General features: G+C 50.2%; 108 protein-coding genes, 1 tRNA gene and 3 pseudogenes (2 of these 112 cut by a window edge). 77 read left to right on the forward strand and 35 right to left on the reverse strand.

Features of this window, described 5'->3' with window-relative positions; translation table 11 throughout:
- The 9 genes from gspG to DMB82_RS07035 all read left to right on the forward strand — a co-directional run.
- A protein-coding gene (gene gspG / locus DMB82_RS06995; RefSeq protein WP_048329249.1) for a type II secretion system major pseudopilin GspG crosses the window boundary here: on the forward strand, positions 1–143 show its 3' portion. 328 nt of this gene lie to the left of the window's left edge; 143 of the gene's 471 nt are visible here — the last part of the coding sequence; its start codon lies beyond the left edge, outside the window; it ends in the stop codon at positions 141–143.
- Positions 144–249: 106 nt separating this feature from the next.
- Positions 250–816 carry a type II secretion system minor pseudopilin GspH gene (gene gspH, locus DMB82_RS07000; RefSeq protein ID WP_102119272.1) on the forward strand — a complete coding sequence of 189 codons (567 nt, stop codon included), beginning with the start codon at positions 250–252 and terminating at the stop codon, positions 814–816.
- Positions 813–1,178, forward strand: a complete 366-nt coding sequence (gene gspI, locus DMB82_RS07005) for a type II secretion system minor pseudopilin GspI (RefSeq protein ID WP_039284733.1) — start codon at positions 813–815, stop codon at positions 1,176–1,178. Before gspH ends, gspI begins: the two co-directional genes overlap by 4 nt.
- Positions 1,178–1,828, forward strand: coding sequence for a type II secretion system minor pseudopilin GspJ (gene gspJ / locus DMB82_RS07010; RefSeq protein WP_102119273.1), 651 nt, complete (start codon positions 1,178–1,180; stop codon positions 1,826–1,828). Before gspI ends, gspJ begins: the two co-directional genes overlap by 1 nt.
- Positions 1,825–2,811 (forward strand): type II secretion system minor pseudopilin GspK, encoded by a 987-nt coding sequence (gene gspK / locus DMB82_RS07015; protein WP_102119274.1) that lies wholly within the window; start codon positions 1,825–1,827, stop codon positions 2,809–2,811. The genes gspJ and gspK overlap by 4 nt, the downstream gene beginning before the upstream one ends.
- Positions 2,808–4,085, forward strand: a complete 1,278-nt coding sequence (gene gspL / locus DMB82_RS07020) for a type II secretion system protein GspL (protein WP_102119275.1) — start codon at positions 2,808–2,810, stop codon at positions 4,083–4,085. Before gspK ends, gspL begins: the two co-directional genes overlap by 4 nt.
- Positions 4,082–4,576 carry a type II secretion system protein GspM gene (gene gspM / locus DMB82_RS07025; protein WP_116156173.1) on the forward strand — a complete coding sequence of 165 codons (495 nt, stop codon included), beginning with the start codon at positions 4,082–4,084 and terminating at the stop codon, positions 4,574–4,576. The genes gspL and gspM overlap by 4 nt, the downstream gene beginning before the upstream one ends.
- A complete protein-coding gene (locus tag DMB82_RS07030; protein WP_116156174.1) occupies positions 4,566–5,312 on the forward strand; it encodes a type II secretion system protein N in 747 nt (248 codons plus the stop codon). Before gspM ends, DMB82_RS07030 begins: the two co-directional genes overlap by 11 nt.
- 89 nt (positions 5,313–5,401) lie before the next feature.
- On the forward strand, positions 5,402–6,247 hold the full coding sequence (locus tag DMB82_RS07035; protein ID WP_102119278.1) for a prepilin peptidase: 846 nt from the start codon (positions 5,402–5,404) through the stop codon (positions 6,245–6,247).
- 139 nt (positions 6,248–6,386) lie between these two features.
- On the opposite strand, the gene DMB82_RS20780 is transcribed toward DMB82_RS07035, so the two are convergent.
- Together DMB82_RS20780 and DMB82_RS07040 are read right to left on the reverse strand one after the other, a co-directional pair.
- Positions 6,387–6,446, reverse strand: a complete 60-nt coding sequence (locus DMB82_RS20780) for a membrane protein YpdK (protein WP_226373383.1) — start codon at positions 6,444–6,446, stop codon at positions 6,387–6,389.
- A 400-nt stretch (positions 6,447–6,846) separates the two neighbouring features.
- A pseudogene (locus DMB82_RS07040) lies at positions 6,847–7,001 on the reverse strand (LLM class flavin-dependent oxidoreductase); the annotation flags it as partial.
- Positions 7,002–7,169: 168 nt separating this feature from the next.
- On the opposite strand from DMB82_RS07040, the gene dbpA reads away from it, so the two are divergent.
- Both dbpA and DMB82_RS07050 read left to right on the forward strand, forming a co-directional pair.
- On the forward strand, positions 7,170–8,552 hold the full coding sequence (dbpA, locus tag DMB82_RS07045) for an ATP-dependent RNA helicase DbpA (RefSeq protein ID WP_102119279.1): 1,383 nt from the start codon (positions 7,170–7,172) through the stop codon (positions 8,550–8,552).
- A gap of 60 nt (positions 8,553–8,612) precedes the next feature.
- Positions 8,613–9,185: an alpha/beta hydrolase gene (locus DMB82_RS07050; protein ID WP_116163668.1), complete on the forward strand. Its 573-nt coding sequence runs from the start codon at positions 8,613–8,615 to the stop codon at positions 9,183–9,185.
- Between the two features lie 104 nt (positions 9,186–9,289).
- On the opposite strand, the gene DMB82_RS07055 is transcribed toward DMB82_RS07050, so the two are convergent.
- On the reverse strand, positions 9,290–9,829 hold the full coding sequence (locus tag DMB82_RS07055; RefSeq protein WP_102119281.1) for a hypothetical protein: 540 nt from the start codon (positions 9,827–9,829) through the stop codon (positions 9,290–9,292).
- Between the two features lie 521 nt (positions 9,830–10,350).
- Between DMB82_RS07055 and DMB82_RS07060 the strand changes: the two genes are divergently transcribed.
- The 8 genes and pseudogenes from DMB82_RS07060 to DMB82_RS07095 all read left to right on the forward strand — a co-directional run bounded on the left by DMB82_RS07060 (position 10,351) and on the right by DMB82_RS07095 (position 16,738).
- A complete protein-coding gene (locus tag DMB82_RS07060; protein ID WP_116156175.1) occupies positions 10,351–10,617 on the forward strand; it encodes a hypothetical protein in 267 nt (88 codons plus the stop codon).
- Between the two features lie 124 nt (positions 10,618–10,741).
- Entirely contained in the window at positions 10,742–11,503 is a 762-nt protein-coding gene (locus DMB82_RS07065) for a hypothetical protein (RefSeq protein ID WP_167469162.1), read from the forward strand.
- A 247-nt stretch (positions 11,504–11,750) separates the two neighbouring features.
- Complete coding sequence (locus DMB82_RS07070; protein WP_116156176.1) at positions 11,751–12,542, forward strand: NPP1 family protein; 792 nt, start codon at positions 11,751–11,753, stop codon at positions 12,540–12,542.
- A gap of 38 nt (positions 12,543–12,580) precedes the next feature.
- A pseudogene (locus DMB82_RS07075) lies at positions 12,581–12,740 on the forward strand (IS5/IS1182 family transposase); the annotation flags it as partial.
- 333 nt (positions 12,741–13,073) lie between these two features.
- Positions 13,074–13,400 (forward strand): DUF6387 family protein, encoded by a 327-nt coding sequence (locus tag DMB82_RS07080; RefSeq protein ID WP_228400057.1) that lies wholly within the window; start codon positions 13,074–13,076, stop codon positions 13,398–13,400.
- Between the two features lie 47 nt (positions 13,401–13,447).
- Entirely contained in the window at positions 13,448–14,575 is a 1,128-nt protein-coding gene (locus DMB82_RS07085) for an ISAs1 family transposase (protein ID WP_102119602.1), read from the forward strand.
- A gap of 6 nt (positions 14,576–14,581) precedes the next feature.
- Positions 14,582–15,175 carry a DUF6387 family protein gene (locus DMB82_RS07090; protein ID WP_116162677.1) on the forward strand — a complete coding sequence of 198 codons (594 nt, stop codon included), beginning with the start codon at positions 14,582–14,584 and terminating at the stop codon, positions 15,173–15,175.
- Between the two features lie 1,143 nt (positions 15,176–16,318).
- A complete protein-coding gene (locus DMB82_RS07095; protein WP_116162675.1) occupies positions 16,319–16,738 on the forward strand; it encodes a hypothetical protein in 420 nt (139 codons plus the stop codon).
- A gap of 154 nt (positions 16,739–16,892) precedes the next feature.
- On the opposite strand, the pseudogene DMB82_RS07100 reads toward DMB82_RS07095, so the two are convergent.
- The 9 genes and pseudogenes from DMB82_RS07100 to DMB82_RS07140 form a co-directional block, all read right to left on the reverse strand.
- Positions 16,893–18,100: pseudogene (locus tag DMB82_RS07100) on the reverse strand (IS256 family transposase).
- Between the two features lie 61 nt (positions 18,101–18,161).
- Entirely contained in the window at positions 18,162–18,428 is a 267-nt protein-coding gene (locus DMB82_RS07105; protein ID WP_116162673.1) for a cell wall-binding protein, read from the reverse strand.
- A 259-nt stretch (positions 18,429–18,687) separates the two neighbouring features.
- Positions 18,688–19,905, reverse strand: a complete 1,218-nt coding sequence (locus tag DMB82_RS07110; RefSeq protein WP_116162671.1) for a relaxase/mobilization nuclease domain-containing protein — start codon at positions 19,903–19,905, stop codon at positions 18,688–18,690.
- Positions 19,874–20,311 (reverse strand): ATP-binding protein, encoded by a 438-nt coding sequence (locus DMB82_RS07115; RefSeq protein ID WP_208644316.1) that lies wholly within the window; start codon positions 20,309–20,311, stop codon positions 19,874–19,876. The genes DMB82_RS07110 and DMB82_RS07115 overlap by 32 nt, the downstream gene beginning before the upstream one ends.
- Before the next feature lie 539 nt (positions 20,312–20,850).
- Positions 20,851–22,053: a hypothetical protein gene (locus DMB82_RS07120; protein WP_102117681.1), complete on the reverse strand. Its 1,203-nt coding sequence runs from the start codon at positions 22,051–22,053 to the stop codon at positions 20,851–20,853.
- Positions 22,050–22,496 (reverse strand): response regulator, encoded by a 447-nt coding sequence (locus tag DMB82_RS07125; RefSeq protein WP_102117682.1) that lies wholly within the window; start codon positions 22,494–22,496, stop codon positions 22,050–22,052. Before DMB82_RS07125 ends, DMB82_RS07120 begins: the two co-directional genes overlap by 4 nt.
- 6 nt (positions 22,497–22,502) lie before the next feature.
- Positions 22,503–25,961, reverse strand: a complete 3,459-nt coding sequence (locus DMB82_RS07130; RefSeq protein ID WP_116162669.1) for a hypothetical protein — start codon at positions 25,959–25,961, stop codon at positions 22,503–22,505.
- A gap of 383 nt (positions 25,962–26,344) precedes the next feature.
- Positions 26,345–27,604 carry a tyrosine-type recombinase/integrase gene (locus DMB82_RS07135; protein WP_116162667.1) on the reverse strand — a complete coding sequence of 420 codons (1,260 nt, stop codon included), beginning with the start codon at positions 27,602–27,604 and terminating at the stop codon, positions 26,345–26,347.
- 179 nt (positions 27,605–27,783) lie between these two features.
- Positions 27,784–27,858 (reverse strand) — tRNA-Arg (locus tag DMB82_RS07140).
- Between the two features lie 601 nt (positions 27,859–28,459).
- On the opposite strand from DMB82_RS07140, the gene mlaA reads away from it, so the two are divergent.
- Both mlaA and mqo read left to right on the forward strand, forming a co-directional pair.
- Positions 28,460–29,221, forward strand: coding sequence for a phospholipid-binding lipoprotein MlaA (gene mlaA, locus DMB82_RS07145; protein ID WP_116162665.1), 762 nt, complete (start codon positions 28,460–28,462; stop codon positions 29,219–29,221).
- Positions 29,222–29,599: 378 nt separating this feature from the next.
- On the forward strand, positions 29,600–31,183 hold the full coding sequence (gene mqo, locus DMB82_RS07150; protein WP_116162663.1) for a malate dehydrogenase (quinone): 1,584 nt from the start codon (positions 29,600–29,602) through the stop codon (positions 31,181–31,183).
- 72 nt (positions 31,184–31,255) lie between these two features.
- Here the strand turns inward: mqo and DMB82_RS07155 are convergent, their stop codons facing one another.
- Entirely contained in the window at positions 31,256–32,158 is a 903-nt protein-coding gene (locus DMB82_RS07155) for a LysR family transcriptional regulator (RefSeq protein ID WP_116162661.1), read from the reverse strand.
- A 142-nt stretch (positions 32,159–32,300) separates the two neighbouring features.
- On the opposite strand from DMB82_RS07155, the gene DMB82_RS07160 reads away from it, so the two are divergent.
- Positions 32,301–33,053 (forward strand): SDR family oxidoreductase, encoded by a 753-nt coding sequence (locus tag DMB82_RS07160; protein WP_116162659.1) that lies wholly within the window; start codon positions 32,301–32,303, stop codon positions 33,051–33,053.
- Between the two features lie 232 nt (positions 33,054–33,285).
- Here DMB82_RS07160 and fadL read toward each other — a convergent pair whose 3' ends face one another.
- Positions 33,286–34,587, reverse strand: coding sequence for a long-chain fatty acid transporter FadL (gene fadL, locus DMB82_RS07165; RefSeq protein WP_102117690.1), 1,302 nt, complete (start codon positions 34,585–34,587; stop codon positions 33,286–33,288).
- A 388-nt stretch (positions 34,588–34,975) separates the two neighbouring features.
- On the opposite strand from fadL, the gene DMB82_RS07170 reads away from it, so the two are divergent.
- The 5 genes from DMB82_RS07170 to sixA all read left to right on the forward strand — a co-directional run bounded on the left by DMB82_RS07170 (position 34,976) and on the right by sixA (position 40,917).
- Positions 34,976–35,272 (forward strand): YfcZ/YiiS family protein, encoded by a 297-nt coding sequence (locus tag DMB82_RS07170; protein ID WP_010287787.1) that lies wholly within the window; start codon positions 34,976–34,978, stop codon positions 35,270–35,272.
- A 266-nt stretch (positions 35,273–35,538) separates the two neighbouring features.
- A complete protein-coding gene (gene fadI / locus DMB82_RS07175; protein ID WP_116162657.1) occupies positions 35,539–36,852 on the forward strand; it encodes an acetyl-CoA C-acyltransferase FadI in 1,314 nt (437 codons plus the stop codon).
- Entirely contained in the window at positions 36,849–39,065 is a 2,217-nt protein-coding gene (fadJ, locus tag DMB82_RS07180; protein ID WP_116162655.1) for a fatty acid oxidation complex subunit alpha FadJ, read from the forward strand. Before fadI ends, fadJ begins: the two co-directional genes overlap by 4 nt.
- A 178-nt stretch (positions 39,066–39,243) precedes the next feature.
- Complete coding sequence (locus DMB82_RS07185; protein WP_102117693.1) at positions 39,244–39,960, forward strand: GNAT family N-acetyltransferase; 717 nt, start codon at positions 39,244–39,246, stop codon at positions 39,958–39,960.
- A gap of 474 nt (positions 39,961–40,434) precedes the next feature.
- On the forward strand, positions 40,435–40,917 hold the full coding sequence (gene sixA / locus DMB82_RS07190) for a phosphohistidine phosphatase SixA (protein ID WP_116162653.1): 483 nt from the start codon (positions 40,435–40,437) through the stop codon (positions 40,915–40,917).
- Positions 40,918–41,006: 89 nt separating this feature from the next.
- On the opposite strand, the gene smrB is transcribed toward sixA, so the two are convergent.
- Positions 41,007–41,549 (reverse strand): endonuclease SmrB, encoded by a 543-nt coding sequence (gene smrB, locus DMB82_RS07195; RefSeq protein WP_116162651.1) that lies wholly within the window; start codon positions 41,547–41,549, stop codon positions 41,007–41,009.
- A 171-nt stretch (positions 41,550–41,720) separates the two neighbouring features.
- On the opposite strand from smrB, the gene prmB reads away from it, so the two are divergent.
- The 6 genes from prmB (at position 41,721) to DMB82_RS07225 (ending at position 46,535) form a co-directional block, all read left to right on the forward strand.
- Entirely contained in the window at positions 41,721–42,662 is a 942-nt protein-coding gene (gene prmB / locus DMB82_RS07200) for a 50S ribosomal protein L3 N(5)-glutamine methyltransferase (RefSeq protein ID WP_116162649.1), read from the forward strand.
- Positions 42,663–42,896: 234 nt separating this feature from the next.
- Complete coding sequence (gene aroC, locus DMB82_RS07205) at positions 42,897–43,982, forward strand: chorismate synthase (protein WP_039507870.1); 1,086 nt, start codon at positions 42,897–42,899, stop codon at positions 43,980–43,982.
- Between the two features lie 5 nt (positions 43,983–43,987).
- Complete coding sequence (gene mepA / locus DMB82_RS07210) at positions 43,988–44,833, forward strand: penicillin-insensitive murein endopeptidase (RefSeq protein ID WP_102117697.1); 846 nt, start codon at positions 43,988–43,990, stop codon at positions 44,831–44,833.
- 9 nt (positions 44,834–44,842) lie between these two features.
- The gene (locus tag DMB82_RS07215; RefSeq protein ID WP_102117698.1) at positions 44,843–45,643 is read left to right on the forward strand and encodes a sulfite exporter TauE/SafE family protein; all 801 of its coding nucleotides are present in this window, start codon (positions 44,843–44,845) and stop codon (positions 45,641–45,643) included.
- A 27-nt stretch (positions 45,644–45,670) separates the two neighbouring features.
- Positions 45,671–46,216 (forward strand): elongation factor P hydroxylase, encoded by a 546-nt coding sequence (locus tag DMB82_RS07220; RefSeq protein ID WP_102117699.1) that lies wholly within the window; start codon positions 45,671–45,673, stop codon positions 46,214–46,216.
- A gap of 34 nt (positions 46,217–46,250) precedes the next feature.
- On the forward strand, positions 46,251–46,535 hold the full coding sequence (locus DMB82_RS07225) for a YfcL family protein (protein WP_014916053.1): 285 nt from the start codon (positions 46,251–46,253) through the stop codon (positions 46,533–46,535).
- Between the two features lie 409 nt (positions 46,536–46,944).
- On the opposite strand, the gene mnmC is transcribed toward DMB82_RS07225, so the two are convergent.
- Positions 46,945–48,972: a bifunctional tRNA (5-methylaminomethyl-2-thiouridine)(34)-methyltransferase MnmC2/FAD-dependent 5-carboxymethylaminomethyl-2-thiouridine(34) oxidoreductase MnmC1 gene (mnmC, locus tag DMB82_RS07230; protein WP_116162647.1), complete on the reverse strand. Its 2,028-nt coding sequence runs from the start codon at positions 48,970–48,972 to the stop codon at positions 46,945–46,947.
- Between the two features lie 173 nt (positions 48,973–49,145).
- On the opposite strand from mnmC, the gene fabB reads away from it, so the two are divergent.
- Positions 49,146–50,363 (forward strand): beta-ketoacyl-ACP synthase I, encoded by a 1,218-nt coding sequence (gene fabB, locus DMB82_RS07235; protein WP_039532308.1) that lies wholly within the window; start codon positions 49,146–49,148, stop codon positions 50,361–50,363.
- A gap of 127 nt (positions 50,364–50,490) precedes the next feature.
- Here fabB and flk read toward each other — a convergent pair whose 3' ends face one another.
- Positions 50,491–51,750: a flagella biosynthesis regulator Flk gene (flk, locus tag DMB82_RS07240; protein WP_102117701.1), complete on the reverse strand. Its 1,260-nt coding sequence runs from the start codon at positions 51,748–51,750 to the stop codon at positions 50,491–50,493.
- A 313-nt stretch (positions 51,751–52,063) separates the two neighbouring features.
- Between flk and pdxB the strand changes: the two genes are divergently transcribed.
- The 14 genes from pdxB (at position 52,064) to hisP (ending at position 65,836) form a co-directional block, all read left to right on the forward strand.
- On the forward strand, positions 52,064–53,200 hold the full coding sequence (pdxB, locus tag DMB82_RS07245) for a 4-phosphoerythronate dehydrogenase PdxB (RefSeq protein ID WP_116156188.1): 1,137 nt from the start codon (positions 52,064–52,066) through the stop codon (positions 53,198–53,200).
- 113 nt (positions 53,201–53,313) lie between these two features.
- Entirely contained in the window at positions 53,314–54,324 is a 1,011-nt protein-coding gene (locus DMB82_RS07250; protein ID WP_116162645.1) for an aspartate-semialdehyde dehydrogenase, read from the forward strand.
- Positions 54,324–55,175 carry a tRNA pseudouridine(38-40) synthase TruA gene (gene truA / locus DMB82_RS07255; RefSeq protein ID WP_102117704.1) on the forward strand — a complete coding sequence of 284 codons (852 nt, stop codon included), beginning with the start codon at positions 54,324–54,326 and terminating at the stop codon, positions 55,173–55,175. Before DMB82_RS07250 ends, truA begins: the two co-directional genes overlap by 1 nt.
- Before the next feature lie 194 nt (positions 55,176–55,369).
- On the forward strand, positions 55,370–56,032 hold the full coding sequence (locus DMB82_RS07260; protein ID WP_116162643.1) for a DedA family protein: 663 nt from the start codon (positions 55,370–55,372) through the stop codon (positions 56,030–56,032).
- A gap of 224 nt (positions 56,033–56,256) precedes the next feature.
- Positions 56,257–57,174: an acetyl-CoA carboxylase, carboxyltransferase subunit beta gene (gene accD, locus DMB82_RS07265; protein WP_102117706.1), complete on the forward strand. Its 918-nt coding sequence runs from the start codon at positions 56,257–56,259 to the stop codon at positions 57,172–57,174.
- A gap of 103 nt (positions 57,175–57,277) precedes the next feature.
- Positions 57,278–58,546 (forward strand): bifunctional tetrahydrofolate synthase/dihydrofolate synthase, encoded by a 1,269-nt coding sequence (folC, locus tag DMB82_RS07270; protein ID WP_102117707.1) that lies wholly within the window; start codon positions 57,278–57,280, stop codon positions 58,544–58,546.
- The gene (dedD, locus tag DMB82_RS07275; RefSeq protein WP_116162641.1) at positions 58,536–59,324 is read left to right on the forward strand and encodes a cell division protein DedD; all 789 of its coding nucleotides are present in this window, start codon (positions 58,536–58,538) and stop codon (positions 59,322–59,324) included. Before folC ends, dedD begins: the two co-directional genes overlap by 11 nt.
- Positions 59,325–59,500: 176 nt before the next feature.
- The gene (cvpA, locus tag DMB82_RS07280) at positions 59,501–60,001 is read left to right on the forward strand and encodes a colicin V production protein (protein WP_010298532.1); all 501 of its coding nucleotides are present in this window, start codon (positions 59,501–59,503) and stop codon (positions 59,999–60,001) included.
- 21 nt (positions 60,002–60,022) lie between these two features.
- Positions 60,023–61,540: an amidophosphoribosyltransferase gene (gene purF / locus DMB82_RS07285; protein WP_010285044.1), complete on the forward strand. Its 1,518-nt coding sequence runs from the start codon at positions 60,023–60,025 to the stop codon at positions 61,538–61,540.
- A gap of 199 nt (positions 61,541–61,739) precedes the next feature.
- Entirely contained in the window at positions 61,740–62,312 is a 573-nt protein-coding gene (locus DMB82_RS07290; RefSeq protein WP_010285043.1) for a UbiX family flavin prenyltransferase, read from the forward strand.
- 414 nt (positions 62,313–62,726) lie between these two features.
- Complete coding sequence (locus DMB82_RS07295; protein WP_102117709.1) at positions 62,727–63,506, forward strand: lysine/arginine/ornithine ABC transporter substrate-binding protein; 780 nt, start codon at positions 62,727–62,729, stop codon at positions 63,504–63,506.
- Between the two features lie 140 nt (positions 63,507–63,646).
- Positions 63,647–64,336: a histidine ABC transporter permease HisQ gene (locus DMB82_RS07300; RefSeq protein WP_102117710.1), complete on the forward strand. Its 690-nt coding sequence runs from the start codon at positions 63,647–63,649 to the stop codon at positions 64,334–64,336.
- Complete coding sequence (locus tag DMB82_RS07305; protein ID WP_116162639.1) at positions 64,329–65,045, forward strand: ABC transporter permease; 717 nt, start codon at positions 64,329–64,331, stop codon at positions 65,043–65,045. The genes DMB82_RS07300 and DMB82_RS07305 overlap by 8 nt, the downstream gene beginning before the upstream one ends.
- A 17-nt stretch (positions 65,046–65,062) precedes the next feature.
- Positions 65,063–65,836, forward strand: coding sequence for a histidine ABC transporter ATP-binding protein HisP (gene hisP / locus DMB82_RS07310; protein WP_116162637.1), 774 nt, complete (start codon positions 65,063–65,065; stop codon positions 65,834–65,836).
- A gap of 178 nt (positions 65,837–66,014) precedes the next feature.
- On the opposite strand, the gene DMB82_RS07315 is transcribed toward hisP, so the two are convergent.
- From DMB82_RS07315 to yfcG, 3 genes are all read right to left on the reverse strand, one after another.
- Positions 66,015–66,920 carry a TIGR01777 family oxidoreductase gene (locus tag DMB82_RS07315; RefSeq protein ID WP_102117713.1) on the reverse strand — a complete coding sequence of 302 codons (906 nt, stop codon included), beginning with the start codon at positions 66,918–66,920 and terminating at the stop codon, positions 66,015–66,017.
- Between the two features lie 19 nt (positions 66,921–66,939).
- Positions 66,940–67,311 (reverse strand): dihydroneopterin triphosphate 2'-epimerase, encoded by a 372-nt coding sequence (gene folX, locus DMB82_RS07320; RefSeq protein WP_010295415.1) that lies wholly within the window; start codon positions 67,309–67,311, stop codon positions 66,940–66,942.
- A 125-nt stretch (positions 67,312–67,436) separates the two neighbouring features.
- Positions 67,437–68,063, reverse strand: coding sequence for a GSH-dependent disulfide bond oxidoreductase (yfcG, locus tag DMB82_RS07325; RefSeq protein WP_116162635.1), 627 nt, complete (start codon positions 68,061–68,063; stop codon positions 67,437–67,439).
- Positions 68,064–68,325: 262 nt separating this feature from the next.
- Between yfcG and yfcE the strand changes: the two genes are divergently transcribed.
- Both yfcE and yfcD read left to right on the forward strand, forming a co-directional pair.
- Positions 68,326–68,877 carry a phosphodiesterase gene (yfcE, locus tag DMB82_RS07330; protein WP_102117715.1) on the forward strand — a complete coding sequence of 184 codons (552 nt, stop codon included), beginning with the start codon at positions 68,326–68,328 and terminating at the stop codon, positions 68,875–68,877.
- 247 nt (positions 68,878–69,124) lie between these two features.
- Positions 69,125–69,778 carry an NUDIX hydrolase YfcD gene (gene yfcD, locus DMB82_RS07335; RefSeq protein ID WP_116162633.1) on the forward strand — a complete coding sequence of 218 codons (654 nt, stop codon included), beginning with the start codon at positions 69,125–69,127 and terminating at the stop codon, positions 69,776–69,778.
- Between the two features lie 109 nt (positions 69,779–69,887).
- On the opposite strand, the gene pta is transcribed toward yfcD, so the two are convergent.
- Both pta and ackA read right to left on the reverse strand, forming a co-directional pair.
- Entirely contained in the window at positions 69,888–72,026 is a 2,139-nt protein-coding gene (gene pta, locus DMB82_RS07340) for a phosphate acetyltransferase (RefSeq protein WP_102117717.1), read from the reverse strand.
- A 79-nt stretch (positions 72,027–72,105) separates the two neighbouring features.
- Entirely contained in the window at positions 72,106–73,308 is a 1,203-nt protein-coding gene (ackA, locus tag DMB82_RS07345; RefSeq protein WP_102117718.1) for an acetate kinase, read from the reverse strand.
- 458 nt (positions 73,309–73,766) lie between these two features.
- Between ackA and yfbV the strand changes: the two genes are divergently transcribed.
- The 4 genes from yfbV to DMB82_RS07365 all read left to right on the forward strand — a co-directional run bounded on the left by yfbV (position 73,767) and on the right by DMB82_RS07365 (position 77,714).
- Complete coding sequence (gene yfbV, locus DMB82_RS07350; protein ID WP_116162631.1) at positions 73,767–74,222, forward strand: terminus macrodomain insulation protein YfbV; 456 nt, start codon at positions 73,767–73,769, stop codon at positions 74,220–74,222.
- A gap of 165 nt (positions 74,223–74,387) precedes the next feature.
- Positions 74,388–74,882, forward strand: coding sequence for a YfbU family protein (locus DMB82_RS07355; protein ID WP_010295396.1), 495 nt, complete (start codon positions 74,388–74,390; stop codon positions 74,880–74,882).
- A 21-nt stretch (positions 74,883–74,903) separates the two neighbouring features.
- Positions 74,904–75,560 (forward strand): sugar phosphatase, encoded by a 657-nt coding sequence (locus DMB82_RS07360; protein WP_102117720.1) that lies wholly within the window; start codon positions 74,904–74,906, stop codon positions 75,558–75,560.
- 321 nt (positions 75,561–75,881) lie between these two features.
- Positions 75,882–77,714 carry an SLC13 family permease gene (locus DMB82_RS07365; RefSeq protein WP_102117721.1) on the forward strand — a complete coding sequence of 611 codons (1,833 nt, stop codon included), beginning with the start codon at positions 75,882–75,884 and terminating at the stop codon, positions 77,712–77,714.
- 29 nt (positions 77,715–77,743) lie between these two features.
- Here DMB82_RS07365 and yfbR read toward each other — a convergent pair whose 3' ends face one another.
- Both yfbR and DMB82_RS07375 read right to left on the reverse strand, forming a co-directional pair.
- The gene (gene yfbR / locus DMB82_RS07370; protein WP_116156196.1) at positions 77,744–78,343 is read right to left on the reverse strand and encodes a 5'-deoxynucleotidase; all 600 of its coding nucleotides are present in this window, start codon (positions 78,341–78,343) and stop codon (positions 77,744–77,746) included.
- Between the two features lie 133 nt (positions 78,344–78,476).
- A complete protein-coding gene (locus tag DMB82_RS07375) occupies positions 78,477–79,691 on the reverse strand; it encodes a pyridoxal phosphate-dependent aminotransferase (RefSeq protein ID WP_102117723.1) in 1,215 nt (404 codons plus the stop codon).
- A gap of 501 nt (positions 79,692–80,192) precedes the next feature.
- On the opposite strand from DMB82_RS07375, the gene lrhA reads away from it, so the two are divergent.
- The 15 genes from lrhA to elaB all read left to right on the forward strand — a co-directional run bounded on the left by lrhA (position 80,193) and on the right by elaB (position 97,576).
- Entirely contained in the window at positions 80,193–81,143 is a 951-nt protein-coding gene (gene lrhA, locus DMB82_RS07380; RefSeq protein ID WP_102117791.1) for a transcriptional regulator LrhA, read from the forward strand.
- A gap of 677 nt (positions 81,144–81,820) precedes the next feature.
- Positions 81,821–82,261, forward strand: coding sequence for an NADH-quinone oxidoreductase subunit A (locus DMB82_RS07385; RefSeq protein WP_010278904.1), 441 nt, complete (start codon positions 81,821–81,823; stop codon positions 82,259–82,261).
- A gap of 17 nt (positions 82,262–82,278) precedes the next feature.
- Entirely contained in the window at positions 82,279–82,953 is a 675-nt protein-coding gene (locus tag DMB82_RS07390) for a NuoB/complex I 20 kDa subunit family protein (RefSeq protein ID WP_005969846.1), read from the forward strand.
- A 98-nt stretch (positions 82,954–83,051) separates the two neighbouring features.
- Positions 83,052–84,851 (forward strand): NADH-quinone oxidoreductase subunit C/D, encoded by a 1,800-nt coding sequence (nuoC, locus tag DMB82_RS07395; protein ID WP_109412260.1) that lies wholly within the window; start codon positions 83,052–83,054, stop codon positions 84,849–84,851.
- 2 nt (positions 84,852–84,853) lie between these two features.
- Positions 84,854–85,399 (forward strand): NADH-quinone oxidoreductase subunit NuoE, encoded by a 546-nt coding sequence (gene nuoE, locus DMB82_RS07400; RefSeq protein WP_102117725.1) that lies wholly within the window; start codon positions 84,854–84,856, stop codon positions 85,397–85,399.
- Positions 85,396–86,745, forward strand: coding sequence for an NADH-quinone oxidoreductase subunit NuoF (gene nuoF / locus DMB82_RS07405; protein ID WP_102117726.1), 1,350 nt, complete (start codon positions 85,396–85,398; stop codon positions 86,743–86,745). The genes nuoE and nuoF overlap by 4 nt, the downstream gene beginning before the upstream one ends.
- A 187-nt stretch (positions 86,746–86,932) precedes the next feature.
- Complete coding sequence (nuoG, locus tag DMB82_RS07410; RefSeq protein WP_116162629.1) at positions 86,933–89,659, forward strand: NADH-quinone oxidoreductase subunit NuoG; 2,727 nt, start codon at positions 86,933–86,935, stop codon at positions 89,657–89,659.
- A complete protein-coding gene (gene nuoH, locus DMB82_RS07415; RefSeq protein WP_102117728.1) occupies positions 89,656–90,630 on the forward strand; it encodes an NADH-quinone oxidoreductase subunit NuoH in 975 nt (324 codons plus the stop codon). Before nuoG ends, nuoH begins: the two co-directional genes overlap by 4 nt.
- A 17-nt stretch (positions 90,631–90,647) precedes the next feature.
- Complete coding sequence (gene nuoI, locus DMB82_RS07420; protein ID WP_010278884.1) at positions 90,648–91,190, forward strand: NADH-quinone oxidoreductase subunit NuoI; 543 nt, start codon at positions 90,648–90,650, stop codon at positions 91,188–91,190.
- A gap of 9 nt (positions 91,191–91,199) precedes the next feature.
- A complete protein-coding gene (gene nuoJ, locus DMB82_RS07425; protein WP_102117729.1) occupies positions 91,200–91,760 on the forward strand; it encodes an NADH-quinone oxidoreductase subunit J in 561 nt (186 codons plus the stop codon).
- On the forward strand, positions 91,757–92,059 hold the full coding sequence (gene nuoK / locus DMB82_RS07430; protein WP_005969835.1) for an NADH-quinone oxidoreductase subunit NuoK: 303 nt from the start codon (positions 91,757–91,759) through the stop codon (positions 92,057–92,059). Before nuoJ ends, nuoK begins: the two co-directional genes overlap by 4 nt.
- Positions 92,056–93,903 (forward strand): NADH-quinone oxidoreductase subunit L, encoded by a 1,848-nt coding sequence (nuoL, locus tag DMB82_RS07435; protein ID WP_116156198.1) that lies wholly within the window; start codon positions 92,056–92,058, stop codon positions 93,901–93,903. The genes nuoK and nuoL overlap by 4 nt, the downstream gene beginning before the upstream one ends.
- A gap of 100 nt (positions 93,904–94,003) precedes the next feature.
- Complete coding sequence (nuoM, locus tag DMB82_RS07440; protein WP_039484058.1) at positions 94,004–95,539, forward strand: NADH-quinone oxidoreductase subunit M; 1,536 nt, start codon at positions 94,004–94,006, stop codon at positions 95,537–95,539.
- A gap of 6 nt (positions 95,540–95,545) precedes the next feature.
- Positions 95,546–97,003 (forward strand): NADH-quinone oxidoreductase subunit NuoN, encoded by a 1,458-nt coding sequence (gene nuoN, locus DMB82_RS07445; protein WP_102117731.1) that lies wholly within the window; start codon positions 95,546–95,548, stop codon positions 97,001–97,003.
- Between the two features lie 261 nt (positions 97,004–97,264).
- Positions 97,265–97,576: a stress response protein ElaB gene (gene elaB, locus DMB82_RS07450; protein WP_102117732.1), complete on the forward strand. Its 312-nt coding sequence runs from the start codon at positions 97,265–97,267 to the stop codon at positions 97,574–97,576.
- 796 nt (positions 97,577–98,372) lie between these two features.
- Here elaB and DMB82_RS07455 read toward each other — a convergent pair.
- A complete protein-coding gene (locus DMB82_RS07455; protein ID WP_116156199.1) occupies positions 98,373–98,933 on the reverse strand; it encodes a GNAT family N-acetyltransferase in 561 nt (186 codons plus the stop codon).
- 8 nt (positions 98,934–98,941) lie between these two features.
- Positions 98,942–99,838, reverse strand: coding sequence for a PhzF family phenazine biosynthesis protein (locus tag DMB82_RS07460; RefSeq protein ID WP_116162627.1), 897 nt, complete (start codon positions 99,836–99,838; stop codon positions 98,942–98,944).
- 117 nt (positions 99,839–99,955) lie between these two features.
- Here DMB82_RS07460 and DMB82_RS07465 point away from each other — a divergent pair, with 117 nt between their 5' ends.
- Positions 99,956–101,548 (forward strand): ABC-F family ATPase, encoded by a 1,593-nt coding sequence (locus DMB82_RS07465; protein ID WP_102117735.1) that lies wholly within the window; start codon positions 99,956–99,958, stop codon positions 101,546–101,548.
- A 238-nt stretch (positions 101,549–101,786) separates the two neighbouring features.
- On the opposite strand, the gene DMB82_RS07470 is transcribed toward DMB82_RS07465, so the two are convergent.
- The 3 genes from DMB82_RS07470 to DMB82_RS07480 form a co-directional block, all read right to left on the reverse strand.
- Positions 101,787–102,119: a hypothetical protein gene (locus DMB82_RS07470; RefSeq protein ID WP_116162625.1), complete on the reverse strand. Its 333-nt coding sequence runs from the start codon at positions 102,117–102,119 to the stop codon at positions 101,787–101,789.
- A gap of 119 nt (positions 102,120–102,238) precedes the next feature.
- The gene (locus DMB82_RS07475) at positions 102,239–102,808 is read right to left on the reverse strand and encodes a hypothetical protein (RefSeq protein ID WP_116162623.1); all 570 of its coding nucleotides are present in this window, start codon (positions 102,806–102,808) and stop codon (positions 102,239–102,241) included.
- A 205-nt stretch (positions 102,809–103,013) separates the two neighbouring features.
- Positions 103,014–103,322, reverse strand: coding sequence for a Rha family transcriptional regulator (locus DMB82_RS07480; RefSeq protein WP_116162621.1), 309 nt, complete (start codon positions 103,320–103,322; stop codon positions 103,014–103,016).
- A 307-nt stretch (positions 103,323–103,629) separates the two neighbouring features.
- Between DMB82_RS07480 and hutW the strand changes: the two genes are divergently transcribed.
- The 7 genes from hutW (at position 103,630) to fdhE (ending at position 110,391) form a co-directional block, all read left to right on the forward strand.
- On the forward strand, positions 103,630–104,943 hold the full coding sequence (gene hutW, locus DMB82_RS07485) for a heme anaerobic degradation radical SAM methyltransferase ChuW/HutW (RefSeq protein ID WP_116162619.1): 1,314 nt from the start codon (positions 103,630–103,632) through the stop codon (positions 104,941–104,943).
- A gap of 14 nt (positions 104,944–104,957) precedes the next feature.
- Entirely contained in the window at positions 104,958–105,458 is a 501-nt protein-coding gene (gene hutX / locus DMB82_RS07490) for a heme utilization cystosolic carrier protein HutX (RefSeq protein WP_110162209.1), read from the forward strand.
- A complete protein-coding gene (locus tag DMB82_RS07495) occupies positions 105,455–106,084 on the forward strand; it encodes an NAD(P)H-binding protein (RefSeq protein ID WP_094371161.1) in 630 nt (209 codons plus the stop codon). The genes hutX and DMB82_RS07495 overlap by 4 nt, the downstream gene beginning before the upstream one ends.
- Positions 106,085–106,244: 160 nt before the next feature.
- Complete coding sequence (locus DMB82_RS07500; RefSeq protein WP_167469135.1) at positions 106,245–106,721, forward strand: YlaC family protein; 477 nt, start codon at positions 106,245–106,247, stop codon at positions 106,719–106,721.
- Between the two features lie 208 nt (positions 106,722–106,929).
- Complete coding sequence (locus tag DMB82_RS07505) at positions 106,930–107,652, forward strand: glutamine amidotransferase (RefSeq protein ID WP_110162211.1); 723 nt, start codon at positions 106,930–106,932, stop codon at positions 107,650–107,652.
- A gap of 121 nt (positions 107,653–107,773) precedes the next feature.
- A complete protein-coding gene (locus DMB82_RS07510) occupies positions 107,774–109,225 on the forward strand; it encodes an aminotransferase-like domain-containing protein (RefSeq protein ID WP_110162212.1) in 1,452 nt (483 codons plus the stop codon).
- A 236-nt stretch (positions 109,226–109,461) separates the two neighbouring features.
- On the forward strand, positions 109,462–110,391 hold the full coding sequence (fdhE, locus tag DMB82_RS07515; RefSeq protein WP_039497485.1) for a formate dehydrogenase accessory protein FdhE: 930 nt from the start codon (positions 109,462–109,464) through the stop codon (positions 110,389–110,391).
- An 88-nt stretch (positions 110,392–110,479) separates the two neighbouring features.
- Here fdhE and DMB82_RS07520 read toward each other — a convergent pair whose 3' ends face one another.
- The 6 genes in view from DMB82_RS07520 to DMB82_RS07545 are tightly spaced (at most 20 nt apart) and all read right to left on the reverse strand, a layout consistent with a single transcriptional unit that may run on beyond the window.
- The gene (locus tag DMB82_RS07520; protein WP_110162213.1) at positions 110,480–110,800 is read right to left on the reverse strand and encodes a DUF202 domain-containing protein; all 321 of its coding nucleotides are present in this window, start codon (positions 110,798–110,800) and stop codon (positions 110,480–110,482) included.
- A 3-nt stretch (positions 110,801–110,803) separates the two neighbouring features.
- Positions 110,804–111,169, reverse strand: a complete 366-nt coding sequence (locus tag DMB82_RS07525) for a YidH family protein (protein WP_014916006.1) — start codon at positions 111,167–111,169, stop codon at positions 110,804–110,806.
- Positions 111,170–111,183: 14 nt separating this feature from the next.
- Complete coding sequence (locus DMB82_RS07530) at positions 111,184–112,146, reverse strand: MurR/RpiR family transcriptional regulator (protein WP_080724598.1); 963 nt, start codon at positions 112,144–112,146, stop codon at positions 111,184–111,186.
- Between the two features lies 1 nt (position 112,147).
- Positions 112,148–113,029 (reverse strand): aldose epimerase family protein, encoded by an 882-nt coding sequence (locus DMB82_RS07535; protein WP_110162214.1) that lies wholly within the window; start codon positions 113,027–113,029, stop codon positions 112,148–112,150.
- A 10-nt stretch (positions 113,030–113,039) separates the two neighbouring features.
- Positions 113,040–114,800: a sulfatase gene (locus DMB82_RS07540; RefSeq protein WP_110162215.1), complete on the reverse strand. Its 1,761-nt coding sequence runs from the start codon at positions 114,798–114,800 to the stop codon at positions 113,040–113,042.
- 20 nt (positions 114,801–114,820) lie between these two features.
- A protein-coding gene (locus DMB82_RS07545) for a PTS transporter subunit EIIC (protein ID WP_110162216.1) crosses the window boundary here: on the reverse strand, positions 114,821–115,343 show its final stretch. 1,019 nt of this gene lie beyond the right edge of the window; 523 of the gene's 1,542 nt are visible here — the last part of the coding sequence; its start codon lies off the right edge, out of view — the gene reads right to left on this strand; the stop codon is at positions 114,821–114,823.

Genomic DNA, 115,343 nt, shown 5'->3' on the forward strand with positions numbered 1-115,343 from the left:
GCCTGCCGCAGGATCCGTGGGGTACGGACTATCAACTGCTAAACCCCGGCCAGCACGGTAAACTGGATATCTTCTCTCTGGGGCCGGATGGCATGCCGGGAACGGAAGATGACATCGGCAACTGGAATCTTGATAAAAAATAAAGACATGTGGCGATATGCCAGTCTTGATAGATGATGCTGGTTGTTGTGGATGACTGTTGTGGGTAGTTGCTATCAATGGCGGCGGGAAAAGGACGGCAAAAGCGCAATGAAGCGATCAACGAGGAAGCAGCAGGGGTTCACCCTGCTGGAAATGATGCTGGTCGTGTTACTGGCGGGCATCGCAGCTAGCATGGTCGTCATGGCGTTTCCTCCCGAGCGCCAGAATGACAGCGCCTGGCAGTTGGCTCGTTTTCAGGCGCAGCTAGAGTTTGCCGCTGAAAGCAGCCAGGTGAACGAATACATGCTGGGTGTTCGTATCTATTCCGATCGCTGGCAGTTTTATCAACTCCAGCGACCCGCTGCATCGGAAGGGACGCCGATCCCGAGTGGCGATCGCTGGCAGGGCTACAAGTGGCAGCCGTGGCAACCGCATCGGGTGAGCGCAGCGGCGTCGCTGCCCGAGGCATTACGACTTGAGTTACTGCAAGCCGATGGGAAAAAAGTGGATAAAACGCAGAGCGGTGACGATCCCGATATCCTGATTTTGCCCGGTGGCGAAATCACGCCTTTCCGTCTGCTCGTTAAATCTGAAAACAAAGCGCTCTCGAATTGGCTCCAGGTGGATAACACCGGACGATTTGTGACGTCGATGAGTCAGGGTAAGAAACGATGAGACGACAGAAAGGGATGACGCTGGTGGAGGTGCTGGTCGCGCTGAGTGTTTTTGCGCTGGCAGGTATTGCCGTTTTGCAAACGACAGCCAGACAGGCAAGCAGCCTGAGCCGGCTGGAAGAGAAGACGTTTGCAGGCTGGGTGGCGGAAAACCAGCAGGTTCAACTGCGACTGGAACAACGCTGGCCGGAAGCGTCGTGGGTGAGAGGCGAGACGCAGTTCGCTGGCCTGCGCTGGCATTGGCGTTGGCAGGGCGTAGAGACCGGTGACCCTCAGACCAAAGCGCTGGATGTGGAAGTGCGACGTAATAAAGATGCCTTTGCCGCCGATGCTTCCCTGCGCACCTATGTGGTGAAACAATAATGTTTAGTAAAACAAGGATGTGTAGCCAAACAATAAGGGGGCGAGAGCCCGCGCGACAGAAGCGCCAGCGGGGGTTTACGCTGCTGGAGATGATTCTAGCGATCGCTATTTTTGCGGCGCTGAGCCTCAGCGCGTTTCAGGTGCTGAACGGCGTGATGCGTAATGATGACATTTCGCAGCGTAAAGCCGAGCGTCTGGCTGAAATACAGCACGCATTTTCACAAATGGACAACGATTTCTCCCAGATGATCGCGCGTGGCAGCAGAGGAAGTACCTCAATGTTTTACGCTGGTCGCGATCAGTTAAAAAGTGATGACTGGGGCGTCAGCTTTATGCGCAATGGGTGGCAGAACCCGTTTGGCATTCTGCCTCGCTCTGAACTTCAGCCCGTGGCCTATCGATTGCGTGAACACACGCTGGAACGGTTAACGCATGTGACTCCCGACCCAATTGAAGGTCTTGAACCTGGCGTAAAGCCGCTTCTCACACAGGTTGACGGTTTCCGCCTGCGCTTTTTTAGCAATAAAACCTGGCGCGATCGCTGGGACAACAGTACGCAATTGCCACAAGGGATTGAAGTAGTGCTGACCTTAAGGGATTACGGCGAGGTGTCGCGTATATTTTTGATTACCACTGGGCCGGTTAAATGAGGTCGCGTCAGCGCGGTGCGGCGCTGCTGGTGGTGCTCCTTATTCTGGCATTAATGGTGACGATTGCCGCAGTGATTACGGAGCGTACAGGCAAAGCGTTTTTGCGCACCGAAAGTCATTTGAGCCGTCAGCAGGCGAAATGGTACGCATTAGGCGCGGAAACGCTAAGTGGGCAGATATTACAGCGCGATACGCGGAGTATGCCGGGGCGCACGTTTGCTGGACAGAACTGGTCGCAGCCGGAGCAGCGTTTCCCCGTGGACGGTGGCGAAATCACTGGCCAGATTAGCGATGCGCGTACCTGCTTTAATGTGAATGCGATCAATCAAGGTGTAGATAACGAAAGTACGCTGGTGAAGACGCCTTATCCGGCGCAGGTTTTCCGTTTGCTATTGAAAAATCTGGGTGAGGAAACGGATCGTGCAGAAAAAATTACCGCGGCGGTGCGTGACTGGATTGATGCAGATAACTATCCGTCGGCGAACGGTGCGGAAGACGACGTCTATGCCACGCTGCCGGTGCCTTATCGTACGGCCAATCAGAGAATGAGTGAGATCAGCGAATTGCGTTCAGTGTATGGCATTGACAGCGATCTCTATCGTCGACTATTGCCCTACGTCTGTGCGCTGCCGGTGGATGCGATGTCCATTAATATCAACACGCTAACCGAATTTGATGCCCCGCTGTTATCCGCCGTGTTCCTGAACGAAATGACGATGTCGCAGGCAAAAGCGCTGGTGCAGCAGCGGCCACGTATGGGGTGGGCAAGTATTGAAGTTCTGCAACAAACTGGGCTATTGCCCCCGAATAGTAAAAATACCGCGCAGCGAGTGCTGGCAGTAAAAAGTGAATGGTTTTTTGTAAAACTCCAGGTGCGTGTCGGCGACAGCGATTTCCATCAACGTAGCTTGCTTCATCTGAGTGGACAAAAGATAGAGGTCGTGCAGCGGCAATATGGAGGATATAGGACGGTGAATCCATGAAAATAGCGGGAAGATGGAAGCGAAAAGCCGCAAAAAACCCATTAAATCGAGGCGCGGTCGTTCGACATCCGTGCCTCATTGTTCGTCTTCCGGTGGAAGAGCAGGGAGAGATCGAATGGCAGGTGCGTTCATCTAATGGGGAAAGTTTACTGATTCAGGGGCGCGGTAGCATCGAACAGGTTCGTCAGGCGCTGGTAGCTTATCCGTCTGTGGTATTTACCCGCATTCTGGTTCCGGCCACTGACGTAACGTTTTATACCCTGACGTTGCCCCGACAGGCCCGGCGTCAGCTGACGCAAGTCGTGCCGTTTATGCTGGAAGACCAACTGGCGACGGAAATTGAAAAGCTGCATTTTGCTGTGCTGGAAATTCATGGCGATGACGGTACGGTTGCTGTGGTGGAAAAAAGCCGGATGCAGCGTTGGTTGGCACAGTGTGATGCGTTGGGGCTCAGCGTCGATACGTTATTGCCTGACGCCCGCGTATTGCCGAAACATCAGGATGGCTGGAGCGCGTTGCAGCATGATGACATGTGGCTGTTTCGCCAGCCGACGGGCCATGCCATGGCGGCGGAGTCTTCCTGGTGTGGTGATCTGCTGAAAGCCGCTATGCCGCTGCCTGCGATATACAGCTACAGCGCGGCATCGGTTGGCGGTGAACTGGCGCAATACGAATGGCAGGAGGAGGGCGAGTGGAAGGTACAGCCGGAAACGGATCTCTTCACGCTGGCGGCAACGGCGCAGCTACCTGCTTCGGTCGATCTGCGGCAAGGCGATTATGCGCCGGAGAAAGCCTGGCAAAATACTCTGCTGCCGTGGCGCGGCGTCGGGATCGCGTTTGCCTGTTATCTCCTATTGGTTATGGCGGATGCTGGCTGGGCGCATTACCAGCTTTATCAACAGGCCGAGCATTGGCGACAGGAAAGTGTACGCGTCTATCGACAAATTTTCCCGTCTGAGACGAATGTCGTTAACCCGCGCGCGCAGATGCAGCAGCACCTGCAACGTACCGCCGCCGGAGGCACAGGGAAAGCACTGCTGGATCAATTGAACCCCTTACAGCAGCTCATGACGCAGAATAGCGCGATCAAAATTCAGTCGCTGTCTTACGACGGCGCAGCGGGTGAATTTCGGCTGGCGTTGCAGGGCACGTCATATCAGGAACTCGAGCAATTTCAGCAGCAGGCTGCCGCTTATTATCAGGTACAGGCGGGAGAGATGCGGCAGGAAAACGATCGGGTTGAAGGTCGCTTAACGTTAAGGATCCAGCAATGAATGAATTACGGCAACGCTGGCAGGCGATGAGCCCGCGCGAGCGTCAGCTTATGGTCGTGTGTGCGGCGGTGCTTCTGCTCTGTCTGGTGTATTACGCTATCCTCCAGCCGTGGCAGGAGCGGGAAGATCTGTGGGAGCGCACAATTTCCCGCGAGCAGCAGACTGTCAACTGGATGCAGAAACAAGCTTCATTGATTCCGCAGGGAAATCAGGCGCAGGGGGACAATAGTCAGCGCGACGTCAGTCTGCCGATTTTGATTTCGCAAAGTACCAAGCGTTACGGACTCAGCGTTGTTCGTTTGCAGCCGCAGGGCAGTCAGGCATCGGTGACGCTGGGGCAGAGTGATTTTAATAGTCTGCTGCGCTGGCTTGGCGAACTGGAACAGAAAAATGGCGTAAAAGTAATATCGCTGGATGTGAATGCCGTCGAGCAAAGCCCCGGAATGGTGGATGTCACCAGACTGATGCTGGAACGGGCGGATGAAGCTTAAGTCCGGCATTGGCGCAGGTATCGCTATGGTTCTGGCCTACGGACTGTTCCTGGCGAGCTATGTGCCTGCCCGTTTGCTCACCTCTGTGCCACTGCCGGCCGGAATGGTGATTGCAGAGGCAGCCGGAACGCTGTGGCAGGGGAACCTGCAACGGTTTAGCTGGCGCACGTTAACGCTGGACGATGTGCACTGGAACCTCACCTTCTCTGATTTTATGCCCGCGCTGGAGATTGCGTTTAAAAACCCAGAAGGCATTGCAGGCCGTGGGATCATTCGCGGTTGGCAGCAGCCGCAGTTTTATCAATGGCAGCTTTCTGTACCAGCGGGCTATTTATTCAGCCATCTGCGTTTTATCGTGCCAATTGGGGCTGAAGGAAACGTGCAACTCAATCTGCAAGAGGCGACGGTCGACCGTTCAGGCTGCCAGTCGTTGGATGCCCATGTAACCTGGCCGGGGGCGCGGGTGAAAACGCCGCTGGGTGGACTAGTGCTCGCTACGCCGCAGGCCACGTTACGCTGCCAGCAAGGTGCGCTAGAAGCGAGCCTGCGGCAGAACTCCTCACATCTGCAATTGTCTGGCAAAGGCAGCGTCACCCCGAAAGGTGAATATCGTTTTACGGGGCAGCTTAGTAGCGGAAATGACTTACCCGCGACGATGAAAAAACTGCTGGCAACCACTGGTAAAGCCGATGAACAGGGTGCCAGAACGCTGAATTTTCAAGGTCGCTTGCTGTAATAGCGGTAAGCGCTGTCGGTGCTGCGTAGTCGAGCGTAAAAATAAACCGCTTACTCATACCGTTTCTTTATCAACAATCAGGGACTAACGTGGACGATTTAAGGGAATTCGCACAACTTTTTCCGGCGTGGTGGTTTGGGGCACTGGGCGTGTTGGGGTTGATTGTTGGCAGTTTTCTGAACGTGGTGATTTACCGTTTGCCGATTATGCTGGAACGTCGCTGGCGGAAGGACATCGAGCTTGAAACGGGCATGGACGATTCCGATCGTGATACGCGCTACAACCTGTGGTGGCCGCCTTCGTCTTGCCCGCACTGCCAGCAGGCTATTGCGGTAAAAGATAATATCCCGCTATTCAGTTGGCTGTGGCTGCGTGGCCGCTCCCGTTGCTGTCATCAATCGGTCTCTGTGCAATATCCTCTGGTGGAAGCGATCGCCATGCTGGCTTTTCTGACGGCGGGTTTGCTCTGGCTGCCCGGTATGGCGCTGTGGGGGGCGTTGATTCTGCTGTCCTTCCTGTTGGTGCTGACCGTGATTGATATAAAAACGCTGCTGCTGCCGGATGTGCTTACGCTGTCGCTTCTGTGGATGGGGTTGCTGTTTAATCTGTCGGGGACATTTGTTTCATTGAACGATGCCGTAGTCGGCGCGATGGCTGGTTATTTATCTCTGTGGCTACTTTATTGGGCATTCAAATACGCAACGGGCAAAGAAGCGCTGGGGTACGGTGATTTTAAGTTGCTGTCTGCGCTGGGTGCCTGGCTGGGCTGGCAGGCATTGCCGAATCTGGTTTTGGTGGCAGCGTTGAGCGGTCTGGTCGTTACTCTCATTTGGCGAGGATTACGTAAAGAAGAGGCGAATAAACCGCTGGCCTTTGGACCCTGGCTGGCAATCGGCGGCGTGTTTGGCGTGATAATGAACGGATTCAATTTGTAGAGAATGACAAAGACACTACGAATCATCGGCTGAACGTCGATCGGCAGGCATAAAAATAGGCTGAGGGTATAAATACCATCAGCCTTTTTTATCTCTCTATGACCTTCAGCGAATAAAGCTTTGTCAGGCAAATGACCGGTTATTCTACCATCAGCATAAAGGCACTCACCCAAACGACTAAACAGAATGAGATACCCATAAAAAAATACTTCACCGATTTATTCTCCAGCAGAAACCACGCCAGCAACGATCCCGATTGTGCGTTTTATTATGGAAGGAAATAATTACGCTGCCGATGATGTCACCGAAGGGTAATCTTTCCCGTTGTCATCACCAGAGTCACACCAGTTATGACGGGATCGGCGCTAAATCTACGCCGAGTGAGGGGGGGAATTCAAGAGGTCCAGAAACTATATTTTCAAAATAGCATTAAAAAGCGTTGAGCTGTTTCAGAGGCTAAAAAAACGGGGAGATACGAGTGAAAATAGCCCCTCAATCTCCCCGATTTTTGACGCTGTTATCGTCGGTTTACGCCTACTGGATCGGCTTTCATTTTTAGACCGCAGGCCTAATCCCGTCCCCCCATCGCGGGCGCGATATGTTTCATCATCCTTTAGCGTGGAGCTTTGCAGTTTCATACCTAGCTTTACTGCCCATACTGCCGCGGCATTCGATCCAGAACCCCACCAGATTCGGTCACGTAACTCAGTTGAATGAGGTTCCAGACGCAAAAGGCTGGTGAATTTGGGAACATGAAGGACAAGGCTTTCTGATGAGCAAAGGATTCGCTTCGCGGTTTTAGTCGCAGAACGGGAGGTAAATCGGTCAACGATGACGAACTCTGCTATGATTGCGGCATATCTGCGCCGCTTTTTAGCGCGGCGTCACCTTTCGTTATCTCGTCCTTGGTAGAGTAATCACTGTGAGTACAACCTCTTTTTCTTCCCTCGCGCTGCCCGCAGAGCAGTTATCCAATCTTAATGAACTGGGCTATACCGACATGACGCCAGTCCAGGCGGCGACGTTGCCAGCCGTTCTGAGCGGCGCAGACGTGCGAGCCAAGGCGAAAACCGGTAGCGGTAAAACGGCGGCATTCGGCATTGGGCTGCTGGATCGTATTGTCGTGAGCGACTTTACTACGCAGGCGCTGGTGCTGTGTCCGACGCGTGAACTGGCCGATCAGGTCAGCAAAGAGCTGCGTCGTCTGGCGCGTTTTGCACAAAACATTAAAATTCTGACACTGTGCGGCGGTCAGCCGATGGGTCAGCAGCTCGATTCGCTGGTTCACGCCCCGCATATTGTCGTCGGGACGCCGGGACGTATTCAGGACCATTTACGCAAGCAGTCGCTGTCTCTGGATAGCCTGAAAGTGCTGGTGCTGGACGAAGCGGATCGCATGCTGGACATGGGCTTTACTGATGCGATTGATGATGTGATTTCCTACACGCCGTCCGATCGTCAAACTCTGCTATTTTCCGCTACCTATCCGGAAGAGATCGAACAGATCAGCGCACGCGTTCAGCGTCAACCGCAACGTTTCGAGGTTGCGGACGGTGTAGAAGCGTCCGCTATTGAACAACGTTTCTATGAGACAACGAAAGATCAGCGCCTGCCGCTGTTGATTGCCATTTTGGGCCATTATCAGCCTGCGTCCTGCGTGGTGTTCTGTAACACGAAGCGTGATTGCCAGAGCGTATTTGACGCGCTGGACATGCGTGGGATTAGCGTATCCGCGCTGCATGGCGATCTGGAACAGCGCGATCGCGATCAGGTTCTGGTGCGTTTTGCTAACCGCAGTTGCCGTGTGCTGGTGGCAACTGATGTTGCGGCTCGCGGTCTCGATATCAAAGAGCTGGAGCTGGTGGTGAATTTTGAGCTGGCTTTCGACCCTGAAGTTCACGTTCACCGCATTGGCAGAACGGGACGCGCGGGTACGAAGGGGCTGGCGGTGAGCCTGTGTACACCACAGGAAATGAATCGCGCGAATCTGATTGAAGATTATCTCGGTATGCGCATTAAATGGACACCGTCGGATGAGATTAGCCGCAGTGGCGAGGTTGCGCTCGAACCTGAGATGATGACGTTGTGCATTGATGGTGGCAGAAAAGCCAAAATTCGTCCCGGTGATATCCTCGGGGCGTTAACCGGCGATGCAGGATTAACGGCAGCGGAAGTGGGGAAAATTGATATGTTTCCGGTGCATGCCTATGTGGCAATCCGTAAAGCCAGTGCTAAGCGTGCGTTACAGCAGCTCCAGAAAGGCAAAATCAAAGGAAAAAGCTGCAAGGCTAGATTGTTAAAGTAACCAGTGGCTGATATACCAGACAGAAGGGGCACGGGTAACGGACAGGAGTGTTAAGGGCGGATGCAGACAACAGAAATCGATCGGCGGCTAACGGAAGTGAGCCAGCAGCTAACGATGGTGTTAGTGCCGGGACTGCGGGACAGCGATGACGAACACTGGCAAAGCCATTGGGAACGGCGTTTCCCTGACTGGCGTCGTATACGCCAGCGGGAATGGTATCAGGCCGATCTGGATCGCTGGGTGTTAGCGATCCGTCGTGAGCTTAGCGTCTGTACACAGCCCGTGATTCTGATCGGCCACAGTTTTGGCGCGCTGTCTTCCTGTCATGTGGTGCAGCAGGGGCAGGAGGGAATTGCCGGTGTGATGCTGGTGGCACCTGCCGAACCGATGCGCTTTGAGATTGACGATCGCATTCAGGCTGTACCGCTGTCGGTTCCGACGCTGACATTTGCCAGCCATAACGATCCGCTGATGAGTTTCACTCGCGCCCAATACTGGGCGCAGGCGTGGAACAGCGAGCTGGTTGATGTCGGTGAGGCGGGGCATATCAATGCAGAAGCGGGATTTGGTCCCTGGGAATATGGTCTGACAAGATTAGCTGAGTTTTCAGAGGCGCTGATTGATGCTCGTTAATCGGACAGTTTCCATCAAATAGCCATAGTATCTTATTAAGATAACGTTATATTTTTCTTTAATGCCAGGGCAATGACTACATTTGTCTTGGCATCTATTTTTTATTAAGACAGCTCTTCTTGATCGCCTGAACTATGTAGCATTTCCTGAATCTGCTGATAAACTTCGGCAGCGGACAAATTGCTATATGACGTTTTGCTCTCAAAATGTAATACCTGCTCGCCACCAGAACTATGAAGTGCGCCCATGAGTGCTAGGTCTTCTTGTGTTATGCGCTGCCCAGTAAAGGCATCGAACATTTCAGAATTACCATCTGGGTATTTAACCACGGAAATGAGCTTGCCGTTGTACAAGGGAATCCCCGTCATTGCCAGCGAGTATTCGCTAGCGGCTTTCTGCTGTGCTTTAACTTGTTCAGGTGGAGTGGCATCTTTCTCTTTAGCGGCGCGCTTCTTTTGAGAAGACAGCGTGACCTTCGTGCTCTCGTTCGAGCTCGGCATATTTTGAGAGTCGGAGTTTGTTGATGTGTCGGTTTTATTTCCCGGACTGATGGCCGCAACCACAGTTGGGTTAGCTGCCGCGCCAATCGGAGGCATGGTTGCCGGTGTAGTCGCATTCACGAGTTGAATATCTGGGATCACCACAGTATAACTCCTTCTTATATCTATTTAATGCTGGTAATGGTTTTACCAGTGAGTTACTTCAGTGTGTTAAAACCACAGACGTTAATACCGCAATCGTTGAAATTCAGGCCACCAACACCTGCAGGATAATTATCTTCCGTGAAAAACGGATCAATCTGCTGGGGATAATTTCCTATTATTCAACATGATGACGTTAACGAAATGGTTTAGTGAAAACACGGTTAATGTAAAAAGTATTTATGCCAAACACTATTTATGCAAAATGGAATTGCATTAAAAAACACCCTATCGCAAAAGGTATCGGCTGTTTTTTCTGCTTCATTAATATCCAAAAGGCATAAGATTTATTTTTTTGATTACTAATCGTGCGAACTTATGTGACCAAACCTCACCATTTTTAGAATATATAACGCTATCATAATATTAGCGTAATGCAGTGATAACCCTTGCCTCATATCTGCTCTACAAGTGAAGGGGAACGCGATACACTGTTTTCTTGTTTTCCCCTGTAAAGAAGTGCTATGCCCAGTATTAAACTGACGGTTAATTATTTGTATCGGCAAGTCGGCGAAACGCGCAAAGCCTCACAGGCCACTGCCCGCGTTTTTGTTGGTGATGAGATCATCGCCACGGAGGTGATTACTGGGATGACGGAAAGCCCAGTCGAGAAATATTTGCACCACTCAGGGCGAGAAGCGCAGCCCGTGCGTGTCGAATGGGATTGCGAAGGCACAACAGCCATGACGGTGTCTGAAGTAGACATCTGCCTCTGCTGCCACCATGATTAGCCTGATAGGCTAAGCCGTTTTTGAATGATTCGGTGTCATGATTGACACGCTAAAATACAACGCGAGTTGCAGAAAAACCAACATATCAGTAGCTTGAAGTATGACGGGTAGACAAGGTGAATGTATGAGAGCAGCGGTATCAACCTTAATAGCCTGTGGACTGTGGACGGCAACATGGGGAGCGCAAGCCGGCTGGTATGTCGTGAGCAATTATGAAGGTCACATTGGTCCTTATCCGGTACATTTTTCATTGCAGAAATACAGTATTGGCCAAGATAAAAATCTGCTTGGGAGCTACTTTTACGATAAATACAGAGCGCCGATCCCTCTGTATGGGCGGCTCTCGGAAACGTCGCTTGAAATCTGCGAAATCCATACCCCTCAGGACTACGATAAATATATCGTGCAGGGCGTTAAGTCCGGCATCGATATGACGCACTGCCCGTTTAAATTAGCCGAGGTAGGGGAAGAACTCCGCGGCGAGTGGTCAAACGGAAAGGCGCATTATGATGTTAGCCTACGGCGCGTGGCATCCTTTGACGATAGCGAGCAGCCTGCCAAGGTCCAAGGGCAGGTTGATATTCCTTTCTGGGGGCAAACGGCGACTCACAGTTTCGTCGGCGTGTATCAAAACAGTGATGCAGGTATGGTCGTTGAGGGAATCAAGGCGATTAACAAGAAGAGCGGCAATGTCGATCAGCTTCTCCAGCCTGATTTTCAACAATGCCAGTTTGGCTTCTTCATGACTCCCGTTTATATGAATATTGAAAACGGTGAAGATAATCGCAGCATCATGCTGAACTGCTATTCCCACGGCGGAGGCGATATTCTGCTGGAATACCGTTTTGATGCGGCAAGCCAGCGTTATGATGTGGTCGGTGAGTAAAAATTCTAACGGATTAGGATCGTTAGCAATTTTTAATAGATAAATCCTCAGCATTATTTTGCAGGCTAAATATATTGGCGTTCATTGTTGGAAATAAATGTTTTTTATTTCCACGCCTTTCTTGTTAAAAATATTCCCACCTTCATTTTTTATCAATGCTGTGTCTTATCAATATTACGTTTTAGCTTCATTGTAACTGTAAGGGTACGAGTCCATAAAAGGGCTATTTTCTGCTAAAGGAGTGAAAATGCTTTCAGGAAAGAAAACGATCATGGCGACATCCATATTATGTGTCGCTTTTTCTGCGCATGCGGATAATTTCTCTAAGTTGGATCAAGCGTTACCGTCTGGCATTAATGCGCTTGCGATTGCGCCGGTATTTGATTTCGACAGTGATGGTTGTTTACCCAGTGCCGGTTTTAGTCGGGGCGGGATACAAAACGGTGGATTGAGGCCGACAGGAAGTCTGACAGGCGGGTGTCGATGGGGTAACTTTCTCGACTCGTCAAATACATTGCACCGATACGCCTGTGTTGATTCCGGTGGGGCTCGCTATTGTGGTAGCTTCTATGCGCTCTATTTCTTAAAAGATCAGGTACTGGGCGGTTTGAACACGGGTCATCGACATGACTGGGAGCATGTTGCTATCTGGACTAAAAACGGCGCGGTAACGCACGGCAGCTTCAGTGCGCACGGCAAACTGACGACGGAATCCGCAGCGAATATCGATAAGCAGGGCGGTCGCCTAAAATTTATCTACCACAAAGATGGTGCATTAACGCACGCTTTCCGGTTTGCCAAAACGAATGAACAGGCGGAAAACCCTTACGGCAACTTTGTTACGCCGGATATTGTCAACTGGTATGCGATGCTGGGTGACGGTATTAATAACGAAGAACTGCGTAACCGATTAAATGCATTCGACTATGGTTCCGCCTCGATTCCGCTTAAAGACAGTAATTTCCTGACTAACCTGAATAATGGCCGACCGGCTGGTTATCCAGAATTTACTGCGGCCAGTCTAATCGCATCGAAATAATCATCAGGGGCGATTTGTCCTTGAAATGATGCCCACCTGGTGGTTTTGGTACCCAAATCCATCGGGCGATAGACGGAAGTGGCCTCCCGTTAAACATTGTGATAAATCCAGGACAGGCGCACGAAAGTCAGTTCTCCCTGCGCTCTCTCGATGGAAATTGGTGTTCAGCGGCTTAACGGTAGCATGGGGCGTCGTGGTGGGTGCTAAAGCTTACTCGAGAGAGGGGTTATGTAACGCGTTGAGAAAAAGGGTATAAAAGCAGTTATCACCCTAAAATATGTTGATTGCAATAGATTGTAGTAGACGTTGCGAGAAGTGTGAATGGTGTCCCCTGCAGGAATCGAACGTATAAATATTTTCATGATTTAAAAGAGAATTTTTATACATGGTCATATTCATTCCAACAATAATACCAACGGTTGAATTATAGTTTTTTGTGTCATGTGACTGCATAAAAAACAGCAAGTTAATGACCAAAATCTAACTGTGAGTATACTACCAGACAATCGCTACTCACAGTGGAGTGTGGAGATGAAAAACTGGTCATTTGAAGAGACCAAAGCTGTTAAGATTTGGCTCAATATAGATACCTACCGAAAATTTGAAGAGTTTTCATTGTATCGTCTTTATCTGGAACTGTGCGCGAGAGCTCTTTTCTTTAAATCAAATCGGGATAATCATGAAAATGAAGCCATGGTGAGCTATTGCCAAAAAATTTTCAGTGGAGAACCGTTTTTAGTAAGGGAAGAACAATCCGGCTGCATTACAACAAATGAGCTTTATCTACCATCACATCTCTTGCTCACAACCCAGGGCAAGATCATGAACGTTTTTTGCACAATTCGACGTCAACATTGACCTGACGAGTCGACTATGATCTTATGCTCCTCTTTTGAGGAGTGACCATGAATTTAGATACCATCAAAGCGCATTTCAGTATCATCCGCGATGAACGACAAAGCGCAAAAGTGGATTACCCACTGTTTGATATTTTGTTTGCTTCAATCTGCGCAGTGATAGCGGGAGGCCAGGGCTGGACTGACATTCGTGAGTACGTTCTCGGCCATCATGACTGGTTCCTTAAACAGGGCTTATTTGAAAAAGGTGTGCCCGTTGATGATACCTTTGCTCGCCTAATTTCAAATATTGAGCCCGCTGAATTCCGCGATTGTTTTCTCGCCTGGATGAAAGCCGTGCACAAGTTAACCTGTGGTGAAGTCGTCGCTATTGATGGCAAGACTTTGCGCGGCTCTTATGACAGAGACGACAGGCAAAGCACCATCCATATGGTAAGTGCCTATGCCAGCGCCAACCAACTCGTATTGGGCCAGCTTAAAACTGATGCTAAAAGCAATGAAATCACCGCGATACCCGCGCTGATTCAGATGTTGGACTTGCGAGGTGCCATCGTGACAATTGATGCGATGGCCTGTCAGACCAAGATTGCCAAGGCGATTACGAGCAAAGGTGGCGACTACTTATTGGCAGTTAAGGGCAATCAAGGCAAGTTAGCGGCAGCGATACAGGCCGCTTTTACCCCACATCGGCGCGCGCCAATTGACAGGGGCATATCTCAAGTTGAGAAGCAGAAAAGCCGAGTGGAGGCACGCACTTACCATGTACTGGATGCCAGTGATATGGTTGGGGATTTCTCTGCCTGGCTCGGGCTAACCAGCATAGTCATGGTCGAAAGTTACCGCGCAGCAAAAGGCAAAGCGCCAGAGTTGGAGTACCGCTACTACATCAGTTCAGCCAAACTAACCCCAGAGCAGGCCGGAGATGCGATACGGGCCCATTGGGGTATCGAGTCCATGCATTGGATTTTAGATGTCAGTATGCGAGAGGATGCTTGCCAGATTTACCGAGAAAACGCCGCAGAAAACTTGGCAGGGTTAAGGCACATGGCGCTGAACATGCTCAGAGCCGAGCCAACGAAGATTAGCGTACCGATGAAACAAAAACGCTGCATGATGAAACCCGTGTTCTTGGAGCAAGTTCTTATGGCTGGATTAACGTCAATGGTTAAATGTTGATCACTCATGCGGACGCCCTGGCTCACAACCACTGAAAGGATCGCCCAACTGTGCTCTGTCTCAATTCAACGAAGTCTGTTTTCTTTGGGTGAAGAGGGTGAGCATGGGATTAATAAAGAAAGCTACGGGCGTCCTGTTGCTGAGCTTATGCCAGATCAGTTTCCCCAAACAGTGATGTTAGAGATTGATCTGGCAAGTGGAACTGATGAAGCGATAACAGAAGCGCTTAGAGCAGTGCTACCACATTGGAGAAGCATAAAGGGAATTGATCCTAATCCAATCGATTCTATACGCTTTGGTCATGGCACCATTAAAAAAATTGTCAACTATCGGCTAATTCCATTGCTGGATATTCTATTGTGGGCAAATATAAACAAAGTACGAGTGCCCGATGATCGTCTCTCAGGACTGCTTTACACAGATGCTGACTATGAAAGCGCTACAAGACATCATTATCAGATTAAGGACACTGACAGACCTCTGGCATTAAAAGCAATGACGAATGCGTTTTTAGTCCAATTTAATCTTTTTATCAATAAAAACAGCCATTTTAAAAACATGAAAGTTTCGGATGTGATAAAAATTCTCACTTCTGATTAGCATTAAAATCTATTTTGACTTTCTTGTAAGGGCGCTGGTGTTCCCTTATAAAGAAATCCGCTGTTTCTATATTTTTCCACTCCCATAGTGATCTTTTTGAAATAACTTAAGAGAAATGAAAGTTTCCGCAATTGATAGATTTTAAATTTTAAAGTCTTTTGATTACGACTGATTAAAAATTAATCGCCGATAAAGAAATATTACTTTGGTATCGTGAGATTTTATTTTTATTTTCGCATTGACATTAAAGTTATAACTGTTATTTAAATATATATACAAGGTGATTGTTTATATTTCACCTGTGGGCAAAGTGTTATTACTTATAATTAAGAGTTGTAAAAAACGATGTAATTAATGCTTAATGCTCACTAAACAATAATATTAGCCCTATGTATTGGTGAGCGAATTGTGGAAATAGTGTGTTTGTCCGATTTGTTTGATTATTGTGAGTAAAGACGGGGAGTGCAGCATATTACTCACCCCGAAGCACTGCTCTAAGTCGTTGGTTATCAGTCAGGTAGGCTATGTGAAAGCCCGGCCATTAAACGGGGATAGACTGAAGCAATTTCGATATGAGCGGATCTCGTGGGGGCTGTAGGGTGTCGCATATTGGAAACGATATGTAGCTCTATGACGAGACGGCCGTTAGTGGTCTGGGTTGAAGAACCATAGATTCGGGTTAGTGCCACTCCTAAAATATTCTTTCTTTTAAGAATTTTTTAGGAGAGGCGAAGCCTGGGTTGAAGCAATTCGAAACACCCCAAGACATGATCTTACGAAGATAAAGTAAGACAATATTCTAAAGAAAAAAGAAAAAAGAAAAAAGAAAAAAAAAAAAGAAAAAGAAAAAAAAAAAAAAAAAAAAAAAAAAAAAAAAAAAAAGAAAAAAGAAAAAAGAAAAAATATTTTAACAAATAACACACTTAAAAAATTTTTTAAGTAAATATGTTTTCTTTTAAAATAAAGAGTTTTAATCATGGTTTTTTTAAAACATTTAAATGGGCCGGATGAATATAAAAGGAGATTTTAAGCAATATTTGAAAAGGCTGTATATAATTAATGGATTTTATATATTGACATTATCCGTTGTTATGTTAATTATTAAATAAGGCAAGGGATGGTTTAATGCAAGGATGCAATTACATGGATAATTATATTGAAACACTAACCAGAGAAGAGAAATTAATAGTCATTATTGATCAGTATATTACCAAAGCATACAACCCTGAAGATACTATGTATATTCATAAGTTATATTTGATTTTTGTCGGTTATCACTTGAAATACTTCTATCCGACATCTCAGTATTGCCGTTCTACTAATAATGTCGATAATATTATGCAAATGTTTTTTGCGGTGTTTAAAAATTTGAAAGGCGACTTCATAAAAAGCTTACATCATAAAGATATTTTGTTATTTCAATTCAATGCTCTTGTTAATTATATCGAAGAGAATCAGGGAAGGTTAGAACAGATCTATGTGGAATTAAAAGCACAGTATGAATTTAAAGAGATTAGTAGTCGCATCACAACTGTATGTAAGCCAAAAAGATCAAGGTTGTGATGCTTCTATCAAAAAGCTCCCGTGTGGGAACTTTTTTGAAAAATAAATATTTAGTTTCCGATTATTTTCCATCCGTCATCAGTTTTTAATAATTTAAGAGAGGTGATTCTGTTCTTATCGACCCTGTAAATAATTCTGTGTAACTGCCACCTTATTAAAGGTGATCGCTCAGACGGTCACCGAACTCGATTATAAAACGGCTCATCGCCAGCCGCCAGTTTTGGATCGGCATACTCCATTTCTTTGAAGCATTCTTGATCGCCAGATAAATCACTTTTCGCACCGAGTCGTCTGTCGGGAACACCTTTCGCTTTTTGGTGGCTGCACGGATAACGCTGTTCAGCGACTCGATAGCATTCGTGGTGTAGATGGCCTTGCGGATATCAGGCGGATAACCGAAGAACGTATTGAGATTTTCCCAGTGCGCACGCCAGCTTTTGCTGATTTGCGGATATTTATCGTCCCAGATACCCGCGAACGTATCCAGCGCTATCAGCGCGGCTTCCTCTGTCGGAGCCTGATACACCGTTTTCAGCCCGCTGGTGACGGCTTTGTAATCCTTCCACGACACGTATTTCAGGCTGTTGCGCACCATATGGATGATGCACAACTGGATGTGCGTCTGAGGATAAACGCTGTTTATCGCATCCGGGAAGCCCTTCAGGCCGTCCACGCAGGCAATCAGGATATCCTGAAGGCCCCGGTTTTTAAGCTCCCTCAGTACGTTCAACCAGAACTTTGCCCCTTCGTTCTCAGCTAGCCACATACCCAGCAGCTCTTTCTGACCTTCCGTGTTGATGCCCAACGCGAGGAACACGCCTTGTTAATTACGCTACCACTGTGACGGACTTTTACCACGATACAATCAAGATAAACAATGGGATACAGTGCATCCAACGGCCTGTTTTGCCATTCGGTAACCTGCTCTTTAACCGCATCGGTGACTTTGGATATCAGCGTGGGTGATACATCAGCATCGTACATTTCCTTGAAGGTGGCGACGATTTCCCGTGTGGTCATGCCTTTGGCATACAGGGATAAAATCTGGCTGTCCATCTGCGTGATACGCGTCTGGTTTTTCTTGATGAGCTGAGGTTCGAAGGTGTTTTCACGATCACGGGGTGTACTCAGTTCAATTTCGCCATCGTCGCACAGCAGCGTTTTAGACGAGTAACCGTTTCGGGTATTAGAGCCTGATTTTGGGGCATTTTTCTCGTGCCCGAGGTGATCGGTTAACTCAGCATTGAGCGCTGTTTCGACGGTAAGCTTTGTCAGCATACGAGAAAACGCATTCAGGTCAGCTTCGGTTTTAAGGCCTTTAGCCAGTTCAGCAGCGAGTGCTTTGAGTTTCTTTTCGTCCATAGTTTGCCTGTCTCCGTTGTTGGAGTGAACATATCAAAAACAGGCAGATACACAATTTAAATTACAGTCTCTTCTTATCGTTAATTACTATTTCGGTATTACATTTATAACTCTTATCTGATTCTTTTATACAATCAATTTTCTTAACAGAATTTAGCGTTCTAAGCATTTCTTGGGGAGCATTTGGATTAATAGATTTAATTTCAGAATTGCCGTGTTCTATAGATGTATTTAAAACATTAAATATATCTTGATCTGAGGGTTCACTATCGCAACCAGACAGAATGAAAGAAGAAAGTATTATGGCAACAAATGTATATTTTTTCATTTTATTTCCCATGTAAAAATTACGTTTACAGAATTTTTTGATAATGCAATTTCCTGTTTCGATTCTCGATGGATAGCTCGCTAAAGTAAAATCACTTGTACCGATCGATGTAGCGATGTTGATAGCTGTTGACTATTATATGTATAATATTGATCTGTAAAACCGATCAATTATTCTCAAGAAAAAATCAATAGATTAGCGCATTAGGATTTAATGGCTAATGTTGGAATGGTTTTAATCTGCTGTTATTTAAGGTTTTTCATATTTTCAGTAAGCTTTTTCGTATGAATGGGGTTAATGCGTGGACGGTCAGGACTCTCTTGAATTTTCGGAAAGAATTTATCAAGTAAAAACCAAACATTTTCAATGTGTTAATGTAAATTAACCAAGGGTTGCAGCGAGTGAACTTTGCTTCTTTCTTGCTCCTGGCATTTTGTAAATCGAGGACAGCATCGATTATGCGTTGACGTTTATCTTCAATAGCAACAATGTCGGGCGTTAAAGAGGGTGCAGGTGCAACAGTTACGGGAGGGGGGAACGCTATGGAAGAGGAAAGAGACGCTATTTTCTCAGAAATAGTGAGTGATCCCTTCGTTGCATTGATTAGCTTTTTAGCAGGAGTAGGAGTAGGAGCAGGAGCAGGAGCAGGAGCAACTGGCATGGCATTTAATAGAAGTGGGTTATCGCGGTCTGGCTCGTAGTTTATGCATTTCTGAAGATTCGCCCAAGAATATTTTTTACCGAGCTGCGAAGCTTTGAAGGCTATATCACGATATGAGAACGAGAACCCGTTCATTTTTCCTGTGCTGGCGACATTCGCTGTCCAGGTGACTTCTGCAACTTCGAGTCGCTTGATAAAAGTGGGAAGTTCAGGTCTGTCAGCCAAACTTTTATCAAGGATCTCCTGAAGAGCCTGTTTAGGTGATGGGCTACTGATTCTTGCGGAAAGCATTTGTTCGTTGCGAGAGATCCTCTTCCGCTTCGCTTGCTGTGGGTCTATGGAAGCTGCGGATTTTGTCACTGTCAGATGGTGAGTCATTTCGAGTTCACTGATTATACGCGTGCTGATGAGATTCTCGTTCTTGCCGAGATAAAGCTTGCTACTGTTCATATCAATGCGACTGGCAATAATGTGTATATGTTGGCCGGCTTCGTCATCATGCAAAACGTAACAACGCAGGTGAGTCTCACTAAACCCAATCCTCGTCATGTAATCGTCAGCGAACGCCACCCATTGGGTCGGTGAGAGTGATTCGCCCGTGGGTAAGCGTAGCGAGTTGTGCCATACAGGTTTAGCAACGTCCGGGCGTCGCTGTTTTGACAGATTAAATTCTTCAATAAGGTCTGTTGCTTTATATCCAAGCAAATTTCCACCGATGACGATAGGGTCTTGCTTGTGATGCGAACTCGGTTTCAATACATAGAGAACGACCCCAGAGAATGCCTTACCTCTTTTGATTTTTTGCATTCCCTTCATCAGACACTCCTTTTCCCTGTCTATCGATATTGAGTAAATTTATTCGCAGATCTTTAATGAGTTTATTCACATAGAAAATTTCTGTTTTTGTCAGATCACTGTCTGTGTTTTTATTTTTTAAATGCGAAAGAACACGATTAAATTGCTGGGAAATTTCACCTAACAGCTTCCATGTCTCGACGTTGATTGCAGGCACGACAGGAGGGAGTTGATTCAGGGATGCCATGCGAAGCCATTCCCCCTTACTTTTATCACCTCGTCGGGTATTGATAAGCGCTAATTCTTCTTTATTCAATCTGATGCTAATGCAATGTATTCGCAGTAATTGAACGGGGGTTTTAGGGAATGAGATTTTCCTGATGGGTTTGGTTTTTTTTATTTCTGATAGGGTTGTTTTTTTATTCATATAAATTCCTTTTCAAATGTGCATATTGATATTTCTTGCACGGTGAGTCATTCCTTTACAATACTTAATAAAGTTTATTCGAAATGCTATGTATGTCAATTGCAAGGGTTTAACTTGGGTTTACTTTTTCAACCGAAGAGCGAAAAACAAGGCAACTTAGAGAAGCGGAGCTTCGATGAGTTAGCCCTTGCTTAGAGATTTAAAGGTGAATGGGGGGCATTAAAGCAATGGGGTGGGATAAGAGTAAAGCTAATTAATACATCAATTAATAACACACTATTGCTGAATTACAATTGATTATTAGAAAATGCTAATACAGTTTGAGTGTTATTTAATATGGTTATATTAGTTAAAATGAAATCTGAAGCTGAGTATGTTCACTTGAGCTTAGCGTAAAACCCTCTGATTATATTACTGAAACTTGCGGTTTAATTTTTTTAATTAAATCATATCATTATTTGATATGTATTTTGATTGTAATTTTAACTGAGGCGCTATTAAAGCGCCTCAGAATACTTACTAAAAGACTAACAGTATAATTAGTCCATATTATGATTATTTTCTAAACTTACAGGATTCAATGCTTTATTTTTTTCCTTTTTAATATTTGCTTTTCGTTTTATTTTCCCAATAACCTTGCAAAGTTTAAGTGTTAATTTATACAGAATGCTTTGTGAATCACCATCATTTATTAATGGTATTTTTTTTGTATCGGTAAGTAAAGGTAGCCAATTCTTTTCCATAAATTCATCCCTAAAGAATGAACTATGTCCACCAGGATGAAACCTGTTAATTTTCCTTTGGCCGGAAAAACCATCAAATCCCGTTACACCACCTAAACCAACCTCGGGGACAAAGGCCTCATTAATTGCCAATGGGTAGTCATTGACAGCACATTCATTGATTAACGTAAATGTTTTATTCAAGCAAAGATAATCGAAATCGTAATTCCTATCTAAAACAGATCCGCAAAGAATAATTAAATCTAATTCTTGCAGTAAATACTGATCTTTAATTTTCTTTAAGGCATTCATTAGAATATAAGTGCCAAAGCTATGAGCTATACATATTATTCGTTGGCTTCTATTATTTCTAAGATGATTTTCAAAATGTTGTAAAAATTCTTCAACTATCTTTTCCCTTTTTTCTGAGGATAAAAAGTTTAAAGTGGAAATTGAAGTGTGCTTATAACTTATTGATTCTACACTGGAAAGGGTTTGATCCTTTCTACAAATCTCAGCAAACCTTTCTTGCCATTTCCCATAGGTTCTTATCCCATGTAGGGTAAAAACAACAATGTTTGAGTTCTTATCGCCGATATTATTAAAGACAGAGCACTGATATAATATTTTTGCTTTTATAGATTCAAGCCAAGAATAATCATTTGTAGGGGCAAATAAAAGATCAAATCCAAGAGATTGATATTTTTCTTTTTTTTCTAAAATCCCTTCTTCAAGGCTTGTATATCCAAAAATACTACCAGGTGTTTTAAGGCGGCCGGCCAATATAGCTTTTAATATATCGAACCCTCCTTCAGGGTCAACATCTCCTCTCTTTAATTGTGGTAAACCAACATCAATAAAAACTATTGTATAGAATGTTCTTCGAAGAGTTGTCTTTGCATCATTGACACATTCAGCACAATCAATGAACTCGGGAGGTATGTTATGATTTAGTATTAAAAGTTCTTTGACTTTTTTTAAACGGGTTTCATCATCATCAACAATTAACAATCTATTCATGGTTGAACCATTAAAGAGCGAACCCTTTCCTTCCATTCTAAACTGGAGTTATCATAGAAAACACACCCTTTAAAATTCGTGGGATATGTTTCCATTGCTATTTTTTCCAAATTTGCAAAGTCGTAACTTTTATCATCAACAGCGAAAGATATATACTGTGTAAGAAAAATGAAATTCAAGTTGAGTTTTTTTCTTTTAATATACTTCGCAATATCCATTCCTCCGAAAGTTCTAAATTCACTTGATGGAGCCCTAATATCTTTATCAAATGTTGGCAAACTCATGTCGATAATCGCGAAATCATATTTGTTGGAGTTTAATAAAGCTATTGCACTTGAATAAGACTTACAACTATCAATATGAGTGTCTTTAAAATCAGAATAAATAAAATCTACGATCTTTTGATTTTTATAATCATTGTCTTCAATTATTATAATTTTCATAGGACCTCATTTTAATTGTATTACTTGACGGAAAATATTGTTTTCAAGTTCGACATAGAAGCGTGCATTGGGGAAGGCATCTATTATATTTTTATATACTTTATAAAGACCTGTCCCTCCTTCCTCAATTAACATGTTGTTATCAAAATTGATGCTGAATTTATTTACCCTATTTACAATGTCAATATCTATAAGCTCTTTAATTTTACTGAAACTAATCAAATTGCATACTTTAATTGTTTTCAATCCATGATCATCCACAACTTCAACAGAAATTGGGGTGGCAGTTTTATCTTTTCCGTGCTTAAGGCAATTCATATACATCGTTACTAAAGAACGAGTTAGATGTAGTAATGAATCATTACGCATTACCCACTGTATATCTTCGTAGCCTTTAAATGTCAGATTTATTTTTTGCGGAGTGTAGATACCTTCAATATACTCCTTAGATGCATATAAAATCGCACTAATATTAATGTCTTCATCAAGTTCATGCGATGGTTTTCTGAACCATCCTTCAAAATCTGAAAGTTTTTCATTGATATTATATTTAGCTAACTTAATCTTCTCGATGATTAAAGAGTCGTTGTTAATATTCGGGATAGTAACCAATTTGTTAATTAAGTTTTCACATGCAGTAGAAAAATATGGTTTAATGACTTCATTACTTAATTCTCGGACAGATTTAAAGCATTTTTCTAAAACAAACCAAATAAAATCTTTAAGTATAGATTTAAAATTATCATAACTTATGGAGCCAGCTTTCCCTACATCACGAATTTTAATGTCAAGAAAATTCTCAAACTCCTTTATGCTTTTTTCAGAAACTTGAAATAAGAAAGCAGTGTTTGGAGTTTCAGCTTCTTTATATTCACCTAAATCTGGAATTGTTAGAGGCCTAATGATATTATTTGTGGTTTGTATTTCTGTATCAATCAATGATGAAAATTCAGTTAAATAATCTGCAACTTTATATTTTTCATCATAGCTTAAATTATTTATTTCATTTAACCAAAAATGAGGTATCTCATAAGAAGCTTTCGCAATATCATTTGATATCTTTGAGGTTACTAAGTTATCAGCTTCGAATACACTTCTTATATGATTTGGTAAAACACCGTGTCTTATTTCTGAACTGAGGTATCGAACTAACCCAAACTCGTTATTCATTATAAAGTCATTTATGATATTAGAATATATTATACTATAATAATAATGTTTTGCTTTAGCAGATTCATGAGGGGTTAGTTTATCTTCTAATAAAAAATCATCGCCTTCTGAAGAGGATAAATAATAATCTAGATATATTGAAACATCATCGGATTGTATTTTTTTAATCATTTCAAAAGCAGAGCTGTAATAGTCATCTCTTAATTCAAGAATGCCATCGAAATCGATATGAATTTTATTTTGAGCATGATGATTAGTTAGCCTGCTTACTAATAATTTTTGATAAATATCAACTTCTTCTTTTGATAGTTTGTCTATTTGCTTTTGAGTTAATAATTTTTGATTGTCCTTTTCAGACAAAAGATCTATGATTTTCAATCTTTCTGTCAGCATTATAACTGTATCCGAAATATTTTCTAAGCCACTAAGAACAGGCTCATCACATACATGGATTAATAAAAACAATTCATCTTTACTTAATCCACGACCTTCCGAAACTAGATCGCTGGGTTTGGAAAGATTTAGATTACGAAGATAGTCATCTACATAAAAGGATGTTACGTCTCTGAAAGATTTATCGTAATATTGTTGAAACAGATGTGAAAATATAGCAGCTTTTATGAGGTTTGAAACACAATCTATGTCATCATCAATTTTTTTTGCGATTTCAGTCATAGGGAATAAAATTAGATCGGAACTTTTACTCATGCCTTTTTCTATTACGCGTTGTATAAGTGAATCATAGTTTTTGACTTTGGCTAAAGAGATATACTCATAAAAATGATAATCTGGAGTAGTAATGTCCCTTTCATTTTTCAAGTCTGAGAGTATATTCGTGATCGATTCTGACATTACTCCTTTATCTGCTTCATAGAGCAGTTTTTCTCTAAGTTCCCTTGACTGAGTTAATCTTGGTTGATTCACAAAAGCATTGGTATCGATGAGTTTATTATTTTTTAAAGTACGAATGAATTTTGGAGTGATACTAAATCCATTACTTATTAAATGATAAATAGAGTATTCAAGCTTTGCATTGTTTTGATAGGGATAAGAAATATAAAATGGTTGTAGAATTGTATTTACAAAATCAAAGCAAGATAATTTAAAATACAAGTCTTCGGCGTATTCAATAGCTGAAGAATATTGATCTGTATATAGGTAGGCCTTGATTAAATTCGATACAAGAACTTCAATAATATCCCTATTGTTTATTTTATCTAAGAATGTTTTGTGCCTTTGGGAGAAAATTATAGATCGTGCAAGTAAGTCTGTTAGAATTAAACTTCTGGGTGCTTTTCCTAAATACGCATTACATTGTGAAATTACTGATTCATAATTCCCCTCTGTATACTCTTCTATTATATGCTCAATTTCAGGTTGAATATTAGTAGATAAATTATGTGTAAATAGATCTCTCATCATTGACCACGAATGATCAATATTCAACGCTGCCATTTCAATTATAAATTCTTTAACATATGAATTTGTCTCAATATTATTTGACAAATTATAAGAAACCAATTCTGAAACAGCTTTTTTGATGAAGATGTATTTATCAACCGGATAAAGTTTGTGTGTGTATTTTATAATGTTGGAAAATTCTCTTTCATTATCCATGAAGTATGGAAATAAAAGAATGGACAAAAAATCTGCATAGTTTTTTCTCCATGGCTGATTTCTTATGTTATCAACAATATTTATTTTAGATTTTTGCTTAAAAGATAAAGCGCTATGAGAAGTGTGTTTGTTATAGAGATAGCCTGTTATCAAACTTAGTTGAGAACTTTGATCTATAGAGTAGGTCTCTTGTGAGATTTGTTTGTTTGATAAAGAATCGATAGTCATGCTTGCATCTAAGGACCATATGCTTCTTCCGAAACAATGTTCTATTTCCCTAAGTATATTGTAAGCATCATCATAATTATTTTTTAAAATATCATTTTCTAATTGCTCTTTAAGTGAAACAAATTCTATTAACCGATTAGAATTATCTTTCGCAAATGCTAAAAAGCAAAATAAATTGAAACTTTCAGATAGTTCTTTTTCTTTAGTTAAATCTAAGTAATCTTTTCTGTTAAATCCGCTAAGATTTAACAAATTGCGCATGGAAACATTTTTATAGCATGCCGAGGCAAAGCTTTTAACATTTTTTTCATTTAACACTTTGACTTCTTCGTCAAGTGATTTAAGTGCTTTTATTTTTCCAAAGTTTCCTTTTCCCGTATTTTTACCATAATTTCCAAGTATGGTTTTTAGCTTATGGTTGTTTGCAATATCAAACAAAAAATTTGCCATATTTAAACCTTCGAATGATTTTCAGTGTAATTTGGATTAGGCACGCTACCGCCCCAAGAAAATTAATCTTGTGACGTGGTTTAACAGTTTGTGTAATGCTTAACTTTCAAGGTCTTTCAGAGATTTGCAATATACTTTGGTTACTAAGTTACTAAGTTACTAAGTTACTAAGTTACTAAGTTACTAAGTTACTAAGTTACTAAGTTACTAAGTTACTAAGTTACTAAGTTACTAAGTTGCTAAGTTTGTTACTTTATCCCAATCAGAATACATACGCTTATTGTTGCAATTTAAAAAATTAGCACGCTAAATAATTATTATGGTGAGGACTGTTCAATTTGATTTTTTGTAGCTGATTTTTTCATAATTCTTATGCATTTTCGTCAATCATATTTAATTTTATGTGCGAACTCAAACGGAGTAACAGCTTCCTTTTTACAGCTATCAAGATAATCAGCCCACCATTGCAACATGAGTCTCCTTTCTTCAAGATGCTCGGCCTTATGTATGTATGCGGCTCGAACCGAGTTTCGTTCCTGATGGCTCATCTGGTGCTCTACGGCATCTCTCGACCATAACCCTGATTCGATTAATGCGCTACAAGCCATTGTTCTAAAACCATGCCCACAAACGTCAGTTTTTGTGTCATAACCCATAGCGCGAAGCGCTTTGTTTATGGTGTTCTCACTTATCGGTTTATCGTCTCGACTAAAGCCGATAAACATGAGTTCTTTCTCACCACTGATTTTCTGAAGTTCTTGAAGTTGAGTCTTGGCCTGTTGACTCAATGGCACTAGGTGAGGCGATTTCATTTTAGAGCCTCTACCAGAATACTTTACCCCTATCAGCTCTTGCCGTTCGCCAGGGATCGTCCATAACGAATTGTTTAAATTCACTTCTGACCAACGAGCAAATCTCAGCTCGCTTGAACGTATGAAAGTCAGCAAAGTCAGTTGAACTGCAATTTGAGTGATGCCTTTGCCTTTATAAGCTTTAATCCGTTTAAGAAGGTCTGGTAGTTGTTCTAGAGGAAGTGCAGGGCGATGATTGCTCTTGGCTGTGGTAACAGCACCAGCAAGATCATAGGCAGGATTTTGGTCGATCAATGCATTGTGGACAGAATATCGCATGATTGCGGTAATTCTTTGTTGCAGTCGAGCTGCAAGTTCAAGGTGTCCTGCTGCCTCGGCTTTTTTTAGTGGAAGTAGTAAATCGCGGGTTTTGAGTTCAGTGATGTTCCGTTTGCCTATCACAGGAAACAAGTGTGAAATTAAGCTGTTTAGGACTGTTGTCCTGTGGCTGACAGACCATGTTCTGTTACTTGAATGCCAATTCCGGGCGACGGTTTCAAAAGTGAGCAACCCTTTCTCTTCTATTTTTCCCGCTTTTCTCTTTTCACCAGGGTCAATGTTGTTGGCAATGAGTTGTCTTGCTTCATCCCTTCTACGACGAGCTTCAGATAATGACACCTCTGGATAGACACCCAAGGCCAGCATTTTTTGTTTACCGGAAAAGCGGTATTGCAGACGCCAGTATTTAGACCCGTTAGGCTGAATCAGGAGGTGCATACCGTTTCCGTCTGTCAGCTTGACGGGTTTTTCAGTAGGTTTTGTGTTTCTGACTTTAATCTCAGTAAGTGCCATTGAAAACCTCCTGCAGTGATGGTATCTGCATTATCGAACTTACCATACCAACATAAATACCAACAAAACAAGCTGGATATTGAAATATCTTAGTAGAAGGTAGTAGACGATGTGAGTAATTTAACTTAATGAATTTACTGGTTAAAGTGGGGGTTAGTAGACGTTCGTAGACAAGGTGATGGTGTCCCCGACTGGAATCGAACCAGTAACTAGCCCTTAGGAGGGGCTTGTTATATCCGTTTAACTACGGGGACATGAAGCGGAGCCATTATACGCATTTTTGCTCTGAGAATAAGCGCTTAACGGCGCGTTTGCTCAAAGTGTCGGCAATCAGCGTTTCTACTAGTGTTTTTCTACATCATTCTCATGCGTCTTTTGGCGTTTGCCGTGGGATGAATGACTCATATCGTTGAGGATTTGTCTGGATTCTGGAGGTGGGTTCATAGCGATTCTCTCGACGAGTGGGCCGGTTGGTGCCTTGCTAACGGTACTGACGTTGAGGGGCGAGCACCGCCCCCCTGCCGATAACCGTAGCCAGTTTTTACAACATGGGGCGTTGCATGACTCACTGATTTAGGCTGGCGATGCTAAGCTGTGAGGGGAACACGGGAATACCGTACTGTCGCCCACGCTGGAGCGCGTGTCGCAGCGATGCCGCGTGTTGTCCCCATAAGAAAAATGGCAAACCTCTGAAAATGCAGTAATGCGTAAGCCAACGTAGCGATGGAGCGATAAAATGTTACACTGTTGGCCGATATCCCGTCCTTGTCGCTCAGCCTGATAGGCTGGTGCTGATACTGGGAATACCCATTTTCGGTCGCGGGTATAGCACACTATAAATCAGGGAGAACAGATATGAATTACCGCCTGAGTGGGGTGGTGTTTGCCAGCGTGTTACTGATCGGCTGCGCCAGTTCCGGGGATCGAGTTCAAGAAGGACGTTCTGATCCGCTTGAAGGCTTTAACCGTACCATGTTCAGCTTTAACTATGACGTTCTGGATCCTTATCTGGTGCGTCCTGCGGCTGTGGCCTGGCGCGATTATGTACCGACGCCCGCGCGTAACGGACTGGGGAACTTCTTCAGCAACCTGGAAGAACCTGCAACGATGGTGAACTACTTCGTTGAAGGCAAGCCGTATAAAGCGATGATTCACTTTAACCGCTTCTTCCTGAATACCTTGCTCGGGATGGGCGGCCTGATTGACGTGGCCTCAATGGCGAACCCGAAACTGGCGAAAGAAGAGTCTCGCCGCTTTGGTAGCACATTAGGCCATTATGACGTGGGCTACGGGCCTTATGTGGTGGTGCCAGGCTACGGTAGTGTGACACCTCGTGAAGACGGCGGTGGCGTCGTAGATACGTTGTATCCGATGCTGAGCTATCTGACGTTCTGGATGTCCGCAGGCAAATGGGCTATCGAAGGGATAGAAACACGAGCACAGCTATTGGATTCCGATGGTCTGCTGCGTAACTCTTCCGATCCTTATCTGATGGTGCGTGAGGCCTACTTCCAGCGGCATGATTTCCTTGCCAGTGATGGAAAACTCACCCCGCAGAAGAACCCGAATGCGGCAGCGATTGAAGACTCGCTCGACGAGATCGATTCAGCGAAATAGTGTCGCGTCACATCGCTCATTTCACAGGCACCTGCGGGTGCCTTTTGCTTTTATAAAACTTTGCTTTTATAAAACACTGCTAAACTTACTTTTACCATGATGATTCTGTGGTTTGTTTCTTAAAAGTTATTACTTTGTTGTCCATTTATTTACTTACTAAAATTTATTTCCTTTCGTCAGATAACAATAATGCTACGTCGTTAACCGCTACCGCTGCCCATCCTGGTTGAAATGTGTCTGCACGCTGATTTTTTTGTTAGCAAGGTGATTAACAAAAAGGTCATAAGAATGATGCCTTTTACGGATGATAGCGTGTTCGTGTGTTAATGAATGCCCAGAATTCTATTTACCTGCACTGATAAAAATAGAGATATAAGCATGAAAAAACTACTTGCTATGTTCTTCTGCCTCAGCGTGGTGGTTAGCGCCCCACTAGCGATGGCTGAAGAGGCTGAAACGACAGCGAAGACAACGGATGTGGTACTGATCGGCGGGGGCATTATGAGCTCTACGCTGGGCGTGTATTTACAGGAACTGCAACCAGACTGGTCTATCGATATGGTTGAGCGGATGGATAATGTGGCGGAAGAGAGCTCGAACGGCTGGAATAATGCCGGTACGGGTCACTCGGCTTTCATGGAACTCAACTACACGCCGGATAATCCCGACGGCCCAATCAATATCAGCAAAGCGCTGGAAATTACCGAAGCCTTTGAAGTCTCACGCCAGTTCTGGTCCTATCAGGTGAAAAACGGCGTACTGAACAATCCGCACTCTTTCATTAACAGTGTGCCGCACATCAGCTTCGTCTGGGGTGACGAGAACACGGCTTTCCTGAAGCATCGTTATGATGCGATGCAGCACAGCACGCTGTACCGTGGCATGGAATTCTCTGACGATCCCAATACGATCAAAGAATGGGCGCCGTTGGTGATGGAAGGTCGCGATCCGGCTCAGAAGATTGCGGCGACTCGTATGCCTATCGGTACCGACGTGAACTACGGTGAAATCACGCGTCAACTGGTTGGTGCGATGAAAACCAAACCCAACTTTGCGCTGCACCTGAATTCCGAAGTGCGTGATATCAAACGCAATGCGGACAACACCTGGAGCGTGGTTTACGCCGATCTGAAGAACGGCGAGAAAGAAAGCGTGATTAAGGCGAAATTTGTCTTTATCGGTGCGGGTGGGGCGGCGCTGCAACTGTTGCAGAAATCCGGCATTCCTGAGGCCGACCTGTACGGTGGCTTCCCGGTTGGTGGTGAATTCCTGCTGACAGAAAACCCGGAAATCGTGAAGCGCCACATGGCAAAAGTTTACGGTAAAGCTTCCGTCGGTGCGCCACCGATGTCCGTTCCTCATCTGGATACCCGTATTTTTGATGGTAAGCCAGTGCTGCTGTTCGGGCCGTTTGCTACATTCTCCAGCAAGTTCCTGAAAAACGGTTCGCTGTGGGATCTGATCGGTTCCGTGACATTTTCCAACGTGATGCCGATGACGCACGTCGGTCTGGATAACTTCGATCTGGTGAAGTATCTGGTTGGTCAGGTCATGATGGATGACGACGATCGTTTCGCCGCGCTGCAGGAATACTTTCCGAACGCCAAGAAAGAAGACTGGAGACTGACGATCGCCGGCCAGCGCGTTCAGGTTATCAAGAAGGATGATGATAAAGGTGGCGTGCTGAAGTTGGGTACCGAGATTGTTAGTTCACAAGATGGCTCGATTGCCGCGCTGCTGGGTGCCTCTCCGGGCGCGTCTACCGCAGCGCCGATTATGCTGAGCCTGCTGGAAAAAGTGTTTAAAGATAAAATCGCGACGCCAGAATGGCAGGGCAAGCTGAAAGAGATCGTTCCATCTTATGGTCAGAAGCTGGACGGTAATATTGAAATGACCAATAAAATCCGCAGCTACACCAGCAGCACGCTGGGCCTTGACTACATTGAGGTTAAGCCAGAGTAATCGGGGTTAGTTGGAAGTTACGATATAAGGCCGTGCAAGCGGCCTTTTTTGTGCCTTCAAGCCCAATGCGCACTAGCGGTAGTGATAGCCAGTGTTGAGCCCTGGGATCCTGGAAAACGCTTCAGCAATGAAGTCCATGAATACAATGGCTCGCTTCGGTAGCAGGCGATTAGCGACATAGAGAAACTGTATGGGCGCCGGCGGTGCTTCGTAGTCGCACAGTATCTGACACAGCTTGCCGCTCTTTAATCCATCCTCGTATAACCACTTTGGTCCGCTTGCGATACCAAGGCCAGCGATGACGGCTTCCTGTACGGCCTGAGGTGAGTTGACTCGGAATCGCCCCGAAACGTTGATTTCGGTATCTCGAAATGCCCATGTATTACCCGTGTTTAACAGCGAGTACAGAATGCAGTCATGATCGCGCAGATCTTCCGGCGTTTGCGGTATGCCGCGACGACTCAGATAGTCTACCGAGGCGACATACACGCGTGTAAAAAGACCAATCCGGCGGGCGCGTAGTGCGCTATCGTTGGGATGACCTATTCGGATCGCCAACTCTGTTCCTTCTTCCACCAGATCGACGAAACGATCGCTAAGCTGCAAATCCAGCGATAAGCCGGGATAGCGTGCCAGAAAAGCGGGTATGTGTGGCATAAGGAAAGCATGAGCCATTGCAGTCGGGCAGGCCACTCGCAGGAGTCCCGTGGGTTCAGTCTCATTGCTCAAGGACGATTCGGATTCTGCAACCGCATCGAGAATTCGGCTGACATCCGCGTAGTACCGCTCACCTTCGGGCGTCAGTACAAGTTGGCGCGTTGTCCGCTGAAGTAATCTGACGCCCAGATGTTCTTCTAAAGCGGCAACGTATCGACTGACGTTGGGTTGCCCCATATTCAGGTCGCGTGCTGCTGCAGAGAAACTGCCTGTTTCGACAGTCCGTTTAAAACAGGTCATGAGCAGAAAACGATCCACGTGAAGACTCCTAGATTCATGCGATTTTGGAATGAAATATATGCAAAAGTAGAATCTTATCATTTTTTCTACATATACGTATGATTAGCGCTGTCTCAGGCAGCACATTGCTGCATCCCGCTATGATTATCAGGAGTTCCTTATGTCTCGCTTACACAATAAACGTACCCTTATCACCGGCGGCACCACCGGTATTGGACTGGAAACCGCAAAGCAATTTCTCGCTGAAGGGGCTCGTGTCATCGTTACCGGGGTCAATCCCGACTCTATTGCAGCGGCAAAAGCCGAGCTTGGTAGAGAAGTGTTGGTACTGCGCGCCGATTCGGCCAGCGTGAGCGCACAAAAGGAATTGGCTCAGGCCGTGGAGGCCCATTATGGAAAGGTTGACGTCGTTTTCCTTAACGCTGGTGTTTCCGTTTGGCAATCGATCGAAGAATGGACAGAGGACATGTTTGATCGCTCCTTCGACATTAACGTCAAGGGGCCGTATTTCCTGCTCCAGTCGCTGCTGCCCGTGTTCGCCAACCCTGCTTCAGTCGTGCTCAATACGTCGATTAGTGCGCACGTAGGATCGAGCCGCTCCTCGGTTTATTCTGCGACCAAAGCGGCTTTCCTTAGCCTGTCAAAGACGCTGTCGAGCGAACTGATGGCGCGTGGTATTCGCATCAACGCGGTTAGCCCTGGGCCAATCGATACCCCGCTATATGACAAACTTGGTATTCCCGACAGTTATCGCAAACAAGTCAATGAGGAGATTGTCAAAAGCATCCCTTCAGGCCGTTTCGGTACGGCGGAGGAGATTGCCAAGGCGGTGTTGTACCTGGCTTCAGATGAGTCCCGATGGACCATCGGTAGTGAAATCGTCGTGGATGGCGGGCGTCTGTTGAACGACTGATCTGGCATGACGATTGGCGTGCGGTGTTTATCATTAGCTAATCACTGCGCCAGTAAGAAAGAGACAAATGCCTTGTGATGAGCAATAAAAAGCAGGTAAGTCGCCTTACCTGCTTTATCACGTCGTGACTGCTAGCAATGAGAACGTGTGCTTTATTTATAAACTCATACGTTATTTAGAACGCCATTCTTTATTTAGAACGCCATTCTTTATTTAGAACGCCATTCTTTATTTAGAACGCGTAGTTAAAGTTCACGCCGTATAGCCAGGCCTTACCTTTAGAACTGAAGTTGTAACTTGGAGAACCAGCTCTATCAGAGAGCGGTTCGCTGATATCGACTTGCTTACCGTGCATGTAAGACACACCGACATCCACTGACGCATCTTTATTGAAGGCGTAAGTGGTGCCTGCGCTCAGCCAGAAACGATCCTGATCGGGGATAGAGATAGAACGTCTGTCGGCTGGTATCGGGCTGTCATCAAACGCGATACCACTACGGAACGTCCAGTTATCGTCATGATAGTAGGTGGTGCCGAGTGCGAGACGGTAGGCATCACGGAAGCCTTCCTCTTTCTGGAACAGCGTGTTGCCAGTGTTACCTGTCGCTTTCAGTTCCTGGAAATGGCTCCAACTGGTGTAAGTTAGGCTGTAGTGAACCGCCCATTTCGGTGCAACACGGTGGTAGGCGGACGCTTCCCACATTTCTGGCAGATTGAGTGTCAGCTTACCGGGAATGGTTGCACCATTGAGGGCACCAGGTCCAGCGGACCGTTGGTTACTGTAATCGCCATTGAAATCGATATCGACTTTGGAACGATAGGTCAGGCCGAAGCGGTTATTTTCATCCACTTCATACAGAATCCCGGCGTTCCAGCCGTATCCCCATTCTTTACCTTCCAGACGAGCCATCTCTGAAGATGGACCAGCAACAGCACCCTGAGCGCCACCTGCACCAGCAGGAACATTAGCCAGTTCACCAGCGCGCCGAATAAATTTGGCATCGGCATAAACCGCGTTAACCCCTAAACCAAAACTGAAATGTTGGTTCAGGCGATATGCGGCGCTTAGGTTCAGGTTTGACGTCAACAGGTCGGTTTCACCGCCGATAGAACCTGCTGCATAGTTATCATTAAATTTAGTCGCCAGACCATAGTTAGTGGTGGCGGAAGCACCAATCGCCCACTGTTCATTCAGCGGCATGATGAAATGCAGGTTCGGCACCCAAGCGTGCGGCGCGATGTTTTTAGCGCTGGTATCTTGCCCGGTCAGGGAATTTTTCCCCTGAACATCGATATCTGGGTTGATATAGGTGACACCACCGGAGAAAGACGGGCGGTCAAATAGGGTCATGGTCGCTGGGTTACGGCTACCTGAGGTCGCATTATCGGCTACCGCACCTTCACCAGAAAACGCACGTCCCAGACCCGATGATGAGTATTCATTTAGCTGGAAACCAGCTGCGGACACATTTGCTGAAAACAGGGCCACCGCAACAGCAATTGTGGATTGTTTGAACAGGTTTTTCTGGTTCATGACCAAAACCTCTTTATATGCTTGTTATTTAACGTTGTTACACGGGGTAACAAGGGACGCGCATTGTAGGGGGCGCACTCAGCCTGACAAATCAGACCAGTTGCCAAAGTATAAGTTGGGAATACGATAATGTTGCATTTGTGTATTGGGAATATTTCCAAAATGATGCGAAATTTAGATCTGCTTAACGTTTTAGTTAATTTGTGTGAAGAGGTATTACTCGATTTTTACTACTGTATAACACCGTAATGTGATTGATATCACTAAAATTACTGGTCAGCATGAAGTGCTGGTACTGCTTCGGGATGAGGGAGTAAAATGTAAGGAAGATAAAAATATTTGAACTGGATCAAATCTCCCGCGTCTTAAGTCTTAAGAGGAAAGTAGCATGACGAACGTAATCAACAAATGCAGTGCTGAAGAAACCGCAGCCTGCTGCTGTGTCGATGTCGGCACAATCATGGATAACACGGATTGCACGGCGTCTTATAGCAACGTTTTCGGCGATCGTGCTGAGGCGGAAGCGGCACTGGCCGCCCTGACGGAAAAAGCGCGTGCGGTAGAGTCTGAACCTTGTGAAATCGCCAGCACGCTGGAAGAGGTAGACGGCGGCGTTAAATTGGACATCGATTTCACGTTTAGCTGCCAGGCTGAAACGATGATTTTCCAGCTCGGCCTGCGTTAAGCTCATCTCTCACAGGAGCCTTGATTGGCTCCTGTGCTTTTCACGTATTGATCTGCATTTCATTATTACTCTCCAAATCTTGCTGTTTTCATTCCCGCCTATTATTCATTACGCAAAAGGTCACACTTTTGTGTTGCGCAGCTTTGCGTAATGTAACTATCTGGTTAACAATGAAATCAGGTCTGACCTGTTGTGCGCGTACTTTATTTTTGGTTAACGGAAGTATTTTTGGTTAACGGGAGTATTTTCGGTTAACAGGAGCGTTTATGAGCGAGGTATTACCTCTGATAACCCGCCGTGGCGATCGCATTGCGTTCGTGAGCGGATTACGGACCCCATTTGCCCGGCAGGCAACGGCCTATCATGGCGTACCAGCCATCGAATTAGGGAAGCTCGTCACCAGCGAATTACTGGTCCGCACTGGGATCGATCCTGAATTGATCGAGCTATTGGTCTTTGGGCAGGTGATTCAGATGCCCGAAGCGCCGAATATCGCCAGAGAGATCGTGCTCGGCACGGGTATGAGCGTGCATACCGATGCCTACAGCGTGTCGCGCGCCTGCGCTACCAGCTTTCAGGCGGTCGCCAATGTGGCGGAAAGCATTATGGCGGGTATGGTGGAAGTCGGCATTGCCGGCGGGGCGGATTCCTCTTCCGTGCTGCCTATTGGCGTCAGCAAAGCGTTGGCCAGAACGCTAGTGGATATGAACAAGGCTCGGACGCTGAGCCAGAAGTTGAAACTGTTAAGCGGCCTGCGCCCAAAAGATCTGCTGCCGGTTGCGCCCGCCGTGGCGGAGTATTCCACCGGGCTGCGCATGGGCGATACCGCCGAACAAATGGCAAAAACCTACGGCATCACGCGTGAAGAGCAGGATGAACTGGCGCACCGTTCGCACAAGCTGGCTGCTCAGGCCTGGGAATCTGGCGTGCTGCGCGATGAAGTGATGACGGCTTACGTCCCACCTTATGACAAGGCGCTAAGTGAAGATAACAACGTGCGTCATGATTCTGCGCTGGAGCAGTATTCCCGCTTACGTCCGGCGTTCGATCGCCGACACGGTACGGTCACGGCGGCGAACAGTACGCCGCTGACGGATGGTGCGGCGGCGGTGTTGATGATGAGTGAATCTAAGGCGAAAAGTCTGGGGCTCACGCCGCTAGGCTACCTACGCAGCTATGCATTCAGCGCTATCGGTGCGCAGCGTGATATGTTGCTGGGGCCGGCTTATGCCTCCCCGCTGGCGTTGGCAAGGGCTGGCGTGACGCTGGCCGATTTGACCCTCATTGATATGCACGAAGCCTTTGCCGCGCAGACGTTGGCAAATCTCAAACTGTTTGCCAGCGATGAGTTTGCCCGGAATCAACTGGGTAGAAATGCCGCACTGGGCGAGGTAGATCGCGCCAAGTTCAATGTGTTGGGGGGATCCATTGCCTATGGACACCCCTTTGCTGCCACTGGCGCGAGGATGATTACCCAAACGCTGAATGAACTGCGCCGTCGTGGCGGCGGGCTGGGGTTAACCACCGCCTGCGCGGCTGGTGGGCTGGGTGCGGCAATGGTACTGGAGGTGACGCCATGAACGATCAACAGCCTTTCTCCGTCACAACATCGTCTGCAATGGAAACAACATCGTCTGTGACGGAAAGCCCCTCAGCCTTTTCCCTTACCATTCGGCCGGACAACATCGGTGTTATTTACATTGATGTCCCCGGCGAGAAGGTGAACACGTTAAAGCGCGAATTTGCAGAACAGATTCTTTCGGTCTTCGAGCAGGTGCGGCAGCATGCGACGCTCAGGGGGCTGATTTTTATTTCCGCCAAGCCTGATTCGTTTATCGCCGGTGCGGATATCACCATGTTGAACCAGTGTAGCAGCGCCGAACAGGCAGAAAATCTGGCGAAGCAAGGGCAGGAAACGTTCGATCAGGTAGCCGCGCTGCCGTTCCCCGTAGTGGCCGCGATCCACGGTGCCTGTCTGGGCGGTGGGCTGGAGTTAGCATTAGCCTGCGACTATCGCGTCTGCTCGCTGGATGAAAAAACGGTGTTGGGGCTACCGGAAGTGCAGCTTGGTCTTCTTCCTGGTTCAGGCGGAACGCAGCGGTTGCCACGGTTAATTGGTCTGGATAGCGCGCTGGATCTCATTCTGACCGGCCGCCACCTCCGCGCGAGTCAGGCGTTACGACAAGGACTGGTTGATGAGGCTGTCCCGCACGATATCCTGCTGGAGACGGCAGTCGAGATTATCAAAAAAGGAAAACGCAAAGCCGTGCCGCTGGGCTGGCGTTCGCGTTTGCTGAGTAGCCCAGGTATTCGCGATGTATTGTTCAAAATAGTGAAACGCAAAACGCGAGCGAAAACACACGGCAACTATCCGGCCACGGAAAAAATCATTCAGGTGGTGCGTCGGGGCATAGAAAAAGGTCGTGAGGAAGGGTATCGGCACGAGGCGCGAGCGTTTGGCAAACTGGTGATGACGCCGGAATCTGCCGCGCTACGCCACCTGTTCTTTGCCTCCAATGCATTAAAGAAAACCGCCGGTGCGGACTCTGAAGCGAAGCCGATCCACCGCGTTGGTATTCTCGGCGGTGGGCTGATGGGCGGTGGGATCGCCAGCGTGACGGCGACGCGCGGGCAGTTACCGGTGCGCATTAAAGATATCAATGAACAGGGCATTAACCATGCGCTGAAGTACAACTGGCAACTGCTGACCAAACGCGTTCAGAGTAAGCGGATGAAGCCGACGGAGCGCCAGCGGTTGATGACGTTGATTTCCGGTAGCACGGACTATCGCGGTTTTGAACATGCGGATATCGTCATTGAGGCCGTTTTTGAAGATCTGGCGCTGAAGCGGCAAATGGTGGCGGAAATTGAAGAGCACGCTGCGCCGCACACGATTTTCGCATCGAATACCTCCTCGCTGCCGATCCACCAGATTGCAGAGGGCGCTCGCCGTCCGCAACAGGTTGTGGGTCTGCACTACTTTAGCCCGGTGGACAAAATGCCGCTGGTTGAAGTTATCCCTCACGCTCACACCAGCGCAGAGACGGTCGCAACGACGGTGGCTCTGGCGAGAAAGCAGGGGAAAACCGCGATCGTCGTAGGCGACAGCGCCGGTTTTTATGTGAACCGCATATTAGCGCCTTATATCAACGAAGCGGCTTATTACCTGCTGGAAGGGGAGCCGATTGAATCGATCGATTATGCGCTGGTGCGCTTTGGCTTCCCTGTCGGTCCGCTTGCGCTGCTTGATGAAGTCGGTATTGATGTCGCGACCAAAATTGTGCCGGTGCTGAGTGAAGTGCTGGGCAAACGCTTCACCTCTCCGCCTGCATTTGATGCGATCCTGAAAGATGGACGCAAAGGGCGCAAGAATGGGAAAGGGTTCTATCGGTACAATAAAACACGCCGTTTCTGGCAGGCGGGCAGAGAGGTGGATAGCTCGGTTTATCCGTTGCTGGATGTGACGGCGAAGGCCCATATTGACCCTGCGCTGATCAGCCAGCGTGCCGTGATGATGATGCTGAACGAGGCCGCGCGTTGTCTGGATGAAGGCGTGATCCAGTGCGCCCGCGATGGCGATATCGGCGCGGTATTTGGCATTGGCTTCCCCCCTTTCCTCGGCGGGCCGTTCCACTATATGGATCGTTTGGGAGTGGAAACGGTCGTGAAAACGCTGCTGGTGCTGCAACAACAGTATGGCGATCGGTTCGCACCCTGTGAACGTCTGCTCGCGATGCGGGAAGGTCGACGGACGTTTTATCCGCCAACCGACGAAGACCAGAGTGCTCGTTGATCGTGACGGCATTTTTATACGTTCGAGCTGACTGATTTGTCTGACTAATATTCATTAGGTTGGTGAAGTGATTTAGGCTGTTTTCTATATTACGTGGCTAGGACAGCAACGGGTAATACCCAATGAATACCTTTATGGTTTTTTATTAATGTAATTATACGAAAAAGGCGGCGTTATCATGACAGAGTTCAATGTTTATGGTCAGGAATTGGGTAAATCATTGCCTGAGTGGCAACCACGATCGCTTCCGCAAAAAGTGGTGCTTAAAGGAAAGCACTGTTTTCTTGAACCCATTGATCTTAAACATAGCCAGGATTTATTTGATGCTTGGCACAGTATTGATGACGAGCGAGACTGGACGTATTTTCACATCAAACGCCCAGTGACCATTAGACAGAGTGATCACTATATTGCTTCGCTTGCCGCGAGCAAGGATCCACTTTTCTTCGCCGTTATCAGCCTTTCTACGGGTAAAGCGGTGGGGTTTATCGCATTACAACGGATGGATCCGGATAATGGTGCTGTAGAGATTGGTTGGATTAACTGGTCTCCTCTGATGAAACGAACATTATCTAGCACCGAGGCCATTTTTCTTTTACTCAATTATATTTTTGACACGTTACAATACCGTCGATGTGGCTGGAAATGTGACAGCTTGCATCAGTCTGCAATCAGTGCAGCGGAGCGACTGGGGTTCAGATATGAAGGAACTCTCCGACAAACTCAGGTTTCCAAAGGACATAGCCGTGATGTCCGCTGGTATTCAATTATTGATAGTGAATGGCCCGCTATCTCTCAGGCTATGCAATGGTGGCTACATCCATCCAATCTGGATGATCTAGGCAGACAAAAAAAGCGTCTGTCGGAATTTATGCCTTCATCGGAGCATGAATAATATTCAAACTAGCCTGATAATACGTTGATAAATTAGGTAATACTTTCAACTAGTCGATTAGATAACCTAAATAATTCGAGTATCAGGTAAGTGAACGCTGCTTACCGTGGCACTGATGGGGCGGTGCAACTCGTTAATGTGCGGAGTAGCGCCGCCAACGCACAGGCAACTTGACGTATGACGGAATATGTCCCTCTTGATTTTGTGAATATACCTTTCCAATAAGATGTGTTCGACTAGGGGGCATTAAACTTTTATTTATCATGGTATTACCATTGGAAAAGTAGGAACAGGACGTGCGTGATATTGAAACCAGCGTCAGGTGAGTTTATCAGAACGAGAAACTCAGGTAACCTACAGGAATAAGACGATTTATACCCTACATAATTTGAATGGCCTATGCAGGATAATCCCTGCATAGGCAACTTGAATTATAGAAAATACATAATTATTTCATTTACATAGCGGTGTAATATGCAAGTGTTGATAATGCGTCATGGTGATGCGGTACTTGATGCAGCGAGTGATGCCCTTCGGCCGTTGAGCGACGCTGGTTGTGATGAATCCCGCCAGATGGCATGTTGGTTGAATGAGCAAAATATCGATATTGAGCGCGTTCTGGTGAGCCCTTATTTGCGCGCCCAGCAAACGCTTGAGGTGGTGAAAAAAGATCTGCCGCTGCCGGAAGAGGCGGATTGCCTGAATGAGCTGACGCCCAGTGGTGATGCCCAGCTTGTCAGTTATTACCTGCAAACGCTGGCGAGAGAAGGCGTGGGTGCAGTCTTGGTTGTGTCGCATCTGCCGCTGGTGGGTTATCTGGTTGCCGAACTATGCCAGAATGAAACCGCGCCGATGTTTGCCACATCTGCTATTGCCTGCGTGACGGTGGAAGCGGAATCCGGTCATGGCCTTCTGCACTGGCAAGTCAGCCCAGCGCAGTTGAGCGCAAAATCCTGAATGCTAACCTAACTTCAACGCCTGAATTTATATGGTATGAGGCGTGTAATGGACTGACACGCCTTGTCGTTCTTCGAAGAAGGGCGGGATTACTCAAGCAAAGGCGCCTCTAACGCCACCAAAATCAGCAGCGCGGCATTCCCACCGAACTCTTTCGGAGCCTGATGAAAAGCCAGCACGTCAGGGTGCTGTGCCAGCCAGAGCGGCGTTTGTTGCTTAAGAATATGTTTGCCGTGCCCGTGCATTACGCAGGCGCAGTAAACGTGCTCCCGCCGACAGGCCGCTAGCAGCGCGCCCAGTTCCTGCTTCGCCTGAAGCTGCGTCAGGCCATGCAAATCCAGAAACAGCTCCGGTGAATAATCTCCCCGTCGAAGTTTCTTCAATTCATAGTGGCTGGCACCCGAGCGGACATAGCGTGTCGGGCCTTCTGCATCCAACTGTGGCTGAAATTCATCCGAAAAATAGAAACTGGCATCAACCTGCTCCTGCAATACCCGTTTGGCGGGCAATTCGCCCAGTTTTTTGCGCAGCGGTTTGTGGGTATAGGTATCCTGACGCAATTTTTTTGTGCCAGTGATTGACGTACGAAAAAGCTGTAATTCGTCGTCATTCAGCGAATATTTATTACTCATGTTTCATTCATCTTGCGTCAACATTCGTTCAGTTTACCTTGTCTCCCCGCTGTCGCTAAATAAAAGTCTGTATCGGAGCGCGTTCAGTCGGTTATATCTGCTGATTTGTCGCAGGCTTCATGGCAAACTAAGCGCCAATTTGCCATTCAGAACTGTCTGCGGAGGACACCCTTGGACAAAATTTTCGTCGATGAGGCCGTCAGTGAACTTCATACCATTCAGGATATGTTGCGCTGGGCTGTCAGCCGGTTTAACGCAGCCAACGTCTATTACGGTCACGGGACGGATAATCCCTGGGATGAAGCTATACAGCTCGTCTTGCCTAGCCTGTATCTGCCGCTCGATATTCCTGAAGATATGTACACGTCGCGTTTGATCACCAGCGAACGGCAGCGCATTGTTGAACGTGTGATCCGCCGCGTCAATGAGCGTATTCCTGTCGCCTATTTGACCAACAAGGCCTGGTTCTGCGGACTGGAATTCTACGTGGACGAACGCGTGCTGGTGCCGCGCTCTCCCATCGGTGAGCTGATCAATAATTATTTTGATGAGCAACTGCCAAAAACGCCAAACCATATTCTGGATCTGTGCACGGGCAGCGGCTGTATTGCTATTGCCTGCGCTCAGGCGTTCCCGGAAGCGGAAGTCGATGCGGTCGATATCTCCAGCGAGGCGCTGGCGGTAACCGAGCAAAATATTCAGCAGCACGGTCTGGAATACCGCGTGACGCCGATTCGCTCTGATCTGTTCCGCGATTTACCGGCGATTCGCTATGATCTAATCGTGACCAATCCACCGTATGTGGATGAAGAAGATATGTTCGATCTGCCGCAGGAGTTCCGTTTCGAGCCTGAGCTGGGGCTGGCGGCGGGCAACGACGGCTTGGATCTGGTTCGCCGTATTCTGGCTTGTGCGCCAGACTATCTGAGCGATGACGGCGTGCTGATTTGCGAAGTGGGCAACAGTATGGTGCACCTTATCGATCAATACCCAGACATCCCGTTCACCTGGCTGGAGTTTGATAATGGCGGTGACGGTGTGTTTATGCTAACGCAATCACAACTGGCCGATTGCAAAGCGCATTTTAGCGCTTACCGTGATTCGGATAGTTGATAAACCTACTTGCGAAGTGAGGGCGGGAGTAACGGAATAGAAGAGTAAAGCGTTTGCGCCAGGGATGGCGCAATCCGAGCTTACAGGGATGTACTTGCAGCGTCTTTACGATCTATCCGTTACTACCGCTCAACGACTTTTGTCAGCAGCCGTGATTAAACGGTCATAACGATATTTATTCGCCTTACCGTGTAGACGGTAAGGCAGAAACAGAACACATGCGAAGGAGTTGTGATGGCAGGCAACAGTATTGGGCAATTTTTCCGCGTCACTACATTTGGTGAATCCCACGGTCTTGCCCTGGGATGTATTGTTGACGGTGTACCGCCGGGGATCCCACTGACGGAAGCGGATCTGCAACACGATTTGGATCGCCGCCGTCCGGGAACATCCCGCTATACGACGCAGCGCCGCGAACCCGATCAGGTCAAGATTCTGTCCGGTGTTTTTGAAGGCGTAACAACAGGAACCAGCATTGGCCTGTTGATTGAAAACACCGATCAGCGTTCTCAGGATTACGGTGCGATTAAAGACGTCTTTCGCCCCGGTCATGCCGATTACACCTATGAGCAAAAATACGGCCTGCGCGATTACCGTGGCGGTGGCCGCTCTTCCGCGCGTGAAACGGCGATGCGCGTTGCTGCGGGCGCGATTGCGAAGAAGTACCTGCAACAGCAACATGGCGTGAAGGTACGTGGCTATCTGTCGCAGATTGGCGATGTCACCTGCGAGCTGAAAGATTGGGAACAGGTTGAGCAAAACCCGTTCTTCTGCCCGGATATCGACAAGCTGGAAGCCTTGGATGAACTGATGCGGGCGCTGAAAAAAGACGGTGACTCCATTGGCGCGAAGGTTAGCGTCGTCGCGGAATCGGTGCCTGTCGGATTAGGCGAACCGGTCTTTGATCGTCTGGATGCTGATTTGGCTCACGCACTGATGAGCATCAACGCCGTGAAAGGCGTTGAAATTGGCGATGGCTTTGCCGTTGTCACCAAACGTGGCAGTGAAAACCGAGACGAAATCACGCCGGACGGTTTCCAAAGCAATCACGCTGGCGGCATTTTGGGTGGAATCAGCAGCGGCCAGAATATTGTTGCGCATCTGGCGTTGAAGCCGACCTCCAGCATTATGGTGCCGGGCAAAACGATCAACCGTCAAGGCGAAGCGACTGAAATGGTCACGCGCGGGCGTCACGATCCTTGTGTGGGTATTCGCGCTGTGCCGATTGCCGAAGCCATGATGGCGATTGTGTTAATGGATCACCTGCTGCGCCAACGCGCACAGTGTGGGGATGTAAACAGTCAGGTTCCTCGCTGGTAAAAATCATGAAACAAGGGTTAATCGGGGTTCTCGCGCTGGCACTGAGCGCGCCGCTCTTGTCGAACGCCGTATGGGCGAAAACGCCCTGGCAGGAGATCGCGCATCCGGTCGTGGGTACGCCACAGTCAATTGGTAGTTTTTCCAATGGCTGTATCATCGGTGCCCAGCCGCTGCCTTTGCAGTCGCAGGATTATCAGGTGATGCGCGTCGATCAGCGCCGCTATTTCGGTCACCCCGATCTTCTGGCGTTTATTCACCGCCTGAGCAACGAGGTTAAGCGTACGACGTCCGGTAATGTGCTGGTGGGGGATATGGGCATGCCTGTTGGGGGACGTTTCAGCAGCGGCCACGCCAGTCATCAATCTGGGCTGGATGTCGACATCTGGCTGCAATTGCCCAGACAGCGCTGGAGCGAGCAGCAGTTGCTGAAACCGCAGCCTATCGATTTGGTTAACGCCAGCGGGCTGAACGTTAACCCCCGCGTTTGGCGACCGGAAATCACCACCCTGATCAAAACCGCTGCGTTGGATAGCGACGTAACGCGCATCTTCGTTAATCCGGCGATTAAAAAACAGCTGTGTGTTGAAGCTGGCCACGATCGTGACTGGCTGCGCAAAGTTCGCCCTTGGTTTGCACACCGTGCGCATATGCATGTGCGCCTGCGCTGCCCGGCGGACAGCCTTGAGTGCCAGGATCAGGACGAAACCCCTGTCGGTGACGGATGCGGTGCCGAGTTAACCAGCTGGTTCCAGCCAAAACAACCGAGTACCGAAGCCCCGGAAAAAACCACGCCGCCGCCGTTGCCTCCGTCTTGTCAGGCACTGCTCGACAGACATTTTGCTGCGAGATAACGAATAACGATGGACTGGTTAGTTCTTGGGCCAGAAATGCTGGCCGTACTGTTTTTTGTCGGGGCGTTGGCAGGGTTTATTGATTCGATTGCGGGCGGGGGCGGTTTATTAACGATCCCCGCCTTGCTGGCGGCGGGGTTATCCCCGGCGCAGGCGCTGGCAACGAATAAACTTCAAGCCGTTGGTGGATCCTTTTCCGCCAGCCTGTATTTCATCCGCCGCCGTGCGGTGAATCTGGGCGAGCAGAAGCTGGCGATTGCGCTGACGTTTGTTGGCTCGACCTTTGGTGCCTGGCTGATCCAGCAGATCAATGCTGATTTTCTGCGCCAACTGCTGCCGGTGCTGATCATTGGCATTGGCCTCTATTTTTTATTAACGCCTAAAATCGGTGATGAAGATCGGCAGCGTCGCCTGTCGCCACTTCCGTTTGCGATTGTGGCAGGCTGTTGTGTCGGTTTTTATGACGGCTTCTTCGGCCCCGGTGCTGGGTCATTTTACGCACTGGCCTTTGTCACCCTGTATGGCTTCAATCTGGCAAAAGCGACGGCGCACGCCAAAATCCTGAACTTTACCTCCAACTTCGGCGGGCTACTGTTTTTCATTCTGGGCGGTCAGGTTGTCTGGGTGGTCGGCGGCGTCATGCTGATCGGGCAGATCCTCGGCGCGCGGCTGGGAGCCAAAATGGTGATGACGAAAGGGCAAAAGCTGATTCGTCCTATGCTGGTGCTGGTTTCCGCCATCATGAGTGGCAAGCTGATTTATGACAGCCATGGGCACGAGATTGCCATCTGGCTGGGACAGTTTTTATAACAACAAATGATGATAACAACAGATAACATGACTACGACGCACCATTATCAACAACTGATTGATATTTTTAATGATTGTTTTGGCGACGAATACAATACCCGTCTGGTAAAAGGCGATGATGAGCCGATTTATCTGCCCGCGGATGCTGACATTCCGTATCACCGGATTGTGTTTGCCCACGGTTTTTATGCCAGCGCGCTACACGAAATTTCTCACTGGTGCATTGCTGGTGCTCAGCGGCGTTTGCAGGTCGATTTCGGCTACTGGTACTGCCCAGATGGCCGCGATGCCTCGACGCAAAGCCAGTTTGAGGTGGTGGAAATCAAACCGCAGGCCTTCGACTGGCTGTTCTGCGTGGCCGCAGGCTTTCCGTTTAACGTCAGTTGTGACAACCTGAACGGCGACTGCGAGCCGGACCGCATTGATTTCCAGCGACGCGTGCATGCGCAAGTGATGCAATATCTGGAAGAGGGGATTCCCGCACGTCCCGCCAGCTTTATTCGTGCATTACAATCATTTTACAATACGCCAACGCTGACGGCGGCGAGCTTCCCGTATCCAGCCGATCTGTGATGCGCGGGAACCGCAAAAAATTTGAGGATAAGAAATGATCGCAGAATTTGAAACGCGCATTCTGGCGCTGATTGATGACATGGTAGAGCATGCCAGCGATGACGAACTGTTTGCTGGCGGCTATTTGCGTGGTCATCTGACGGTGTCGGTGGCTGAAGCGGAAGAGCATGGGGAACACACGCTTGAAGCACTGCATCTGCGCGTTAGCGACAGCATCAATAACGCCATCAAAAACGGTGAACTGTCACCGCCGGATCAGGTGCTGGTTAACGGGATGTGGGAACGTTTGTTCCAACAGGCGCAGAATAGTACGCACTAGCTTGAATTAATCAGCGCGAGTTTAGCTGAACTTGTTATGGCCGCTCCCTACCTACTGTCTCTTAGTTACATTCCTATGCCGACTCAGAGACGGTTTCGTGCGTTACACCGCCGCTATTCATATGCGATACCGTATACGCGCCCGACGCAGGGCGCTCAGTCGCCGCCGCCCTGCGAACCCAGGCTTCCGGCTAAATTATGCCGCTGCGCGGTTCCATCGGTGTTCCTGACCGCTAGTCGAGCCGCCAGTGACGCGTTCCCGACGCGGCACTGGCTTTCGCGGCGTCCTGCCGCTCACTCGGCGGTCAAGCTCACCTCTGCATAATTTTTTAAGCCGTATTCTGGCAAAAACCATTATAAGTCGTGGCATTTGTGCACAAGAGGCCGTTTGTCTGTGAGGAGATAGTTTATTAATCCTTCGTTACAGGTTTACCTTTCAGCAGTTTCCTTATCCAGAAACGATTCGGGTTGAGTGCGGCGAGCGTATCGCGATCCAGCGGTAGCGGTTCGCCATACATCTGCGAGGCCAGAATTTCCGCCGCGAGTGGGGCGGAGCACAGGCCGCGTGAGCCTAACGCACCGATGATAAACAGATCCTGCCAATAGGGTGCGCTTGGCACCGTGTCAGCACGGTGTTGAGGATGCAGTCGATCTTCATAGTCTGTCAGCGTTTGTTCATAGTTCGGCACGGCGCCAAGCAGCGGTAGATGGTCGCGCAGTGCGCAGCGGACGCCCTGACGCGCTTGCGCATCGCTGATATCGATCGTTTTCGCCCAGTCTGCGTCGGGCAAACAATTCAGCAGGCGCTGGCGGTTCTCTTGCTGCTCGTCTTCCCGATATTCACAATGTGTTTCGCCCCGTAAATAGCTCGCCCCGATGCAGTGCGTTTGATGTTGCGGACTCACTGGTGTCAGATAGCCGTCGTAGCACAAAACCTGTTTGAGCTGCCCCAGTACAGGGTTGGTCGGAATATGGCTGACCTGTCCACGCACGGCGTAAGCGGGTAAATGGGATGTCTGTGCCCAGTCGGTAATGTGGTGACCATTTGCCAGCACCACGACCGCATGGTTTACCTGCTGGCCAGTGCTCAGGGTGAGCGCCCAGCCGCCGTCCGTTTTCTCCAGAGCCGAAACGGTAGTACTCATCTGTACCGACAGACCGTTTTGCTCTGCCAGCTTCAGCGCAGAAGCCGTCAGCTCTGCCGGACACAGCCAGCCGCCGTCAGGATACGTGATGCCGTTTACGCCGGGATTCAGGCCGCTCTGATTTTCCAGTTGCTGCGCATCCACGCTGACGACCAGCTCTTGCGGCCATTCCCCTTGCAGAATCTGTTCGATTTTATGCGCACTTTTTTCATCCCAGGCAAGCTGGCTGACGCCGCACCACTGATGCTCAAACTCCCAACCCTGCTGTGTCAGCGCGGTGTAATTGCGGTGAGCAAAGTTAAAGGCGAGCGAGAAAAAGCGGGATACCGCATCGTGTCGGTTATTCAGTAGAGGATAAAGCGCCCCCTGACGATTGCCGGATGCGCCTGTGGCAGGCAGCGCGTCCGCGCAGTAGAGCGTGACGTTTGCACCGCGACGTTGCAGAGCCAGCGCGGTGAGCACGCTGGCGATGCCGCCGCCAATAATCGCGATATCGTCAGTCGTACTGGCGGCGGGACGTGTGTACCACGGCGTCGGCGACGTGACGGGAAGCGCGTCAAGAAGCATGCCGCTCAGCATTTCCCGTTTTTGCCCAAATCCTTTGATTTTACTGACCTGAAACCCCGCCTGTTGCAGACCGCGACGCACAAAGCCTGCGGCGGTAAAGGTAGCGAACGAGCCTTCTTTACGGCACAGACGTGCCATTGCCTGAAACAGATTATCCGTCCACATATCTGGGTTTTTGGCAGGCGCGAAGCCATCCAGAAACCAGGCGTCGACCTGATGGTTCTGCGTATCATCCAGCTCAGGCAGTAAGACGTTGACGTCACCGAACCATAAATCAAGCGTGATACTACCTTGCGCCAGAATCAGGCGATGGCAGCCTGGCAGCGCTAGCGGCCATTGAGCGCGTAGTTCATCCGCGAAGGGGGCCAGCTCCGGCCATTGTGCGTGTGCGGCAGCCAAATCATGCTGACGCAGCGGGAATTTCTCGAAGCTAATGAAATGCAGGTGGCGCAAGGTCGCCTGTGGTTGCTGTTGACGAAAGTCGGCAAATGCCTGCCACAGCGTCAAAAAATTCAGGCCCGTGCCAAAGCCGGTTTCTGCTATCACGCAGGCGGCGCGCGGGTGCGTGGTGAAACGCTCAGGAAAGTGATTGCCCTTTAAAAACACATAACGGGTTTCTGCCAACCCATCCTGATTCGAAAAATAGACGTCATCAAACTGTTGCGATACAGGTGTACCCTGAGCGTTCCAACTTAACGATGCGTGTTGGATGGGGAGGTTGGTCACGACAAAAAGCTCATTATTCAAGTGATGATGAGATTCTATCGGGCTGAATATTGTGGCGCAAATTTAGCAATGATTTCGCAATAGTTTGGCTGATCGGACTTGTTCAGCTTACAACTGTACGCTAAAGTGCGAAGCGAAGTCCCAAACTCTACAAGTGGAAGAAGAGGTATTACATGAAACGTGCAGTGATTACTGGCCTAGGGATCGTATCAAGCATCGGTAATAACCAGCAGGAAGTTCTGGCATCATTGCGAGAAGGCCGCTCGGGCATTACTTTCTCTCAAGAGCTGAAAGATTCCGGCATGCGTAGTCACGTCTGGGGGAATGTCAAACTGGACACCACTGGCCTCATCGATCGCAAAATTGTGCGTTTTATGAGTGATGCATCGATCTATGCCTACTTATCCATGGAGCAGGCGATTCAAGATTCCGGGCTGTCTGATGAGGTTTATCAGAATAACCCCCGCGTTGGCCTGATTGCTGGCTCAGGCGGCTCTGCTCGCTATCAGGTGTTCGGTGCTGACGCGATGCGTAGCCCGCGCGGCCTGAAAGCCGTTGGCCCTTATGTGGTAACCAAATCCATGGGTTCTGCGGTATCCGCCTGTCTGGCAACGCCATTCAAAATTCACGGCGTGAACTACTCTATTAGCTCTGCCTGTGCGACCTCTGCACACTGCATCGGTAACGCGGTTGAACAAATTCAGATGGGCAAACAGGACATCGTGTTTGCTGGTGGTGGCGAAGAGCTGTGCTGGGAATTGGCCTGTGAATTTGATGCGATGGGCGCACTGTCAACCAAATACAATGAGACACCAGAGAAAGCGTCCCGTACTTATGACGCCGACCGTGATGGTTTCGTCATTGCTGGCGGCGGCGGTATGGTTGTCGTAGAAGAACTGGAGCACGCGCTGGCGCGTGGCGCGCACATCTATGCCGAAGTAGTCGGCTACGGCGCGACGTCTGATGGTGCGGATATGGTTGCCCCGTCAGGTGAAGGCGCGGTACGTTGCATGAAGATGGCGATGCAGGATATCGATACACCGATCGATTATATCAACACGCACGGCACTTCTACGCCAGTGGGTGATGTGAAGGAACTGTGGGCGATTCGCGAAGTCTTCGGTGACAATGTTCCGCCGATTTCTGCGACCAAAGCGATGACCGGTCACTCTCTGGGTGCGGCTGGCGTTCAGGAAGCCATCTATACGTTGTTGATGCTGGAACACGGATTTATTGCGCCGAGCATCAACGTGGAAACACTGGATGAACGTGCTGAAGGCATGAATGTCATCACTGAAATGACCGAGCGCGAACTGAAAACGGTGATGTCTAACGGTTTCGGGTTCGGTGGCACCAACGCCGCGCTGGTAATGAGAAAGCTCGATAAGTAATCGGTTTATCATTCGAACATTTTCATTCAAACGTTCTCATTGAAATAAATAAAACCCCACTGGCGCAAGCCGCGGGGTTTTTTGTTTGTGCGGGTTTGGTTGATGATGGTCATGAGCGGTATTGACGCTAGATTAATACCCACAGCAGAAATGCAGCTACGCAGGTGCTGACAATCACCAGAAACATCGGCTTATGGAACAGGGATTGCCAACTGAGCGGTAGCGAAGCAATCAGCGGGTTAAACAGCGGATGCAGCAACTGTGAGGTCGTGGTCCAGTCCGTTTCCTGTGAGCGCTGAATACGCTGCGTAAACAGGAACGTCAGCAGATCGCTAACCTGCATCGGCGTCAGCGGGGTTTGTAATCCGATATTGAAGCGATTCTGCGTGTAATCCACCAATAATTGCTGTTCCTGCGCGGTCATAGGCTGTTGTAGCAGAGCTTGCAACGGCGCGAGATTCGGCGAAAGCAGTGCATTCTGTGCCGATAGCGGCTGTGATGGTAGATTTGCTGTGGATGACGGATTCGCATTCGCTGTATTGGTGGTGTTGGCTGTCAGCGGTTCTGGCGATGTACCCGCTGTGCCTGCATTTGTCGGTGCTCCTTGTGGCGCTGGCGAGGTGGCGCGCAGTAGCGTTTGTGTCTGTTGTAGCTCAACCTGTGCTTGCAGGAACTGCGTGATCAGCGGCAGATGTTTTAACGGGATGGCGTCGCCCAGGCTAAGATTCTGCATCATCATCAGATTGTTCAGCACTCTTGCAGGCTGTTCCCCGGTCATGGTCGCTAATCGGGTGACTAACTGATTCAAGCCGCGCTGTTCAGCAGGAGAGAGCGGACGATCGGGCGAGTTGGCTGCCTGAGCGGTTTGCGACGCGGTGGTTGATGCCGTTGACTGCGGAATTTGCCCGTTTTGCAGCAGCGTAACAACCTGCTGTAGCTGCGTTTTAGTCAGCGCGCTTAGCGTGGTGCTACCGAACTGTTGCTGGATGAAATTGCTGACCGCCTGACGGTTATTTCCCTGAGACAGCATATCGGTCAGACGCTGAAGCAGCTGTTGACGTCCACCGCTGTCTTGCGCCTGCGTTAAACGCGTCTGGAGTATCTGCTCGGCAGGCTGGTAATGGCGGGACAGCAGTTCATTATTTTCTGCCAGCCCTAATCCCTGTTTTACCGTTGTCCAGACTTCCGCTGCCTTTGACGTTGTCAGCGCGGCAACTTTAAGCACCAGATTTTCCAGCGTTGTGCGCTGCGCCAGCGTCAGCGGTCGATCGCCGTTGGCGGAGGAACCCGCAGCGTTAGCGGATGATGTAGAGGTTGACGATGTGGTGGTCGGCGTCACCGAACGTTCGCCGGGCAGCGGGGCACCTGGGCCACTTACAGGTTGCATATCGGTTATCCTTACTGCCGTCATGATTGAGATGAATCATAGCAATCTCCCGTGACGGTCGATAGTCAGACGTCGCCTAAAACGGCACTAATCTAATGGTAGAGTTGTATGATATTCGTACCAACGCCGGAGGTAGACACTCGCTAGGCTACCGTCAACCCCATATCTCTAATGTTGGAATAGCTGTGGCGGGATATTGATACACCCCCGCGAAGAAAAGGCTGTGCAGTGTAATTGCCTTGGGTTTCTGCACCATTCGGTGGCAGAATATCTCCCCACTTTTTTTGGCTGGCTACCGATGTCGGAGAAGACAATGAAGATTCTGGTTGATGAGAATATGCCGTATGCCCGCGAGCTATTTAGCCGTCTGGGTGAAGTGCAGGCCGTGCCGGGACGTCCTTTGCCGCGCGATCTGCTGGCAGACGCGGATGCGTTGATGGTGCGCTCGGTCACGAAGGTGAACGCGGATTTGCTGTCTGGTTCAGCGGTAAAATTTGTCGGCAGCGCGACGGCAGGCACCGACCATGTTGATGACACCTGGCTTAACGCCAACGGGGTCGCGTTTTCTGCTGCCCCCGGCTGTAATGCCATCGCGGTAGTGGAGTACGTCTTTTCTTCTTTGCTGATGCTGGCCGAGCGTGATGGTTTCCAACTGCGTGATAAAACCGTCGGGATTGTCGGCGTGGGTAATGTTGGCAGACGTCTGGATGCGCGTCTGAAGGCCTTGGGCGTTAAAACGCTGCTGTGCGATCCGCCGCGTGCCGATCGCGGTGAGGTGGGCGATTTCCTTCCGCTCGACACGCTGGTACGTGATGCCGACATTTTGACGCTGCATACGCCGCTATATCTCGACGGCCCGTATCGTACTCACCATCTGGTTGATGCCGCCGTACTGAGCGCGTTTGCGGACGGACGTATTCTGATTAATGCCTGTCGTGGCCCAGTGGTGGACAATGCTGCACTGCTTGAGGCGCTGCAACAGGGTAAAAAACTCAGCGTCATTCTTGATGTATGGGAGCCGGAACCCGCGTTATCGACCGATCTGCTGGCGCGGGTAGACATCGGCACGGCACATATCGCCGGTTATACCTTGGAAGGAAAAGCGCGCGGCACCACACAGGTGTTTGAGGCGTGGAGCGAGTTTATCGGAACCCCGCAGCAGGTGGCGCTTTCGTCGCTTTTGCCTGCGCCAGAGTATGCCGAAGTGACATTGACCGCACCGCTGGATGAGGCGCTGCTAAAACGTCTGGTGCATCTGGTGTATGATGTGCGTCGGGACGATGCGTTGTTGCGCCACGTAGCGCATCAGGAAGGCGAATTCGATCGCCTGCGTAAACATTATCAGGAACGACGCGAATGGTCGTCACTCCATGTTATCTGCGCCGATTCTGACAGTGCAGATTGCCTGAACGCGCTGGGATTCACAGCGTCAGTGCGGGACGCACGCTAACGGCGTTTCGCGCGAGCATCACTTTTTTATTCATAAACTGACAGACGGCGTCACTATCGTCTGTCGGTTCCATTCATGATTTGTGTTTCATTCAAAATTTGGGAGAGAACCAAATGTCTGACGGCTGGAATATTGCTCTGCTGGGCGCAACGGGCGCAGTAGGCACGGCGTTACTGGAATTATTGCAGGAACGCGAATTCCCAGTGGGTGAACTGTATCCGCTGGCCAGTGAACGTAGCGCGGGTGAAACCATACGTTTTAACGGCAAATCTTGCCTGGTCACCGATGTGGCTGATTTTGACTGGTCACAGGCGCAACTGGCATTTTTTGTCGCTGGCCAGGATGTCAGCGCCCGCTATGCGGAAGACGCAGGGGACGCAGGCTGTCTGGTTATAGACAGCAGCGGTCTGTTTGCGCTGGAACCGGACGTCCCGCTAGTGGTGCCCGGCGTGAATACGCATACGCTGGCAGATTATCGTAACCGCAATATTGTTGCAGTGGCCGACAGCCTGACCAGCCAACTGCTGACGGTGATTAAGCCGTTGACCGATGTGGCTGGGCTCTCGCGTCTGCATGTCGTCAATATGCTGTCCGTTTCCGCATTCGGTAAAGCGGCGATAGACGATCTGGCGGGACAAAGTGCTCGTCTGCTGAACGGTGTTCCGCCTGAGGCCGGGCTGTTCCCGAAACAGCTGGCATTCAATCTGTTGCCTTTACTGCCTGATGATGTGGGCAGCGTGCGCGAAGAGCGCAGTCTGGTCGATCAGGTGCGTAAAGTTTTGCAGGACGACGGATTGCCGATTTCAGTGACCTGCATTCAGTCCCCCGTGTTCTATGGCCACGCACAGGTTGTTCATCTTGAATCACTGCGTCCGCTGTCTGCGGAAGAAGCGCGCGATGAACTGCGCAATGCTGGGAATATTGAGGTCAGCGATGAGCAGGATTACCCGACGCAGGTAGGCGATGCTTCGGGCAATGGGCAACTGAGCGTCGGCTGTCTACGTAATGATTACGGTATTCCTGAGCTACTGCAATTCTGGTCGGTCGCCGATAACGCTCGCTTTGGCGGCGCGCTGATGGCGGTGGAAACGGCAGAGTGTCTGGTGCAGGAGTATCTCGGGTAATGTCGGAAACCACTCAGGCGGAGGCGACTCAGGCCTATGCCGCTGCGGAAAACGAACGCGCCCCGCTGAAAATCGCGCTAGGTATTGAGTACGATGGTAGCCTCTATTATGGCTGGCAGCGCCAGTCTGACGTTGCTAGCGTGCAGGCCTGTCTTGAAAAAGCGCTGAGCAAAGTGGCGGATGAGCCGATAGAGGTGTTTTGCGCCGGGCGAACCGATGCTGGGGTTCATGGCACCGGGCAGGTGGTGCATTTCACCACACGCGCGATCCGAAAAGACGCCGCCTGGACGATGGGGGTGAATGCAAATTTACCGCCGGATATCGCGGTGCGCTGGGTGAAAACAGTGGATGAGGATTTCCATGCGCGCTTCAGCGCTACGGCACGCCGCTACCGTTATGTCATCTACAATCACCGCTATCGTCCTGCGGTGCTTTCGCGTGGTATGACGCACTTTTATCACCCGTTAGACGTGGAACGTATGGAGCGTGCTGGGCAGTGCCTGTTGGGGGAGAATGATTTCACCTCTTTTCGTGCGGTGCAGTGCCAGTCGCGCACGCCGTGGCGCTATGTAAATCATTTAAAGGTTACACGTCACGGTGACTATATCGTGGTAGATATTAAGGCCAATGCGTTCGTGCATCATATGGTGCGTAATATTGTTGGCAGCCTGATGGAGGTCGGTTGTGGCAATCGTCCAGAATCGTGGATTGCCGAGCTGCTGGCGGCCAAAGATCGTACGCTGGCTGGTGCAACAGCCCGAGCCGAAGGATTGTATTTGGTGGCGGTAGATTATCCCGCGCGTTTTGCTTTACCGCAGCCTACGATGGGACCGCTCTTTTTAGCTGATTGACGTTTTTTGTTGTAACGAGTGCGTCTTTTATCTGTTGCTCGCTGCCAGATGGCCGTAGGCCAAAGGTAGCGTGCGATGCGTATTAAGGACGAGGCTATTGAGCGTGCTATATGCAAGGCAACACGGAGAGTGCGGCTGCTTTGCGTCTATCGACCGCGTGCGTTCAATAGACACGTTGGGGAGAAGAAGTTGTGATGGAGTTTATACAGTTTATTATTGATTTTATTCTGCACATTGACGTCCACTTGGCGGAACTGGTGGCGCAATATGGTGTCTGGGTTTATGCCATTTTGTTCCTGATTCTGTTCTGTGAGACTGGGCTGGTGGTGACGCCGTTTTTGCCGGGAGATTCGCTGCTGTTTGTCGCAGGGGCGCTGGCGGCACTGCCGTCGAACGATTTGAATGTGCACACGATGGTGTGCCTGATGATCGTTGCCGCGATTACGGGCGATGCGGTGAACTACACGATTGGACGACTGTTCGGTGAGAAGCTGTTTAGCAACCCGAACTCAAAGATTTTCCGCCGCAGCTATCTGGATAAAACGCATGCGTTTTACGCGCGTCACGGTGGCAAGACGATAATTCTGGCGCGCTTTGTCCCGATTGTGAGAACATTTGCGCCGTTTGTTGCTGGGATGGGGCACATGAGCTATCGGCATTTTGCGGCCTATAATGCCATTGGTGCGCTGCTGTGGGTGTTGTCGTTCACCTATGCGGGCTACCTGTTTGGCGATTTGCCAGTAGTGCAGGAAAATCTGAAATTACTGATTGTCGCGATTATTTTTCTCTCTATCCTGCCGGGCATTATTGAGATTGCCCGTCACCGTAGAGCGGCCTCGCGCGGTAATGTGAAATAAGTGAAGTATTTTAACATCCGGTTTGACCAGTTTTTTATCCACAGTACCGGAACGTTATGGTTTAATGGGCAGCATTTATGGTCTGTTCTTGGGAACACCCTGGGTGCCGATGCCTTTGTACCGCGATTGTCGTGCGTCTCAGGCATTTTTTCATTGGCAATGTTGTCAGGGAATAACATGAACAGCGGACTGGCATTTGCCAGGTTCAAGCAGAAAGGTTATCAATGAGCTGGATTGAACGAATTCTTAACAAAAGCAATATCACACCGACCCGTAAAGCGAACATCCCTGAAGGGGTCTGGACAAAATGTGATAGCTGCGGCCAGGTTCTTTATCGTGCCGAGTTGGAGCGCAATCTGGGTGTCTGCCCGAAGTGCGATCACCATATGCGCCTTTCCGCGCGTGCCCGTCTACAGGCTTTTCTGGATAAAGAAAACACTGTCGAGTTGGGAAGCGAACTGGAGCCGAAGGATGTCCTGAAATTCCGGGATTCCAAAAAATATAAAGATCGTCTGGTTTCTGCACAGAAGCAGTCCGATGAGAAAGACGCGCTAGTCGTGATGAAAGGTACGCTTTACGGCATGCCGATTGTCGTCGCGTCGTTTGAGTTTGCTTTCATGGGCGGTTCAATGGCGTCCGTCGTGGGTGCGCGTTTTGTGCGTGGCGTTGAGCAGGCACTGGAAGATGGTTGCCCGCTAGTGTGCTTCTCCGCCAGTGGCGGTGCGCGTATGCAGGAAGCGCTGATGTCGCTGATGCAAATGGCGAAAACCAGTGCCGCATTGGCAAAAATGCGCGATCGTGGTTTGCCTTATATTTCTGTGCTGACTGACCCAACCATGGGGGGAGTTTCCGCGAGTCTGGCGATGCTGGGCGACCTGAACATTGCGGAACCAAAAGCGCTAATCGGTTTTGCCGGCCCACGCGTTATCGAACAGACCGTGCGTGAAAAACTGCCGCCGGGCTTCCAGCGCAGTGAATTCCTGATTGAGAAAGGGGCGATTGATATGATCGTTCGTCGTCCGGAAATGCGCTACAAGCTGGCTACCATCCTTGCCAAACTGACGAACCATCCAGAACCTGGCAACGATGACGTGGAAATTCGCAGCGATGCGCCGTCTGAATCATCACAGGATGACGCATAATTGACATGATGGGCAGGGCGTGTGGCACTACCACGTCGTTCTCGACCGAGTAGCAATGCGCACGCTCTGCCCGTAATGAACCGTAAGCGAGTGAACGGGACTCATGGATACTCTTCAAATACCCCAAGCCACGTCACCTTTGGTCACGTGGCTTCATTATCTTGAGCACCTGCACGCTCAGGCCATTGATCTAGGCCTGGAGCGCGTTAAGCAGGTTGCCGAACATCTCCAACTGCTCCAGCCTGCCGCCACGATTTTCACCGTCGCGGGGACAAACGGCAAAGGAACGACCTGCTGTACGCTGGAATCCATTCTGTTAGCCGCTGGTCTGCGGGTGGGGGTGTACAGTTCTCCCCATCTGCTTCGCTATACCGAGCGAGTGCGCATTCAGGGTAAAGAATTGCCTGAAGCGCTCCATACGCAGGCGTTTGCGGATATTGAAGCAGGGAGAGGGGCGGTATCGCTCACCTATTTTGAATTTGGCACGCTGTCGGCACTGCAACTCTTCAAGCAGGCGAATCTGGATGTCGTTATTTTGGAAGTGGGGCTAGGCGGGCGGTTGGATGCTACCAATATTGTGGATGCAGATGTATCTGTGGTAACCAGCATTGCTATCGATCATACCGATTGGTTAGGTAACGATCGGGAAAGCATTGGTCGCGAGAAGGCGGGGATATTCCGACAAGGGAGACCTGCGGTTGTTGGCGAGCCAGATATGCCAGGAACGATTGCCGACGTTGCCGCGGAGAAAGGCGCGCAACTGCGCCGCCGTGGTCGAGACTGGGAATATTCAATGCAGCGCGAGACGTGGAGCTGGCAGGATAAACAGCGCGAACTGTCACGGTTGCCGTTACCCAACGTCCCGTTAGCCAATGCCGCCACGGCACTGGCTGCATTGCACTATTCTTCACTCAACGTGAGTGAAGAAGCGATTCGACAAGGTTTGCAGCACGCCGCATTACCCGGTCGTTTTCAGACTGTGCAGGTGTCACCGCGATTGATTCTTGATGTAGCACACAACCCTCATGCGGCGGCGTATCTGGCAAATCGTTTGGCTGGGCTGCCGAAAACCGGAAAAGTGCGAGCTGTTGTCGGCATGCTGTCGGATAAAGACATTGCTGGTACGCTGGCCCACTTAACGCCGTCAGTGGATGCGTGGTATTGCGCGTCGCTGGAAGGACCGCGTGGTGCTACGGCGCAGCAGATTGCCGAGCATCTGACGCGAAGCCAATCATTTTCCGATGTCGTTGCCGCTTGGCAGCAAGCAATGTCCGAGTCGACGGAGCAGGATATCGTCATTGTGTGTGGATCTTTTCATACAGTAGCGCATGTGATGGACGCGCTGGATGAGGAGAAGGCGAATGGCGAGTAAATTTCAGAATCGATTGGTCGGTACGGTTATTCTGGTCGCACTGGGCGTGATCGCCTTACCGGCCCTGCTGGATGGCAAGAAAAAGCACTACGAAGACGAGTTTGCGTCGATTCCGCTGATCCCTAAGCTGGGTGACAGCAATGAGATGGAAGCACTGCCTGCGCTGAACCCGCCGCTGCCGAGTCAGCCTCCGGAAGGGGCAGAAACGGCGATGCAAAATAGTGCGGAAGCCGAAGCTGCTGAAGCGAGATCGTCTGCATCATCTGCAACTACGTCATCTACAACGACAGGACCTGAAACCACGACGCAGACGCCGCCATCGTCCCATTCTGGCATGAATACGCCAGCCATGACCGCACCGCCAGTGGTGGTTGAGCGTCCGCCGGTTCAGACGCCAGCACCAGTGACGCCGAAGCCTCAGCCAAAGCCTGAGGTGAAACCGAAACCAGAGCCTAAACCGGAACCCAAACCGGAACCCAAACCGGAAGTGAAGCCTGAAACGCAGCCGACGCAGCCGACGCAGCAAGCGCCTGTCGGACAGGCCTATATTGTGCAGCTTGGTGCGTTGAAAAATGCCGATAAGGTGAACGAAATTGTCGCTAAGCTTCGTCTCTCTGGCTACCGTGCGTATACCGTGCCATCCACGCCGGTTTCAGGCGAAATCACCCGTATTTACGTGGGGCCAGATGCCTCGAAGCAGAAGCTGGAGTCTTCACTGGGCGAACTGAAACAGATCAGCGGGCTAAGCGGGCAGGTGCGAGCGCATTCCGTTCGTTAAGATGCCGAGAGTTTATAGAATCAGGCATGACGTCTTGTCGGTTTTTTCGCCTGATTATCTATCGATGAAATCGGCGGAAATACGCTACGCAAACGTTTTCTTTTTCTGTTAGAATGCGCCGCGAACAGGATGACGTAGCGGCTTATCGGTAGCATCGTTCATTATTAGGATAGTTCATGGTTTGGGTTGATTACGTCATTATTGGCATCATCGGATTTTCGGCTCTGGTTAGCCTAATCCGGGGGTTTGTTCGCGAAGCGCTGTCGTTAGTAACCTGGGGATGTGCTTTTTTTGTTGCCAGTCATTACTACGCTTACCTCGCGGTCTACTTCACCCGTTTTGATGATGAGCTGGTGCGTAACGGCATTGCGATTGCCATTCTGTTTATTGCAACGTTGATTGTGGGAGCTATCGTCAACTATGTGATTAGTTCACTGGTTGAACGTACCGGATTATCCGGCACCGATCGCGTTCTGGGCATCTGTTTTGGTGCGCTGCGCGGGGTGCTGATCGTTTCCGCACTGCTATTCTTTCTGGATACGTTCACCGGTTTTTCACAAAGTGATGACTGGAAGCAATCCCAGTTAATCCCGCAGTTCAGTTATATTATCAGGTGGTTTTTTGACTACCTGCAAAGCACGTCAAGTTTCTTGCCGCAGCATTTACCGCTGCGGTAGCGCTGATGAGGAAAAGACACCATGTGCGGTATTGTCGGTATCGCCGGTTTTACACCGGTCAACCAGTCGATTTATGACGCGTTAACGGTGTTGCAACACCGTGGGCAGGATGCTGCGGGTATTGTGACCATCGATGCCTTTAATTGTTTTCGCCTGCGTAAGGCCAATGGCCTGGTGAAAGATGTGTTTGAAGCGCGGCACATGCAACGCTTACAGGGCAACATGGGGCTTGGCCATGTGCGTTATCCGACCGCAGGCAGTTCCAGCGCCTCGGAAGCACAGCCTTTCTACGTTAACTCACCGTTCGGTATCACGCTGGCTCACAACGGTAACCTGACTAACGCCCACGAACTGCGTAAAAAGCTGTTCGAGCAGGAGCGCCGTCACGTTAACACCACGTCTGATTCTGAAATTCTGCTGAATATTTTCGCCAGAGAGCTGGACCGTTTCCAACACTACCCGCTGGAAGCCGATAATATTTTTGCGGCCGTTGCCGCAACGCACCAGCAAATTCGCGGTGCCTATGCTTGTGTTGGCATGATTATCGGTCACGGTATGGTGGCTTTCCGCGATCCAAACGGGATTCGTCCTCTGGTTATCGGTAAGCGCGATCTGGAAGATGGCCGCAGCGAGTATATGGTGGCGTCAGAAAGCGTCGCGCTGGATACGCTGGGCTTTGAATTTTTACGCGATGTGGCGCCGGGAGAAGCGATCTACATTACGGAAAAAGGGCAGCTGTTTACCCGCCAGTGTGCAGAGAATCCAAAGAGCAACCCGTGCCTGTTCGAATATGTCTACTTCGCTCGCCCAGACTCTTTCATTGATAAAATTTCGGTCTACAGCGCACGTGTTCGCATGGGCCAGAAGCTCGGTGAAAAAATTGCGCGCCAGTGGGAAGATCTCGATATTGATGTTGTGATCCCGATTCCTGAAACCTCTTGTGATATCGCGCTGGAAATCGCGCGCATTATCAACAAGCCGTATCGTCAGGGATTTGTGAAAAACCGCTATGTTGGCCGCACGTTTATCATGCCAGGGCAGCAGGCGCGTAAGAAATCGGTACGCCGTAAGCTGAACGCCAACCGTGCTGAGTTCCGTGACAAGAACGTGCTGCTGGTGGATGACTCCATCGTGCGTGGTACAACGTCGGAGCAGATTGTGGAGATGGCGCGTGAAGCAGGAGCCAAGCGTGTTTATCTGGCCTCAGCGGCGCCGGAAATTCGCTTCCCTAACGTGTACGGCATCGATATGCCGAGCGTTAATGAACTGATTGCCCACGGTCGTGAAGTGGATGAAATCTGTAAGATTATTGGTGCCGATGAGCTGATATTCCAGGATCTCGACGATCTGATTGAAGCCGCACGTGAAGATAACCCGGATATCGCTCAGTTTGAATGTTCGGTGTTCAACGGGATTTACGTGACGAAGGATGTCGATCAAGGTTATCTGGATTATCTGGAAGTCTTGCGCAATGACGATGCCAAAGCGCTGCGTAGCCAGAATGAAGTTGAAGATCTGGAACTGCACAACGAAGGTTAACAGCTAGTCGCACATTAAGGCTGTGTTGAAGGGGGGAGGGCGCGAAAGTGTCCTCCCCCTTTGTTGTATCTAGAAAACAGTTGTATCTAGAAAACAGGCTTTTGGTGCTTATCCTTGCTTATCGTTAATCAATGCGGCAAAGTTTGCGCAGATGATTTTTCCGCGTTTCTGCTTACGCGGCCAGCCAGAGGCAGTATGAATGAAGCGACTCATTGTAGGAATTTCCGGTGCCAGCGGCGTCATTTACGGCATCCGGCTGCTACAGGTTTTACAGACGCTGGAAGGTATCGAAACGCATCTGATCATGAGTCAGGCCGCCCGGCAGACGCTGGCGTTAGAAACGGACTTTAGCCTGCGTGACGTGCAGGCGCTGGCTGATGTGGTACACGACACGCGTGATATTGCTGCCAGCGTCTCTTCGGGGTCGTTTAAAACGGCGGGGATGGTGATTTTACCCTGTTCGATAAAAACCCTTTCCGGCATTGTGCACAGCTACAGCGACAATCTATTGACCCGCGCGGCTGATGTGGTGCTGAAGGAGCGTCGTCCTCTGGTGCTGGGGGTACGTGAAACGCCGCTGCACTTAGGGCATTTGCGATTGATGACCACTGCCGTTGAGCTGGGGGCGATAATTATGCCGCCAGTGCCTGCGTTTTATCATCGCCCAGAAAGTGTGCAGGATATTGTCGATCAGACAGTAAATCGTATTCTAGACCAGTTTGACATCGACCTGCCAAAAGATCTCTTTATCCGCTGGCAAGGTGCGTCGTAGCAGGGTAGAGATTCAGGTACGGTATTTTTCTCTCTCGGGGCGGTCAACTTTCACTGCCCTTTTTTTGTGCTTTTTTATCGCATTGCACTAATTTTGTGCGTAAAAGCACTGAAATGGTGCGATTGAGTTTTGGTATTCATGGCAATGTTATCTATTGTTATTACTATGTGCAAAAAAAATCCTCTGAAAATATTTTATAATCAAACGGTTAACTATTATTTTCTGTGCGCTTCGCTCATGGTTTTTTTACGACGTCTCTGCGTTCATTGTGGCATGAAAACTGCTACAAAAACGGTAATAGTCGGCGTAGAAAACAAATAGCACTCATATCGTTCATTTTTAAAGCAATAAATCGATAAATCGTTCCGACATTGACGACACATGACATCAATCACTCATGATAAAGGTAGCAATATGAAGAAACTGATCAAAGTCTTGCCGTTGGCACTCATTCTGGCGGCGGGTAGCGCGATGGCGGAGATTCCTAAGAATATTAAAATTGGTACCGATCCTACCTATGCTCCCTTTGAATCCAAAAACGCCAGCGGTGAACTGGTTGGGTTTGATATCGATCTGGCGAAAGAGCTGTGCAAGCGTATTCAGGCTAACTGTACGTTTGTAGAAAGCGACTTTGATGCGTTAATTCCGTCCCTTAAAGCTAAAAAAATCGATGCCATCATCTCTTCTCTGTCCATCACCGAAAAACGCCAGCAGGAAATTGCCTTCACTGAGAAGCTGTATGCAGCCAATTCACGCCTGATTGCGAAGAAAGGGGCGAGCATTGAACCCACGTTGGCTTCTCTGGGCGGCAAACGTGTTGGCGTATTGCAGGCATCAACACAGGAAGCCTTTGCTAATGCTAACTGGCAGCCTAAAGGCGTTGACGTTGTCGCTTACCAAAATCAGGATCTGATTTATGCCGATCTGGCCGCAGGCCGTATTGATGCAGCCTTTCAGGATGAAGTCGCCGCAAGTGAAGGTTTCCTGAAATTGGACGCGGGTAAGGGCTATGAGTTTGCCGGCCCGGCGGTAAAAGATGACAAATTCTTCGGTGTGGGAACGGGTATGGGCTTGCGTAAAGCGGATACTGAGTTGAAGGCCGCGCTGGATAAAGCCTTTGAAGAAATGCGTAAAGACGGTACCTACGATACCTTCGCGAAGAAATACTTCGATTTTGACGTCTACGGCGGCTAATGTCGCCACTGTGACGCTCATTTCTTTATCACATGTGTAGCGGGATCGTAGGGCATGCGGCACGGGATCGTTCCTCTCGTGCCGTATTCCTGATTGATGACGCAGCGTGCCATTAACCGCTATTTCAACGGATATCATTGATGCTCTATGGCTATTCCCAGCTAATTCTGGATGGTGCCATCATGACGCTGGAGCTGGCCGCGAGTTCGTTACTGCTGGCGCTGGCTATCGGCCTGATTGGTGCATCGGCGAAGCTGTCTTCCAACCGTCTGCTGGCGGGGTGTTTTTCCTGCTATACCACGCTGATTCGCGGCATTCCCGATCTGGTACTGATGCTGCTGATTTTCTATGGTCTGCAAATTGTCTTAAATGGCGTGACGGAATCGCTCGGTCTGGATCAGATTGACATCGATCCGTTGACTGCCGGGATTATTACACTGGGCTTTATTTACGGCGCGTATTTCACGGAAACCTTTCGTGGTGCCTATCTTGCCGTGCCGCGTGGGCAAATCGAAGCTGCCGTCGCGTTTGGGTTCTCTCCCATGAAGGTGTTCCGCCGTATTCTGTTTCCTTCCATGATGCGCTTTGCGCTACCGGGCATCGGTAACAACTGGCAGGTGATCCTGAAAGCGACGGCGCTGGTGTCACTGCTTGGCCTGAACGATGTGATTAAGGCGACGCAACTGGCTGGCAAGGGCACACACGAACCGTTTTATTTTGCGCTGGTTGCTGGGGCGATGTACCTGATTTTTACCACCATTTCTAACGGTGTGTTGTGGTGGCTGGAAAGGCACTATTCGCAGGGAGTCAAAAAAATAAATTATGAGTGAGATCCTGCAACAATATTGGCAGCCGCTCCTGTGGAGCGATGGCTACCGCCTGACGGGGCTGGCGATGACACTCTGGCTGCTCATTTCCTCGGTGGTTATCGGCGGGCTGATGGCGCTGCCGCTGGCGATTGCCCGCGTATCGCCACGACGCCGATTCAGCTTTCCGGTTTGGCTATTCACCTATGTGTTCCGCGGCACGCCGCTCTACGTACAGCTTCTGGTGTTCTATTCCGGCGTGTATAGCCTGGAGATTGTGCGCGGCACCGACATGCTGAATGCCTTTTTCCGCAGCGGGCTAAATTGCGCCATTTTGGCGCTGGCACTGAATACCTGTGCGTACACGACGGAGATTTTCGCGGGGGCAATCCGCGCGGTACCTCATGGGGAAATTGAAGCGGCCAGAGCATACGGCTTCTCCCGCTTTAAGCAGTATCGCTGCATTATTTTGCCGAGTGCACTGCGTATTGCGTTGCCTGCCTACAGCAACGAAGTGATTTTGATGCTGCATTCAACGGCGCTGGCCTTTACCGTAACGGTACCGGATATTCTGAAGATTGCTCGTGATATTAACGCGGCAACCTACCAGCCGTTTTATGCGTTTGGCATCGCGGCAGTCATCTATTTGGCGATCTCGTTTGTGTTAATTGGACTGTTCAGAAAGGCGGAACGGTGCTGGTTACGTCATCTTTATACCCGTTCATCTCATTAGACGCAGGAAAAAAGAGTATGTCGAATAACAAATTGATGGTGACGGAACTGCGTAAACGCTATGGCCAGCATGAGGTGCTTAAAGGGATCTCACTACAGGCGAAAGCGGGTGACGTTATTTCGATTATTGGATCGTCCGGTTCGGGGAAAAGTACCTTACTGCGCTGTATTAATTTTCTGGAAAAACCCTGTGAAGGGGCGATTTACGTCAGCGATCAGGAAATTCGCATGGTGCGTGATACTGACGGACAGCTGAAAGTTTTTGATAAAAAGCAGCTTCAGATGCTGCGGACGCGCCTGACGATGGTATTTCAGCACTTTAACCTGTGGAGCTTCATGACGGCGTTGGAAAACGTGATGGAAGCGCCGGTTCAGGTGTTAGGACTCAGTAAAGCGGAAGCGCGTGAGCGTGCGGTGTTCTACCTGAACAAGGTCGGGATTACGGATGCTGCTCAACAGAAATATCCGTCGGATCTCTCTGGTGGCCAACAGCAGCGTGTTTCCATTGCACGGGCGCTGGCGATGGAGCCGGAAGTCTTGTTGTTTGATGAGCCTACGTCAGCGCTCGATCCCGAACTGGTCGGCGAGGTGTTGCGCATCATGCAGCAGCTTGCGGAAGAAGGGAAAACGATGGTGGTGGTGACGCATGAAATGGAGTTTGCCCGCCATGTTTCGAGCCACGTTATCTTTCTGCATCAAGGCGTGATCGAAGAAGAAGGGCCACCGGATCAGCTTTTCGGTAACCCGAAAAGTGCACGTTTGCAGCAGTTTTTGTCAGGGGCATTGAAGTAGATTTTGGGGCTGATGATGTGCATTGAGCGATGATAATGGGTAGATCGTAAAGACGCTGTGAATACATCCCTGTACGCTCGAGCCGCGCCATCCTTGGCGCGGACGCTTTACTCTTCTATCCCATTATCATCGTTCTCGTTCTGCGAAAAGGCTACCAGTAACCTGAGATGGATAGTTATCAGCTCGGCTTTTTGATGACGTCCTGCAGGGCTTCTTCCAGCTCAAAGAAACGGAAACCAAAGCCTGCGGCTTCTAATTTCTTTGGGATGGCGCGCTGTCCACCCAGTACTAGCGTCGAGGCTTCCCCCATTAGTAGTTTGATCGCGAAAGCAGGTGCTCGTAGAAAGCCTGGACGATCCAACACATGTGCCAGCATGGCGGAAAATTGTTCATTATGAACCGGATAGGGCGCAACCATATTGAAGGGGCCGCTCAATATCGGCTGATCCAGCAAATAGATAATGCCGTTAACCAGGTCATCAATATGAATCCACGGCATATATTGCTTACCGGAACCCATCGGCCCGCCAAGCCCGAGGCGAAAAATCGGCAGCATTTTTGCCAACGCGCCTCCTTGTGCAGAAAGAACAATGCCAGTGCGCAACAGGCAGACGCGGGTTTTATCGCTTTCGGCAGACTGGGCCAACGCTTCCCAGCGGGCACATAGGTAGTGTGTGAATTCATCGGCTGGGGATTCATCTTCCGTGACCAGCGCTTCTCCCTGATCGCCATAATACCCGACAGCGGATCCCGAGATAAAAACCGCTGGCGGCTCACTGCTGGCCTTTATCAGCGTGGCAAGCTGTTCGGTGATGTTCCAGCGGCTCTTTGCCAGACGCTGTTTTTGCTGTGGCGTCCACCGTTTGTCGGCGATAGGTTCGCCCGCCAAATTGATGACGCCGTCAAAGTCGTTCAGTGAGGTGACATTACTCAGTGTGGACCAATATTCCACCTGATTGCCGAGAACGCCTCGGGCGCGCTCAGGATCGCGTGTCAGCACTGTAATGTCATGGGAAAGCAGTTGTAATCGCTGAATAAGATGGCGGCCAATAAGGCCGGTTCCGCCTGTTATGAGTAGTTGCATCGCACCCCTCTCCCTATCTTTATGCCTTGTGATAACGCAGGGTCATGGAAACCGAATCGGCGTATCGCAGGGCAAACGGTTTATCTACTTCTACTTCAGCATAGGTGATCCATTCGTGCTCGCTGGCGATGTTGAGCACATCCTGCGTTAATTTTTCCAGCAAAGCGAAGCGGTTATCTTCCACGTGGCGAATAATGTTTTTGGTGATGGTGCGGTAGTTCAGCGCATCGGCAATATTTTCGCTGTTGCGCGCCTGTTCTGCTGGGTAGTGAATCACAACGTTGATGATCACATCCTGCTTATTCGTGATTTCCTCATCTTTGATACCGATGAAGGTGCGCAGCCGCAGATTTTTTATACGAATAATGGCGTCAGAATAGTGATGTGGCATTGCTCGGCCCTCGGTTGCTTCTGTTACTGCGGCTAAGCCGCAGCGTCAGGGGGTATCGTTAACGACAATATGTTGATTACCATAGCAGAAGATACCCAAAGGCCGAATGAGATGATGCCAGAATTTTATTGCTCGGCGAGCTGGTAAGCTCGCTGTGTTGCCGGGCGCTCATTGATACGCGTATACCACGTCTTCACCGCTGGGTAGTCATCGAGGTCGACGCGCTGGCGGGCATAAGAAACCACCCACGGGTAGGTTGCGATATCGGCAATGCTGTAATTTTCTCCTGCTAGCCAAGGGCTGTCTTGCAGATGTTTATCCAGCACGCGATACAGGCGCTGCGTCTCCTGCTGATAGCGTTCAATGGCGTAAGGCACTGGCTGAGGCGCATAGTGGTTAAAATGATGATTCTGCCCCAGCATTGGCCCGAAACCCGCGACCTGCCAGAACAGCCACTGTAGTGTGGCCGTACGCTCACGTAATGACGTGCTCAATAGCACGCCGTGCTTTTCCGCCAGATAGAGCAGAATCGCACCAGATTCAAACAGGCTAATTGGCGTATCGCCTTTCTCGGGCTGCGTATCGACAATCGCGGGGATTTTGTTGTTAGGCGAGATAGCCAAAAACTCCGGTTTGAACTGTTCGCCTTTGCTGATATTCACGCGGTGGATATGGTAGGGGAGATTAGCTTCTTCCAGAAACAGGGTGATCTTGTGCCCGTTAGGGGTTGGTGCGTAATACAGGTCAATCATGAATCAAGTCTCCGTTTTAATTCAGAAAAACATCATGGACTGTATGGCAGTTGATCGCTTCAGAGAGCGATGCGCTGTCAGAATAGCGTATTGAGGAACGGGCTCTTACCCTACCACTTCTGCGAGTGAAAAATAAACGATGGCGCACCTCGTTATACGATCTTTACCGGAAGCGTGTTGCCAACTTTGGTAGACTACGACCGATAAACGATGCGGGCGTTGTAGGTCTAGCATGGTTGATATAGACGTTGTGGAGATAACGATGAAGTTAATGTTTGCGTCCGATATACACGGTTCTCTCAGCGCGACGGAGCGCGTGCTGGAAATCTTTGAGCAGAGTCAGGCCGACTGGCTTATTTTGCTGGGCGATTTTCTCAATCACGGCCCGCGCAATCCGCTGCCGGAAAAATATCAGCCTGCGGAAGTGGCTGTCCGGTTGAACGCCTATGCATCACGCATCATTGCCGTGCGAGGGAACTGCGACAGCGAGGTGGATCAGATGCTGTTGACCTTTCCGATGACGGCACCCTGGCAACATGTGCTATTGCCGCAGAATCGCCTTTTCCTGACACACGGTCATCTTTATCATCCTGATAATCTGCCGCCGCTACACGCGGGGGATGTATTGGTATATGGTCATACCCATATCCCAGTTGCTGAGCAACGCGGTGAATATTATTTTTTCAATCCCGGCTCAGCGAGCTTGCCGAAAGGGGGATACGCCGCGAGCTACGGTTTACTGGAACAAGACGAGCTGCGAGTTCTGCCGTTACACGGCGGCGAACCTATTGCACGGGTCACGATTAGGCACTAATTTAGCGTATACTCGTCATACTTCAAGCTGCATGTGCGTTGGCTGCGTTCAGTCACCCGAATCACTTACTTGAGTAAGCTCATCGGGACTCCCTCTCTTGCCGCCTGCCTGCAACTCGAATTATTTAGAGTATATATCCTGTTTTTGACCTTGAATAACGGCAAGGCAGCAGGGAATATCACAGCAAAGTTCGATCATTTAAAACAGACGCGCGTAGCAACGTGCCAATACTAAAGGGTTTCAGAGGATGGCGGAACAAAGTCAGGCAGCAGGCACAGAGTGGGTTGATATCGTCAATGAAAACAACGAGGTAATTGCTCAGTCAAGTCGTCAGCAGATGCGTGCGCAGAGTCTTCGTCATCGTGCTACTTACATTGTTGTGCATGATGGAATGGGTAAAATTTTGGTGCAGCGCCGGACCAAGATAAAAGACTTCTACCCTAGCTGGCTGGATGCGACCGCTGGCGGCGTAGTGCAAAGCGGTGAGCAGATGCTGGAATCCGCACGTCGTGAAGCGGAAGAGGAGCTTGGCATTGCGGGCGTGCCGTTCGCAGAGCACGGCTTGTTCTATTACGAAGGCGAAAATTGCCGGGTATGGGGCGGGCTGTTTAGCTGCGTCACCCACGGGCCGTTTGCGCTACAGGAAGAAGAGGTTGATGAGGTCAGTTGGCTGACGCCGCAAGAAATCACCGCACGCTGCGATGAATTTACGCCGGACTCGCTGAAAGCCCTGTCGCTGTGGCTGACGCGCCATAGCGATCAGGAATACGGCAAGCCGATTTCACGCCAGCCGAATGTAGCCGTCGAGGCCGCTGCGACACCTGTTGTGAGTCATAAAGAGGTTCATGATGAAAATGACGGTAACGTCGTTGCTCCATCGGAAATGGGTTCGCAGAAATAACCCGTTCCTGCCTGACGCCGCTGTTTTCCGCTGTGGCATCTTTTCTTGTTCTCCTTCCAAATAAAAAATGCCAGCCCGAAGGCTGGCATTTAACGTCATCAGAAGATGATTAGAGCTGTGTAGCTTGAATGGCGGTCAAGGCAACGGTGTAAACGATGTCGTCTACCAGTGCGCCACGAGACAGGTCGTTAACTGGTTTGCGCATGCCTTGCAGCATTGGCCCGATGGAGATCAGGTCTGCAGAACGTTGTACCGCTTTGTACGTGGTGTTACCAGTGTTCAGGTCAGGGAAGATGAACACGGTGGCTTTACCTGCAACGGGTGAGTTCGGCGCTTTGGACTGTGCAACGTCAGCCATAATAGCGGCGTCGTACTGCAGCGGACCATCGATGACCAGATCAGGACGTTTTTCCTGAGCCAGACGCGTTGCTTCACGCACTTTCTCAACATCGCTACCTGCACCGGAATTACCGGTAGAGTAAGAGATCATCGCAACGCGTGGGTCGATACCGAAGGCGGTAGCGGAATCAGCAGACTGGATAGCAATTTCAGCCAATTGCTCTGCCGTTGGGTCTGGGTTGATGGCGCAGTCGCCGTAAACCAGAACCTGCTCAGGCAGCAGCATAAAGAACACAGACGATACCAACGAGCTGCCCGGTGCTGTTTTGATCAGTTGCAACGGTGGACGGATGGTGTTAGCGGTGGTATGAACGGCACCAGAAACCAGACCGTCAACTTCACCCTGTTCCAGCATCAACGTACCCAGAACCACGTTGTCTTCGAGCTGTTCGCGCGCAACCACTTCGGTCATGCCCTTACTCTTACGCAGCTCAACCAGACGCGCAACATAGCGCTCACGCACAACAATTGGATCGACGATTTCGATGCCTTTGCCCAGCTCTACGCCCTGAGCGGCAGCAACACGTTGAATCTCTTCTGGGTTACCGATCAGCACACAGTGAGCAATACCGCGTTCAGCACAGATAGACGCTGCTTTAACGGTACGTGGTTCATCACCTTCTGGCAGGACGATACGTTTGCCTGCTTTACGCGCCAGTTCGGTAAGCTGATAGCGGAACGCTGGCGGAGACAGACGACGTGAACGCTCAGATTCTGCGCTCAGTGAATCGATCCACTGGGTGTCGATGTGGCGTGCAACATATTCCTGCACTTTCTCAACACGTTGACGGTCATCAGGCGGTACTTCAAGGTTGAAGCTTTGCAGGCTGAGTGACGTCTGCCAGGTATTGGTGTCGACCATAAATACCGGCAGGCCAGTTTGGAAGGCACGTTCGCACAATTTGGCAATGCTTGGATCCATTTCATAGCCGCCAGTCAGCAGCAGGGCACCGATTTCCACGCCATTCATGGCAGCCAGACAGGCAGCAACCAGAACATCAGGGCGGTCAGCGGAGGTCACCAGCAGTGAGCCTGGACGGAAATGTTCCAACATGTGAGGGATGCTGCGTGCGCAGAAGGTGACAGACTTAACGCGGCGCGTCTGAATGTCACCTTCGTTGACGATACGCGCATTCAGGTGCTTCGCCATATCGATGGCGCGCGTAGCAATCAGGTCAAAGCTCCACGGGATGCAGCCCAGAACCGGCAGCGGGCTGTTAGCGAACAGCTGTTTCGGATCGATGTTGGCAACGCTGGCTTTCGTGGAATCATCAAAGATTTCAGACAGGTCAGGGCGAGTACGTCCCTGCTCGTCTACTGGCGCATTCAGTTTGTTGATGATCACGCCTGTGATGTTTTTGTTTTTGCTACCACCGAAGCTGGAACGCGCCAATTCGATGCGATCTTTCAACTGTGCCGGGGAATCGTTACCCAGCGCCAGTACGAAGACGATTTCTGCGTTCAGCGTTTTGGCGATTTCATAGTTCAACGCGTTAGCAAACTGATGCTTACGGGTAGGAACCAGACCTTCAACCAGAACGACCTCAGCGTCTTTGGTATTTTCGTGGTAGCGCGCGATGATCTCTTCCATCAGCACGTCTTGTTGGTTGGAGCTCAGCAGCGCTTCAACGCGGCTCATCGCCAGCGGCTCGGCTGCGCTGATGGCGGAATTAGCACGAATAATGGTAGTCGTTTGATCTGGCGTATTGTCGCCACTGCGCGGCTGGGCGATAGGTTTGAACACGCTCAGGCGAACGCCTTTCTGTTCCATGGAGCGGATGACACCCAGGCTGACGCTTGTCAGACCAACGCTGGTGCCAGTTGGGATCAACATGATTATACGGGACACGGCCGAACCTCTTTACGGTTGCTCGTTAGTCAAAAACAACACCGTCAGCCTTGGCTGACGGTGTTGGGAGTTACGTGTTTTACGCGGTCAGACGGTAAGCGTCTTCGGCGATGACCAACTCTTCATTGGTCGGGATAACCAGCGCCGCGCGGGTGCCATCTTTAGCGATGTTGCCACCTTTACCGAAGCGTGCGGCCAGGTTGCGCTCGTGGTCGACGTCAAAGCCCAGCAGACCCAGTTTTTTCAGCGTCAGTTCGCGCACCATCGCTGCGTTTTCACCGATACCACCGGTGAAAATCACTGCGTCCAGACGACCTTCCATCAGGGCAGTGTAAGAACCGATGTACTTAGCCAGACGGTGGCAGTAAACGTCCATTGCACGTTTAGCGTCTGTTTTCGTCTCGTAGTTATCTTCAACGTAGCGGCAGTCGCTGGTCACTTCAGTCAGGCCCAACAGACCAGATTCTTTGGTCAGCATTTTGTTGATAGCATCAACACTCATGCCCATTGAGTCATGCAGGTGGAAAATGATCGCCGGATCGATATCGCCACTACGCGTACCCATCACCAGACCTTCCAGCGGCGTCAGACCCATAGAGGTGTCAACGCATTGGCCGTTACGGATTGCAGTAACGGAACCGCCGTTGCCGAGATGGCAAGTGATGACGTTCAGCTCTTCTACAGGTTTGTTCAGCACTTTAGCGGCTTCACGAGAAACAAAGTAGTGGCTAGTACCGTGTGCGCCATAACGGCGGATGTGGTTTTCTTTATACAATTTGTACGGCAGTGCATAAAGGTAGGATTCTTCCGGCATGCTCTGGTGGAATGCGGTGTCGAAAACAGCGACGTTCTTATCAGCCAGGTGCGGGAAAGATTTCAGTGCTTCGTCGATACCGATCAGGTGAGCTGGGTTGTGCAGAGGTGCAAAAGGTACGGAATCTTTGATACCCTGAAGAACATCATCAGTGATGATCGCGGATTGGGTGAACTTCTCACCGCCGTGAACGATACGGTGACCAATAGCAACCAGTTGAGCTGACAACTCCGGTTTCTGAGACAGAATGGTATTGACGATGAAGTTCAGCGCTTCGCTGTGAGCTGCACCGGCACCCAGTTCGGCGTCGTGTTTACCGCCGTCCATTTTCCATTTGATGCGGGCTTCAGGCAGGTTGAAACATTCGGCTAAACCAGACAGGTACTCTTCTCCGTTAATCGCATCGATGATCGCGAATTTCAGTGATGAACTACCGCAGTTAAGAACCAGTACTAACTTACTCGACATGGAAGTACCTACTTGTTATACATGGTTAAAAAAATGTCATCAGGGCATATAGCGTATCGCATGCCGCCGCTGGCATTTATGATTAACATCATACCTTGGTGTGATACACCAGACACGATGATGAAATAGGGTCGATATGATGCCGTAGGTTATATCGGATAATCGATACAACAATTAATCGATATAACTAATCTCTACAACAACGTGACATCGACCTGATGTAAACCGCAGCTTTTAAAGCGATGGATAACCGCGTTATGGCCGTTGGCTGCGCTTATGTCGCGAAGGAATTATACTCCCTGCGTGTAGTCATACTACTTTAGGTATACAGCGGCCAAAAGGCCGATCTAGGATACCGATAGCGCAGGCTAAACACAAAATATATTTTAACCTTATCAACTTGAGTTGTTGATTTGTGCAAAAGTTTTATTTTTTATCTGTAAAGTTGAGGTGTGGCTATGGCGACGAAACCAGACAGTAGAATTAGTTGGCTACAGCTACTCCAATGTGGGCAGCATTACATGAAAACGTGGCCAGCAGATAAGCGGCTGGCGACCGTATTTCCTGAAAATCGCGTGGCGCGAGCGACGCGGTTCGGTATCCGCATTATGCCGCCGCTGGCGGTGTTTACCTTAACGTGGCAGATTGCGCTCGATGGGCAGCTCGGCCCAGCCATCGCCACCGCGCTGTTTGCCTGTAGCCTGCCGTTACAGGGGCTCTGGTGGCTGGGTCGCCGTTCTGTGACGCCTTTGCCGCCGACGCTGGCACAGTGGTTCCATGAGATTCGCCATAAGCTATTGGAGTCAGGACTGGCATTAGCACCCTTGGAAGAAGCGCCAACTTACCAAGCGTTGGCGGATGTGCTGAAACGTGCGTTTAACCAGCTTGATAAAACCTTCCTGGATGATTTGTGATCGGCGTCAGGCTGTGTGCGGGTTGATGGCTATTTTGTTCTTTCCCCTGTTTCAAATCAAAGAAGCGGTGGCTACCGCTACCGTGACACGATTCAGTATGCGATTCTGGGGTAAATACCTATTTAGCGATATTGGCTTACCCCAAAAAGGGTTCAGGAGAGCAACATGGAAATGACAAATGCCCAGAGATTGATCCTTTCAAATCAATATAAAATGATGACGATGCTCGATCCCGACAATGCTGAGCGCTATCGCCGGTTACAAACCATTATCGAGCGTGGTTATGGTTTGCAGATGCGCGAACTGGACCGTGAGTTTGGTGAGCTGACTGAAGAGGTTTGCCGCACCATTATTAACATCATGGAAATGCATCATGCCTTGCAGGTGTCGTGGACCAATCTGAAAGATAAGCAGGATTTGGATGAGCGTCGCCTGACCTTCCTAGGCTTTGATGCCGCAACGGAAGCGCGTTACCTCGGCTTTGTACGCTTTATGGTACATGTCGAAGGTCGCTATCCCCACTTTGATGCAGGTACGCATGGGTTTAACGCTCAGACAAAAATGTGGGAAAAATACAACAGAATGCTGGCTGTCTGGCAATCCTGCCCGCGCCAGTATCACTTAAGTGCGGTTGAGATCGCACAGATCATCAACGCCTGATTAATGACAAAGGGGCTTTCTGTGGAGTGTAAAGGTTTTCTGTTCGACCTCGATGGTACGCTGGTTGATTCACTGCCTGCCGTAGAACGTGCGTGGATTAACTGGGCAAAAAATCACGATATTGAACCACAGGAAGTGCTAGATTTTATTCATGGCAAGCAGGCAATCACCTCCCTGCGTCACTTTCTTCAGGGACAGAGCGAAGAAACGATTCAACAAGAGTTTGATGCACTGGAGAAAACAGAAGCCTCTGATACGCAGGGCATTGTTGCCATGCCAGGGGCGAAGGTGCTGTTGGAACGTTTGGATGCACTGGAGATTCCCTGGGCGATTGTGACATCCGGCACGGTGCCGATTGCTAGCGCCCGTCATCATCATGGAGAACTGCCCGCTCCTCGTGCCTTTATTACCGCGGAGCAGGTTGCCAAAGGTAAACCTCACCCTGATGCCTATTTACTTGGCGCACAGCAGCTAGGGCTGAAGCCGGAAGAGTGTGTCGTCGTTGAGGATGCACCAGCGGGTGTGTTATCTGGCCTAGCTGCTGGCTGCAAGGTCATTGCGGTGAAGGCACCTGCGGATACGCCGAAACTGGATCAGGTCGATCTGATCCTTGATTCGTTGGAGCAGATAGAAATAGAACCATTACCGAACGGCGTTGAGGTGCTTCTGCGCCAGTAGGTGGTCTGTAACATCATGACAAAATTGTAAATAAATATGATCAGACCTCGCATCCGCGAGGTTTTTTTATGGCAGACTATACCCGTCATACTTCAAGCTGCATGTGCGTTGGCTTTTCTTACTCACCCCAGTCACTTACTTGTGTAAGCTCCTGGGGATTCGTGCGATTGCCGCCTTCCTGCAACTCGAATTATTTAGGGGATACCAACGTCTGCCACCCTTTGGGCCACCGCTGCGCGGTGTTGAAAAATGCGCCTGCATTTTTTATGGCATGCTGAACCACCACCTCTCAATATGCATTTTTCTGTCAGGGGAACCGTTTTGAATAGCGAACTTCTCTGGGTTTTATCCCTGTTGCTGATCGCCATTGTGTTGTTTACCACCAATAAATTACGCATGGACGTCGTCGCGCTGTTGGTCATTATTGCGTTTGTACTGAGTGGCACACTGACGCTATCTGAAGCGTTGTTGGGGTTCAGCGATCCTAACGTGATATTGATTGCTGCCCTGTTTGTGATTGGTGAAGGGTTGGTTCGTACTGGCGTGGCTTATCAAGTCGGTGATTGGCTGGTTCGGGTGGCGGGCAGCAGTGAGATGAAGATGTTGATCTTACTGATGGTTACCGTTGCGTTGCTAGGGGCTTTTATGAGCTCCACCGGCGTTGTCGCGATTTTTATTCCCGTGGTACTGAGTGTTTCCTCTCGGATGAAAATTTCCCCCGGAAGGCTGATGATGCCGCTGAGTTTTGCCGGATTGATTAGCGGCATGATGACGTTGGTCGCAACGCCGCCGAATATGGTGGTGAGCAGTGAGCTGATGCGTGACGGTGTTGCGGGCTTTGGTTTTTTCAGCGTGACGCCGATAGGGATGGTGGTATTGCTGCTGGGCGTGGCGTATATGATGGTGGCGCGTTACTGGCTTGGCAATGCCGAGACGGCAACAGCAAAAGAGATGTGGAAGAGAAGAACGTTTCGCGATCTGATTCGTGATTACCGGCTGACGGGCAGGGCACGTCGGCTGGCGATTCGCCCAGGATCGCCTTTTATCGGCCATCGTCTTGATGATTTACGCCTGCGTCAGCGCTTCGGGGCGAACGTGGTGGGAATTGAGCGCTGGCGTAAATTTCGCCGTGTGATGATCAGCGTGGCGGGCAATACCGAACTTCGCCTGAATGATGTCTTACTGATCGACATGTCGGCCTCTGAGGTGGACTTACGCGAATTTTTCACCACGCAGCGCCTTGAACCGATGGTGCTGCGCGGTGAGTATTTTTCTGAGCAGGCGCGTGATGTGGGAATGGCGGAAGTCTCGTTGATCCCTGATTCCGAATTGTTGGGGAAAACGCTGTACGACGTCGGGTTTCGAAGCCGCTATGGCCTAAGTGTCGTGGGGATTCGCCGGTCAGGTGAAGCAATGGACGGTATCCTTGCCGATGAACGGCTCCAACTCGGTGATATTCTGCTGGTGATGGGTGACTGGCGCATGATTCGACAACTGCACACGCAGAAAAACGATTTCCTTTTGCTTAATCTCCCTGCCGAAGTGGATGATGTTGCGCCTGCGGTGAGTCAGGCACCCCATGCGCTGTTTTGTCTGGCACTGATGGTGGCGATGATGCTGACGGATGAAATACCGAATGCGATTGCCGCGCTGATTGCTTGTTTGCTGATGGGGAAATTCCGCTGCATCGACATGGAAAGTGCTTATCGAGCCATTCATTGGCCGAGTATTATTCTTATCGTCGGGATGATGCCGTTTGCGCTGGCGTTGCAGCAAACGGGTGGTGTCGCACTCATTGTTAACGGGTTGATGGATGTTGCCGGGAACGCTGGGCCGCATGTGATGCTGGTGTGCTTGTTCATACTGTGTGCCGTGATCGGCCTGTTTATTTCCAACACGGCGACGGCGGTGCTGATGGCACCGATTGCGATTGCCGCAGCGAAGCAGATGGGGGTGTCGCCTTATCCCTTTGCGATGATCATCGCAATTGCAGCTTCTGCCGCCTTTATGACCCCGGTGTCGTCACCAGTGAATACGTTGGTTCTGGGGCCGGGCGGCTATAAATTCGGGGACTTTGTGCGCATTGGCGTCCCTTTTACCGTGCTGGTGATGTTAGTCAGCGTGGTGATGGTGCCGTGGCTGTATCCATTCTGACGGTGTTTTTCCGTTATAGCGGACGCCCGCTATAGCGGCGAATCCTGGCTGATTTCGTCGAGCGACAGGCTGAAACTGGGAACGAACACCGTCATGAAATAGTCCATTTCCGGGCTGTGGCGCAACTGCAATGTTTTTTCTAACCGCGCTTTGGCAAGCGTGAATTCTGCGTTGCCTGCCGATAATTCTTCCAGACATTTCAGGTAGGCGCAGAGCGCGTCTGCCTGTTTAACGATGAGGCGTTCTTCTTCGCTGGTGTAGTTATCATCCAGCAGCATGCGATAATCCTGCTGCAACTCTTCCGGCAACATCTCAATCAGTTTCTGCTGTGCAATCTTCTCTATCTTCTTGTACTCATGTGCGATCTGCGCGTTGTAGTACTTGATGGGCGTCGGCATGTCACCGGTCAGCACCTCGCTGGCATCATGGTACATCGCCAGCAGCGCGATGCGTTCTGCGTTCAGGTTACCGTCGAACTTGCGGTTTTTGATGACCGCCAGTGCATGCGCGACGAAGGCGACCTGAAGACTGTGCTCGGAGACGTTTTCCGTGCGCACATTGCGCATGAGCGGCCAACGGCTGATGAGTTTTAGACGAGATAAATGGGCGAAAAAGTGGCTCTGATTCATGGCGATCTCTCAGACAACAGCACGGTGAAATAACGATATCGTGGGCGTCTATTGTGGGCACTTGCTGGGGGTTATGCAAACGAAGGTCAGGTTTTCGCCGGGCGATGACTGCCCGGCGAAGAGCGGTGCTGGGCTATTGGTGATAGTGCCCAAGGAAACGCCCTAATTTGTGGATCGCCATGTCCAGTTCATCAATACGCGGTAGCGTGACGATACGTACATGGTCTGGGTAAGGCCAGTTAAATGCAGTTCCCTGAACCAGCAACACTTTTTCCTGTAACAGGAGATCCAGCACCAGTTTTTGGTCGTCGTGGATATTAAAGCGTTTGGCATCAATGCGTGGGAACATATAAAGCGCGCCACGTGGTTTTACGCATGACACGCCAGGGATCTGATTGATCAATTCCCAAGAGCGGTTGCGCTGTTCGTACAGGCGTCCACCGGGTTGAATAAACTCACTGATGCTTTGATAGCCGCCCAAGGCGGTTTGAATCGCATGCTGCATTGGCACGTTGGCACACAAACGCATGGAAGCCAGCATTTCCAGCCCTTCAATATACCCTTTGGCGTGTTTTTTCGGACCGTTCAGTACCATCCAACCTTGACGGAAACCTGCCACACGATACGTCTTGGACAGGCCATTAAACGTGACGGTCAGCAGATCTGGGGCGAGTGCTGCAATCGAGTGGTGCTGCGCATCGTCATACAGAATTTTGTCGTAAATTTCGTCGGCGAAAATGATCAGGTTGTGTTCGCGTGCAATTGCCACGATATCCAGCAGCAGCGCTTTGCTGTAGACCGCACCCGTTGGATTATTAGGGTTAATGATGACAATACCGCGCGTATTGGCCGTGATTTTTTTACGGATATCATCCAGATCGGGGAACCAATCGGAGGATTCATCGCAGAGATAGTGAACGGCATTGCCGTTAGACAGGGAAACTGCCGCGGTCCAAAGCGGGTAGTCCGGTGCAGGTACCAGCATTTCATCGCCTGGGTTAAGCAGAGCCTGCATGGATTGCACGATGAGTTCGGAAACACCGTTACCGATATAGACGTCTTCAACCGTCATATCGCGCATATCCCGCGCCTGATAGTGCTGAACAATGGCTTTGCGAGCGGAATAGAGGCCTTTGGAATCACAATAGCCCTGTGCCGTTGGCAGGTTACGGATGACATCGACCAGAATTTCGTCCGGTGCCTCGAAGCCGAAAGGGGCAGGGTTGCCAATATTCAGTTTAAGGACTTTATTACCTTCTTCTTCAAGCCGCTTGGCTTCCTTTAAGACTGGGCCACGGATGTCATAGCATACGTTCTCCAGCTTCTTGGATTTTTCAATCGGAGACATAAATAGTACGAACCTTTTGCAGAGAGCGCATATTCCCAGACGGAATAGCATAACCTGCTTAATGTACTCCTCCTATAGTACCTTTTGAAGAATGATTATCGCTTTCGCTGCAAATGATTGCGCATCTGCACTATATGGTTGTGTACTCGTTGGATGGTGCGATATGGTAGGGGGCGGACGACTGTTCATGTCGCACTTTTTTAGCGCCAAAATAGGGTGACAGGGAGATCGCGTTTATTTAAGTGTGGAGCGTATTTATTTCGCAAGGTGAAATAAAGGGAAGGTGCCGTTTTTATTGAATTAAGGATTAAGGCTGGTGAGCCATTTAATTATATGATGTCTTACCAATGGAAAGGCGATAGGGGTAACGAAATATAAGTATTTTTTTGCCCTTATCGTGCGTCTGCGATAGTGTCTTTAAATGTATCGGTCATTACCTGTACATGTAATAAAACACCAGGAATATTTTGTTAAAATTAAAATAGATAAGTGAAAAATCGTATGACCAGTGCAAATCGACCAGTACTTAATCTCGATCTTGATTTACTGAGGACGTTTGTCGCCGTTGCAGATTTAAATACGTTTGCAGCTGCGGCGGCCGCAGTTAATCGAACTCAATCGGCTGTCAGCCAGCAGATGCAGAGGCTGGAGCAACTCATCGGAAAGGAGCTATTTGCTCGGCACGGGCGCAATAAATTGCTGACCGAACATGGTGTTCAGTTTCTGGGTTATGCCAGAAAAATATTACAATTCAATGATGAAGCCTGTATTTCATTAATGTACAGCGATATTCAGGGTATGTTGACCATTGGAGCGTCTGATGATACTGCAGACACTATCCTTCCTTATATTTTACACCGAGTGACATCTGTATTTCCTAAACTCTCCGTCAATGTCAGCGTAAAGCGTAGCGCTGAAATGATGGAGATGCTGAATGAGGGAAAAATAGATCTGGTCATTACCACAATGAACGGTGTGGTGTTTCCTCATGTGTTATTGCGTAGTTCTCCGACGCTATGGTACTGCGCCGCGGATTATCAGTTCCGAGCGCAAGAACCCGTGCCTCTGGTTGTTCTGGATGAACCGAGCCCTTTCCGTACGCTGGCTATGCAGCAACTGACGGCTGCGGGGATCCCTTGGCGAATTGCTTATGTGGCTTCAACGCTGTCTGCGGTACGTGCTGCGGTGAAGGCTGGCATGGGTATCACCGTACGTTCAGTAGAAATGATGAGCCCAGAACTGCGGGTGTTGGGTGAAGAGGAGGGGTTGCCGAGATTGCCTGAAACACGTTATTTCCTCTGCCAGAACCCTAACCAGGAGAACGAACTGGCGACGGCAATTTTCAATGTGATTGAATCAGGGAAGCCCTCTCACATTACGCCTGTCAGCCTGTTAGCAAACAGCGCGAATGCAAAACTGTCTTCTGATCCGTCACTGAAGGACGCGATCTAATCGTAATGGGAAGTTAACTATCATTCGGGGAGGGTAGGGATGCACCCCGAATGATGATGATTTATGACTAACGTGTTAAACCGAAATCGGCAGCGCCTTCTTGGCCTGATTTCTTCACGCCGATCCCACTTTGCGTTTTCCATTTCACATCAATAGGCTAGGTGTGCGGAGATTAATGATCCCTTCCAGTTTATAAAACACCGGTTCTATTTTTTTAAAATAATGTTATGGAAAATAGCATCAAACCTTGTTCAGCATCAGCTTGATTTTTTTACTAACTAAATTGGTAAAAATGTGTGCTGGATCAAAAAATACCCCTAATAACCACATGGGGGAACAGGCATTTTCTGTGAAAATGGTATAGTGACGTAGTGAACTTGCTTCCTGTGCTGCTGCACACTGGTTAACTGACAAAAGTACTGATTCGATTTAGCTGCGGATGAGAACACAAAATGTTAACAAAACAGCGTGCATGTAAAGTAATGTACTGTTATTTTTAGTAAGGTTGAAAAAAAGGTTACAAATTTAGGGGCTCAACCATACCAAGCAAGGCTTACCTGATACGTTTCCGTGCTTTTTTGTGGTTATTAATCCTTCCTTTTAATCGATGTGGCGCATTAACTGCCGATAATAGAGCAGAGATGTTACCCGCCACTTTTGATGAGTAAGCAAAGAGAATGTCAACAACTACTGAAATCCTCGCCCATCATTGGGCATTTGGGCTATTCCTTATCATTGCCGTAGGCCTTTGTGTCTTTATGCTGACCGGTGGGTTCTTGCTGGGGGGAAGAGCAAAAGGCAGGGCCAAAAACGTACCTTATGAATCCGGTATCGACTCCGTAGGTTCAGCACGGTTACGCCTGTCTGCTAAATTTTATCTTGTCGCTATGTTCTTCGTTATCTTCGACGTTGAAGCCCTCTATCTCTACGCTTGGGCTGTGTCTATCAAAGAAAGCGGCTGGATTGGCTTCATTGAAGCAACCATTTTCATTTTGGTGCTGTTGGCTGGTTTGATTTACTTGGTTCGCGTTGGGGCACTTGACTGGACCCCAGTACGTTCCAAGAGACAAGTCGTTAAATCAGACATCATCAACACTACCAACAATCATCCGCAGTAACAGCGAGGCATTTTAAGATGGACTATACGCTCACCCGCATAGAGCCGGACGGTGAGAATGACCGTTATCCCCTGCAACGTCAGGAGATCGTTTCCGACCCTCTGGAGCAACATGTTCACCGCAGTGTCTACATGGGCAAACTGGAACATGCATTACACGATACGGTGAACTGGGGTCGTCAGAACTCCCTGTGGCCGTACAACTTTGGCCTGTCCTGTTGCTACGTAGAAATGGTGACATCATTTACCGCCGTCCATGACGTCGCGCGTTTTGGTGCTGAGGTTCTGCGTGCGTCGCCACGTCAGGCTGACTTCATGGTAGTCGCGGGAACCTGTTTTACCAAAATGGCCCCTGTGATTCAGCGTCTGTACGAGCAAATGCTGGAACCTAAGTGGGTTATCTCCATGGGCGCATGTGCTAACTCCGGCGGTATGTACGATATTTATTCCGTCGTTCAGGGCGTAGATAAATTCCTGCCTGTTGACGTGTATATTCCGGGCTGCCCTCCGCGTCCTGAAGCCTACATGCAAGCGCTGTTGCTGCTGAAAGAATCCATCGGTAAAGAACGCCGCCCTCTGTCATGGGTGGTGGGTGAACAGGGCGTTTACCGCGCCAACATGCAATCTGAGCGTGAGCGCAAACGCGGCGAGCGAATCGCTGTGACCAACCTGCGTTCGCCTGATGAGATTTGACCTGTAGATGATAAACCCGGTGGCCGTGTAATACCTCGATAATAGTGTGCGGTCATTATCAGCTACAGAAATAGCACATTTAATGTGGTGACATATTTATGACAGATTTAACGACACACGATCTCGCTCAGCCAGGCTGGCAAACCCGCGATCATCTTAACGATCCGGTCGTTGGCGAACTGTGTAACCGTTTTGGACCAGATGCATTTACTGTACAGGCAACCCGCACAGGTATCCCTGTTGTGTGGGTCAAACGTGAGCAATTACTGGATGTTGTCGCATTCCTGAAAAAACAGCCGAAGCCTTATGTCATGCTGTTTGACCTGCACGGTATGGATGAGCGCCTGCGCACCCATCGTGAGGGTTTACCTGCCGCCGACTACTCCGTCTTTTATCACCTCATTTCCATTGAGCGTAACCGCGATATCATGCTGAAAGTCGCGTTGGCTGAAAATGATATGCATTTGCCGACCGTGACCAAACTGTTCCCGAATGCCAACTGGTATGAACGGGAAACGTGGGAGATGTTCGGTATGACCTTTGATGGTCACCCGCACCTGACGCGCATCATGATGCCGCAGACGTGGGAAGGGCATCCGTTGCGTAAAGATTATCCGGCGCGTGCGACCGAATTCGATCCTTTCGAGCTGACCAAGCAGAAAGAAGATCTGGAGATGGAATCGCTGACGTTCAAACCGGAAGAGTGGGGAATGAAGCGCGGTACTGAAAACGAGGACTTCATGTTCCTCAACCTCGGTCCGAACCACCCGTCTTCACACGGTGCCTTCCGTATTATCCTGCAATTGGACGGCGAAGAAATCGTCGACTGCGTGCCTGATGTGGGTTACCACCATCGCGGTGCGGAGAAAATGGGCGAGCGCCAATCTTGGCACAGCTACATTCCTTATACTGACCGTATTGAATACCTCGGCGGCTGCGTTAACGAAATGCCGTACGTACTGGCCGTGGAAAAACTGGCAGGTATTGAGGTGCCGGATCGCGTCAAAACGATTCGCGTCATGCTGTCTGAGTTGTTCCGTATTAATAGCCACCTGCTGTACATCAGTACCTATATTCAGGACGTCGGTGCGATGACACCGGTGTTCTTTGCGTTTACAGACCGCCAGAAAATTTACGATTTGGTTGAAGCGATTACCGGCTTCCGTATGCACCCAGCGTGGTTCCGTATTGGCGGTGTGGCACACGATCTACCACGCGGTTGGGAACGTCTGCTGCGTGAATTCCTTGATTGGATGCCGGCTCGTTTGGACACGTATGTCAAATCCGCGCTGCAGAACACCATTCTGAAAGGCCGTACTCAGGGCGTCGCTGCCTACAATGCGAAAGAAGCGTTGGACTGGGGCGTAACGGGGGCGGGTCTGCGTGCCACGGGTATTGGTTTTGACGTGCGTAAATGGCGTCCGTATTCCGGCTATGAAAACTTTGACTTTGAAGTGCCAGTAGGCGACGGCATCAGCGATTGCTATAGCCGCGTGATGCTGAAAGTTGAAGAACTGCGTCAGAGCTTACGTATTCTGGATCAGTGCCTCAAGAACATGCCTGAAGGCCCGTTCAAAGCAGATCACCCGCTGACGACGCCGCCGCCAAAAGAGCGCACGTTGCAGCATATCGATACGCTGATCAACCACTTTCTTCAGGTTTCTTGGGGACCGGTTATGCCTGCCAATGAATCATTCCAGATGGTCGAGGCAACGAAAGGCATCAACAGCTATTACCTGACCAGTGACGGCGGCACGATGAGCTATCGTACCCGTATTCGCACGCCGAGCTATGCGCATCTGCAACAGATTCCTTCTGTCATTCGCGGATGTTTGGTATCCGACCTGATCGTTTACCTCGGCAGTATTGATTTCGTAATGTCAGATGTGGACCGCTAATTATGCATGATCACAACAATCACGATCATATTGACGCTCAGGGACAGCCTGCTGCCGATTCGCTGACAAAAGACACTGCTTTTGTATTGACTGACGCAGAACGTGACGCTATTGAGCACGAAAAACATCACTACGAAGATGCACGCGCCGCGTCAATCGAAGCACTGAAAATTGTGCAAAAAGAACGTGGCTGGGTGCCGGATGGGGCTATCCACGCGATTGCCGATCTGCTGGGTATCCCGGCCAGTGACGTGGAAGGCGTGGCAACGTTCTATAGCCAGATTTTCCGTCAGCCTGTCGGGCGTCATGTTATTCGCTATTGCGACAGCGTCGTGTGCCACATCAATGGCTATCAGGGCGTTCAGGCTGCGCTTGAGCGTAAGCTCAGCATCAAACCGGGACAGACAACGTTCGATGGACGTTTCACGCTGTTGCCGACCTGCTGCCTGGGGAACTGCGACAAGGGGCCGTCAATGATGATTGACGATGATACCCACAGCCATGTGACGCCGGAAGGTATTGAATCGTTATTGGAGCAGTATCAATGAGTAAAGACATTGTTCTGACTGCTGAGCAGCATCCTCTGACCTGGCGTTTACGTGCAGACAAACAGCCAGTATGGCTGGATGAATATCGCAGCAAAAACGGCTATGTCGCCGCGCAAAAAGCGTTAACCGGCATGGCGCAGGATGAAGTGGTCTCACTGGTTAAAGACGCTGGCCTGAAAGGGCGTGGCGGCGCGGGCTTTTCGACAGGCTTGAAGTGGAGCTTGATGCCGAAAGACGAAAGCATGAATATCCGCTACCTGCTATGTAACGCGGATGAGATGGAGCCTGGTACTTATAAAGACCGCCTGCTGATGGAGCAAGAGCCTCATCTTCTGGTTGAAGGTATGTTGATCAGCGCGTTTGCGCTGAAAGCCTACCGCGGTTACATCTTCCTGCGCGGTGAATACATTGAGGCTGCCGTTCACCTGCGTCGCGCAATCGAAGAAGCAAAAGCGGCTGGCCTGCTGGGTAAAAATATTCTGGGCAGCGGGTTTGATTTCGAACTGTTCGTGCATACGGGCGCTGGGCGTTATATTTGTGGCGAAGAAACCGCACTGATTAACTCACTGGAAGGCCGTCGTGCTAACCCTCGCTCCAAGCCGCCGTTCCCAGCATCTGCGGGTGTTTGGGGCAAACCGACCTGCGTCAACAACGTGGAAACGCTGTGTAACGTACCAGCGATTATTGAGCACGGCGCGGCGTGGTATCAGGGGTTGTCTGCGGGTAAAAGTAAAGATGCAGGCACGAAACTGATGGGCTTCTCCGGCCGTGTCAAGAGTCCGGGGCTGTGGGAACTGCCGTTCGGTACGACTGCGCGTGAAATTCTGGAAGACTACGCGGGCGGTATGCGCGATGGTCTGAAGCTTAAAGCCTGGCAACCGGGTGGCGCCGGTACGGATTTCCTGACGGAAAGCCATCTCGACCTGCCAATGGATTTTGAGCACATTGCGAAAGCTGGTAGCCGTATGGGTACTGCGCTGGCTATGGCCGTCGATCACGAAATCAATATGGTTTCGCTGACGCGCAATCTCGAAGAATTCTTCGCTCGTGAATCCTGTGGCTGGTGTACGCCTTGCCGCGATGGTCTGCCGTGGAGTGTGAAGATTCTGCGTGCGCTGGAGAAGGGTGAAGGCCAGCCTGGCGATATTGAAACGCTGGAGCAGCTTTGCCGTTTCCTCGGACCGGGTAACACCTTCTGTGCGCATGCTCCGGGTGCGGTCGAGCCGCTGCAAAGTGCCATCAAGTATTTCCGGGAAGAATTCGAAGCGGGTATCTCTAAACAGTATTTAGGCAACCTCAAAGCGATTGGCGGTATTCAGCCTAACCTGTTGAAAGAGCGCTGGTAAGCTATCGCTCAATACGTGCGAGATGCAGTGAATGTATCCGCAGGGTGGCGCAAATAAGCCACCCTCATAAACCCAATAGATTTCAAGGCGCAGGCAGCAAACGCATTGGCGATTTGAAAGATGAGGGTATACAGAATTTTTGATTAGCGCCCGTGGTAACACGGGCCATTATGGAAGCATGCTGACTATGGCTACTATTCATGTAGACGGCAAAGAGTATGAAGTAAACGGAGCGGACAACCTTCTGGAAGCTTGCCTGACTCTGGGACTTGATATTCCTTACTTTTGCTGGCACCCCGCGCTCGGGAGCGTCGGATCCTGCCGCCTCTGTGCGGTAAAACAGTACCAAAACGCGGAAGACACCCGCGGTCGTCTGGTGATGTCTTGTATGACACCGGCAACCGAAGGAACGTTCATCGCGATTGAAGATGAAGAAGCTAAGCTATTCCGTAAGACGATAGTTGAGTTTCTAATGACCAATCATCCGCACGACTGTCCAGTGTGTGAGGAAGGCGGTAACTGTCATTTGCAGGATATGACGGTTATGACGGGGCAGAACTTCCGTCGCTATCGCTTCACCAAACGTACCCACCGCAATCAGGATCTCGGGCCGTTCATTTCCCATGAGATGAACCGCTGTATCGCATGCTATCGCTGCGTGCGTTACTACAAAGACTACGCGGATGGCAAAGATCTCGGCGTTTACGGCGCACACGACAACGTCTACTTCGGTCGCCCGGAAGATGGCACGCTGGAAAGCGAGTTCTCTGGCAACCTGGTTGAAGTGTGTCCTACCGGTGTTTTCACCGATAAAACGCACTCTGAGCGCTATAACCGTAAATGGGATATGCAGTTTGCACCGAGCGTCTGCCAGCAGTGCAGCATCGGCTGTAATACCAGTCCCGGTGAGCGCTATGGCGAACTGCGTCGTATCGAAAACCGTTTCAACGGTAGCGTAAACCACTATTTCCTGTGTGACCGCGGCCGTTTTGGTTACGGCTATGTCAACCAGAAAGATCGTCCGAATCAGCCTCTGCAACGTCGTGGTAATGACTGGATCGCGCTGAATGCCGATCAGGCATTGCAAGGTGCGGCAGATGTGCTGCGTCAGGCGAAGAAAACGATCGGTATCGGTTCAGCGCGTGCCAGCATTGAAAGCAACTTCGCGTTGCGTGAGCTGGTGGGTGCCGAGAACTTCTACACCGGTATCGCGCAGGAAGAACAAAATCGTCTGCAACTGATCCTGAAAGTGCTACGTGAAAGCGGTGTAAGAACGCCAGCGTTGCGTGAGATCGAAGGCTACGATGCGGTTCTGATTCTGGGTGAAGACTTGACGCAGACCGGTGCACGTATCGCACTGGCCGTTCGTCAGGCCGTTAAAGGCAAAGCCCGTGAAATGGCAGCCGCGCAGAAAGTGGCTGACTGGCAGATTGCGGCGATCATGAACATCGGTCAGCATGCCAAGCACCCGCTGTTTGTCACCAACGTCGACAACACCCGTCTGGACGACATCGCCGCATGGAATTACCGTGCGCCGGTTGCCGATCAGGCACGTCTTGGTTTTGCCATTGCACACGGTCTGGATAGCAGTGCACCAGCAGTTACCGATCTGGCTGCTGGCCTCGACCAGAAAGTCGATATCATCGTACAGGCGCTGGCCGGTGCGAAAAAACCACTCATCATCTCCGGTACCAATTCAGGTAGCGAGGAAGTGATCTCTGCGGCGGCAAACGTTGCCAAAGCGCTGAAAAATCGTGGTTCTGACGTCGGCATCACCTTTGTTGCTCCTGCTGCTAACAGCATCGGGTTGTCAATCATGGGGGGCGGTTCGCTGGATGACGCGCTGGCGCAGTTGGAAAACGGCGACGCTGATAGCGTGGTGGTTCTGGAGAACGATCTCTACCGTCATGCCCCAATCGCTCGCGTTGACGCGGCGCTGGGAAAAGCGGAAAACCTGATTGTGGTTGACCATCAGCGTACTCGCATCATGGACAAGGCTAGCATCATTCTGTCTGCCGCCAGCTTTGCTGAAAGCGATGGTACGTTGGTGAATCAGGAAGGCCGCGCTCAGCGTTTCTTCCAGGTTTATGACCCAACGTACTACAACGACAAGATTGTGATGTTGGAAAGCTGGCGCTGGCTGCACTCGCTGTATATCACCTATAACAGCCGTCAGGTTGACTGGACGCAGTTGGATAACGTGATTGATGCGTGTGTTGCTGAATTGCCGCAGTTGGCTGCAATTAAAGATGCCGCGCCTGACGCCTCATTCCGTATTCGTGGTCAGAAACTGTCACGTTCACCGATTCGTTCCAGCGGACGTACTGCAATGCGTGCCAATATCAGCGTGCATGAACCACGTCAGCCCGTCGATAAAGACACTATGTTTGCCTTCTCAATGGAAGGGAACAACAGCCCGACAGCTAATCGTCAGCAGATTCCGTTTGCCTGGGCGCCAGGTTGGAACTCACCGCAAGCCTGGAACAAATTCCAGGACGAAGTGGGCGGACATTTGCGTTATGGCGATCCGGGTGTGCGTATGATCGAAGCTGGTGAAGGTTCGCTGGCGTATTTCGATAACATTCCTGCGGCCTTCGTCCCACAAGCGGGTCAATGGCGCGTTGCGCCGTATTATCACCTGTTTGGTAGTGATGAAATGTCACAGCGTTCTGACGTGATTCAGCAGCGTATGCCAGAGCCTTATGTGATGGTGAACCCGGCTGATGCGGCAACGCTGGGCGTGAACGCTGGTGCGTTGCTTGAGTTGACCTGTGCAGGACAAACGCTACGTCTGCCACTGCGCTTAAGTGCGGCATTGAGTCAGGGACAGGTTGGTTTACCGCTGGGCTTACCGGGTATTGCACCGGTGCTGGCGGGTGCAACCGTTGAAAATCTGCGGGAGGCCGCACAATGAGTTGGTTAACGCCGGAATTAATCGAGATTCTGATCTCCGTCGGAAAAGCGATCGTGATTCTGCTGGTTGTGGTGACCTGTGGCGCATTCATGAGTATGGGTGAACGTCGACTGCTCGGCCTCTTCCAGGGACGCTATGGACCGAACCGGGTAGGTTGGGGCGGTTCATTGCAGCTTGTCGCTGACATGATCAAAATGTTCTTCAAAGAAGACTGGGTGCCGAATTTCACCGATAAGGTGATCTTCACACTGGCACCGATGATCGCGTTTACGTCAATGCTGATTGCCTTTGCGATTGTGCCGATCACGCCAACCTGGGGTGTCGCCGATCTGAACATCGGTATCCTGTTCTTCCTGATGATGGCGGGTTTAGCCGTTTACGCGGTGCTGTTTGCCGGCTGGTCGAGTAACAACAAATACTCGCTGCTGGGTGCGGTACGTGCTTCTGCTCAGACCGTGAGCTACGAAGTGTTCATCGGCCTGTCGCTGATGGGGGTTGTCGCGCAGGCGGGCTCGTTCAACATGCGTGACATCGTCGATTCTCAAGAACACCTGTGGAACGTTATTCCGCAGTTCTTCGGCTTTATTACGTTTGCCATCGCAGGCGTGGCGGTGTGTCACCGTCACCCGTTTGACCAGCCTGAAGCTGAACAGGAACTGGCAGATGGTTACCACATTGAATACTCCGGTATGAAATTTGGTCTGTTCTTTGTTGGTGAATATATCGGGATCGTGACGGTTTCCGCGCTGATGGTGACCTTATTCTTCGGTGGCTGGCATGGTCCAATCCTGCCTCCGTTTGTCTGGTTTGCGCTGAAAACTGGCTTTTTCATGATGATGTTCATCCTGATTCGTGCTTCGTTACCCCGTCCGCGTTATGACCAGGTGATGTCTTTCGGTTGGAAAGTCTGTCTGCCGATAACGCTTTTGAATCTGCTGGCGACAGCGGCTGTCATTTTGTACAACGCTTAAGAAGGGGTGAATAAACCATGACATTGAAAGAGTTAGTGGTTGGTTTCGGCACCCAGATACGCAGTATCTGTATGGTGGGATCGAATGCTTTTAAGAAGCGCGAAACCAGAATGTATCCAGAAGAGCCTGTGAATCCACCGCCGCGCTACCGTGGTCGTATCGTGCTGACGCGCGATCCAGATGGTGAAGAGCGTTGTGTTGCCTGCAACCTGTGTGCGGTGGCCTGTCCGGTCGGCTGTATCTCATTGCAGAAAGCGGAAACCAAAGATGGTCGCTGGTATCCGGAGTTCTTCCGCGTCAACTTCTCGCGCTGCATTTTCTGTGGCTTCTGTGAAGAAGCATGCCCGACAACCGCGATCCAACTGACGCCGGATTTCGAGATGGGTGACTACAAACGTCAGGATCTGGTGTACGAGAAAGAAGATCTGCTGATATCGGGGCCGGGTAAATATCCGGAATACAATTTCTACCGGATGGCTGGTATGGCAATCGATGGGAAAGATAAAGGCGAAGCTGAAAACGAAGCCAAACCCATTGATGTCAAAGGCCTGTTGCCCTAAGGAGCTAGCATGGAATTCGCTTTTTATACCACAGGCTTGATTGCAATACTGGCGACACTGCGCGTCATTACGCATACCAATCCTGTGCATGCATTGTTGTATATGGTCACCTCGCTCATGGCGATTGCGGGCGTATTTTTCTCGCTGGGGGCTAATTTTGCCGGCGCGCTGAGCATCATCGTGTATGCGGGTGCCATCATGGTGCTGTTTGTGTTCGTGGTCATGATGCTCAACCTCGGTAATTCCGTAGAAGAACAAGAGCGGAATTGGCTGAAGCCCAGCGTCTGGATCGGTCCGGGCATCCTTTCACTGGCGTTACTGGTGATTGTCGTCAATGCCATTCTTAGCCTGAAAGATCAGGGCATCACGGGTACGCCTGTTGAGGCGAAAGCCGTGGGTATCAGCCTGTTTGGGCCTTATGTTCTGGCCGTTGAATTAGCATCAATGCTGCTGCTGGCGGGATTGGTTGTCGCTTTCCACATTGGTCGTGAAGATAAACGTGGTGACGTTGTCAGTAAAGAAGGCGCGAACCAGGACGTTGAGAAGAAAATAACGGGGGAACGCGCATGATTCCGTTACAACATGGATTGATTTTAGCCGCTATTCTGTTTGTTCTGGGGCTGACTGGTCTGTTGATTCGTCGTAACCTGCTGTTTATGTTGATCAGTCTTGAAATTATGATCAACGCTGCCGCGCTGGCCTTTGTGGTCGCAGGCAGTTACTGGCAGCAGCCGGATGGTCAGGTGATGTACATTCTGGCGATTACGCTGGCAGCGGCTGAGGCCAGTATTGGTCTGGCACTGTTGCTGCAAATGTATCGTCGTCGTCAGACCCTGAATATTGATACAGTCAGTGAGATGCGCGGATGAACTTACTTTATTTAACAATACTCTTCCCGCTGCTCGGCTTTCTGTTGCTGGCATTTTCCCGCGGTCGCTGGTCTGAAAATACGTCCGCGACCGTCGGTGTTGGCTCGATTGGTCTGGCAGCGTTGGTTACCGCTTGGGTTGTGGCTGATTTCATGGGCCAACAGCACGGCGGCGTAACCTTCTTCAATCAGCATCTGTGGACATGGATGGCCGTCGGCAACTTCGATATCAGCGTCACGCTGACGCTCGATGGCCTTTCGGTGACGATGCTGTCCGTTGTAACGGGTGTCGGCTTCTTTATCCACCTGTTTGCCTCCTGGTACATGCGTGGGGAAGAGGGATATTCCCGCTTCTTTGCCTACACCAACCTGTTTATCGCAAGTATGGTCGTTCTGGTACTGGCTGATAACCTGTTGTTGATGTACCTCGGTTGGGAAGGGGTGGGGCTGTGCAGTTACCTGCTGATTGGTTTCTACTACACCAATCCGAAGAACGGCGCGGCGGCGATGAAAGCTTTCATCGTTACGCGTGTGGGTGACGTCTTCCTCGCCTTTGCCCTGTTCATCCTTTACAAAGAGCTGGGTACGCTTAACTTCCGCGAGTTGATGGTATTGGCACCGCAGAAACTGGCGGAAGGTTCACCGGAAATCACCTGGGCTACCCTGATGTTGCTGGGTGGTGCGGTCGGTAAATCGGCACAGCTGCCGCTGCAAACCTGGCTGGCGGATGCGATGGCTGGTCCAACACCGGTATCTGCATTGATCCACGCCGCCACGATGGTTACCGCGGGTGTTTACCTGATTGCGCGCACCAACGGCCTGTTCCTGATGGCACCGGATGTTCTGCATCTGGTGGGGATTGTGGGTGCAGTCACGCTGGTGCTGGCGGGTTTTGCCGCTCTGGTTCAAACCGACATCAAACGCGTCTTGGCTTACTCTACTATGAGCCAGATTGGTTACATGTTCCTGGCGCTGGGCGTTCAGGCATGGGATGCCGCGATTTTCCACCTGATGACGCACGCGTTCTTTAAAGCGCTGCTGTTCCTTTCGTCTGGTTCGGTGATTCTGGCCTGCCACCATGAGCAGAACATCTTCAAGATGGGCGGCCTGCGTAAAACGATTCCGCTGGTTTATGTTTGCTTCCTGGTCGGAGGCGCGGCGCTGGCTGCACTGCCGCTGGTTACCGCAGGCTTCTTCAGTAAAGACGAGATTCTGGCTGGCGCATGGGCAAATGGTCACATCAATCTGATGGTGGCTGGCTTGGCCGGTGCCTTCATGACCTCGCTGTATACGTTCCGTATGATTTTCATCGTGTTCCACGGTGAAGAGAAAACCAAAGCGCATGCAGGAAAAGGCATTTCTCACCACTTACCGCTGGTTGTGCTGATGATTCTGTCCACCTTTATTGGTGCGATGATTGTTCCGCCGTTGCACGGTGTATTGCCGGCAACGACTGAGCTTGAACACGGTCAACTGATGACGCTGGAAATTACCTCTGGCGTGGTGGCGATTGCCGGTATTCTGCTTGCCGCTGTGCTGTGGCTGGGTAAACGTCAGGCGGTGAATAGCATCGCGAAGAGTGCTCCTGGTCGTTTCTTCTCGACCTGGTGGTTCCACGCGTGGGGCTTCGACTGGTTGTACGACCATGTCTTTGTTAAACCGTATCTGGCTATCGCGAAGCTGTTGCAGCGTGATCCGTTAAATGCATTGATGACGCTTCCGGCTACAATTACCCGTTGGGGTAACCGTGGGCTGGCGCTCAGTGCGAATGGTCAATTGCGCTGGTACGTTGCTTCAATGGGCTTTGGTGCCGTGCTGGTGCTGGCCTTGTTACTGCTGGTCTAAGGCAGTATCCGGTAACGTATAAAAGGTAGGGCATTCCGCTGATAGGGATGCCCGCCACGGCAAGTTTTCAGATTTCTTTAATTTAGGGACACAAAACGCCATGCTACTACCTTGGCTAATTCTTCTCCCCTTTATCGGCGGTCTGCTGTGCTGGCAGTTAGAGCGTTTTGGTACGAAAGTACCGCGCTGGATAGCGTTGATTGCAATGGGGCTGACACTCGCACTGTCTCTGCAACTGTGGTTGCAAGGCGGTTATTCGCTGACCGCACCAACAGGCGTACCACAATGGCAATCTGAGTTTTATGTGCCATGGATCCCGCGCTTCGGCATCGGCATCCATCTTGCGCTGGACGGCCTATCACTGCTGATGGTGGTGCTGACGGGGTTGCTGGGCGTGTTGGCAATCCTCTGTTCCTGGAATGAAATTCAGCGCTATCAGGGTTTCTTCCACCTGAACCTGCTGTGGATTCTGGGCGGCGTTATCGGCGTGTTTCTTGCCATCGACATGTTCCTGTTCTTCTTCTTCTGGGAAATGATGCTGGTACCGATGTACTTCCTGATTGCACTGTGGGGGCATAAAGGCTCCGACGGTAAAACCAGAATTACAGCGGCGACCAAGTTCTTCATCTATACCCAGTCAAGTGGTCTGATCATGTTGATCGCGATTCTGGCGCTGGTCTTTGTGCATCACAATGCCACTGGCGTTTGGACGTTCAACTATGAAGACCTGCTGAAGACGCCGATGTCATACGGTGTTGAATATCTGCTGATGCTGGGTTTCTTCATCGCGTTTGCGGTAAAAATGCCTGTCGTGCCGTTGCACGGCTGGCTGCCGGATGCACACAGCCAGGCGCCAACGGCGGGTTCTGTTGACCTTGCAGGGATCCTGTTGAAAACAGCGGCATATGGCCTGCTGCGTTTCAGTCTGCCGCTGTTCCCGAATGCCTCCCATGCCTTTGCACCGATTGCCATGTGGCTGGGTGTGATTGGTATCTTCTACGGTGCCTGGCTGGCGTTTAAACAGACGGATATTAAACGTCTGATTGCTTATACCTCTGTGTCCCACATGGGCTTCGTGATGATTGCCATCTATTCCGGTAATCAACTGGCTTATCAGGGCGCGGTGATTCAGATGATTGCGCACGGCTTGTCCGCTGCGGGTCTGTTCATTCTGTGTGGTCAACTTTACGAACGTCTGCATACCCGTGACATGCGTGAAATGGGTGGCCTGTGGTCGCGTCTGAAGTTCCTGCCTGCGCTGTCTCTGTTCTTTGCTGTGGCAACCTTGGGGATGCCGGGCACAGGTAACTTTGTCGGCGAATTCATGATTCTGTTCGGCAGCTATCAGGTTGTGCCGGTGATTACGGTGATCTCAACCTTCGGTCTGGTATTTGCGTCGGTCTACTCACTGATCATGATTCAGCGTGCTTATTACGGTACGCCTAAATCTGATGAACCATTGAAGAGTATGTCGCTCCGCGAATTGTCTATCGTGATGCTGTTGGTGGTATTACTGGTGTTGTTAGGGGTTTACCCGCAACCGATTCTGGATACCTCCAGTGCCGCGATGTCAAATATCCAGCAGTGGTTTATGTCGTCTGCTCCAGATTCAATTATTTCAACAACAAGGCCGTAATTCGCCATGACAATAACTCTTCAACAACTAATTGCGCTATCGCCGCTGTTGATCGTCGGATTGACGGTAGTGGTTGTGATGCTGTGCATTGCGTGGCGACGCAACCATTTTGTCAACGCAACCATGACGGTTATCGGCCTGAATATTGCGTTGCTGTCACTGTACTTTGTCGGTCAGGTTGGCCCAACGGACGTGACGCCGCTGCTGCGTGTTGATGGCTTCTCGATGTTCTATACCGGACTGGTTCTGCTTGCCAGTCTGGCAACCAGCACGTTTGCTTATCCGTGGCTGCAAGGCTACCCAGACAACCGTGATGAGTTCTACCTGCTGGTTCTCATCGCGGCGTTAGGTGGAGTCTTGCTGGCGAGTGCTAACCATCTGGCTTCGTTGTTCATTGGGATTGAACTGCTTTCTCTCCCGCTGTTTGGTCTGGTCGGCTATGCCTTCCGCCTGAAACGTTCGCTGGAAGCCAGTATTAAATACATGCTGCTGTCGGCAGCCGCGTCTTCCTTCCTGCTGTTTGGTATGGCGCTGATTTATGCTGAATCAGGCGATATGAGCTTCGCCAGCCTCGGTAAGAGCCTGAGCGATCACCAAATCCATGAGCCGCTGCTGCTGGCAGGCCTGGGGATGATGATTGTCGGTCTGGGCTTCAAGCTGTCTCTGGTTCCGTTCCAGCTGTGGACGCCTGATGTGTATCAAGGGGCACCTGCGCCCGTGTCTACGTTTCTGGCGACGGCCGGTAAAATTGCCGTTTTCGGTGCAGTCATGCGTCTGTTCCTGTACGCGCCGATGGCTGACAGCGAATCCGTCAGAATCGTGCTGGGTGTCATCGCGTTTGCGTCGATCCTGTTCGGTAACGTGATGGCGGTATCGCAAACCAACATCAAACGTTTGCTCGGCTACTCTTCCATCGCGCACTTGGGCTATTTGCTGGTTGCCCTGATCGCGGTTCAGAGCCATCAACTAGCGCTGGAAACCGTCGGTGTTTATCTGGTGGGTTACCTGTTCAGCAGCCTGGGCGCGTTCGGTGTGGTTAGCCTGATGTCTAGCCCGTACCGTGGCCCGGATGCCGATTCACTGTTCTCTTACCGTGGTTTGTTCTGGCATAAACCAATCCTGTCTGCGGTGATGACGGTGATGATGCTGTCGCTGGCGGGCATCCCGATGACGCTGGGCTTCTTCGGCAAATTCTATGTGCTGGCGGTCGGTGTTAATGCTGAACTGTGGTGGCTGACTGGTGCGGTCGTGCTGGGTAGTGCCATTGGTCTGTACTACTATCTGCGTGTGATGGTGAGTTTGTTCCTGAATGCGCCGCAGGTGTTGCAGCGTGATACGCCAAACAACTGGGCTTTAACTGCGGGTGGTGTGGTCGTGCTAATCTCCTCCATCGCCGTACTGTTCTTTGGTTTGTATCCGCAGCCGCTTATCTCTCTGGTGCAATTGGCGCAGCCAATGATGTAACCACTGACGAGAGTCTGCTTGAGTAATGAAGCGCCGTTGATGAGAATCAACGGCGTTTTTTTTATGGCGAGCTTCCTGCTCGCCACCCTTCGGACAGTCGTACGCGACGTTGAAAAACCCTCCCTGCGTTTTTTATGGAAGCAATATACGTTTTAGGAATGGTCTGGTCTGTTGAAGCCGTAGGAACGGCGCAAACTTGTCTATAGTTAATCAGGCAACGATTTATAACTCATGACTTTTCATAACAGAAGGGAGCACTTTATGGCAGCGGCAAAAAAACAGCCTGAAGATATTCGTGTCGATGATGATTTAAAACTTCTGTCTGAAACGCTGGATGAGGTATTGCGCTATACGGGCGATCAGGCAGACCAAGCCTACCTTGATTTAAAGAAGGGAGCGGAAAAAGCGCTGTTGGAAGTCAAAGCCCGCATTGGTGTGACTGACAGCTATTATGCGCGCGCCAAGCAGGTGGCTGACAAAGCCGATGTTTATGTGCATGACAAACCTTGGCACGGTATCGGTATCGGTGCCACCGTGGGGCTGGTATTAGGGTTACTGCTGGCTAAGCGCTAGTTCCTGCCAATCTAGTTTCTGGTAATAATGTAGCGGGGTTACCCGCTACATCTCACGATATCCTCTAGCCCTGAATCTTATCCTCTTTCTCCGGCATTCCTTGTACCCAATAGATAGCTTCAAACGGGCGTAGCGCTAGTATGGTGAGTTGAGGCCGGGCGTCAGAGTCATGGCTGTATAGCCGTCGCCAGCGGCGGTCATGGGTATCAATTGGTTCACGTCACTTGAATTATTAGTATAACTTTTAGCGCAGACGTCGTAAGCGAAGCCAGTACAGCCAGAGAAAAGCAGAGCCTGTTAACGGTGGTTTTGCCGTGAAAGGAAAACGCATTGAGCTGTTTTTAAAAGAGAATGTTCAGGCATGCGGCGTGCTACACAAATCTGCGACGTGTGGGTAGACAAAAAGGAAAGAGGGATGAGCAGGGTGAAAGAGAGGCTGAAAAAACAAAAGCCGCCTGTAGGAGGCGGCTTCAGAGATTGTTTATATCACAATCAGAACGGGCTGATGATTGACCCAATACGTTCACAGTAACTGACATAAACATCTCCCATTCTTTTAAAGAATTTGCTGATTCTGCGCATCGTTTTCATTATCAGGCTCCTCTAACGGGTTAATTAAGTGTGATATTCATCACGTTTTTAATGGTAGCGAAGATGAGATCGGATTTCAACATTTTTGTGATGTTAGTCACAAAAATATAACGATATGGCAAAGGTCATGCATCGTGAAGAGAAAGAATCTGATGCGCAGCCGGGAGGTCAGCGCATCAGGCGATGGAAGGTATACGGGGTAATATCAGGCAGGATAGCGATAAATATTGTGATCGAACCACTGCTCGCCAATCTGCTCGGCGTCTTTCTCCGTGTGGTGAAAGTGGAAGCCAAGCCGTTGAGCGACAGCGTTGCTACGCGTGTTGGCGGTTGAGGCTCTGATGACGCAGCGCCCAACGAGATTCGCATCGGTATAGGCGGCTATCAGTGTACTGACAGCCTGAGAAACGATGCCTTTACCTTCAAAGGCTTCGGCGATCCAGTAGCCGATGACGCCTTCTTTATCCTGAATCGTGTTGAAGGAGACGATGCCAGCCAGCGCATCGTCCCAGCGGATAACGTACACAGCGGCCGTTTTGTCGAAGAATGCCTTTCTATTGGCGCGAATGGTTTCACGTGTGTCATCGACGGTCTTAACAGAATCCGGCCAGGGTAACGTCCGCCGCAGACGCGCTTTTTCCTGCTGAATCAGGGTGAAGAGCGTATCGGCATCGCGCTCTTCCTGTATCGTCAGGCGCAAATGTGGTGGATGCCGTAGTTCATACAGAGCATCGATAACTGACATATCGACAAATGGCGTTTCCATAAAATCCCTTACCCCTGCAAAGTACCGTCAACGATTGTGAGGCTGTGCCCGCCGATCCAGGGTTCATCGTTTAGGTAAGTGGCGGTAATGCGGCCATCGCAGTTCAGCATCGTGCCCTGTCGTGCAAGGTAGCTGAGTGGCGCGGTGACGTTATTAATAGAATGCTGTTGGCGAAGCAGCACTGCCAGACAGGCGTTGGCACTGCCGGTAACCGGATCTTCTTTAAGATGGCCACGTTCAATATAGAGCGCACGAACTTCATAATCGGCTGGCGTCGCGTTATCGTGCGGGCCGTAGATAGCGATGCCGTTAGTCTGGCTGAGGTTTTGCACGGCTGAGAGCGCGTCTGCATCCGGTGTGATGTTCAGACAGGTGTCGGCACTGTCGACACGAATCACCAGCCAGCGAATGCCCATGTGCACCGCAGTGGGCGGGTAGCGGTTATCGATAGCAGCACTACCCAAACCAGTAATGCCCAGCGTTTTTTCCAGCAGTGGCACATGCTCATCACCAAACGGAACCATGGTGGCCTGCGGCGCGTGAAAAGCCAGACTGCCGTCATCATTAATATTAATTGGCACTAAGCCAACGCCGCACTGTTGCACTAACTGACCTGGGGATTTAGGGCGCAATCCTTCTTCCAGCAGAGCATGCGCGGTGCCTAGCGTAGGGTGTCCGGCAAAGGGCATTTCCGATTCTGGCGTAAAAATGCGTACGTGGTAATCCGCCAGAGGATCGGTGGCTGGCAGGACAAACGTGGTTTCTGACAGGTTTGTCCAGCGGGCGATCTCCTGCATTTGCGCATCGGTTAATCCCTTCGCCTCCATAATGACGGCAAGCGGATTGCCCTTGAAAGGCTGCTGGGTGAAAACGTCGACCTGTTTGAAACGACGTAGTATAGGCATCGCATTTCTCTCCTGTATGCGCTATCGCTTAAATATTACTCAAAACTAACCGCGATCCTATCGCGCGCTTGTGGCATAATGCGCGCCAAATCACATTCCGACTCGAGTATAAGTGCTGTGTTAAGTACCAACAATATCACCATGCAGTTCGGCAGCAAGCCGTTGTTTGAAAACATTTCCGTTAAATTTGGCGGCGGCAACCGTTACGGTTTGATTGGCGCAAATGGCTGCGGTAAATCTACCTTTATGAAGATTCTCGGTGGCGATCTGGTGCCGAGCGCCGGTAATGTCTTCCTCGATCCTAATGAGCGCCTGGGTAAACTGCGTCAGGATCAGTTCGCTTTTGAAAAATACAGCGTGCTGGATACCGTCATCATGGGCCACGGGGAGCTGTGGGCGGTAAAAGAAGAGCGCGACCGTATCTATTCATTGGCTGAAATGAGCGAAGCCGACGGCTATAAAGTTGCCGATCTGGAAGTGCAATACGGTGAGATGGATGGCTACAGCGCAGAATCACGCGCGGGCGAATTGTTGCTGGGCGTGGGGATTCCCGTTGAGCAGCATTATGGCTTGATGAGTGAGATTGCTCCCGGTTGGAAACTCCGTGTCCTGCTGGCGCAGGCGCTGTTTGCCGATCCCGATATCCTGCTGCTCGACGAACCGACCAACAACCTGGATATCGATACGATCCGCTGGTTGGAGCAAGTGCTGAACGAGCGTAACAGCACCATGATCATCATCTCGCATGACCGTCACTTCCTGAACATGGTTTGTACGCACATGGCGGATCTGGACTACGGCGAGCTGCGTATTTATCCCGGCAACTATGATGAATACATGACGGCAGCGACGCAGGCTCGTGAGCGTTTACTGTCCGATAACGCCAAGAAGAAAGCGCAGATTTCCGAACTGCAATCGTTCGTCAGTCGCTTTAGCGCCAACGCTTCTAAATCCAAGCAGGCGACATCGCGCGCACGTCAGATTGATAAAATCCAGTTGGATGAAGTGAAAGCCTCCAGCCGTCAAAACCCGTTTATCCGTTTTGATCAGGATAAGAAACTGTTCCGTAATGCGCTGGAAGTTGAAGCGCTGAGCAAAGGCTTTGATAACGGTCCGCTGTTCAGCAAGCTGGGTCTGATGATCGAAGTGGGTGAAAAAGTCGCTATTCTGGGTGCCAACGGTATCGGTAAATCGACATTGCTGAAAACGCTGGTCGGTGATGTCGAGCCGGATAGCGGTACGGTGAAATGGTCTGAAAACTCAAAAATTGGCTACTATGCGCAGGATCACGAATACGAATTCGATGAGACGCTGACCGTTTTTGACTGGATGAGCCAGTGGAAACAGGAAAAAGACGACGAGCAAGCCGTGCGTAGCGTACTCGGTCGTTTGCTGTTCAGCCAGGACGACATCAAGAAGAAAGTGAAGGTGTTATCCGGTGGTGAAAAAGGTCGCATGCTGTTCGGTAAGCTGATGATGCAGCGTCCGAATATTCTGGTGATGGATGAACCAACCAACCACCTTGATATGGAATCCATTGAATCGCTGAATATGGCGCTGGAAATGTATGAAGGGACGCTGCTGTTCGTCTCTCATGACCGTGAATTTGTCAGCTCGTTGGCGACCCGTATTCTGGAAATTACGCCAAATAAAGTGATCGATTTCACCGGCAACTATGAAGATTACCTGCGCAGTCAGGGTATTCAGTAAGCCATTAGCCGCTTTCCTAAACAGTTGTTTGGGAAAGCGGATCTTTCAGCGGTTCACTATCTGGCAATGTCTTCGAATTGTAGTGAACCACGCCAGCAGCCCGAGGGTTAATTGTTCAAGGGGGACGTGTTTTGATACTCCGTTAACGGTGACAATATCGGAATCTGTTTCATGCTTCAGGCGGCACAAGTATGCCTTAGAGCCACCTATTCAGCCAGTGCGTTTATATCATCCATCATTATTTACATGCCTCGACGCCTAAGTAATATGCTATTGATTCATAGACTATCCCACTCATACGCGGGTCTGGCGATGATGCCTTCATTTGTTCGAGTGTTTCACCATCTCCAAGGTATTTAACCGTGGAATTCTTGCAATCGTAAATGCGTTTAGAATAAGAGGTTCCCGATGGCCCTACGCGTTTTGTAACGATGGTTTTCATTCCACCTTGCGAACCCTTTTCGAGAATTGTGTACTGCGCTTTAGAGTCTGTTGGAATGGTAATCACATAATTTTTAGCACTCACCCCACCAGAAACCAGCAATAACGCTGCAATCGCTATCTTCTTCATCGCTATCCCCATTGGTAAATATTAGTTAATCGTAGACGGAACCGTGTGCAATGGGAAGCAAGAAACCCGCCGAAGCGGGTTGGATGAGGGGGGATGCAGGCTAATTTGTAGCTGTAGCGTCAAGGCGATAAGCTATCTCCGTTAAGACTGAACTCAACATGAACTCGACCTGAAACGCGCCTGTCAGAATATCCGCTTTTGCTCTCACCCATTCCTATATATAGTTTTCCAGTATAATTCTCGTGCGAAAAAACCGACTCCCACTTGCCACAGTTGGTGTTTGTTACGCAAGGGAAAAAGGAAAAATCGTCATTGTATACATGTTCGTTAACTTCTTTTGGCGTTCCGTATCTTTCAGTGAGTATTTTCTTCAGCTCATTATAAATGTGCTTACTTTTATCAATACTGTCGAGGCCAGTAAGATCGTATGTATTAAAGGTTATTCTCTTAAGTCTATCGTTTTTATATAAAAAGTTATATGCACCTTCTATATTAAAAGATTCTTTCGGCGGTGTTGTTACATATAGAATTACCCAATCACCTCTTAATGGTATTTTATTGAATGTCGGAAGCCCCAATGAGGACACGCTTCTAGATCTATCATTCCACTCAACACCAAATGGCGCTTCGGATTTTCTATCGCAACCTGAAAGCAAAACTAACAAAGTCGCAATCGCTATCTTCTTCATCCCTATCCCCATTGGTAACATTTTCTCACAGGTTAGCACAGAGACATAGCAACACAACTGATCAAATATCAGGATTTCAGGAAGGCAATCAATCGATAGCGTAACTTAATCACTTCTCAACCTTTTCCATGTTCTTGGTAGCTTTTCTACATCTACCTTCTTCCAGTCGCAATAGTGGTATTTTTTTCTTCCGCTCATTCATCAATCAGCTGCCGATAGTGCCTTTCAGCTTCGATCTGGTATCCTCTGTCGCTAATTGGTGCATTGCCTCTTCGCCCATTAGTTGGCGGTTCTGTAACTGTCCAGCCATCCAGTTGAAAGCCTGAATGTAGGTTATTTTGCTTTGCATGGCTGCTTTACCCGTGAATCCCATAACTACCAGCATGAAGCCGTCTTTTGTCATGCTGTACATACGGCGCATTTCTCCTTTTTTATCAATATATTCAACCTCCTCAAAATTGAGGTGGTTGAATTCAGGAGGACAATCAACCTCTAACCGTTTAATCGCTCGGATAACGTTGTCGTGCCGCTTGCCGAAAAATTTTGCCTATTAATCTCTCAAATTAACGAACTTTAATAAACGCTGTTTTTTTTTCGTACTTGTTAAAAAAACAAAGAGGGATACATCGTAACCCTCTGAAATAAAATAGCGATACGTTTTTTCGGCATGATTTTCAGTTTGCACAAAAGAAAACGATTTGTTAATCCACTGCGTCATTTTGTCGCACTCACATTCCGCCTGTTTATTTACGCCTCCGTCACGTTGCCAAATAAAAATAATTATCATTTAATTTATTTTATTGATTATTTGGGGGCCGTTAATGAACATCGATTTGACGCCGTATTATGCCGAGCCCGGTGAGCAGCCTTTTGGTGCCCGACGTATGGCAATGCCTTGGCGCAACTCTGTGCCGCTTTCACCAGAACAGATTCCGGCCGGTTGGCAGACGCTGAAGCAGCAGATCGTGCCTGCGCGTAAGCGTCTGCTCTATCTGCACATTCCTTTCTGCGCCACGCACTGCACGTTCTGCGGTTTTTATCAAAACAAACTGCGTGATGACAGCACGGCGACCTATACCCGCTATCTGTTGCAGGAATTGGCGATGGAAGCGGACAGCCCACTGCATCAGTCTGCGCCGATTCATGCGGTGTATTTTGGTGGTGGTACGCCAACGGCGCTGGCGGCCGATGAGCTGTCGCAGATCATTCGCGCGATCCGTACTTCTCTGCCGTTGGCACCGGACTGTGAAATCACGGTGGAAGGGCGGGCGATGGATTTTGACGATGAGCGGATCGATGCCTGTCTGGATGCCGGAGCGAACCGCTTCTCCATCGGGATTCAGACGTTCGATACTCGCATCCGTCAGCGTATGGCGCGTACGTCGGATAAGCAGCAGTCAATTCGCTTCCTTGAGCGCCTGTGCGAGCGAGACAGAGCCGCCGTAGTGTGCGATCTGATGTTCGGCCTGCCGGAACAAACGCCGGAAATCTGGCGCGAAGATCTGGCGATCGTCAGTGATTTACCGTTAGACGGCGTCGATCTGTATGCGCTTAATCTGTTACCGACCACGCCGCTGGCGAAAGCGGCCGAAAACCAGCGTGTCGCGCTGCCTGATGTGGTGGCCCGTCGTGACTTTTACCGAACTGGCGCGGCATTTCTGGCCGATGCTGGCTGGCACCAGCTTAGCAACAGTCACTGGGCACGCACCACGCGTGAACGCAACTTGTACAACCTGCTGATTAAACAGGGCGCGGACTGTCTGGCAATGGGCAGCGGCGCGGGCGGCAATATAAACGGGCAAGCCTACATGATGGAACGTAGCCTGGAGCGCTACTACCAGCAGATCGATCAGGGGCAAAAACCGATCATGATGATGACGCCAGCCAGTCCGACCGGGCCGTGGCAGCATCAGCTTCAGGCGGGTATTGAGGTTGGCCGTATTAAGCTGCCTCAACTGACCCAACATGCCCGTGAACTTCAGCCGTTGCTTAGCCAATGGCATCAGGCCGGGTTGACCTGTGACGATTCCACCTGCCTGCGCCTGACCAACGATGGCCGCTTCTGGGCGAATAACCTGATGCAGGCATTACAACAAATTATCCCCCAGCTTAATGCCGAAGAGCATGCGCACTAACCGGAGACGCAGACATGACGATGACACTGAATGAATTACTGGCAACCAACCCTGATGGCACGCTGGAAGAGATTGCCGGAAAATATAATACCTCGCTGTTTGCTGTCGTTGAGGCCTTGCCTGCGGCGCAGCGTACGCTGGCGGCGAGCGATCGTTTCGATCACGTCTGGGACACGATTGCGACCTGGGGTGAAGTGACGCTAATCAGCCACACGGCGGACGCGATTCTGGAATTCAAGAGCGAGCTGCCAACCGGTACGCATCGCCACGGTTACTTTAACCTGCGCGGTAAAAATGGCCTGAGCGGACATATCCGCGCAACGAGCTGTCAGCACATTGCGTTTATTGAACGTAAATTCATGGGGATGGACACGGCGTCCGTGGTGTTCTTTAATGCCAGCGGTACGGCGATGTTTAAAATTTTCCTTGGACGAGACAGCCACCGCCAACTGCTGAGCGCTCAGGTTGAGGCGTTCCGTGCGCTGGCGAGTGAATTACAACCGGAGCAGGTATGACGTGGTTACTTTTCGGCGCAGGCAATGGGGTCGGCGCCTGCTTATTACAGCGCGCTATTGAGTGCGAGCAGGCGGTCGTACTCGTATTACGTAATCCTGAACAGGCCAAACACTGGCGTGAGCAGGGAATGACGGTAGTAGAAGGCGATGCTTGCGAGCCGGAAACGGTCGCGGAAGCCTGTCGTGTGGCGGGGCCTTCTGCCATTGTGGTATCGACAATGGGCGGCGGCACGGTAAATTATCAGGGTCATCGCACGGTGATCGATGGTGCCGAACAGGCAGGCCTCAAGCGTATGCTGCTGGTGACGTCACTGGGCTGCGGCGATAGCTGGCCGCTGTTGTCGCCACGCGCCAGAGCTGCGTTTGGCTTCGCGGTACGTGAGAAATCGCTGGCAGAAAGCTGGTTGCAAAGCAGTACGTTGGATCACTGTATTGTTCGTCCCGGCGGTCTGCTGGACGTGGTTGCGACGCACAATGCAAAACTGACGCAGGGTGCTGCTACGCTGGGGTTGGTGTCACGCTGGGATGTCGCGCTGGCGGTTGATCAACTGTTGCAGCAACCCGTGTTTGGCAATCACATCTACAATCTGATCGATCCCGATCTCACGATGCCCGCCATTCCGTAATCTCCGCCATTCTGTCACCGAGGTTGCCGGGGTAATCCATCCCGGCATCCGACAAACTGTTATAGTTAATCTGTCGAAAACTGTATCTGTTATCTCTCATGGGGCTATGTTCTAATCGATGCCAGCAGTGTTGTATTCCTCAAGCACGATGGTGATGACGATGGATGAAGTAAAACGCCTTCTGACCGAAGAGATCGAACGTATTAATCGGGAAGAAAAACGCGACAATAAAATACGTTTTAGCCGCAAATTCATGCAGTCACACCCCTATCTGTTTGCCGCGATGCTGGTGAGCTACGTGCCGGTCGCGATCATCCTCTTTTATGCCCCTTATTTTGGTTTACCGTATCTGATCGGCTTTACGGTTTTCCTGCTGGTGATGACGCTGGCGCTCTCGGTAGATATCAACCCGACCTATCGCTTTGAAGACATTGATACGCTGGATCTCCGTGTTTGTTATAACGGCGAGTGGTTTACGGTCCGCCACGTATCACAGGACACGCAGGATAAGCTGCTACGCAACGAGCAGGTGCCATCAGCCGTGAAAGCAGGGATAGAGCAAATTCGACGTACGAAAGGTGACGTTGATTTCTACGATGTTTTCTCGCTAGCCTACCGTCAACAGTCTTCCCGTTAGCAGACTCTTTCTGCCCTCAAACCGCCCCATTTCACGATGATAAAATAATGCGCAGGTTTTTTTCCCCATGCGCAGATTTTCATGATGGCTGGTTTTCATTGAGTCACAGTGCTACGTTCGTTATAAGCAGTGAGCGCCGCATTCTTGTGGTTTTTCAGACGAATGGTTTTTCAAATTTGTGATTTTCAAATACGGGCAGAACAGGACGATGAGCGAAAAGGTATTGCTGGTGATTCAGTTAGGCCAACCGCCGGAAGGCATTGCGTCTCAGGTTGGGCAACAGGGGAAGTGGTTTACCGATGCGGTGCAGGGGAACACGCAGCCGGTGCAGGTGGTCCGTCCCGATCTCGGAGAGCGACTGCCATCGTTCGATACGCTGGCGGCGGTGGTAATCTCCGGCTCGTGGTCGATGGTCACCGATCGACTGGACTGGAGCGAATACACCGCAGGCTGGCTGCGTGAAGCGTATTACGCGGATGTTCCGCTGCTGGGCGTGTGCTATGGGCACCAACTGCTCGCCGATGCGCTGGGCGGTAAAGTGGGGGATAACCCGAACGGCAAGGAAGTGGGTGTTCAGGTTGTGACAATCCATGAAGCCGCGGCGCAAGACATCTTACTGCGTGATTATCCGCCGCAGTTTGGTGCTTATCTGACCCATCAGCAATCCGTGCTGGAACCGCCGGAAGGTGCACAGGTGCTGGCAAGTTCAGAGATGGATGGCTGCCAGATTATCCGCTATAGCGATAAAGTCCTGACCGTGCAATTTCACCCGGAATTCAGTGCGGACATCATGCTGACGTGCTTGCGTTATAATGAAGCGGCGCTACGGCAGGGCGGCTGGGATGTCGATCGGATGATGGATATTCCGCAGGAGCCCGTCTGGGCGCGCAAGATTCTGTTGGATTTTGTACAACGCTACGCGGCGAAATAGTCTTCGCACATAGTCCTCGAACAGCGCGTTGTTCTCGATAAAGCATCCTTCTCGATCATGACCTGTCGGTGGTGATCGAGCTAAAAATAATGACAGACTCACCCACCGAAACTGTAGCGCTATGGCAAAGTTTGAACAGCTCGCTCACCAGATCCGTGAGCAGCTTCAGGAAGGGATCTGGCAGCCGGGCGACAAACTGCCCTCGCTGCGGGAAAAATCACTGCATTCGGGTATGAGCCTGATGACCGTGCTGCACGCCTATCAGCTGCTGGAAAGTCAGGGGCTGATTGTGTCGCGTCCACAGTCGGGTTATTACGCGGCACCAAAGCTGTCCACGCTACCAGCAGACAGCCTGCATTCGCCCGTGGGGCAGGAGCGCGTTCAACTGACCGAAGACGTAGACGTCAACGCGTTCATTTTTGATGTGCTTCAGGCCAGCAAAGATCCGGCGGTCATGCCGTTCGGATCGGCGTTTCCCGATCCACAGCTCTTTCCACAGCGTCAGTTGACACGCTCGCTGGCCTCGGTGGCGCGTCATATGCAGCCACACAGCGCGCTGGATAACTTGCCGCCGGGTAATGAAAGCCTGAGGAAGAACATTGCTCAGCGCTACGCGTTGCAGGGGATTGCCGTCTCTCCCGATGAGATTGTGATTACGGCGGGCGCGATGGAGTCCCTTAATCTCAGCCTTCAGGCGCTGACGGAACCGGGCGATTATGTGGTGATCGAATCTCCCGCTTTTTATGGCGCGCTACAGGCGATCGAACGCCTCAAACTCAAAGCGATTGCGATTGCAACCGATCCACAGCAGGGCATCGATCTTGATGCGTTGCAGCAGGCGCTGAACGACTATCCGATCAAAGCCTGCTGGCTGATGACCAATTTTCATAACCCGCTCGGCTGCACGCTGTCCTGGGAGAAGAAACAGCGGCTGGTGGTGATGCTGGAAAAACATGGTGTCGGGCTGGTAGAGGATGACGTCTACAGCGAGCTTTATACGGGCCTGCAACGTCCGTTGCCCGCAAAAGCGTTGGATAAAAAAGGCTCGATTCTGCACTGCTCCTCGTTTTCTAAAAATCTGGTGGCGGGGTTCCGCATCGGCTGGGTGGCGGCCGGAAGCTATGCGGGCAGCATTCAGCGTTTACAGCTGATGAGTACCTTATCAACCAGTGCACCTATGCAACTGGCGATTGCGGATTATCTGGCGACCAGCAGCTATGACAGCCACCTGCGTCGCCTGCGACGAGCGCTGGAACAGCGTAAACACGCGGCGTTACAGTCGCTACGACGACACCTCCCGGGCGATGTCCTCATTAATCATTCGCAAGGTGGTTATTTTCTCTGGCTGGAGTTGCCTGAAGGTGTCAGCAGCACGGAGCTATACCGCCGCGCGCTGGAACGAGGCGTCAGTATTGCGCCGGGGAAAATGTTCACGACCGGTGACAAATACGATCGTTATTTCCGCTTCAACGCCTCCTATGAATGGGACGAGCGCTGTGAACAAAGCGTGATCGTATTGGCAGCGCTGATTCGATCGCAGATAAGCGAGCGTTTGACCCGATCACCCCTTTAGAGGTGTGGAGATGTTTGCCGCTTTTCTGCTACTGTTTCCGTCATGGCGGAAGGTGACTGAATGGATGGCGAAAAACAGCCATAACCTTGCCGGAAATCAGAAAGTCGCTAGTCACGATGCGTATAATTCCGACTAAAGGTGAGCTATACCCGCTATCTTTCGGACCGCGCTGGCGGCCTTCCGGCACCCCGAAATCTATCGGATAGACAACGTAAACAACAGGAAAAATCCCCCTGATGAGTATTCGCATTGTTCCTCAGGAACAGTTAGAACAGAACGAAAAATCGATGCCGGAAGGGAATATTCCTCCGTTGCTTTTTGCCAATTTAAAAAGCCTGTACAGCAGCCGCGCGGAGCGTCTGCGTCAGTTAGCTGAAGATCACCCGCTGGGGGATTATCTCACCTTCGCCGCAGGCGTGGTGGAAGCCCAGCAGAAGGTATTGCACGATCATCCGTTGAAGCTTGACCTGAGTGACGTGCTGAAACAGTCTGGTGAACGTCCGCCGCTTGATATCGCGGTGTTCCCGCGTGATGCGCACTGGCACACGCTGCTGCGTGCGCTGATTGAAGAATTGAAGCCAGATGCCAGCGGACAGGTATTATCTACGCTGGAGAATCTGGAAAAAGCCTCAGAGCAGGAACTGGAAGAACAGGCAACGGCGCTGCTGCAACACGAATTTCGTGCCGAGAGCAATGATAAAGCCCCGTTCATCTGGGCGGCGCTGTCGCTGTTCTGGGCGCAGATGGCAAGCCAACTGCCCGGTAAAGCGCGTGCCGTACCCGGCGAACATCGCCAGTTCTGCCCCGTGTGCGGCAGTATTCCGGTCTCGGGCGTGGTGCAGTTAGGTACGTCCAGCGGGCTGCGTTATCTGCACTGTAATCTGTGCGAAAGCGAATGGCACATGGTGCGGGTAAAATGCAGCAACTGTGAAGAATCGAGCGAACTGAACTACTGGTCGCTGGATAGCGAAAACTCCGCCATCAAAGCGGAAAGCTGCGGCCACTGCGGCACGTATCTGAAGCTGTTATATCAGGAAAAAGATCACCGTGTAGAAGCCGTCGCCGACGATCTGGCGTCGCTGGTGCTGGATGTGAAAATGGAGGAAGAAGGTTTTTCTCGCAGTAGCATCAACCCGTTCCTGTTCCCGGAAAGTTCGATCGAATAATCCGTCTAATCGGTGAAGCGCGTTTGGGCTTCACCGCCTTTCTTTTCAGAAAACCTTTCTTTTCAGAAAAAATGACAGAAAATCGGGGCTACCACACGCCGCTGAAATGCAGCAGCAAGACCAGCGCGGTGAGCACAATTGACGCTGACGTGAGCACGATCAGCCCGTGGCTGGCGCGTGATAGCACCGATTGGCAATGGGCGTTAAAGCGGTAGCGCAGAATCGCCAGCACCGACATCAACGCAGAAACACACAAGAGCAGAATGGCGCAGGCAAATACCACCCGGCTGTCATTCACCATGCTCAGACGAAAACACAGCAGGCTGTTGATCAGCACCACAAACAGCGTACGTGACCAGGCCATGCCGGTTCGCTGTGGCTGTAACCCCGGATCGCGAGTCGTGTCCATGCGCTACCCGAACAGAATCATGGCGGCAAGCGCGATGGCAATGAGGGTGATGAACAGCGTCACGATCAGCAGCATTGGCGTATACGGCATATCGCTTTCCTGACGCATCGCTTTCTCATTACTGACCCAGCGACGATACGCCAACGCCCCAAGCAGTGCCGCGCTGACGACCAGCAACAACGACAGCCCTTGACGCAACAGTGGATCGATGTGCACGGTAAATTGGTCGATACCCACCGCGCCGGCAAGAAACGCCAGCGCGGTGCGAATCCACGCCAGAAAGGTGCGCTCATTCGCTAATGAAAAACGGTAGTCCGGGGTTTTCCCCTGACTCCACCACGGTGTTTTGTCCTGTCTGGGTGTTGTCATGTTGTCGTCTGATTTCAGGTTGAATGTTGTTTAATGCGCTCTTTAATCAACAGCGCTTTGATTGAGATGCTCTGGCTGGAAAAGTCTTTAAAGTTCTGTTTGGTGAGTTCGGTGCAGAGAAACTCGATCATGAAAAGCTGCGAAACACGGGTGCCGATAGAATCCCCCTGATAGCGTTCACTTTCGCCACAGGTTAACAGCACATAATTTCCTAAACTCGTGAGCGGCGAGTGTGTGCTGTGGGTTATTGCAAGCCGTGTGGCGCCTGCTTTTTCCGCGAGTTTAAAGGCATTCACCACTTCCGGGGTTTCGCCAGAGTGTGAAAACGCGACAACAAGATCGTCAGGCTTCAAATTTGCCAGTTTTAACGTCATTGAGAACCGATCGGTAAAGGCATCGGAATCAATGCCGATACGGTTCATCTTGTCACGCGCTTCCAGTGCCGCAAGGCCAGATGCGCCGAAGCCGATAAACATCACGCGACGCGCCGAGATAAACAGACTGACTATCTGATTGATCGTCTGCATATCAATCAGATCGATGGTTTCCTTGACGGCTCTGTCTACCGTGAGGGCAATTTTTTGTGCGACATCGTGACGCGTATCATTCATCAGGATATCGGGAGTGGCGGGCAATGACAGATCGCTGTCATCAAACAGCTCACGGTTCAGCGCGCTTTTCAGTTCCAGCAGACCGGCATAGCCGATGTGTTTGCAGAACCGGACGATGGTCGCTTCACTCACGCCGATCTCCACTGCCAATTTCTTGACCGGCAATTGGGCAACCATGCTGGGGTTTTGCAGCACGTAATTGGCGATAGTCTGGTTCGTGTCGCTGAGGCCATGCAAGATATTCGCGATATACGTTCGAACTTTTTCTTTATTGATGCTCATGGGGGATTCCTGCGTCGCCATCGTACACAGAGCGTGCTGATTCTGAATCAGGCCTGTCGTACCGCTGCTGAATATTCCCCGCATTTTACCTTGCTCTTCCTTTTTCGTCTGCGTTGACCGTGAAGTTAAAGCCACATTCAAAGCGTTCGCCCGATTGTAGCGCCACAATACCCCGCTTGTGCCGCAATTCGCCTGTGAAATCGGGCGCGTCTGTCGTCCCAAAAAGCGGTTCAATACAGAGTAAATTGGCACCCGGCTCTGACCAGAGTGCGAGCCAGGGGTGCATATCGGTACAGAGTTGGATCAGGCTAGTCCCTGAGGGAGAAATAACGTCGATGGTCTGCTGCTCCGCATGGCTGAAATAGAGCGCGCCGTTGGCAAATGTCTCGGACGTTAACGGCAGCACGTCAGCAATAGGAGCGGGGGCCGCGTCGTTCACGATCAGTGTTCTCTGGTGGGTAGGCCACGGACCGCGGCAGCGCGCAGATGAAAAGCGGACGTGCCAACCGGGCTCCTGGCCAATTGGAATAGCAAATCCGGGATGTGAGCCCAGCGAAAACCACAGCGTATTGTCATTGGTATTGACCAGCCGATAGCGAACCACCACACGCCTGTCGTGCAGTTCATAATGGACATCAAGCTGCCAGCGAAATGGCCACATGGCGAGCGTTTCTGACGTGTCATGGCAGCGGAGGTGTAGCGCTTCCTGACACTGTTCTACCACCGTAAACCGCTGGTGCCGCAAAAAACCATGAGCAGGTAACGGCCAGTGTTTACCGTAATGATAAATTCCCTGATGAACGAGTTGCCCGACAACAGGAAAAAGCAGCGGGGCGGTACTCTGCCAGCCCGTATCGCCGGGCTGCCAGAGCCATTCCCGCTGAGCATCCGTCAGGCTACGCATTTCCGCGCCGTTGGGATGCACTTGCAGCGTCAGCTGCGTATTACTCAGCGTTAATGTGTTCATCGTTTCCCTGTCAATCAATCCGCAAGAGCAGGCGCGCCTGATACACCAATTCCGGCTGTGCTGCCGGAGAAAATGCCGCCGCAATCATCAGGAAAATATCGCTTTCGCGCAGCATAGATGTCTGAGGAATCGATTGCAGCATCGCGGTGAGCGAGAGATTGGCCGCTTTTCCTGCATTAATCAGCAGGCGCAATGATTCATAAACGCCGCGGTGTTCGCAACTGACATCCAGCCCAGCCAGTTCAGGATAGTGCTCATAGCGTGCCCGATCCTGCTGTTCCCGATCGGCACTTAGCGCATCGAGGCTGAAACGGGAATAGAGTTCAGGCGGGGCGTCATTTTCCCTGAATAGTGCGGCAATCTTCTGGGCATAGGCCATCGCCCGCTGTGGATCCTGCAACGCCTCTTTCTGCCGAGGATCATCAGCGACATTGAATAACTTGTCGCCATAGCGATAGGCGTTGAGGTAGCCAAAGGTGGCTGGGATCTTCATGACCTGCGCACCTTGGGTGAAATCAAATCCGGGGTGCAGTGTCATATGCCGGAAATCACCGAGCGCAAACGGGCTGTCGATGCGCGTGGGCATTAAGGTGTATTCGAACAGATCCGTCTTGTCGTTTTGTCGCGGACCGCGCATGTAGACGTACTCACCGTCGGTGATATTCACGTGCCCGCCAAAGTACCCGTACAGCGCGCTGTCACGGATGGGCGTATCGTTTTCAATCGCCGGACGTAGCGGCCTGCCGTGCATGGTGGGCGGCAGCGGTACGTTGAAATAATCGAGCAGCGTGGCAGGAATATCGATGGTTTGTGCCAATGCCTGCCGCCGTTCTCCCTGAATTCCGCTACGAGGATCGCGTATGAAGAAGGGCGTGTTGGCGATTTCGTTATACACCGGCATGATATTTTTGCCCCACCACTGGTGCTCGCCCAGCAAAAATCCATGATCGGTACACACGATAAACAGGGTGTCGTCCCACAGCCCGTTTGCCTTGAGGTTGTCCATCACCTTACCAAGATAATCGTCACACATCGTGACCAGCGCCTGATAAAACGTCTTCACCTTCTCGGCATGCTCAGGGCTTTCCGTCGCGCAGTAGTAGGGTGTCCAGCCGTTGAAGTCTTCCGCTTTACAACCGTACATGTCCAGATACTTTTCAGGCACGAAGAAGGGTTCATGGGGATCGAAGCATTCAATCTGCAAGAACCAGTTATCGTCGTCTTTGTTGTTGTTGATGAAGTCCAGCCCGGCCTGAATTGTGCGCTCGGTGTAGTGCTCTTTTTGGGTCGGCATCGCGGCGCGGTTGATGAAATCCTGCGTAATGCGCTTGGTTCGCCGCTGGCGCGTGTTTTCATCCTCCATGCCCTGATAGTGGATGGCGGGTTTGGCGACTTTGCCTTGCCAGCAGTCGCCTTCTTGCCCACGAATAAATTCAAAGGTGGAGTAGCGGGTATGGTAGGTTGCCCCACCATCACGCCAGTAATGTTTGTGGTCGGTCACCATATGAGTGTGGATGCCGTGCTTGTCCAGCGCCTGCGGCATGGAGAAATCAAACGGTTCCAGCGGCCCCCAACTGCGGTGCAGGAAGTTATATCGACCGGTATGAAGCTCGCGCCGTGCCGGCATGCAGGGCATGCTGCCGACATAAAAGTTATCGAACTGCACCGACTCCTGCGCCAAACGGGCAAAGTTAGGCGTAATGGCGTCACCGCCATAGGGCGACAGATGGTTACGGGTCAGCGTATCGAACATCAACATGACAGCTTTCATTTTCTTATCCTTGCTAACCGTTAAACGGCCATTAATTCTTCAACTTCGTTCTTAATCAGCGTGACATGTGGGCCATATACCACCTGAACGCCTTGCCCGCGAATAAACGTCCCACGGCTGCCTAACGCTTTAAAATCATCGGTTTTCACCTTTGTGGGATCGCTAACGGTAATGCGCAGTCGGGTGGCGCAGCAGTCCACGTCAATGATGTTGCCTTTCCCGCCCAGCGCGGCAATGATGCCCTGAGCGCGCTCGGTTCCGGCAAGCGTCGGTGTTTCGCTGTCGGTGGTAGACTCATCTTCACGACCAGGCGTTTTCAACTGGCGTAACTGAATCAGGAAGCGGAATGAGCAGTAGTAAAGGGTAAACATCACGGCACCCAGCGGCAGCATCAACACCCAGTTGGTTTTGGCATTGCCTTGCAAGACGCCGAACAGCAGGAAATCGATCAGTCCGCCGGAGAAGGTTTGTCCGACAGTAATTTCGAGGACGTGCGCCAGCATGAACGCTACGCCGGTCAAGACGATATGCACCAGGTACAGC

This window comes from Pectobacterium aquaticum (assembly GCF_003382565.3).
In the GTDB taxonomy this organism is placed as follows: Bacteria; Pseudomonadota; Gammaproteobacteria; order Enterobacterales; family Enterobacteriaceae; genus Pectobacterium; species Pectobacterium aquaticum.

Excerpts from the sequence above, each read along its gene's own strand:
- DMB82_RS07065 (WP_167469162.1), top strand. The coding sequence starts at position 10,742 with ATGAGAGCAGCGGTATCAACCTTAATAGCCTGTGGACTGTGGACGGCA.
- DMB82_RS07125 (WP_102117682.1), bottom strand. The coding sequence starts at position 22,496 with ATGAAAATTATAATAATTGAAGACAATGATTATAAAAATCAAAAGATC.
- DMB82_RS07510 (WP_110162212.1), top strand. The coding sequence starts at position 107,774 with ATGGCAAAGTTTGAACAGCTCGCTCACCAGATCCGTGAGCAGCTTCAG.
- DMB82_RS07305 (WP_116162639.1), top strand. The coding sequence starts at position 64,329 with ATGAGTGAGATCCTGCAACAATATTGGCAGCCGCTCCTGTGGAGCGAT.
- hisP (WP_116162637.1), top strand. The coding sequence starts at position 65,063 with ATGTCGAATAACAAATTGATGGTGACGGAACTGCGTAAACGCTATGGC.
- DMB82_RS07170 (WP_010287787.1), top strand. The coding sequence starts at position 34,976 with ATGACGAACGTAATCAACAAATGCAGTGCTGAAGAAACCGCAGCCTGC.
- nuoK (WP_005969835.1), top strand. The coding sequence starts at position 91,757 with ATGATTCCGTTACAACATGGATTGATTTTAGCCGCTATTCTGTTTGTT.
- nuoG (WP_116162629.1), top strand. The coding sequence starts at position 86,933 with ATGGCTACTATTCATGTAGACGGCAAAGAGTATGAAGTAAACGGAGCG.
- yfcG (WP_116162635.1), bottom strand. The coding sequence starts at position 68,063 with ATGATTGACCTGTATTACGCACCAACCCCTAACGGGCACAAGATCACC.
- DMB82_RS07260 (WP_116162643.1), top strand. The coding sequence starts at position 55,370 with ATGGAGTTTATACAGTTTATTATTGATTTTATTCTGCACATTGACGTC.
- DMB82_RS07130 (WP_116162669.1), bottom strand. The coding sequence starts at position 25,961 with ATGGCAAATTTTTTGTTTGATATTGCAAACAACCATAAGCTAAAAACC.
- hutX (WP_110162209.1), top strand. The coding sequence starts at position 104,958 with ATGACGATGACACTGAATGAATTACTGGCAACCAACCCTGATGGCACG.
- lrhA (WP_102117791.1), top strand. The coding sequence starts at position 80,193 with ATGACCAGTGCAAATCGACCAGTACTTAATCTCGATCTTGATTTACTG.
- gspI (WP_039284733.1), top strand. The coding sequence starts at position 813 with ATGAGACGACAGAAAGGGATGACGCTGGTGGAGGTGCTGGTCGCGCTG.
- DMB82_RS07250 (WP_116162645.1), top strand. The coding sequence starts at position 53,314 with ATGTCTGACGGCTGGAATATTGCTCTGCTGGGCGCAACGGGCGCAGTA.
- yfcD (WP_116162633.1), top strand. The coding sequence starts at position 69,125 with ATGGCGGAACAAAGTCAGGCAGCAGGCACAGAGTGGGTTGATATCGTC.
- DMB82_RS07495 (WP_094371161.1), top strand. The coding sequence starts at position 105,455 with ATGACGTGGTTACTTTTCGGCGCAGGCAATGGGGTCGGCGCCTGCTTA.
- DMB82_RS07385 (WP_010278904.1), top strand. The coding sequence starts at position 81,821 with ATGTCAACAACTACTGAAATCCTCGCCCATCATTGGGCATTTGGGCTA.
- nuoL (WP_116156198.1), top strand. The coding sequence starts at position 92,056 with ATGAACTTACTTTATTTAACAATACTCTTCCCGCTGCTCGGCTTTCTG.
- nuoI (WP_010278884.1), top strand. The coding sequence starts at position 90,648 with ATGACATTGAAAGAGTTAGTGGTTGGTTTCGGCACCCAGATACGCAGT.
- fabB (WP_039532308.1), top strand. The coding sequence starts at position 49,146 with ATGAAACGTGCAGTGATTACTGGCCTAGGGATCGTATCAAGCATCGGT.
- DMB82_RS07070 (WP_116156176.1), top strand. The coding sequence starts at position 11,751 with ATGCTTTCAGGAAAGAAAACGATCATGGCGACATCCATATTATGTGTC.
- nuoM (WP_039484058.1), top strand. The coding sequence starts at position 94,004 with ATGCTACTACCTTGGCTAATTCTTCTCCCCTTTATCGGCGGTCTGCTG.
- DMB82_RS07470 (WP_116162625.1), bottom strand. The coding sequence starts at position 102,119 with ATGAAGAAGATAGCGATTGCAGCGTTATTGCTGGTTTCTGGTGGGGTG.
- DMB82_RS07300 (WP_102117710.1), top strand. The coding sequence starts at position 63,647 with ATGCTCTATGGCTATTCCCAGCTAATTCTGGATGGTGCCATCATGACG.
- DMB82_RS07105 (WP_116162673.1), bottom strand. The coding sequence starts at position 18,428 with ATGAAAAAATATACATTTGTTGCCATAATACTTTCTTCTTTCATTCTG.
- smrB (WP_116162651.1), bottom strand. The coding sequence starts at position 41,549 with ATGAGTAATAAATATTCGCTGAATGACGACGAATTACAGCTTTTTCGT.
- DMB82_RS07315 (WP_102117713.1), bottom strand. The coding sequence starts at position 66,920 with ATGCAACTACTCATAACAGGCGGAACCGGCCTTATTGGCCGCCATCTT.
- cvpA (WP_010298532.1), top strand. The coding sequence starts at position 59,501 with ATGGTTTGGGTTGATTACGTCATTATTGGCATCATCGGATTTTCGGCT.
- DMB82_RS07390 (WP_005969846.1), top strand. The coding sequence starts at position 82,279 with ATGGACTATACGCTCACCCGCATAGAGCCGGACGGTGAGAATGACCGT.
- DMB82_RS07215 (WP_102117698.1), top strand. The coding sequence starts at position 44,843 with ATGGACTGGTTAGTTCTTGGGCCAGAAATGCTGGCCGTACTGTTTTTT.
- DMB82_RS07500 (WP_167469135.1), top strand. The coding sequence starts at position 106,245 with ATGGATGAAGTAAAACGCCTTCTGACCGAAGAGATCGAACGTATTAAT.
- DMB82_RS07110 (WP_116162671.1), bottom strand. The coding sequence starts at position 19,905 with ATGAAGGGAATGCAAAAAATCAAAAGAGGTAAGGCATTCTCTGGGGTC.
- yfcE (WP_102117715.1), top strand. The coding sequence starts at position 68,326 with ATGAAGTTAATGTTTGCGTCCGATATACACGGTTCTCTCAGCGCGACG.
- fdhE (WP_039497485.1), top strand. The coding sequence starts at position 109,462 with ATGAGTATTCGCATTGTTCCTCAGGAACAGTTAGAACAGAACGAAAAA.
- gspM (WP_116156173.1), top strand. The coding sequence starts at position 4,082 with ATGAATGAATTACGGCAACGCTGGCAGGCGATGAGCCCGCGCGAGCGT.
- aroC (WP_039507870.1), top strand. The coding sequence starts at position 42,897 with ATGGCAGGCAACAGTATTGGGCAATTTTTCCGCGTCACTACATTTGGT.
- DMB82_RS07090 (WP_116162677.1), top strand. The coding sequence starts at position 14,582 with ATGCGGACGCCCTGGCTCACAACCACTGAAAGGATCGCCCAACTGTGC.
- fadJ (WP_116162655.1), top strand. The coding sequence starts at position 36,849 with ATGAACGATCAACAGCCTTTCTCCGTCACAACATCGTCTGCAATGGAA.
- DMB82_RS07080 (WP_228400057.1), top strand. The coding sequence starts at position 13,074 with ATGAAAAACTGGTCATTTGAAGAGACCAAAGCTGTTAAGATTTGGCTC.
- folC (WP_102117707.1), top strand. The coding sequence starts at position 57,278 with ATGGATACTCTTCAAATACCCCAAGCCACGTCACCTTTGGTCACGTGG.
- yfbR (WP_116156196.1), bottom strand. The coding sequence starts at position 78,343 with ATGAATCAGAGCCACTTTTTCGCCCATTTATCTCGTCTAAAACTCATC.
- DMB82_RS07225 (WP_014916053.1), top strand. The coding sequence starts at position 46,251 with ATGATCGCAGAATTTGAAACGCGCATTCTGGCGCTGATTGATGACATG.
- DMB82_RS07095 (WP_116162675.1), top strand. The coding sequence starts at position 16,319 with ATGGATAATTATATTGAAACACTAACCAGAGAAGAGAAATTAATAGTC.
- flk (WP_102117701.1), bottom strand. The coding sequence starts at position 51,750 with ATGCAACCTGTAAGTGGCCCAGGTGCCCCGCTGCCCGGCGAACGTTCG.
- yfbV (WP_116162631.1), top strand. The coding sequence starts at position 73,767 with ATGGCGACGAAACCAGACAGTAGAATTAGTTGGCTACAGCTACTCCAA.
- DMB82_RS07460 (WP_116162627.1), bottom strand. The coding sequence starts at position 99,838 with ATGCCTATACTACGTCGTTTCAAACAGGTCGACGTTTTCACCCAGCAG.
- gspL (WP_102119275.1), top strand. The coding sequence starts at position 2,808 with ATGAAAATAGCGGGAAGATGGAAGCGAAAAGCCGCAAAAAACCCATTA.
- DMB82_RS07115 (WP_208644316.1), bottom strand. The coding sequence starts at position 20,311 with ATGAATAAAAAAACAACCCTATCAGAAATAAAAAAAACCAAACCCATC.
- DMB82_RS07535 (WP_110162214.1), bottom strand. The coding sequence starts at position 113,029 with ATGAACACATTAACGCTGAGTAATACGCAGCTGACGCTGCAAGTGCAT.
- mepA (WP_102117697.1), top strand. The coding sequence starts at position 43,988 with ATGAAACAAGGGTTAATCGGGGTTCTCGCGCTGGCACTGAGCGCGCCG.
- folX (WP_010295415.1), bottom strand. The coding sequence starts at position 67,311 with ATGCCACATCACTATTCTGACGCCATTATTCGTATAAAAAATCTGCGG.
- DMB82_RS07120 (WP_102117681.1), bottom strand. The coding sequence starts at position 22,053 with ATGAATAGATTGTTAATTGTTGATGATGATGAAACCCGTTTAAAAAAA.
- hutW (WP_116162619.1), top strand. The coding sequence starts at position 103,630 with ATGAACATCGATTTGACGCCGTATTATGCCGAGCCCGGTGAGCAGCCT.
- DMB82_RS07540 (WP_110162215.1), bottom strand. The coding sequence starts at position 114,800 with ATGAAAGCTGTCATGTTGATGTTCGATACGCTGACCCGTAACCATCTG.
- mqo (WP_116162663.1), top strand. The coding sequence starts at position 29,600 with ATGAAAAAACTACTTGCTATGTTCTTCTGCCTCAGCGTGGTGGTTAGC.
- DMB82_RS07085 (WP_102119602.1), top strand. The coding sequence starts at position 13,448 with ATGAATTTAGATACCATCAAAGCGCATTTCAGTATCATCCGCGATGAA.
- elaB (WP_102117732.1), top strand. The coding sequence starts at position 97,265 with ATGGCAGCGGCAAAAAAACAGCCTGAAGATATTCGTGTCGATGATGAT.
- ackA (WP_102117718.1), bottom strand. The coding sequence starts at position 73,308 with ATGTCGAGTAAGTTAGTACTGGTTCTTAACTGCGGTAGTTCATCACTG.
- sixA (WP_116162653.1), top strand. The coding sequence starts at position 40,435 with ATGCAAGTGTTGATAATGCGTCATGGTGATGCGGTACTTGATGCAGCG.
- DMB82_RS07520 (WP_110162213.1), bottom strand. The coding sequence starts at position 110,800 with ATGGACACGACTCGCGATCCGGGGTTACAGCCACAGCGAACCGGCATG.
- DMB82_RS07060 (WP_116156175.1), top strand. The coding sequence starts at position 10,351 with ATGCCCAGTATTAAACTGACGGTTAATTATTTGTATCGGCAAGTCGGC.
- DMB82_RS07455 (WP_116156199.1), bottom strand. The coding sequence starts at position 98,933 with ATGGAAACGCCATTTGTCGATATGTCAGTTATCGATGCTCTGTATGAA.
- DMB82_RS07135 (WP_116162667.1), bottom strand. The coding sequence starts at position 27,604 with ATGGCACTTACTGAGATTAAAGTCAGAAACACAAAACCTACTGAAAAA.
- fadI (WP_116162657.1), top strand. The coding sequence starts at position 35,539 with ATGAGCGAGGTATTACCTCTGATAACCCGCCGTGGCGATCGCATTGCG.
- nuoH (WP_102117728.1), top strand. The coding sequence starts at position 89,656 with ATGAGTTGGTTAACGCCGGAATTAATCGAGATTCTGATCTCCGTCGGA.
- truA (WP_102117704.1), top strand. The coding sequence starts at position 54,324 with ATGTCGGAAACCACTCAGGCGGAGGCGACTCAGGCCTATGCCGCTGCG.
- fadL (WP_102117690.1), bottom strand. The coding sequence starts at position 34,587 with ATGAACCAGAAAAACCTGTTCAAACAATCCACAATTGCTGTTGCGGTG.
- DMB82_RS07050 (WP_116163668.1), top strand. The coding sequence starts at position 8,613 with ATGCAGACAACAGAAATCGATCGGCGGCTAACGGAAGTGAGCCAGCAG.
- nuoN (WP_102117731.1), top strand. The coding sequence starts at position 95,546 with ATGACAATAACTCTTCAACAACTAATTGCGCTATCGCCGCTGTTGATC.
- gspH (WP_102119272.1), top strand. The coding sequence starts at position 250 with ATGAAGCGATCAACGAGGAAGCAGCAGGGGTTCACCCTGCTGGAAATG.
- DMB82_RS07220 (WP_102117699.1), top strand. The coding sequence starts at position 45,671 with ATGACTACGACGCACCATTATCAACAACTGATTGATATTTTTAATGAT.
- DMB82_RS07375 (WP_102117723.1), bottom strand. The coding sequence starts at position 79,691 with ATGTCTCCGATTGAAAAATCCAAGAAGCTGGAGAACGTATGCTATGAC.
- nuoE (WP_102117725.1), top strand. The coding sequence starts at position 84,854 with ATGCATGATCACAACAATCACGATCATATTGACGCTCAGGGACAGCCT.
- DMB82_RS07475 (WP_116162623.1), bottom strand. The coding sequence starts at position 102,808 with ATGAAGAAGATAGCGATTGCGACTTTGTTAGTTTTGCTTTCAGGTTGC.
- gspJ (WP_102119273.1), top strand. The coding sequence starts at position 1,178 with ATGTTTAGTAAAACAAGGATGTGTAGCCAAACAATAAGGGGGCGAGAG.
- accD (WP_102117706.1), top strand. The coding sequence starts at position 56,257 with ATGAGCTGGATTGAACGAATTCTTAACAAAAGCAATATCACACCGACC.
- DMB82_RS07525 (WP_014916006.1), bottom strand. The coding sequence starts at position 111,169 with ATGACAACACCCAGACAGGACAAAACACCGTGGTGGAGTCAGGGGAAA.
- nuoF (WP_102117726.1), top strand. The coding sequence starts at position 85,396 with ATGAGTAAAGACATTGTTCTGACTGCTGAGCAGCATCCTCTGACCTGG.
- pdxB (WP_116156188.1), top strand. The coding sequence starts at position 52,064 with ATGAAGATTCTGGTTGATGAGAATATGCCGTATGCCCGCGAGCTATTT.
- DMB82_RS07530 (WP_080724598.1), bottom strand. The coding sequence starts at position 112,146 with ATGCGGGGAATATTCAGCAGCGGTACGACAGGCCTGATTCAGAATCAG.
- DMB82_RS07030 (WP_116156174.1), top strand. The coding sequence starts at position 4,566 with ATGAAGCTTAAGTCCGGCATTGGCGCAGGTATCGCTATGGTTCTGGCC.
- dedD (WP_116162641.1), top strand. The coding sequence starts at position 58,536 with ATGGCGAGTAAATTTCAGAATCGATTGGTCGGTACGGTTATTCTGGTC.
- DMB82_RS07355 (WP_010295396.1), top strand. The coding sequence starts at position 74,388 with ATGGAAATGACAAATGCCCAGAGATTGATCCTTTCAAATCAATATAAA.
- gspK (WP_102119274.1), top strand. The coding sequence starts at position 1,825 with ATGAGGTCGCGTCAGCGCGGTGCGGCGCTGCTGGTGGTGCTCCTTATT.
- DMB82_RS07505 (WP_110162211.1), top strand. The coding sequence starts at position 106,930 with ATGAGCGAAAAGGTATTGCTGGTGATTCAGTTAGGCCAACCGCCGGAA.
- DMB82_RS07290 (WP_010285043.1), top strand. The coding sequence starts at position 61,740 with ATGAAGCGACTCATTGTAGGAATTTCCGGTGCCAGCGGCGTCATTTAC.
- DMB82_RS07160 (WP_116162659.1), top strand. The coding sequence starts at position 32,301 with ATGTCTCGCTTACACAATAAACGTACCCTTATCACCGGCGGCACCACC.
- purF (WP_010285044.1), top strand. The coding sequence starts at position 60,023 with ATGTGCGGTATTGTCGGTATCGCCGGTTTTACACCGGTCAACCAGTCG.
- DMB82_RS07295 (WP_102117709.1), top strand. The coding sequence starts at position 62,727 with ATGAAGAAACTGATCAAAGTCTTGCCGTTGGCACTCATTCTGGCGGCG.
- nuoC (WP_109412260.1), top strand. The coding sequence starts at position 83,052 with ATGACAGATTTAACGACACACGATCTCGCTCAGCCAGGCTGGCAAACC.
- nuoJ (WP_102117729.1), top strand. The coding sequence starts at position 91,200 with ATGGAATTCGCTTTTTATACCACAGGCTTGATTGCAATACTGGCGACA.
- DMB82_RS07185 (WP_102117693.1), top strand. The coding sequence starts at position 39,244 with ATGACAGAGTTCAATGTTTATGGTCAGGAATTGGGTAAATCATTGCCT.
- mlaA (WP_116162665.1), top strand. The coding sequence starts at position 28,460 with ATGAATTACCGCCTGAGTGGGGTGGTGTTTGCCAGCGTGTTACTGATC.